The 115,343-nt window shown below is 64.8% G+C and carries 99 protein-coding genes and 3 tRNA genes (2 of these 102 running past the window's edge); 57 read left to right on the top strand and 45 right to left on the bottom strand.

Annotated features, from left to right (window positions below):
- The 6 genes from CH274_RS23235 to CH274_RS23260 all read left to right on the top strand — a co-directional run.
- Positions 1-702, top strand: partial view of an acyl-CoA dehydrogenase family protein gene (locus CH274_RS23235; protein WP_094659048.1) — the 3' portion only. Its footprint begins 492 nt before the window's first position; 702 of the gene's 1,194 nt are visible here — the last part of the coding sequence; its start codon lies off the left edge, out of view; the stop codon is at positions 700-702.
- Between the two features lie 37 nt (positions 703-739).
- Positions 740-1,948, top strand: a complete 1,209-nt coding sequence (locus CH274_RS23240) for an acetyl-CoA C-acetyltransferase (protein WP_094659049.1) — start codon at positions 740-742, stop codon at positions 1,946-1,948.
- Between the two features lie 35 nt (positions 1,949-1,983).
- Entirely contained in the window at positions 1,984-4,158 is a 2,175-nt protein-coding gene (locus CH274_RS23245; RefSeq protein ID WP_094659166.1) for a 3-hydroxyacyl-CoA dehydrogenase NAD-binding domain-containing protein, read from the top strand.
- Between the two features lie 28 nt (positions 4,159-4,186).
- Positions 4,187-4,816 carry a TetR/AcrR family transcriptional regulator gene (locus CH274_RS23250; RefSeq protein WP_306436613.1) on the top strand — a complete coding sequence of 210 codons (630 nt, stop codon included), beginning with the start codon at positions 4,187-4,189 and terminating at the stop codon, positions 4,814-4,816.
- A 132-nt stretch (positions 4,817-4,948) separates the two neighbouring features.
- The gene (locus CH274_RS23255; protein WP_094659050.1) at positions 4,949-6,496 is read left to right on the top strand and encodes an acyl-CoA synthetase; all 1,548 of its coding nucleotides are present in this window, start codon (positions 4,949-4,951) and stop codon (positions 6,494-6,496) included.
- Positions 6,493-7,983 carry an aldehyde dehydrogenase family protein gene (locus tag CH274_RS23260; protein WP_094659051.1) on the top strand — a complete coding sequence of 497 codons (1,491 nt, stop codon included), beginning with the start codon at positions 6,493-6,495 and terminating at the stop codon, positions 7,981-7,983. The genes CH274_RS23255 and CH274_RS23260 overlap by 4 nt, the downstream gene beginning before the upstream one ends.
- 4 nt (positions 7,984-7,987) lie before the next feature.
- Here CH274_RS23260 and CH274_RS23265 read toward each other — a convergent pair whose 3' ends face one another.
- Genes CH274_RS23265 through CH274_RS23280 form a run of 4 tightly spaced genes read right to left on the bottom strand, consistent with a single transcriptional unit; the run spans position 7,988 to position 11,470 of the window.
- Positions 7,988-8,650 carry a class II aldolase/adducin family protein gene (locus tag CH274_RS23265; protein ID WP_094659052.1) on the bottom strand — a complete coding sequence of 221 codons (663 nt, stop codon included), beginning with the start codon at positions 8,648-8,650 and terminating at the stop codon, positions 7,988-7,990.
- The gene (locus CH274_RS23270) at positions 8,650-9,585 is read right to left on the bottom strand and encodes a carbohydrate kinase family protein (protein WP_094659053.1); all 936 of its coding nucleotides are present in this window, start codon (positions 9,583-9,585) and stop codon (positions 8,650-8,652) included. Before CH274_RS23270 ends, CH274_RS23265 begins: the two co-directional genes overlap by 1 nt.
- Positions 9,582-10,061, bottom strand: coding sequence for an SRPBCC family protein (locus tag CH274_RS23275; protein WP_094659054.1), 480 nt, complete (start codon positions 10,059-10,061; stop codon positions 9,582-9,584). Before CH274_RS23275 ends, CH274_RS23270 begins: the two co-directional genes overlap by 4 nt.
- A complete protein-coding gene (locus tag CH274_RS23280; RefSeq protein ID WP_094659055.1) occupies positions 10,043-11,470 on the bottom strand; it encodes a flavin monoamine oxidase family protein in 1,428 nt (475 codons plus the stop codon). Before CH274_RS23280 ends, CH274_RS23275 begins: the two co-directional genes overlap by 19 nt.
- A 138-nt stretch (positions 11,471-11,608) precedes the next feature.
- On the opposite strand from CH274_RS23280, the gene CH274_RS23285 reads away from it, so the two are divergent.
- Complete coding sequence (locus CH274_RS23285) at positions 11,609-12,220, top strand: TetR/AcrR family transcriptional regulator (RefSeq protein ID WP_094631932.1); 612 nt, start codon at positions 11,609-11,611, stop codon at positions 12,218-12,220.
- 12 nt (positions 12,221-12,232) lie between these two features.
- On the opposite strand, the gene CH274_RS23290 is transcribed toward CH274_RS23285, so the two are convergent.
- Complete coding sequence (locus CH274_RS23290) at positions 12,233-12,805, bottom strand: TetR/AcrR family transcriptional regulator (protein ID WP_094659056.1); 573 nt, start codon at positions 12,803-12,805, stop codon at positions 12,233-12,235.
- A 113-nt stretch (positions 12,806-12,918) separates the two neighbouring features.
- On the opposite strand from CH274_RS23290, the gene CH274_RS23295 reads away from it, so the two are divergent.
- The 4 genes from CH274_RS23295 to CH274_RS23310 are packed head-to-tail and all read left to right on the top strand — an operon-like array spanning position 12,919 to position 17,322.
- A complete protein-coding gene (locus tag CH274_RS23295; RefSeq protein WP_032395475.1) occupies positions 12,919-13,833 on the top strand; it encodes a metal-dependent hydrolase in 915 nt (304 codons plus the stop codon).
- A 17-nt stretch (positions 13,834-13,850) separates the two neighbouring features.
- Positions 13,851-14,939, top strand: coding sequence for a PDR/VanB family oxidoreductase (locus CH274_RS23300; RefSeq protein WP_256988169.1), 1,089 nt, complete (start codon positions 13,851-13,853; stop codon positions 14,937-14,939).
- 17 nt (positions 14,940-14,956) lie between these two features.
- The gene (locus tag CH274_RS23305; RefSeq protein WP_094659057.1) at positions 14,957-16,492 is read left to right on the top strand and encodes a flavin-containing monooxygenase; all 1,536 of its coding nucleotides are present in this window, start codon (positions 14,957-14,959) and stop codon (positions 16,490-16,492) included.
- A complete protein-coding gene (locus CH274_RS23310; RefSeq protein WP_094659058.1) occupies positions 16,489-17,322 on the top strand; it encodes an SDR family NAD(P)-dependent oxidoreductase in 834 nt (277 codons plus the stop codon). The genes CH274_RS23305 and CH274_RS23310 overlap by 4 nt, the downstream gene beginning before the upstream one ends.
- A gap of 19 nt (positions 17,323-17,341) precedes the next feature.
- On the opposite strand, the gene CH274_RS23315 is transcribed toward CH274_RS23310, so the two are convergent.
- Positions 17,342-17,995, bottom strand: coding sequence for a TetR/AcrR family transcriptional regulator (locus CH274_RS23315; RefSeq protein WP_032395478.1), 654 nt, complete (start codon positions 17,993-17,995; stop codon positions 17,342-17,344).
- Positions 17,996-18,119: 124 nt separating this feature from the next.
- Between CH274_RS23315 and CH274_RS23320 the strand changes: the two genes are divergently transcribed.
- From CH274_RS23320 to CH274_RS23335, 4 genes are read left to right on the top strand one after another with little or no spacing between them, the layout of a single operon-like run.
- Positions 18,120-19,253: a VOC family protein gene (locus CH274_RS23320; RefSeq protein WP_032395479.1), complete on the top strand. Its 1,134-nt coding sequence runs from the start codon at positions 18,120-18,122 to the stop codon at positions 19,251-19,253.
- Entirely contained in the window at positions 19,250-20,185 is a 936-nt protein-coding gene (locus tag CH274_RS23325; protein WP_032395480.1) for a fumarylacetoacetate hydrolase family protein, read from the top strand. Before CH274_RS23320 ends, CH274_RS23325 begins: the two co-directional genes overlap by 4 nt.
- Positions 20,182-21,783, top strand: coding sequence for a bifunctional 3-(3-hydroxy-phenyl)propionate/3-hydroxycinnamic acid hydroxylase MhpA (gene mhpA, locus CH274_RS23330; RefSeq protein WP_094659059.1), 1,602 nt, complete (start codon positions 20,182-20,184; stop codon positions 21,781-21,783). Before CH274_RS23325 ends, mhpA begins: the two co-directional genes overlap by 4 nt.
- On the top strand, positions 21,780-22,595 hold the full coding sequence (locus tag CH274_RS23335) for an SDR family oxidoreductase (RefSeq protein WP_094631926.1): 816 nt from the start codon (positions 21,780-21,782) through the stop codon (positions 22,593-22,595). Before mhpA ends, CH274_RS23335 begins: the two co-directional genes overlap by 4 nt.
- On the opposite strand, the gene CH274_RS23340 is transcribed toward CH274_RS23335, so the two are convergent.
- The 3 genes from CH274_RS23340 to CH274_RS23350 are packed head-to-tail and all read right to left on the bottom strand — an operon-like array spanning position 22,592 to position 26,259.
- Positions 22,592-23,692, bottom strand: coding sequence for an alpha/beta hydrolase family protein (locus CH274_RS23340; RefSeq protein WP_094659168.1), 1,101 nt, complete (start codon positions 23,690-23,692; stop codon positions 22,592-22,594). The genes CH274_RS23335 and CH274_RS23340 overlap by 4 nt on opposite strands.
- A gap of 53 nt (positions 23,693-23,745) precedes the next feature.
- Positions 23,746-24,870 carry a HoxN/HupN/NixA family nickel/cobalt transporter gene (locus tag CH274_RS23345; protein WP_082073880.1) on the bottom strand — a complete coding sequence of 375 codons (1,125 nt, stop codon included), beginning with the start codon at positions 24,868-24,870 and terminating at the stop codon, positions 23,746-23,748.
- A gap of 27 nt (positions 24,871-24,897) precedes the next feature.
- Entirely contained in the window at positions 24,898-26,259 is a 1,362-nt protein-coding gene (locus tag CH274_RS23350) for an MFS transporter (RefSeq protein ID WP_094659060.1), read from the bottom strand.
- A gap of 186 nt (positions 26,260-26,445) precedes the next feature.
- On the opposite strand from CH274_RS23350, the gene CH274_RS23355 reads away from it, so the two are divergent.
- Positions 26,446-27,498, top strand: coding sequence for a DUF3068 domain-containing protein (locus CH274_RS23355; protein WP_179275830.1), 1,053 nt, complete (start codon positions 26,446-26,448; stop codon positions 27,496-27,498).
- Positions 27,499-27,578: 80 nt separating this feature from the next.
- Here the strand turns inward: CH274_RS23355 and CH274_RS23360 are convergent, their stop codons facing one another.
- Complete coding sequence (locus CH274_RS23360; protein WP_094646502.1) at positions 27,579-28,181, bottom strand: SACE_7040 family transcriptional regulator; 603 nt, start codon at positions 28,179-28,181, stop codon at positions 27,579-27,581.
- Between the two features lie 114 nt (positions 28,182-28,295).
- Here CH274_RS23360 and CH274_RS23365 point away from each other — a divergent pair, with 114 nt between their 5' ends.
- The 6 genes from CH274_RS23365 to CH274_RS23390 all read left to right on the top strand — a co-directional run bounded on the left by CH274_RS23365 (position 28,296) and on the right by CH274_RS23390 (position 34,859).
- A complete protein-coding gene (locus CH274_RS23365) occupies positions 28,296-29,873 on the top strand; it encodes a carboxyl transferase domain-containing protein (RefSeq protein WP_094659062.1) in 1,578 nt (525 codons plus the stop codon).
- 5 nt (positions 29,874-29,878) lie between these two features.
- Positions 29,879-31,873 carry an acetyl/propionyl/methylcrotonyl-CoA carboxylase subunit alpha gene (locus tag CH274_RS23370; RefSeq protein WP_094659169.1) on the top strand — a complete coding sequence of 665 codons (1,995 nt, stop codon included), beginning with the start codon at positions 29,879-29,881 and terminating at the stop codon, positions 31,871-31,873.
- Positions 31,870-33,036, top strand: a complete 1,167-nt coding sequence (locus tag CH274_RS23375) for an acyl-CoA dehydrogenase family protein (protein WP_094631921.1) — start codon at positions 31,870-31,872, stop codon at positions 33,034-33,036. Before CH274_RS23370 ends, CH274_RS23375 begins: the two co-directional genes overlap by 4 nt.
- A complete protein-coding gene (locus CH274_RS23380) occupies positions 33,033-33,518 on the top strand; it encodes a MaoC family dehydratase (protein WP_373453942.1) in 486 nt (161 codons plus the stop codon). Before CH274_RS23375 ends, CH274_RS23380 begins: the two co-directional genes overlap by 4 nt.
- Complete coding sequence (locus CH274_RS23385; RefSeq protein ID WP_094659063.1) at positions 33,515-34,327, top strand: HpcH/HpaI aldolase/citrate lyase family protein; 813 nt, start codon at positions 33,515-33,517, stop codon at positions 34,325-34,327. The genes CH274_RS23380 and CH274_RS23385 overlap by 4 nt, the downstream gene beginning before the upstream one ends.
- Positions 34,328-34,406: 79 nt before the next feature.
- The gene (locus CH274_RS23390) at positions 34,407-34,859 is read left to right on the top strand and encodes a MarR family winged helix-turn-helix transcriptional regulator (protein ID WP_045198085.1); all 453 of its coding nucleotides are present in this window, start codon (positions 34,407-34,409) and stop codon (positions 34,857-34,859) included.
- Position 34,860: 1 nt separating this feature from the next.
- On the opposite strand, the gene bla is transcribed toward CH274_RS23390, so the two are convergent.
- Complete coding sequence (gene bla / locus CH274_RS23395; RefSeq protein ID WP_094659064.1) at positions 34,861-35,790, bottom strand: class A beta-lactamase; 930 nt, start codon at positions 35,788-35,790, stop codon at positions 34,861-34,863.
- A 103-nt stretch (positions 35,791-35,893) separates the two neighbouring features.
- On the opposite strand from bla, the gene CH274_RS23405 reads away from it, so the two are divergent.
- Both CH274_RS23405 and CH274_RS23410 read left to right on the top strand, forming a co-directional pair.
- Positions 35,894-36,748: a LysR family transcriptional regulator gene (locus CH274_RS23405; protein WP_179275831.1), complete on the top strand. Its 855-nt coding sequence runs from the start codon at positions 35,894-35,896 to the stop codon at positions 36,746-36,748.
- The gene (locus CH274_RS23410; RefSeq protein ID WP_179275816.1) at positions 36,745-37,638 is read left to right on the top strand and encodes a serine hydrolase; all 894 of its coding nucleotides are present in this window, start codon (positions 36,745-36,747) and stop codon (positions 37,636-37,638) included. Before CH274_RS23405 ends, CH274_RS23410 begins: the two co-directional genes overlap by 4 nt.
- A 31-nt stretch (positions 37,639-37,669) precedes the next feature.
- Here CH274_RS23410 and CH274_RS23415 read toward each other — a convergent pair whose 3' ends face one another.
- Positions 37,670-38,479 (bottom strand): enoyl-CoA hydratase-related protein, encoded by an 810-nt coding sequence (locus tag CH274_RS23415; RefSeq protein ID WP_256993677.1) that lies wholly within the window; start codon positions 38,477-38,479, stop codon positions 37,670-37,672.
- On the bottom strand, positions 38,463-39,998 hold the full coding sequence (locus CH274_RS23420; RefSeq protein ID WP_256993678.1) for an acetyl-CoA acetyltransferase: 1,536 nt from the start codon (positions 39,996-39,998) through the stop codon (positions 38,463-38,465). The genes CH274_RS23415 and CH274_RS23420 overlap by 17 nt, the downstream gene beginning before the upstream one ends.
- Positions 39,999-40,059: 61 nt before the next feature.
- Here CH274_RS23420 and CH274_RS23425 point away from each other — a divergent pair, with 61 nt between their 5' ends.
- Positions 40,060-40,665, top strand: coding sequence for a TetR/AcrR family transcriptional regulator (locus CH274_RS23425; RefSeq protein ID WP_032395631.1), 606 nt, complete (start codon positions 40,060-40,062; stop codon positions 40,663-40,665).
- A 53-nt stretch (positions 40,666-40,718) separates the two neighbouring features.
- Here the strand turns inward: CH274_RS23425 and CH274_RS23430 are convergent, their stop codons facing one another.
- From CH274_RS23430 to CH274_RS23445, 4 genes are read right to left on the bottom strand one after another with little or no spacing between them, the layout of a single operon-like run.
- Positions 40,719-41,825 carry an ABC transporter substrate-binding protein gene (locus CH274_RS23430; RefSeq protein ID WP_094646494.1) on the bottom strand — a complete coding sequence of 369 codons (1,107 nt, stop codon included), beginning with the start codon at positions 41,823-41,825 and terminating at the stop codon, positions 40,719-40,721.
- Complete coding sequence (locus tag CH274_RS23435; RefSeq protein ID WP_094659069.1) at positions 41,825-43,585, bottom strand: ABC transporter permease; 1,761 nt, start codon at positions 43,583-43,585, stop codon at positions 41,825-41,827. The genes CH274_RS23430 and CH274_RS23435 overlap by 1 nt, the downstream gene beginning before the upstream one ends.
- Positions 43,582-44,697 carry an ABC transporter ATP-binding protein gene (locus tag CH274_RS23440; protein WP_094659070.1) on the bottom strand — a complete coding sequence of 372 codons (1,116 nt, stop codon included), beginning with the start codon at positions 44,695-44,697 and terminating at the stop codon, positions 43,582-43,584. Before CH274_RS23440 ends, CH274_RS23435 begins: the two co-directional genes overlap by 4 nt.
- A gap of 45 nt (positions 44,698-44,742) precedes the next feature.
- Positions 44,743-45,873 (bottom strand): PrpF domain-containing protein, encoded by a 1,131-nt coding sequence (locus tag CH274_RS23445; RefSeq protein ID WP_094659071.1) that lies wholly within the window; start codon positions 45,871-45,873, stop codon positions 44,743-44,745.
- A 182-nt stretch (positions 45,874-46,055) separates the two neighbouring features.
- Between CH274_RS23445 and CH274_RS23450 the strand changes: the two genes are divergently transcribed.
- Positions 46,056-46,952, top strand: coding sequence for a LysR family transcriptional regulator (locus CH274_RS23450; RefSeq protein WP_032395496.1), 897 nt, complete (start codon positions 46,056-46,058; stop codon positions 46,950-46,952).
- 19 nt (positions 46,953-46,971) lie between these two features.
- Here CH274_RS23450 and CH274_RS23455 read toward each other — a convergent pair whose 3' ends face one another.
- On the bottom strand, positions 46,972-48,102 hold the full coding sequence (locus tag CH274_RS23455; protein ID WP_094659072.1) for a PrpF domain-containing protein: 1,131 nt from the start codon (positions 48,100-48,102) through the stop codon (positions 46,972-46,974).
- Positions 48,103-48,217: 115 nt separating this feature from the next.
- Positions 48,218-49,618, bottom strand: a complete 1,401-nt coding sequence (locus tag CH274_RS23460; protein WP_094646492.1) for an SLC13 family permease — start codon at positions 49,616-49,618, stop codon at positions 48,218-48,220.
- Between the two features lie 138 nt (positions 49,619-49,756).
- Here CH274_RS23460 and CH274_RS23465 point away from each other — a divergent pair, with 138 nt between their 5' ends.
- Complete coding sequence (locus CH274_RS23465) at positions 49,757-50,749, top strand: LysR family transcriptional regulator (protein WP_094646584.1); 993 nt, start codon at positions 49,757-49,759, stop codon at positions 50,747-50,749.
- Here CH274_RS23465 and CH274_RS23470 read toward each other — a convergent pair.
- Positions 50,719-51,516 carry an endonuclease/exonuclease/phosphatase family protein gene (locus CH274_RS23470; RefSeq protein ID WP_094659073.1) on the bottom strand — a complete coding sequence of 266 codons (798 nt, stop codon included), beginning with the start codon at positions 51,514-51,516 and terminating at the stop codon, positions 50,719-50,721. The two genes, CH274_RS23465 and CH274_RS23470, sit on opposite strands and share 31 nt — an antisense overlap.
- Before the next feature lie 148 nt (positions 51,517-51,664).
- Between CH274_RS23470 and CH274_RS23475 the strand changes: the two genes are divergently transcribed.
- A complete protein-coding gene (locus tag CH274_RS23475) occupies positions 51,665-52,084 on the top strand; it encodes a nuclear transport factor 2 family protein (protein ID WP_094659074.1) in 420 nt (139 codons plus the stop codon).
- Between the two features lie 19 nt (positions 52,085-52,103).
- On the opposite strand, the gene CH274_RS23480 is transcribed toward CH274_RS23475, so the two are convergent.
- The gene (locus tag CH274_RS23480) at positions 52,104-52,766 is read right to left on the bottom strand and encodes an IclR family transcriptional regulator (RefSeq protein WP_179273031.1); all 663 of its coding nucleotides are present in this window, start codon (positions 52,764-52,766) and stop codon (positions 52,104-52,106) included.
- A gap of 175 nt (positions 52,767-52,941) precedes the next feature.
- Here CH274_RS23480 and CH274_RS23485 point away from each other — a divergent pair, with 175 nt between their 5' ends.
- From CH274_RS23485 to CH274_RS23500, 4 genes are read left to right on the top strand one after another with little or no spacing between them, the layout of a single operon-like run.
- Positions 52,942-53,766: an SDR family NAD(P)-dependent oxidoreductase gene (locus tag CH274_RS23485; protein WP_254924417.1), complete on the top strand. Its 825-nt coding sequence runs from the start codon at positions 52,942-52,944 to the stop codon at positions 53,764-53,766.
- On the top strand, positions 53,759-55,198 hold the full coding sequence (locus tag CH274_RS23490) for an FAD-dependent oxidoreductase (protein WP_094659075.1): 1,440 nt from the start codon (positions 53,759-53,761) through the stop codon (positions 55,196-55,198). Before CH274_RS23485 ends, CH274_RS23490 begins: the two co-directional genes overlap by 8 nt.
- Before the next feature lie 23 nt (positions 55,199-55,221).
- Positions 55,222-56,553: an MFS transporter gene (locus tag CH274_RS23495; RefSeq protein ID WP_094659076.1), complete on the top strand. Its 1,332-nt coding sequence runs from the start codon at positions 55,222-55,224 to the stop codon at positions 56,551-56,553.
- A gap of 12 nt (positions 56,554-56,565) precedes the next feature.
- Positions 56,566-57,348: an SDR family NAD(P)-dependent oxidoreductase gene (locus CH274_RS23500; protein ID WP_094659077.1), complete on the top strand. Its 783-nt coding sequence runs from the start codon at positions 56,566-56,568 to the stop codon at positions 57,346-57,348.
- Positions 57,349-57,368: 20 nt separating this feature from the next.
- Here CH274_RS23500 and CH274_RS23505 read toward each other — a convergent pair whose 3' ends face one another.
- Positions 57,369-57,959: a GNAT family N-acetyltransferase gene (locus CH274_RS23505; RefSeq protein ID WP_094659078.1), complete on the bottom strand. Its 591-nt coding sequence runs from the start codon at positions 57,957-57,959 to the stop codon at positions 57,369-57,371.
- A 152-nt stretch (positions 57,960-58,111) separates the two neighbouring features.
- Here CH274_RS23505 and CH274_RS29810 point away from each other — a divergent pair, with 152 nt between their 5' ends.
- Positions 58,112-58,240, top strand: a complete 129-nt coding sequence (locus CH274_RS29810; protein WP_254924416.1) for a hypothetical protein — start codon at positions 58,112-58,114, stop codon at positions 58,238-58,240.
- A 133-nt stretch (positions 58,241-58,373) separates the two neighbouring features.
- Here the strand turns inward: CH274_RS29810 and CH274_RS23510 are convergent, their stop codons facing one another.
- The 5 genes from CH274_RS23510 to CH274_RS23530 form a co-directional block, all read right to left on the bottom strand.
- Positions 58,374-59,054: a hypothetical protein gene (locus tag CH274_RS23510; RefSeq protein WP_094659079.1), complete on the bottom strand. Its 681-nt coding sequence runs from the start codon at positions 59,052-59,054 to the stop codon at positions 58,374-58,376.
- A gap of 171 nt (positions 59,055-59,225) precedes the next feature.
- Positions 59,226-60,845, bottom strand: coding sequence for a BCCT family transporter (locus CH274_RS23515; protein WP_094659080.1), 1,620 nt, complete (start codon positions 60,843-60,845; stop codon positions 59,226-59,228).
- 130 nt (positions 60,846-60,975) lie between these two features.
- A tRNA-Arg gene (locus CH274_RS23520) sits at positions 60,976-61,048 on the bottom strand.
- Positions 61,049-61,098: 50 nt separating this feature from the next.
- Positions 61,099-61,188, bottom strand: a tRNA-Ser gene (locus CH274_RS23525).
- A gap of 123 nt (positions 61,189-61,311) precedes the next feature.
- On the bottom strand, positions 61,312-62,076 hold the full coding sequence (locus CH274_RS23530; protein WP_032395509.1) for a dienelactone hydrolase family protein: 765 nt from the start codon (positions 62,074-62,076) through the stop codon (positions 61,312-61,314).
- 93 nt (positions 62,077-62,169) lie between these two features.
- Here CH274_RS23530 and hisC point away from each other — a divergent pair, with 93 nt between their 5' ends.
- Positions 62,170-63,222 (top strand): histidinol-phosphate transaminase, encoded by a 1,053-nt coding sequence (hisC, locus tag CH274_RS23535; protein ID WP_094659172.1) that lies wholly within the window; start codon positions 62,170-62,172, stop codon positions 63,220-63,222.
- Here hisC and CH274_RS23540 read toward each other — a convergent pair.
- Positions 63,211-64,257 carry an alpha/beta hydrolase gene (locus CH274_RS23540; RefSeq protein WP_094659173.1) on the bottom strand — a complete coding sequence of 349 codons (1,047 nt, stop codon included), beginning with the start codon at positions 64,255-64,257 and terminating at the stop codon, positions 63,211-63,213. The genes hisC and CH274_RS23540 overlap by 12 nt on opposite strands.
- A gap of 320 nt (positions 64,258-64,577) precedes the next feature.
- Positions 64,578-64,781, bottom strand: a complete 204-nt coding sequence (locus CH274_RS23545; protein ID WP_032395510.1) for a DUF3072 domain-containing protein — start codon at positions 64,779-64,781, stop codon at positions 64,578-64,580.
- 142 nt (positions 64,782-64,923) lie between these two features.
- Here CH274_RS23545 and CH274_RS23550 point away from each other — a divergent pair, with 142 nt between their 5' ends.
- Positions 64,924-65,274 (top strand): excalibur calcium-binding domain-containing protein, encoded by a 351-nt coding sequence (locus CH274_RS23550; protein ID WP_094631903.1) that lies wholly within the window; start codon positions 64,924-64,926, stop codon positions 65,272-65,274.
- Between the two features lie 78 nt (positions 65,275-65,352).
- Complete coding sequence (locus CH274_RS23555; protein ID WP_179275833.1) at positions 65,353-66,273, top strand: pseudouridine synthase; 921 nt, start codon at positions 65,353-65,355, stop codon at positions 66,271-66,273.
- A gap of 3 nt (positions 66,274-66,276) precedes the next feature.
- On the opposite strand, the gene CH274_RS23560 is transcribed toward CH274_RS23555, so the two are convergent.
- The 3 genes from CH274_RS23560 to CH274_RS23570 all read right to left on the bottom strand — a co-directional run bounded on the left by CH274_RS23560 (position 66,277) and on the right by CH274_RS23570 (position 68,053).
- Entirely contained in the window at positions 66,277-67,272 is a 996-nt protein-coding gene (locus CH274_RS23560; protein WP_094659082.1) for a GGDEF domain-containing protein, read from the bottom strand.
- A 119-nt stretch (positions 67,273-67,391) separates the two neighbouring features.
- Positions 67,392-67,481 (bottom strand) — tRNA-Ser (locus tag CH274_RS23565).
- A gap of 59 nt (positions 67,482-67,540) precedes the next feature.
- A complete protein-coding gene (locus CH274_RS23570; RefSeq protein WP_045198045.1) occupies positions 67,541-68,053 on the bottom strand; it encodes a MarR family winged helix-turn-helix transcriptional regulator in 513 nt (170 codons plus the stop codon).
- A gap of 77 nt (positions 68,054-68,130) precedes the next feature.
- Between CH274_RS23570 and mgrA the strand changes: the two genes are divergently transcribed.
- Both mgrA and CH274_RS23580 read left to right on the top strand, forming a co-directional pair.
- Complete coding sequence (mgrA, locus tag CH274_RS23575) at positions 68,131-69,165, top strand: L-glyceraldehyde 3-phosphate reductase (protein WP_094659083.1); 1,035 nt, start codon at positions 68,131-68,133, stop codon at positions 69,163-69,165.
- Between the two features lie 113 nt (positions 69,166-69,278).
- A complete protein-coding gene (locus CH274_RS23580) occupies positions 69,279-70,268 on the top strand; it encodes an NAD(P)H-quinone oxidoreductase (RefSeq protein WP_094659084.1) in 990 nt (329 codons plus the stop codon).
- Between the two features lie 75 nt (positions 70,269-70,343).
- Here the strand turns inward: CH274_RS23580 and CH274_RS23585 are convergent, their stop codons facing one another.
- Positions 70,344-71,549 carry a cysteine desulfurase-like protein gene (locus tag CH274_RS23585; RefSeq protein WP_032395644.1) on the bottom strand — a complete coding sequence of 402 codons (1,206 nt, stop codon included), beginning with the start codon at positions 71,547-71,549 and terminating at the stop codon, positions 70,344-70,346.
- Between the two features lie 176 nt (positions 71,550-71,725).
- Between CH274_RS23585 and CH274_RS23590 the strand changes: the two genes are divergently transcribed.
- The 5 genes from CH274_RS23590 to CH274_RS23610 are packed head-to-tail and all read left to right on the top strand — an operon-like array spanning position 71,726 to position 75,890.
- Positions 71,726-72,310, top strand: a complete 585-nt coding sequence (locus tag CH274_RS23590; RefSeq protein WP_032395518.1) for a bacterial proteasome activator family protein — start codon at positions 71,726-71,728, stop codon at positions 72,308-72,310.
- Between the two features lie 36 nt (positions 72,311-72,346).
- Positions 72,347-73,228, top strand: coding sequence for a galactan export ABC transporter permease subunit Wzm/RfbD (gene wzm / locus CH274_RS23595; RefSeq protein WP_032395645.1), 882 nt, complete (start codon positions 72,347-72,349; stop codon positions 73,226-73,228).
- Positions 73,229-73,239: 11 nt separating this feature from the next.
- On the top strand, positions 73,240-74,079 hold the full coding sequence (wzt, locus tag CH274_RS23600; RefSeq protein WP_045198036.1) for a galactan export ABC transporter ATP-binding subunit Wzt/RfbE: 840 nt from the start codon (positions 73,240-73,242) through the stop codon (positions 74,077-74,079).
- On the top strand, positions 74,072-74,974 hold the full coding sequence (gene glfT1 / locus CH274_RS23605) for a galactofuranosyltransferase GlfT1 (RefSeq protein WP_094659085.1): 903 nt from the start codon (positions 74,072-74,074) through the stop codon (positions 74,972-74,974). The genes wzt and glfT1 overlap by 8 nt, the downstream gene beginning before the upstream one ends.
- Positions 74,975-75,026: 52 nt before the next feature.
- Complete coding sequence (locus CH274_RS23610; protein ID WP_094631896.1) at positions 75,027-75,890, top strand: TylF/MycF/NovP-related O-methyltransferase; 864 nt, start codon at positions 75,027-75,029, stop codon at positions 75,888-75,890.
- On the opposite strand, the gene CH274_RS23615 is transcribed toward CH274_RS23610, so the two are convergent.
- From CH274_RS23615 to CH274_RS23630, 4 genes are all read right to left on the bottom strand, one after another.
- Positions 75,891-77,783: a glycosyltransferase gene (locus CH274_RS23615; protein ID WP_094659086.1), complete on the bottom strand. Its 1,893-nt coding sequence runs from the start codon at positions 77,781-77,783 to the stop codon at positions 75,891-75,893.
- A gap of 111 nt (positions 77,784-77,894) precedes the next feature.
- The gene (locus CH274_RS23620; RefSeq protein ID WP_094659087.1) at positions 77,895-78,728 is read right to left on the bottom strand and encodes an alpha/beta fold hydrolase; all 834 of its coding nucleotides are present in this window, start codon (positions 78,726-78,728) and stop codon (positions 77,895-77,897) included.
- Positions 78,725-79,330: a TetR/AcrR family transcriptional regulator gene (locus CH274_RS23625; RefSeq protein ID WP_094659088.1), complete on the bottom strand. Its 606-nt coding sequence runs from the start codon at positions 79,328-79,330 to the stop codon at positions 78,725-78,727. The genes CH274_RS23620 and CH274_RS23625 overlap by 4 nt, the downstream gene beginning before the upstream one ends.
- Complete coding sequence (locus CH274_RS23630; RefSeq protein WP_094646477.1) at positions 79,327-81,129, bottom strand: N-acyl-D-amino-acid deacylase family protein; 1,803 nt, start codon at positions 81,127-81,129, stop codon at positions 79,327-79,329. The genes CH274_RS23625 and CH274_RS23630 overlap by 4 nt, the downstream gene beginning before the upstream one ends.
- Positions 81,130-81,278: 149 nt before the next feature.
- On the opposite strand from CH274_RS23630, the gene CH274_RS23635 reads away from it, so the two are divergent.
- From CH274_RS23635 to CH274_RS23655, 5 genes are read left to right on the top strand one after another with little or no spacing between them, the layout of a single operon-like run.
- Positions 81,279-83,531 carry a hypothetical protein gene (locus CH274_RS23635; RefSeq protein ID WP_094631891.1) on the top strand — a complete coding sequence of 751 codons (2,253 nt, stop codon included), beginning with the start codon at positions 81,279-81,281 and terminating at the stop codon, positions 83,529-83,531.
- Between the two features lie 14 nt (positions 83,532-83,545).
- Positions 83,546-84,598 (top strand): glycosyltransferase, encoded by a 1,053-nt coding sequence (locus CH274_RS23640; RefSeq protein ID WP_179275834.1) that lies wholly within the window; start codon positions 83,546-83,548, stop codon positions 84,596-84,598.
- Positions 84,595-85,536: an NAD-dependent epimerase/dehydratase family protein gene (locus CH274_RS23645; protein ID WP_094659089.1), complete on the top strand. Its 942-nt coding sequence runs from the start codon at positions 84,595-84,597 to the stop codon at positions 85,534-85,536. Before CH274_RS23640 ends, CH274_RS23645 begins: the two co-directional genes overlap by 4 nt.
- Complete coding sequence (locus CH274_RS23650; RefSeq protein ID WP_032395526.1) at positions 85,533-86,000, top strand: GtrA family protein; 468 nt, start codon at positions 85,533-85,535, stop codon at positions 85,998-86,000. The genes CH274_RS23645 and CH274_RS23650 overlap by 4 nt, the downstream gene beginning before the upstream one ends.
- Positions 85,997-86,833: a glycosyltransferase family 2 protein gene (locus CH274_RS23655; RefSeq protein WP_094659090.1), complete on the top strand. Its 837-nt coding sequence runs from the start codon at positions 85,997-85,999 to the stop codon at positions 86,831-86,833. Before CH274_RS23650 ends, CH274_RS23655 begins: the two co-directional genes overlap by 4 nt.
- An 8-nt stretch (positions 86,834-86,841) precedes the next feature.
- On the opposite strand, the gene rfbB is transcribed toward CH274_RS23655, so the two are convergent.
- On the bottom strand, positions 86,842-87,846 hold the full coding sequence (gene rfbB, locus CH274_RS23660; RefSeq protein ID WP_094659175.1) for a dTDP-glucose 4,6-dehydratase: 1,005 nt from the start codon (positions 87,844-87,846) through the stop codon (positions 86,842-86,844).
- A 255-nt stretch (positions 87,847-88,101) separates the two neighbouring features.
- Complete coding sequence (locus CH274_RS23665) at positions 88,102-88,620, bottom strand: maleylpyruvate isomerase family mycothiol-dependent enzyme (protein ID WP_179275835.1); 519 nt, start codon at positions 88,618-88,620, stop codon at positions 88,102-88,104.
- 150 nt (positions 88,621-88,770) lie between these two features.
- Between CH274_RS23665 and rfbA the strand changes: the two genes are divergently transcribed.
- The gene (rfbA, locus tag CH274_RS23670; RefSeq protein ID WP_045198019.1) at positions 88,771-89,646 is read left to right on the top strand and encodes a glucose-1-phosphate thymidylyltransferase RfbA; all 876 of its coding nucleotides are present in this window, start codon (positions 88,771-88,773) and stop codon (positions 89,644-89,646) included.
- Positions 89,643-90,227 carry a dTDP-4-dehydrorhamnose 3,5-epimerase family protein gene (locus CH274_RS23675; protein ID WP_094659091.1) on the top strand — a complete coding sequence of 195 codons (585 nt, stop codon included), beginning with the start codon at positions 89,643-89,645 and terminating at the stop codon, positions 90,225-90,227. The genes rfbA and CH274_RS23675 overlap by 4 nt, the downstream gene beginning before the upstream one ends.
- 243 nt (positions 90,228-90,470) lie before the next feature.
- Here the strand turns inward: CH274_RS23675 and CH274_RS23680 are convergent, their stop codons facing one another.
- A complete protein-coding gene (locus CH274_RS23680; RefSeq protein WP_082074050.1) occupies positions 90,471-90,989 on the bottom strand; it encodes a GtrA family protein in 519 nt (172 codons plus the stop codon).
- A 47-nt stretch (positions 90,990-91,036) separates the two neighbouring features.
- Between CH274_RS23680 and CH274_RS23685 the strand changes: the two genes are divergently transcribed.
- The 7 genes from CH274_RS23685 to CH274_RS23715 all read left to right on the top strand — a co-directional run bounded on the left by CH274_RS23685 (position 91,037) and on the right by CH274_RS23715 (position 104,848).
- A complete protein-coding gene (locus CH274_RS23685) occupies positions 91,037-92,488 on the top strand; it encodes an FAD-binding oxidoreductase (RefSeq protein WP_094659092.1) in 1,452 nt (483 codons plus the stop codon).
- Positions 92,485-93,249 (top strand): decaprenylphospho-beta-D-erythro-pentofuranosid-2-ulose 2-reductase, encoded by a 765-nt coding sequence (locus CH274_RS23690; RefSeq protein ID WP_032381093.1) that lies wholly within the window; start codon positions 92,485-92,487, stop codon positions 93,247-93,249. Before CH274_RS23685 ends, CH274_RS23690 begins: the two co-directional genes overlap by 4 nt.
- 5 nt (positions 93,250-93,254) lie before the next feature.
- Positions 93,255-95,144 carry a galactan 5-O-arabinofuranosyltransferase gene (locus tag CH274_RS23695; protein WP_094659093.1) on the top strand — a complete coding sequence of 630 codons (1,890 nt, stop codon included), beginning with the start codon at positions 93,255-93,257 and terminating at the stop codon, positions 95,142-95,144.
- Between the two features lie 60 nt (positions 95,145-95,204).
- Complete coding sequence (locus tag CH274_RS23700; protein ID WP_094659094.1) at positions 95,205-96,974, top strand: glycosyl transferase; 1,770 nt, start codon at positions 95,205-95,207, stop codon at positions 96,972-96,974.
- Positions 96,952-100,155, top strand: a complete 3,204-nt coding sequence (locus CH274_RS23705) for an arabinosyltransferase domain-containing protein (RefSeq protein ID WP_094659095.1) — start codon at positions 96,952-96,954, stop codon at positions 100,153-100,155. Before CH274_RS23700 ends, CH274_RS23705 begins: the two co-directional genes overlap by 23 nt.
- Positions 100,156-100,230: 75 nt before the next feature.
- The gene (locus tag CH274_RS23710; protein ID WP_094659096.1) at positions 100,231-103,548 is read left to right on the top strand and encodes an arabinosyltransferase domain-containing protein; all 3,318 of its coding nucleotides are present in this window, start codon (positions 100,231-100,233) and stop codon (positions 103,546-103,548) included.
- Between the two features lie 337 nt (positions 103,549-103,885).
- On the top strand, positions 103,886-104,848 hold the full coding sequence (locus CH274_RS23715) for a hypothetical protein (protein WP_094659097.1): 963 nt from the start codon (positions 103,886-103,888) through the stop codon (positions 104,846-104,848).
- Between the two features lie 161 nt (positions 104,849-105,009).
- On the opposite strand, the gene CH274_RS23720 is transcribed toward CH274_RS23715, so the two are convergent.
- The 5 genes from CH274_RS23720 to CH274_RS23740 all read right to left on the bottom strand — a co-directional run.
- Positions 105,010-106,554, bottom strand: coding sequence for an acyl-CoA carboxylase subunit beta (locus CH274_RS23720; protein WP_032396431.1), 1,545 nt, complete (start codon positions 106,552-106,554; stop codon positions 105,010-105,012).
- A gap of 3 nt (positions 106,555-106,557) precedes the next feature.
- Positions 106,558-111,648, bottom strand: coding sequence for a polyketide synthase Pks13 (gene pks13, locus CH274_RS23725; RefSeq protein ID WP_094659098.1), 5,091 nt, complete (start codon positions 111,646-111,648; stop codon positions 106,558-106,560).
- Between the two features lie 43 nt (positions 111,649-111,691).
- Entirely contained in the window at positions 111,692-113,590 is a 1,899-nt protein-coding gene (gene fadD32, locus CH274_RS23730; RefSeq protein WP_094659099.1) for a long-chain-fatty-acid--AMP ligase FadD32, read from the bottom strand.
- A gap of 181 nt (positions 113,591-113,771) precedes the next feature.
- Entirely contained in the window at positions 113,772-114,770 is a 999-nt protein-coding gene (locus CH274_RS23735; protein ID WP_032396434.1) for an LLM class F420-dependent oxidoreductase, read from the bottom strand.
- Between the two features lie 206 nt (positions 114,771-114,976).
- Positions 114,977-115,343 carry the end of a cutinase family protein gene (locus CH274_RS23740; protein WP_032396435.1) on the bottom strand. Its footprint extends 587 nt past the window's final position, so 367 of the gene's 954 nt are visible here — the last part of the coding sequence; its start codon lies beyond the right edge, outside the window; the stop codon is at positions 114,977-114,979.

Genomic DNA, 115,343 nt, shown 5'->3' on the forward strand with positions numbered 1-115,343 from the left:
AACGGAGCTCACTGCGATCTGCTCATCATCGCCGCCAAGACCGATCCGTCCGCGGGAGCCCGGGGACTGTCATTGCTCGTCGCCGAGGTCTCCGATGACACCGAAGGTTTTCACCGCGGACGCGTGCTGCACAAGATCGGCCAGAAGGGCCAGGACACAGCCGAACTCACCTTCGACGGTCTTCGCATTCCCGCCTCGAATCTGCTCGCGGGCGGGAGTGGAGCCGGCAGGAACGACCAGGAAAGTCATGAGGGTCGCGGCTTCGCACAGTTGATGCAGCAACTCCCCCAGGAGCGTTTGATCTGCGGCATCGCCGCCGCTGCGATGATCGACGCCGCCGTCGCGCAGACCGTCGAGTACACCAAGTCGCGCACCGCGTTCGGCAAGACACTGTTCGATCTGCAGAACACCAAGTTCGAGCTCGCCGAATGCGCCACCATCGGCCGCGTCGTGCGCACCTTCGTCGACGACGCCATGGCACAGCATATTTCGGGCACACTCGACGTCACCACGGCCGCAATGGTCAAATACTGGACCACCGACCGACAGTTCGAGGTGGTCGACCGGTGCCTGCAGCTCTTCGGTGGGTACGGCTACATGGAGGAATACCCCATCGCCCGCATGTTCGTCGACGGACGCATCGCCCGCATCTACGCCGGTGCCAACGAAGTCATGAAAGACCTCATTTCCCGTTCCTTGTAGAACTCGGTAATTCTGTAGCCCCCAGAAAGGCACCATCATGGAGGCATTCCTCTACGACGCAGTGCGCAGTCCACGTGGTCGCGGCAAGAACTCCGGCTCACTGCACACCGTCAAGCCGGTCGATCTGGCCGCGAACACGTTGTCCACGTTGCTCTCTCGACACTCCCAGCTCGATCCGGCCCTGATCGACGACGTCGTGCTCGGTGTCGTCACCCCAGTCGCCGATCAAGGCTGCGACATCGCCCGAACCGTCGCGATGGCGGCCGGCCTACCGGACAGCGTGGCCGGCGTTCAGCTCAACCGCTTCTGCGGATCGGGGCTCGAGGCCGTCAACACTGCGGCGCAACGTGTTCGGTCCGGATGGGATCGGCTCATCGTCGCCGGTGGCGTCGAATCGATGTCTCGTGTGCCGCTCGGGGCGGATGGCGGCGCGTGGCCGTGCGACCCGCTGACCAACTACGGCAACTACTTCGTCCCACAGGGAGTCAGCGCAGATCTCATCGCGACGATCGAGGGGTTCGATCGGGACGAGGTCGACGCCTACGCGGTACGTAGCCAGCAACGAGCGGCGCATGCCTGGTCGATGGGTCACTTCGAGAAGTCGATCATCCCCGTCTTCGACGCCAACGGCCGGCTGATGCTCGATCACGACGAGATCATGCGACCCGAGACCACCACTGCCGATCTCGCCGCCCTGACGGCATCGTTCGCACAGATGGGTTCGCTCGCCGGGTTCGACGCCGTCGCGATGCAGAAGTACACCGAGGTCGAGCGCATCGATCACGTACACCACGCCGGTAACTCCTCCGGAATCGTCGACGGCACCGCGATGGTTCTCATCGGCTCCGAAGAGGCCGGTCGCGCAGGCGGATTGACCCCACGCGGACGCGTCGTGGCCGGGGTCGTCGCCGGATCGGACCCGACGCTGATGCTCACCGGCCCGATTCCGGCCACCCACAAGGTGTTGGCCGCGGCGGGACTCGGTCTCGACGACATCGCGGTGTTCGAGGTCAACGAGGCATTCGCTTCGGTGGTGCTCAACTACGCGAAGAAGCTGGACATCGACCACGAGCGCATCAACGTCAACGGCGGCGCGATCGCGATGGGCCACCCACTGGGCGCAACGGGAGCGATGCTCACCGGAATGGCTCTCGACGAGCTCGAGCGCCGGGGCGAGCGCTATGCGCTGATCACGCTCTGCATCGGTGCCGGAATGGGCGTCGCCACCATCATCGAGCGCCTATGACCACCCCCGCGCTCGAACAACGACCCGAGGACACGATGAATACCTCTACTGCACTGACGACGTCCACGATCACCGGCGAGATCGGGACCGACCGCGTACTCGTGGTGACGATCGACGACCCGACGCAGTCGACCAACACCATGAACACCGCGTTCGGTGAATCGCTCGGCCGGACCGTCGACTGGCTCGAAGCCAACGTCGATGACTACGACGGCATCATCGTCGCCTCGGGAAAGGATTCGTTCTTCTCCGGTGGTGACCTCGAGTTGTTGCGCGACGCGGGCCCCGCAGACCATGCACGCATCGCCGATGCCCTCGACTTCACCAAGGACAAGTTCCGTCGGCTCGAGAAGCTGGGCAAGCCCGTCGTCGCTGCACTCGGCGGCACCGCGCTCGGTGGCGGCTTCGAGATCGCGCTGGCTTGTCATCACCGAATTGCAGTGAACAGAAGCAACTCTCGCTTCGGCCTTCCCGAGGTGACCCTCGGTCTGCTCCCTGGCACGGGCGGAGTCACCCGAACGGTGCGGATGTTCGGAATCGTCGGCGCATTGACCCAGGTGGTGGGCCAGGGACAGCGCTACCGGCCGGCCAAGGCACTCGAGATCGGACTGATCGACGAGGTCGTCGACACCCACGAGGAGATGATGGCGAACGCACGTGCCTGGATCGTCGCCAATCCCGTTGCAGTACAGCCCTGGGACAGGAAGGGGTTCGAGATTCCCGGCGGCACTGCGGCCTCACCCGCGTTGGCTGCGCAGCTGCCTGCCTTCGCGGCCACGGTACGCAAGCAGGTCAAGGGTGCACCCATGCCCGCTCCCATCGCGGTGGTTGCTGCCGCGGTGGAAGGGTCGGTGCTCGACTTCGAGTCGGCGTCGATCGTGGAAACCCGACACTGCACGGCACTCGCCTGCGGTCCGGTCTCGGGCAATCTGATCCAATCGATGTTCTTCGATCTCGGATCCATCAACAAGGGCGGCTCTCGTCCGAGCGCCGAACCGCACCGGGTACCCGAGAAGGTGCTGGTGATCGGTGCCGGGATGATGGGTGCCGCCATCGCCTACGTCGTCGCGTCGGCCACGGTCCCCGTCGTACTGCGTGATGTCTCGATCGAATCCGCCGAGCGTGGAAAGGATTACGCGCGTTCGATTCTCGGCAAGGCCGTCGCGACGGGGCGCACGACCCAGGCCGACGCCGATGCGGTGCTCGCGCTGATCACACCCAGTTCCGACGCGGCCGATGCCGAGGGATGCGATCTGGTCGTCGAGGCCGTGTTCGAGGATCCCGCCGTCAAGCAGGGCGCGTTCGAGGCCGTCGAGAAGTATCTGACCGCCGACGCACTGCTGTGCTCGAACACCTCGACCCTGCCCATCACCGAGCTGTCGACGGGAGTCTCGCGCACCTCGGACTTCATCGGCACGCACTTCTTCTCTCCGGTGGACAAGATGCCGTTGGTGGAAATCGTTGTGGGAGAACACACCAGTGATTCCACTCTGGCCCGCGCATTCGACTTCGTCCGTCTGATCGGCAAGACGCCGATCGTCGTCGGAGACAGTCACGGCTTCTTCACCACTCGCGTCATCGGCCGGTTCATGGACGAGGCGATCTCGCTGGTCGCGGAGGGCGTGCACCCCGCCACCGTCGAGCAGGCCGCTCTCCAGGCGGGCTACCCGTCCGGTGCGTTGGCTCTCATGGACGAGATCTCGTTGACCCTGTCCAGGCACATCCGCGAGGGCATGGCGCAGGCCGCCCGCGCCGAGGGTCGACCGTGGATCGTGTCGAATTCGTATGCTCTGGTCGATCGATTGGTCGACGAGTTCGATCGGCCCGGCCGCAAGGGCGGTCGCGGCTTCTACGAGTACGCCGAGGACGGCACCAAGGCGGGGCTGTGGCCGGGCCTGGCGGAGCACTACCACCGCCCCGATCACGGAATTCCGTTCGAGGACATGATGGATCGCATGTTGATCGCACAGTCCCTGGACTCGGTCGCATGCCTGGACGAGGGAGTTCTACGCACGGTCGCCGATGCGAACATCGGCTCCATCCTCGGCATCGGCTATCCCGCCTGGACCGGCGGGGTGCTGCAGTTCGTCGATCAGTTCGACGGCGGGCCGCAGGGGTTCGTACATCGAGCCGACGAGCTGCGGGCACGGTATGGCGATCGGTTCGTCGTACCGAGGTCACTGCGCTCGCGCACCGAGCGGTACCTCTGACGCCTCACGGAGTCGGCTCGGTGCGATCATGAGAACCATGCCGGCTGCAAGTACACCCAAGTGGAATCGACTCGAACCGGACGAGCGTCGGACACAGATCCTGGCCAGCGCCGTTCGGTTGTTCGGCGACAAGCCGTACGCCGAGGTGTCGATGTCGGACGTCGCCGCCTCGGCCGGCGTCGCCCGCGGGCTCATTCACCACTACATCGGCAGCAAACGCGATCTGTACCTCGAGAGCGTTCGCTTCCTGGTCACCGTGCCGCCGATCGAGGACGTACATCTGCCCACGGGCTCACTCGAGGAGCGGGCCCGTGGCAGTGTGCACTGGCTGGTGGGGGTGATCGAGACACACGGCACGGCGTGGGTGTCGATGGCGAGCGGTTCGGGTGTGGACGAACAGGTGGCGCAGATTCTCGACGAGGCCGACGATCTGGCTGCCGAACGCGTGCTCGACGCAACGGCATTCGAGGGCAGAGGCGGTGACCGTCGCATCGCGACGTCTGCGGTGCGCGCGTTCGGCGGCATGGTCAAGGCAGCGGGCCGCGAGTGGTTGGTGCGCGGCACACTGACGCGCGAGCAGGTCGAGACTCTGCTGACGGATGTGCTCGTCACCGTTCTCGCAACCGCACGTTCCTTCGACGACGCTCGGGAACGTTAGCAAGACAACCGTTTTCGCGGAATCGCCAGCCGGGTCGCCCTACACCTCCACTATTGACACAGTGCCAACAAGGTGGAACTGTGACGGTATTCACCCGGGCGCCCTCGCCCCCTCTCGCACAAGGGACTCGACATGTATCTCACCCAAGGCCTGCATCGCTCCGCCGCAACGACTCCGAACCGCGCAGCGACGGTGTTCGGCGATCGCGTTCGTACCTTCGCCGAACAGATCGACAGAGTGGCACGACTGGCGGCAGGCCTGCACTCCATCGGCGTCGAGTCCGGCGATCGAGTTGCGATGCTGGCGTTCAACAGCGACCGCTACTCGGAGTACCTGCTCGCGGTGCCGTGGGCCGACGCCGTGCTCAACCCCGTGAACATCCGATGGTCGCCCGTGGAGGTCGCGTACGCACTCAACGACTCCGACACCAAGGTCCTGCTGGTCGACGACACCTTCGGTGCGATGGTCCCGGCACTGCGCCCGGCATGTGCCGGCCTGCAGACCATCGTCTACTGCGGAGACGGCACCACCCCCGAGGGCATGGTCTCGTACGAGGACCTGGTCTCGTCCCACGATCCCGTCCCCGACGCCCGCCGTAGCGGCGACGCACTCGCAGGACTCTTCTACACCGGCGGCACCACCGGCTTCCCCAAGGGCGTCATGCTCTCGCACACGAACCTCGTCACCTCCGGCCTGGGAACGGTGGCGACCGGACAGCTGCTCGACGACGCATCGATCCTGCTCCATGCCGCTCCGATGTTCCACCTCGCCGATCTGGCCGCATGGGTGGGGCAGGTCATGCTCGGCGGTACCCACGTCATGGTTCCGTTCTTCGAGCCGACCGCCGTCCTCGGCGCGATCGCCGAGCATTCGATTACCGACGTGTTGTTGGTGCCGACGATGATTCAGCTTCTGGTCGACCACCCCGCATTGAGCGAGTTCGACACCTCCTCGCTCAGTCGTGTGCTGTACGGAGGATCCTCGATCTCCGCAGGCGTCCTCGAGCGCACCCTGGCACGCCTCCCGCAGGCCCGTCTCACTCAGGCCTACGGCATGACCGAGCTCGCACCGGTCGCATCGCTGCTCTGGCCGGAACACCATGTGGGAGAACGCATCGGCTCGGCCGGTCGCGCGGCCCCGCACTCGGAGATCCAGATTCTCGGCCCCGACGACGAGCAGTTGGCCACCGGATCCGTCGGCGAGATCTGTGTTCGCGGTGGACACGTGATGCTGGGCTACTGGAACAAGCCGGACGAGACCGCCGCGGCCGTTCGCGACGGTTGGATGCACACCGGCGATGTGGGCTACCTCGACGCCGACGGATTCCTGTTCGTCGTCGATCGACTCAAGGACATGATCATCACCGGCGGCGAGAACGTCTACAGCGCAGAGGTCGAGAGCGCACTGAGCCGCCATCCCGCCGTCCTGGCCTGCGCCGTGATCGGTGTGCCCGACGGCGAATGGGGCGAGCGCGTCCACGCCTGTGTCGTGTTGGCCGATGGCACCTCGCCGACTGTCGAAGAACTTCGCGATCACACCCGCAGCTACGTTGCCGGATACAAGACCCCGCGCACCATCGAGTTCGTCACCGCACTGCCCATGAGCGGCGCGGGAAAGATCCTCAAGCGCGAACTGCGGGACGCCCACGTGGCGAAGGACGCGCTCGGAGCGTCCCTGTGACCAGCCAGGTCCAGGCGCGAACCACGTTCGATTCCTTCTCCCCCATCGACGACGGTCCGGTCGCCTCGTTCCCCGTCGATGGGGCGGAGTCCGTCGCGCGGACGGTCGGACTCGCGCGAAAGACACAGCGCACATGGGCCTCGCTGCCGCCACGTTCTCGCGCCCGACACCTGCGGGCCTGGCGACACGAAATCTGGAGTCATCGAACCGAATTCGTCGATCTCATTCACCGCGAGAACGGCAAACCCGCCGACGATGCACTGCTCGAGATCGTACTGACCCTCGAGCACATCGCGTGGGCGGAGAAGCAGGCACCGAAGCTCATGCGGTCGCGCCAAGTCGGCCCCGGGTTGCTGCTCGCGAACTACTCCGCTCACGTGGAGACGGTGGCACTCGGTGTCGTGGGCGTCATCGGTCCGTGGAACTACCCCCTGTATGCACCCAACAGTGCGATCGGTTCGGCGCTGGCAGCAGGTAACTGCGTGGTGTTCAAGCCGAGCGAATACACCCCCGCGGTAGCGGCCCGATACGTCCGCGCGTTCCACGAAGCCAATCCGTCTCTGCCACTGGGCATTCTGTCGCTCGTCACCGGATACGGCGAGACGGGTGCCGCACTGTGCCGATCGGGTGTGGACAAGATCGCGTTCACGGGCTCGACGAGAACCGGCTCGAAGATCATGGCCACGTGCGCCGAGACGCTCACCCCGGTGGTCGTGGAATGCGGCGGCAAGGATCCGGTGATCATCGCTGCGGACGCGGACATCGCGGCAGCAGCCGAGGCGGTGGCCTGGGGAGCATTCGGCAACAGCGGGCAGACGTGCGTCGGAGTCGAGCGGGTGTACGTGGAGCGGAGTGTCGCAGCACAATTCACCGGCGCTCTCGTGCAGCATGCGCGCTCCATCCGGCCCGGTGGTGATGCCTCGGCCACCTACGGGCCGATGACGATGCCCGGCCAGATCGACATCGTTCGACGCCATCTCGCCGACGCCGAGGCGGCGGGTGGTCGAGCACTGATCGGCGGACTGTCCTCGATCGGCGAGCGATTCGTCGGGCCCACCGTGTTGGTGGACACCCCCGAGAGCTGCTCGGCCGTTCGCGAGGAGACCTTCGGCCCCACGGTCACCGTCCGTGAGGTCGACAGCATCGACGAGGCGATCGAGCTGAGCAACGATCATCGGTACGCTCTCGGCGCTTCGGTGTTCTCCCGCAGGCAGGGCAAAAAGATTGCGGCGCAGCTGGTGTGCGGTCAGGTTACCGTCAATTCGGTGATCGCGTTCGCCGGAATGGGATCTGTTCCGATGGGCGGTGTCGGTGCCAGCGGCTTCGGGCGGGTACACGGCGACGAGGGGTTCGCCGAGTTCTGCCGCACTCACAGCCGCGTCACGAAGCTGTTCGACATCCCCGGATTCGAGCTGGTGACGCTCCACCGCAAGCGCTGGGTCATGCGGCTGATCGACCGCCTGCTCGGGCTCCGTCACCGTCGGTGATCGGTCAGTCCGCTGCGCGCCGCGCGGTGGTGCCGTACGACCGTCGCACCACCTCGTCGAGGGTCGCCGCCAACTGCGCGTCGGTCATGGCGCGTGGCGTCGACACTGCGGCAGCGGACAGATACACCCCGCACAGCCATTCGAGCAGTTCGATGTTCGACAGTGCGGCCGCGAGATCGTGACCGGTGGCCACCGATCCGTGATGGGCCATGATCACCGCCGACCTCGAGCGCATCGCAGTCACCACCAGGTCGGCGAGCTCCGCCGTACCGAACGGCGCGAACGGCACCACCGGAACCCTGCCGCCGAGGGCCAGCTGCGCGTAGTGAACGGGCGGCAGTTCGTCCGCGACGAGCGACAGTGCAACGGCCGCCGAGGAATGCGCATGCACGACGGCACGAACCTCGGACGACGCGTAGATGCCGAGGTGCAGACCCAGTTCCGAGGTCGGTTCACCTGGTCCTGCGCGGACGATTCCGTCCGTACCGACGAGTGTGACGTCCTCGATCGTCGCGTCCGCCAACACCAGCCCGGTCGCCGTCACCGCCACCACATCACCCGCGCGTGCGCTGACGTTGCCTGCGGTGCCGAGAACCAGGCCCTTGCGGCCCAGTTGCCGGGCGGTCTCGGCGACGGACTGCCGTAGCTCCTCCACCTCGACCGACATCAGACGGTCCGGCAGGTGCGTGCGAACGTCCGAACGTACTCGAGGTCGTAGGTGCCGAAATCAGTACCGAGTCCCTGCGCAACCTGAGCCGCGGTCGCATTGCCGAGTTCGGCTGCCTCGACGACGTTCATGCTCAGGGACAGGCCGCGAACGAACCCGGCCGAGAACGCATCTCCGCATCCACTGGTGTCCACCACGTCCACGGAGAACGCGGGGACCTCGACGACACTGTCGGTCGTGACGACGAGGGTGGGCGACGCGCCCGCGGTGGCCACCACGCAGGACGCTCCGAGCTCGAGCAGTCGACGACACCCGTCCTCGACAGTGGCGCAGCCGGTCCAGCCGAGGACCTGCTCGTCGTTGGGCAACAGGTAGTCCACATGGGGCAGCGCGGCCGCGAACGCACCGAGCCCTTCCGGAACGGACGGGGCCAGGCTGTCCACGGTGACGACGACACCGTCCTCGTGGGCGCGGCGTGCGATGTCGCGCGCGGTGTCCGGTCCGTAGAACTCGGGCCCCCCGAGATGCAGGAAGTCGACGTTGTGAAACATGTTCCACGGAACATGCTGAGCCAGATAGCCGTTGGCTCCGATCACGTGCAGAGCCGGCCGGGATCCGTCCGGCCTGATCGGCAGTACCGATGCCGAGGTCTGGACCCCGTCCATGCGGTGAACGAGGGAGACGTCCACTCCGTCGTCGATGAGGAGCTGCAGTAGGAACGTGCCTGCCGAATCACCACCGACCACTCCCGCGGTGTGTACCGCGGCACCCAGTCGGGACAGCACCAGTGCCGTTCCCGCGGCCGTACCCGCGGCCGACATCGCGATCTGCTCCGCCAGGACCGCCGCCTGACCGTCGGGAATCTCGGACACCGGACGCACCAGGGTGTCGAGTATGTGCACCCCCAGGGTGAGGACCTCCGCCGGTGCTCTCATCGGATCGTCGCGGTTCGCTCGGAGAGGATCAGCGCCTCGAGGTTGCACATCGAGACATCGAATCGTGCGGACATCCCGGCGGTCGCGATGGACCGCACCACACGCCCCATCCAGCTCGCTGCAACATCGAACCAGAATTCGAAGGTCATCGCGGTGGAGGTCCCGCCGGCGAGCGGCGCGAAGCGAAAGACGTTCGCCACGTTGACGAGTGGCGCGAAACCCTGACCCGAATCGATTCGCAGTCGGTTCGGTTCCAGCTCCCGGACGGTCCATGTGGCGTGAGTGGTGAAGCGGCCGAGCGTCGCCACCTCCTCCGTGTACACACCACCTGTGCGTGCGGTGCCATGATGAGCGATGACCGACCGGACGTCGGTGACCCACTCCGCGTACCGACCGGTGTCGGCGGTCAATGCCCACACTTCCTCGGGGCTCACCGAGAGGGTGCGATGGGCCGAGACTACGAAGCGTTGTTCCACGAGAGTTCTCCTTCGGTCGAAAGTATTGCTGCTGCTGCGTTTTCACCCGATCGCACGGCCCCGTCCATGTACCCGTTCCAGTAGTCGGAGTGTTCGGCTCCTGCCCACTGCACTCGGCCGAACGCAGTGTCTCGCCACCGGCCGAGTTCGGTCAGCACTCCGGGGGCAAGCACGGCGGTGGGCCCGCCGCGGGTCCAGTGCTCGCGCGTCCAGTCGAGCTCGATCCATTCCGTCGGTTCGAGTGCGCGCGGCCCGACGGCGGAAGCGAAGGCGCGCAGCACCTCGCCGCGTCGTTCGGCGTCGGTGCCGTCCGACCAGTTCCGGCCGCCGCGGTGGCGTGCACCCCAGGTGCCGACGAATCCCATCAGCACTCCCTGGCTTCCGTCGGGTGGTGAGTTGTCGAACATCGAGGACACCGGTACGTCGCTGTCGCGAAAGAGCGCCTGGCCGGAGAGCCCGCTCGCGCGCCAGAACGGTTCGGGGTACACGGCCTCGCACTTGGCCAGGCCGCCGAAGTTCATTCGCTGGAACAACGCCTCCTGCGGTGCGGGAAGCGCGGGGCTCCAGTCGATTCGGGTGACCAGAACGGGCGGAATCGCGACGACCGCCGATCGAGCGATCCATGAGTCGGTGTCGCTGCACACCACCACGCGATCCGGATACTGCTCCACACGTCGAACCGGGGTGTCGAGCCGGACGGCGTCACCGAGCTGCTTCGCAATTTCGATGCAGATCGCCTGTGAGCCACCGAGGAATCTCCACTGTTGTGCTCCACCGGCGACACTCATCAACCGATCGACGGTGCCGGGGGTGTACTCGTTTCCCGCCCCGGCTACGTACGCCAGGCCGAAGAGCGCCGATGCGTCGGCGGACGTGCCACCGAACACCGAACCGAGCAGGATGTCGAGCAGTTCCACCCCACCGGCGGTGGCCGAGTGCCTCCGGGCCCAGGTGGCGAGAGTCTGGGTGTCCCACTCGCGTGCTCGGGGTGCCGACCACGGTCGGTCGACGGGAATCTGCTTGGCAGCCCGATCGATTCGCGCCACGAGCACACCGACATCGGGTAGTGCCGCCAGATCCGGCGGCACCCCGCCATCGAAGCGTCGAGCGTTTCCGTTCTTGACGTACATGCTCGATCCGGTGTCGTACGCGGGGAACGTCCCGACGCCCACCGATGCGGCCAGGCGGAGGATATGGTCCTGCGTCGGACCCACGAACTGCCCGCCGGTCTCGACGACCGAGTTCTCACCGAGTGCGTGGTTGACCGTGCGCCCACCCACCCGGTTCCTGGCCTCGAGGACCCGCACGGTCAATCCTGCGGCCGTCAGTTCCCTGGCGGCGGTCAGACCCGCGAGTCCTGCGCCGACGACCACTACGTCCACGTGCGGGGCCTGCGACATCTCGGTCATGGGTGCTCCTTTCCGGGCTGTTCGGGGTAGCGGCGACAGTAACTCAATATTGGCCATCCGGCCAGGATTGACGAAAAGTGCCTGCTGGAGAGCACAGCGGTGGGGGTGGAAGACAGCACTCCGACTAACGTTGCAGCCATGACCGAAGAGCGCCGGAAGACTCGATACGCGCGCGGCCGGGAGCGCCGCGACGCGCTGGTCGACGCGGCCATCGGCGTGATCGGAACACGCGGACTCGAACGCGTCTCGTTTCGGTCCGTGGCCGAAACCGCCGGCTTCCCGCCGTCGACCACCAGCTATTTCTTCGGCTCGGTCGGCGAACTCATCGATGCCGCAATCACTCGTATCGCCGAGAACGTGACGGCGAAGGTCACGGCTCTACTCGACGTCGCGAACGCAGGCGGTCTCACTCGCGACGATCTCGCCGACGCGATCATGGACCTCGTCTCGCTGCTCTCCTCCCCCGAGGACGACGACTCCCTCGTCCAGTTCGAGGCATACCTCGCCGTGCGCAGACGGCCCGAGTTGGCGGACTCGGTGCATCGAATCATGCGGATGATCGAGGAGGCGGCCGAAGCGGCGTTGGGGGCATTCGGGATCGCCGAACCACACCTACCGGCTCGACATTTCCTGGCCCTGATCGACGGCTACACCCTGCACGAGATCGCCAGGCCGACGCCGGGTGGCAATCGGACCGAACTGAAGGACGCCCTGCTGCGCGTGCTCGACTCGTACGCGCCGCGAGGTTGAGCCCGGATACCGCTAGTCGAGACCTACGAGAAGCGGCACGATGCTGCGGTGCGCGAACGCGAGCAGCTCGTCGTAGGTATCGAGCGGGGCGGCGGCCGAGGGTGTCAGTAGGATCGAATGGACCACGCGCACAACAATTTCCGGTGCGTCCGGCACGGCGAAGGTGTCCGATTCCAGTTCACCCCTGGTGATGTGCGTGGCAGCGTTGATCGCGGTCACGAGCAGTGCCGATGCGTTGGTGGTCAATTGCTCGAGCACCAGCGAGCTCTCGGAGTCGAACATCTTCAAGAACACAGGGTTCGTTCGCACCGAGTCGATGGTCGTGGCGAATCCGTGTGCCGCCCGATCCGCACGTGACCTCTGTTCGGCAGCCGCAGCTGCCACCGCCGCGAACAGCCGCGACGACTCCCGCGCCATGACGGCCCGAACGAGTTCGTCCTTCGATCCGATGCGGCGATAGACGGTCACGCGATTGATCTTGGCGCGCTTCGCGACGTCGCCGATGGTGGTTCGAGGAATTCCGACCTCACCGAACAGTTCCAAGGCGGCATCGAGAATCGGCCCGTCGTCCCCATCTGGATGCATCGCTCGATCCTATCGGCCGTCCACCGTCTATTCGGTGCAACATTGCAACATAATATGTTGCTATGTAGCATCGCTGGCAGCAGCAGCACGATCTCGAAGAAACGGAGTTTCGAATGTCTCGGAACAAGGCGGGCGACTCGGACGAGCAGTACACGGACGAGTCCTACGCGATAGTGGCGCGCGCGGTGACATTCGACTGGTCCGGAGTTCCACTCCAGTACATCCCCCACGAGTGGTACGCCACCCACTTCTGGAACGTGATGCACCTGGTTCTGCCCGAGGGAGAACGAGCGATGGCGGACGTGTTCGCCCGCGCGCTGCCGTACATCGACGACCGCAGACTGCACGAGGAAGTCGTGGGATTCGTCGGCCAGGAAGCCACGCACGCGTCCTCCCACGAAAGCTTCCGCACCTACCTCGTCGCGCACGGAGTGGACATCGAACCGATTCTGCAGCGCATCCGCTTCGCCGTGGGTGTGGTGTTCGGCGATCACGGCCTCACCGGCCGCGCAGGCAAGGCATGGCTGAACGAGCGCCTCGGAATCTATGCAGCAGCAGAGCATTTCACCGCAGTGGTAGGCGAGTGGCTGCTCGACAATGCCGAATTCGACCGCATCGGCGTCGACCCGACGATGCTGGATCTGCTGCGTTGGCACGGAGCGGAAGAACTCGAACACCGCAATGTCGCATTCGATGCGTTCCAGTACGTCGACGGTGGCGCATTCCGCCGCGCCCGAACCGCGGTGATCGCCAGCGCTGGGTTGGCCGTGCTGTGGTTCAGTACCGCCGCGTACCTGTACCGGAATTCGGTCGCCACGCCACGAACCGGTACGCGGCGGCTGCGCGCCCCGTGGCCGATCGCGTTCGCACGAGCGTCACGCAAGCACCTGATACCGGGCCTGTCGTTCCTGTTCGTGCAGCTCGCCCTGTACATCCGTCCCGGCTTCCACCCCTCGAAGATGGGCGACATCGACAAGGCCGTGCAGTACCTGGCAGTCTCCCCCGCGGCGCTGGCGGCCCAGCAGTGACGACCACAGTGCCTCCGGTGCACAGCCATCTCGGCGAGATCACCGTGACGGCACCGGGACGGGGACTTCGCGCCATCGGTGCCGCGTCCCGTTTCTACGCCAGGCTCGTCACCGATTCGCCGATCGTGACGGCCCTGTCTCCGGCGCGGCCCCGACGAAGCGTCGGATACGAATTCGAGACCGTCGTCGACGATACGATCGACGAGGCCGAGGACGTTCGCTCGCTGCTGCTCTCGCGCAGGGACGGTGCACCACTACCGACATGGCAACCCGGAGCGCACATCGACGTCACCACTCCGTCCGGTTCGGTGCGGCAGTACTCACTCGCCGGTCGACCCGGGTCAGGTGATCGCTACCGCATCAGCGTCCGCAAGATCCCCGGCGGTAGAGCGTCCACCGAGATCCACGCGCTCTCCCGCGGCGCTGTCCTGCGAGTTCGAGGTCCCCGCAATGCCTTTCCGATGGCGGAGGCCGAGCATTACCTCTTCGTGGCCGCCGGAATCGGCATCACCCCCATCCGGGCGATGATCGAACGCGCCGTCCGGGACGGGGCGCGGTGGACGCTGTACTACCACGGTCGCTCTCGGGCGAGTCTGCCGTTCGTTGCCCTACTGCAGCAGTTGGCACTGACCTCGCGCGGGCATGTGATCGTCAAAACCGATGATGTCGACGGGTTTCCGGTTCCGGAGGACATCGTCGATCTCGGGATGGGCAACTCCGCGATGTACGTCTGCGGGCCCGCGGCGCTGTCGGGCAGACTCCGCGACGAGTCCCTCGCCAGTACGGCCGTTCGTGAATTCCACACCGAGTTGTTCGCGCCTGCAGCGGTGGTCGACGGCATGCCGTTCGTGTTACAGCTCGATCGCTCGGGAGACACCATCGAGGTCGGTGCGCAGGAGACCGCTCTCGACGCACTCCGCCGGTCCAGGCCGGATCAGCCGTTCTCGTGTCGGCAAGGCTTCTGCGGAGCGTGCGTCGTCGGTCTCGTCGCCGGACGCGTCGAGCACCGAGATCGCGTCCTGAGCCCGTCCGAACGCGAGAACTCACTCACCCTGTGTGTCTCGCGCGCTGCCGTCGACGGCGAAGCTCTCGTCCTCGATCTGTAGAAGGAGCCCATACCCTCATGCCTGCAACACCATTCGACAGTGCCACGCCCGTACCGCACACCGACGTCGCGATCATCGGCGCGGGCTTCGGTGGCCTCGGGGCCGCGATCAGGCTCGAGCAGGAAGGCTTCAGCGACTTTCTGATCTTCGAGCGCGATACGGCGGTCGGTGGAACGTGGCACGTGAACACCTATCCCGGTGCTCAGTGCGATATTCCGTCGGCGCTGTATTCGTTCTCGTTCGCACCCAACCCCGACTGGACGCGGCTCTACCCACTTCAGCCCGAGATCGAGGCGTATCTCAACGATTGCACCGATCGTTTCGGTATCCGCGATCGCATCCGTTTCGGGCACGAGGTACTCGACGCGACGTGGAACGACGAACAGGCCCAGTGGGTGGTGCGGACGAGCGAGGGAACATGGTCTGCACGCATCCTCATCGGAGCACTCGGCCCGTTCAGTGAACCGGCAACTCCCGACATCGAAGGACTGGAATCGTTCTCGGGCACCGTGTTCCACTCGGCGAAGTGGGACCATCAGCACTCCGCCCAGGGCCGACGCCTCGCCGTCATCGGCACCGGAGCATCCGCGGTGCAGTTCGTTCCGCGTCTGGCCCCCGAGGCCGCGCACCTGACACTGTTCCAGCGGACACCGACGTGGATCCTTCCGCATCCCGACCGGCCGATCTCCGAATCCGGCAGGTCCCTGCTCAGGAAGTTCCCCCGGGCCCAGCGGGCGATGCGCCGCACGTTCGATCTGTTCCAGGAAGCGTTGGTTCCCGGACTCATCGGCCATCGATCGTTGCTCGCACCGCTCACGGCATTGGGGCGCGCACATCTCCGTCGTCAGGTGAAGGACCCTGCACTTCGCGAGAAGCTCACACCTGGTTACGAATTCGGTTGCAAGCGACCGACGTTCTCGAACAAGTTCTACCCCGCCCTGTGCCGAGAGAACGTCACCGTCGAAACCACGAGCATCGCGCGGATCGTGCCCGAGGGCATCGTCACCACCGACGGGACCGTGCACCAGGTCGATGCCATCGTCCTCGGGACGGGATTCACCGTGTCCGGCCACACCGGCTTCCGGCGGATCGTCGGTCGTGACGGAAAGTCGTTGGCGGACCACTGGCCAGACGGGGAAATGTCGTCGTACCGGGGCACCACGGTGCACGGCTTCCCGAATTTCTTCATGCTGCTCGGCCCCAACTCGGTGGTGTACACCTCCCAGGTGGTCACCATCGAGGCTCAGGTGAACTACATCCTTGCGGCACTGCGCGCGATGGACGACAACGCACTGGTGGCGCTCGAGGTCAGCATGCGGGCACAGATCGAATTCGCGGATCACACCGACGAGCGTCTCGCGGGATCGGTGTGGAACTCGGGAGGATGCAGCAGCTACTACCTGAGCCCGTCCGGACGCAACGTGACGTACTGGCCCGGTTCGGTACGCAACTTCACCCGGCGTATGTCCACCATCGAACTACGCCATTATCACTGCCGCAGTGCGCTTTCCGAGGTAGATCCACTGCTCGCGACCAGCAAGGAGCTCGCATGAGCGGCACCATCGAACCCGCGGGAAAGGTGGCACTGGTCACCGGCGGAGCGCGTGGAATCGGAGCCGCGACGGTCGAGAGATTGCGCGCGGCGGGAGCGTCTGTCGCGGTGGTGGATCGAGATTTTCCCGCGGATCCGACCGGTACGGAAAGGACACTTCTGCTCGTCGGTGACGTCACCGATCCGGCAGCGATGGCGGACTGCGTCGCGGCAACGATCGACAGGTTCGGCCGCCTCGACATCGTGATCGCCAACGCCGGGATCACCCCGCCGCCGGCCACCATCAGGTCGATCGACCGCGCCGTCTTCGACTCGGTGATGGCGGTGAACTTCGGCGGCGTCCTCAACATCGTGCGGGCTGCCGCCGACGAGATCGTCGCGAGCGGCGGGCACATACTGCTCGTATCGTCCTGCGCTGCATTCACTCCCGGGATGGGTGGGTCCGCGTACATGGTGAGCAAGGCGGCCGTGGAACAGCTGGGCCGCGCTCTGCGCATCGAACTTGCTGCCGTCGGCGCATCGGCCGGTCTCGCGTACTTCGGAGTGGTAGACACCGATCTGGCACGGCACACCCTCGACGACGACCCGATCGGTCGGCGAATCGGAGGATTTCTTCCGTGGCCGCTGAGCCGACGCCTGCCGTCTCAGCGAGCCGCCGAGTTGCTCGTACACGCGGTCCAGACCCGTCGGGCACGATTGATCGCCCCTGCCGTGTGGACTCCGTACTTCTGGTTCCGGGGAATGCTCAACCCGATTCTGGAACGCAGGCTCGTCCGGGACCGTCCGGTTGCGCAGATCATCCGGGATCTGGAGGAGACACACTCACGCTGACGTTCCGCAGGCGCGTGGGCTATGCGCTCTCACCGTCCACGCTGGGAACGTCACTCATCGGCGGGAGCGGCCGGGCGCACAGGTCACGCGCATCGGCGTCGGACATTCCCAGCGCGAGCAGCACGCTGTACGCCATTCGATCCACGGCCTCGTTGTCGTCACGATCAGGTTGCTCGAGCAGTAGCTGGCCCAGACCGAGCAATGCGCCTGCCACCAGAGCCAAGGACAGCTGTATGTCCTCGACCCGGAAGTACCCCGCATCGACTCCGGCGACGATGTCCCTCGCCGCACGTGGACCGAGACCGTGCTGCGAGGTGATCAACTCGGGACCGGAGTGGATGAGCACGCGGCTGAGTTCTGGTTGCAGGCGAAAGAGTCGGCCGGAGATTCGAAACGATCGAGTGAACGCCTCGGCGGGGTCGGCGTCGACATCGGTCAGCGAATCGAGATAGCCGCCCAGCAACTCCAGGGCACCGTCGACCGCCGACTGGAACAGCTGCTCTCGACTGACGAAGTGGTTGTAGAACGACCCCATACCCACGTCGGCGGCCTGGGTGATCTCTGCGATCGGCGCGTTCAGTTCGCCGCGGGCGATGAAGCCCTGCGCCGCTTCGATCAACGCTCCGCGTGTGCGGGCCTTACGGCGCTCGAGTCGATTCGGGGTTTCGGTCATGGTCCCTACTTCTGTCTGCGCTGGTCGACGGCCTGACTCTTCCTCATGGCTGACGATTCTGTCAATACTATTGACTGACGGCACTGTCATAGGTGACGATATTGTCACCAACGAGGGAGGCTCAATGGCACAGGACGTCGACGGCCACAAGGACATGCACGTGGACCAAGGCGCGCTCACCGGCGAGCACCCCGGTCGCGCGAAGGATCCCATCATCAAGGTTCGGGACATCGCGTGGTTGGAGTTTCGCAAGCCGGATCTGACCAAGGCCGAGGCGTTCGCCGTGGCCTTCGGTTTCACCGTCTCGCTTCGCACTCCGGAGGAGATCCATCTGCGAGGTACGCACGTCGGCGCACCGTGCGTGATCATCCGTCGCGGCAAGCGAACACGCTTCGTGGGCGCAGCCTTCGCCGCCGCGGACGATGCCGACCTGATGAGGCTGGCCGAGGCCACCGGGCAGCGCGTCCAACGACTACCCGACACACTCGGCGGTGTCGCCGTGAATCTCACCGACCCGGGTGGACAACCCGTCCAGGTGGTGTCCGGGTACACCGAGCATCCCGAGCTGCCCGGCCAGCCAGCGCACACCTACAACTTCGGCGACCCGCGCTACCGACTCAATGCGACGCAGCGGCCTCCGCGTCAGCCCGCCCGAGTCCAACGTCTGGGACACGTGGTGCTCCAGCGCACCGGCTACCTCGAGAACCTGAACTGGTACCTACATCATCTCGGACTGATCGTCAGCGACTTCCTCTACTACGACGGCCAGCGTGATCGCGGTCCGGTGATGAGCTTCATCCGCTGCGATCGTGGCAACACTCCGGCCGATCATCACACTCTCGCAATGACTCTCGGTCCGTCCAACCGGTACGTACACTCGGCCTACCAGGTGTCGGATCTCGATGCCATCGCCGCGGGCGGGGAGTACCTGACCCAGCGCGGGTACCGGCATTCGTGGGGTATCGGCAGGCACATCCAGGGCAGCCAGATCTTCGACTACTGGCGGGATCCCGACGGTTTCCTGGTGGAACATTTCAGCGACGGCGATATGTTCGACAGCTCCCTCGAGCCCGGCTGGGCACCGATGACCGCATCCGGCCTGGCTCAGTGGGGGCCGCCTGCGTCCAAGGACTTCCTCGGGATCGCGCCGAGCAAAGCGTCTCTGCACGAGCTCAAATCGATCATCTCCTCGCTACGCACCGACAACGAATTCGACACCGAACGCCTTCGCGGCCTGATGAAAGTGGCTTCCTCATGAGCATCGCTGTACTGCGCACCGCCGACGCCTGGTGGGTGGAGACCCCGGCCGGGGCGTCCCGAATCGACACCTCGGCCACCACCACCGCCGAGCTACTCGCCGATCGAGCGGCCATCGAGTCGGCGCGCGAGTCCACCGATGTCGTTGCCGTGGAGACATTGTCGCCGATCTCGCCGGTCACCGCGCCCTGCCGAATCATGGCGAACATGACGAACTTCGTCTCGCATGTGAAGGACTCGGGAATGAACCCCGAGACGGTGCCGCTGACGTTCTTCCGCAAGACCTCGGGCTCCATCAGTGGACCCACCGACGACGTGATCAAGCCCGCGCACGTCAAACTGCTGGACTACGAGATCGAGATCGGCTTGGTCTTCGGCAAGACCCTCACCGTCGGCACCAAGATCGACGCGTCCAACGTGGCCGAGTACGTGGCCGGGCTCGTGATCACCAACGACGTCTCGGCGCGCGATGTCCAGTTGCCCAAAACTCAGTTCTACGAGGGCAAGTCGTACCCCACCTTCACGCCGGTCGGGCCGCGCCTCGTACTGCTCGAGGCCGGCGAGTTCGACCGGTTCGGAGACCTCGCATTGACCTTGCGCGTCAACGGCTCGGTCCGACAGGACAGTACGGTCGCCGACATGATCTACCGTCCGGTCGAATCACTGAAGGCGCTGAGCAAGTTTCAGCGGATCGATCCGGGCGATCTACTGCTCACCGGTACGCCGGGGGGCACCGCACTGAAGGCCCCCGCCAAGCCGATCGAAATGATCGGATCGCTGGTTCCGCCGTCGGTCAAGTGGAAGGTCTTCTTCAAGAAGCAGGCCAAGAATCCGGCGTTTCTGAAGGACGGTGACGTGCTCGAACTGACGTGCTCCACTCCCGACGGAGCCCTCGATCTGGGAGTCCAGCGCACCCGGGTCTCCTACCGATGACCGAAAACACGTCCGACGGTCGCCACTTTCCCGTGGTGATCGTCGGCGCCGGTCCGACGGGCATGACCGCTGCGTTGCTGCTGGGTCGGTACGGCGTGCCCTGCCTCGTGTTGGACAGGTGGGAGGACGTCTACCCACAGCCTCGCGCGGTCCATCTCGACGACGAGGTGTTCCGCATTCTCGGCGATATCGGCCTGGCCGATGACTTCGCGGGAATCTCGCGCCCCGGTCGCGGACTGCGATTGTGCGACAAGCAGATCCGCACGCTTGCCGAGTTCGAGCGGGATCCCGACGATCGACCGCACGGGTATCCGCAGGCCAACATGTTCGATCAGCCCGATCTCGAACAGCTGATGCGCAAACACATCTCACAATTCGAGTGCGTGGAGATGCGCGGCAATTGCGAGATCACCGACGTCCAGAATCTGAAGAATTCGGTGCGGGTCCGGTACGACTCGACCGTGGACGGGACCCCACACTGGGTGACCGCCGACTACGTACTCGGCTGCGACGGGGCCAACAGCATCGTTCGAGCCTCCATCGGTTCGAAGATGCACGATCTCGGCTTCGCACAGCGATGGTTGGTGGTCGACATCGCCACCGATGCGGACCTCGATCAGTGGGACGGCGTGCACCAGGTATGCGATTCCGAGCGATCGGCGACCTACATGCGCATCGGCCCGACCCGCTATCGCTGGGAATTCCGTCTGCACGACGACGAGACCATGGACGCCTTCACCGACCTGGCGTCGATCGGTCCACTGATCGCGCCGTGGCTGGAGTCTGTGGACGAGCCCGAGATGGAGCTGATTCGCTGCGCCGAGTACACCTTTCGGGCACAGGTGGCCGACCGGTGGCGTGATCGCCGGGTTTTCCTCCTGGGCGATTCCGCGCATCTGACGCCGCCCTTCATCGGGCAGGGGATGGGCGCTGGGCTCCGAGATGCGCGCAACCTGGTCTGGAAGATCGTCGGCGTGCTCGACGGGCATCTGAAGGAAACCTCGCTCGACAGCTACGAGACGGAACGAAAGACGCACGCCAAGCAGATGATCGAGTTGGCGGTCGCGATCGGATGGGCCATGACCGGCGGCAGCCGACTCACCGGCATCATGCGCACGAACATCGCACCCGCTCTGGGGTATCTGCCGTTCATCGGCGCGAAGGTCACCGCCAGCACCACGCCGTCACTCGGCCGATCGCAGTACGTGTTGCGTTCGCCCGTGCCGGTTCGCACTCTGGCCGGAAAGCTCTGCCCCAACAGCACATTGGACAATGGAATGCGCCTGGACGACCTCGCGCCCAGCCAATTCCTGTTCGTCTCGTCGACGCCCTTGTCCATCGGGCACCGTCGAGAGGTCGAACGTCGCGGAGCCGTCGTCGTCGAGGTGGCGGCGTCGTCGGATCTCGGGGCCTGGCTGCGCAGCGGGCATGCTGTCGCTGCCATAGTCCGACCGGACCGCACCGTCATGGCGTCGGGCACCTCGGTACCTTCCCTGCACACCAAGGTACCGACCACCGCTTTTCGTCGGCAAGACTGCCCGGCACACGTTGCGACGAAGCCGAGACCTACCCGCACAGCAACAAAGAGGCGTAGATGAACACTGCACTTGTCACCGGAGCGACGTCGGGAATCGGCGAGGCCGTCGCCGAAACTCTCATCGCCCGCGGCTATCACGTCATCGGCACCAGCCGTAACAGCTCGAAGGTGGCCGCCCCGATCCCGGGCGTCGACTACCGCGATCTGGACCTGACGGATCCGCAATCGATCCGTGCGTTCGTGGACGAACTCGGCGACTCCCCGATCGATGTGCTGATCAACAACGCAGGCGAAAGCCAGTGCGGCCCACTCGAAGAACTCCCCATCGAGGCGATCACTCGGTTGTTTCAGCTCAACGTGTTCGGCGCGATCGAGTTGACCCAGGCCGTATTGCCGGCCATGCGTGAGCGCGGCCGCGGCAGAATCGTCAACATCGGCTCGATGCTCGCGAGCTTCCCCCTGGCCTACCGTTCCTCGTACGCCGCAACCAAGGCCGCGATCAAGGGCTTCAGCACGGCGGCACGGTTCGAGCTCGAACCGTACGGAATCGACATCACCACAGTCGAACCCGGCTCGATCGCCACCGGCCTGTCCGCCCGTCGCACCAAGTACTGCGGACCGCATTCGCCCTACCTACGCGATTTCACCACGGTGATCGCGAAGCTCGACGCCAAGGAGGCACAGGGCATCACGGCCGAAACGGTCGCGAAGACCGTGCTGAGAGCGGTCGAGGACAAGAAGACCCTCCCGATCTACGCCGTCGGCAGCAATGCGCCCGCAGTGTTTCTCGCCAAGCGGTTGCTACCACGCACCGTGCTCGAGAAGTTCACGGCCCGCGCATACGGATTGCCCGGCAAACGCCCGGTCGGCTAGCGAAGCAGTCCTGCGACGAACGGGATCGTGTCGGCCTGTGACTGGACGAGGGCTCCACTGTGGTCGGTGTTGTAGGCCCGGAACGTCACCGGCTGACCGTTGGCGGTCAGACGCGCGACATAGGCCGCGGTGGTCGGAAACGGAACGTCGATGTCCTGGAGACCGTTTCCCATGAAGAAGGGCTTGTCGAATCCTGTTTCGGGCATCGCCATGTAATCGTCGAGCACGGCCGTGAAATCGGGCAGGCTCGTCAGTGGCGCGGTGAAGAAGTCGCCGATCGTCACACCGTCGAGTTGTTCCTCGAAGTCCGATACGCACTCCGTCTCGGCCAGGTCTGCGTACTTCTGTCCGAGCGGGGTCAGGATGTTGTCCAGTCCGAGCTCGGGATGCGCGTAGCGCAGTGATGCGCCGATGTACGCGACGTAGGCGGTCAGTCCCGACGGTAGCTCCACCGGCGGAACACCCGGTCCACCGATCGAGACCAATTTCTCGATGTACGCGGGAGTTCCGGTGCCGACCGCCCCTCGGTAGTCGAGCTCGGGGCCGCCGAATTCCGTTGCGTACCGCGCGGTGTAGATCGCTGCTCCGCCGCCCTGCGATTGGCCGACGGCCACCCAGGATCGCGACAGGGCCTCGCTGTGGTTGCGGCCCGCCTTGACCATGTCCACGACGTTGTGTGCCGTGGTTCGACCGTCGAGATACGTCGGCAAGCCGGGTGTTCCGAGGCCGGCATAGTCGCTGGCCACGATGGCGTAACCCTGCGCGAGCCAGTTTCCCAGGTACGGCAGATCGCGCTCGGCGTACGCCGGACCGATCATCGACGGCGCACACGAATCCCCAAGACCGGATGTGCCGTGGGCCCACGAAATCACCGGCCAACCACCCGCGGGCGGCGTGCCGGGCGGCAGGAAGACGGTGCCTGTGCTCAGCGCTTTGTCGCCGAACGTGTCGGTGGTGACGTAGGTGAGCACTTCGGCCGAGGCCGCGCCGGGAACCCACAGTTCCCGCGGCAGATCACGAGTGGAGACGACGTCGCCGATCTCCTGAGTGATCGCCGGTGCTGCGGAAGCAGGTGCGGCCAGCAGCACCGTCACCATGCTCGACGCGACAGTCGCGGCAACTGCGAGAGCACCGATCCGACGACGAGAGGTCACTGGGTCTCCATTCCGTTCGAGTGCGCGAAGCCACCGCGTTCGTCGATGCGCGCCACCTTGTAATACACGACCGCACCGATCCACACGACGAAGAACGTGCCGACGACGAGTTGGCCGGCCAGATTGAGATCGATGACGGCCAGCGCGTCCCACAGGCCGCCGGTCAGCTCGAACTGCTCGGCGAGCAGCGACAACAACTGCACCGTGCCGATCACCAATGCCACGAAGACGGACAGTCCCGTCATCGTCATGTTGTAGTAGATCTTGCGCACCGGCGTCACGAACGCCCATCCGTACGCCTTGGACATGAAGATGCCGTCGATGGTGTCCATCGTGGTCATGCCCGCGGCGAACAGAACCGGCAGCGCGATGATCGCCATCGGCGGAAGTCCGCCTGCCATGGCCGTCGTGCCTGCGATCGCAAGCAGACCGACCTGAGTGGCGGTGTCGAATCCCAGCCCGAACAGCAGACCCAGCGGGTACATCTGCCACGAGTGGTTGATCAGCTTGTCGTAGCGGCCGCGGAACAGTCGATTCATCAGCCCACGCTTGGCCAGCAACTCGTCGAGGCCGGCTTCGGTGAACTCACCTCGTTTCGCGCGTCGCCAGACTCCGACGATTCCCGCGAGCACGGCGATGTTCAACGCCGCGATGAGATACAGGAACGTTCCGGACACGAGCGTGCCGATGATGCCGCCGACTCCGGCGAATGCGTCCTGGAACGCCGTGGCCTGGGAAGCGACGAAGGCGATAGCGGCGACGAAGACGAACACGACCGTCGAATGACCGAGTGAGAAGAAGAGCCCGACGGCCAACGGCCGCTTGCCCTTCTGCAGCAGAAAGCGGGTGGTGTCGTCGATGGCCGCGATGTGATCGGCGTCGAAGGCGTGCCTGAGCCCGAGTGTGTACGCCAACACGCCTGCTCCGGCGTACACGAGGGTGCCGTCGGCCCCGGTGAGTCCGTGGATGCTCGGAATGGAGTCGTAGTGCGTGAACAACCCCCATCCGATCACGTGCAGAGCGGCTACGAAGCCGGCCATCGCCAACAGGCGGGGAATCTCGTCGAGAGTGAATCGACTCTGCCGTCGGCCGACCTCGGCGCGCGAAAGCTCAATCGTCATGGAGACATTGTGGCCGACGACAACGAATTACTCTTCCTGCGCGGCCGCGGCCAGGACGCGTCGCGCATCGGGTTCGACGGACCAGTAGGCAAGGAGGGCCAAGATCCCGCCGACGGCCAACAGCGGTAGCAGCGGAACCAGGCCGACGGTGAGTGAATCGGCCGCGTCGGACACCACGCCGACCAGAAGCGGCCCGACGGCACCGCCCGCGGTCGCGGCGATCTGAAGCATGCCGAATCCCAGACCCCGATCCCGGGCCGGGACCACGTCGGCGACACATGCGGTGAGCGTGGGGAGGGCAAAAGCCGAGAAGAAGGCGAAGACGGTGAGAAGTACGACGAACACCACCGTGGCGTTCATGCCGAGCGCAATCGACATGAACACACTGCCGAGGAGAATTCCGCCACCACCCAGCACTACTCGCCACTGGGCGAGGCTGGTCCCGATCACGGCCCTTCGGGTTGCCATCGCCGCGACGAGCGTGCCGAGAACGATTCCTACAAGCGTCATTCCACCGCCCGCCGTCGCGGCTGCCGATTCGGACAGGCCGTACCGGCGGTGCAGCAGACTCGGAAGCCAGAAGGTCAGGCCACCGATCGACAAGCTCATGACCGTCAGAGCCGCACCGGTGAACCACAGCGTTCGGATGGGCAGCAGTCGGCGGAGCTGGGCGGCAAGCGGGCCGGACGGCGTGGGAGCCTCCACGCTCGGGTCCGCGCGGGCCGCCAACCTGTCGGCGTATCCGCGTTCCGGTTCCTTCAGACGTGAGACGAGCACTGCGACAAGCAGTCCCGGGATCGTCATGACCATGAACGCCCCGCGCCAGCCCAGCCAGTCCGCCAGCACACCACCCAGAACGATGCCGGCACCGCCCAGATACGCCGAGGTTCGCCACCAACCGAACGCGGTGGATCGTGTTGCGGACGGGTAGAAGTCGGCAAGCAGGCTCGCGCTCGCCGGGTTGTCCACCGCCTCCGCGGCGGCAAGACCGACCCGCACGAGGTAGAAGATCAGGAACGTGGGCGCAAGCGCGGAACCCAGCGTCGCCAGAGACCACAGAACGACCACCCATGTCACGATCCTGCCGCGATCGTGACGATCGGCGACATACGCAGCCGGTATCGCCAGAACGCCCGCGGCGATCGCGGATGCACTGGGCAGCGATCCCGCCACCGCGTCGCCGAAACCCCATTCGGCCTGAAGCTGAGGGAGAACGGCGGCAACGAGGCTGAATTCGATCCGGTCCACGAAGGCCACGAGGACCAACACGATTGCCGGTCCCCAGCCGAAGGGAAGAAGAGCAGACCCGGGCCCGGACCGCAGCGTCCCGATGGTTCGCCAACGGCTGCCGCGATCGACCACTGGGCCTGGATCGATACCGGTCGCCATGCGTCGTCCCTCGATTCAGCGTCGTTCGAAACCAGTGTGCACCGCCGGGCACAATCTCAACACCGGTTGATGTCTCTGTCATTTCCCTCGAACGTGCTGACAGGTCACAACGCGGAAGCGGACATTCGACGCTTTCGTCACGGCAGGATGAGGTGGCCGAAGTCGAAAACAGTGGGGACGAAGTTCATGTCACGGGTGAGAATCGCGATGTGCCTGCTCGCAGGTCTGGGATCCTTCGCGATCGTCGTTGCGCTTCTTCTGCCCACCCTCGTGTACGACCGTCTGGCGGTCACTCCCCTCGACATCGCCGCCACCACAGTGGCCACCACGGCAGATGGAGCGGGCGGCGAGGTCCTCGACTCGAAGACGATCGCCGGCCCGGGGCCCTTGTCGATCGCAACCGATGTTCCCCTCGTTCTCCAGCGGTACATCACCGTGGAGGATCCCTCCGACGCAGACCGCGTCACCTTCCAGGTCGGAGCCACGGTGCGACGCGCCGACCGCGACGGCGATGAAGGCCTGCTGACCGCCTCGGTGGATCGAGTGACCAGCGACCGACGCACCGGCCTACCCGTCGAGCCGGCGGGATCATTGCAGACCACCGTCGACTCACCTGCTATTCCGCTGCCGCGCACTGGATTACAGCATCGATTCCCTTTCGATACCCAGCCGATCACGTACACGGTCTACGACTCGACGGCGTGGACGAGCTTCGAGGCGAACTTCGTCGAGGAGATCACCATGGAAGGTCTGCCGATCTATCACTTCCGATCGATCGTGACCGAAGCCGACCTGTCGACCACGACGCAGTCACCGATCAACTCGGTGACCCTCCCGGCATCGAAGTGGGGACTGGGCGACGGGGACGAACCGATCACGATGAAGCGGTGGTACTCCAACGTTCGCGACATCTACGTCGAACCCAGAAGCGGAAGCCTGGTGTGGGGCAGAGAAACCCCGTACCAGTACTTCGCGAGAGATCCGCAGGTCCCCGAGGTCACCATCTTCAAGGCGTCACTCGCTCTGGACGAGACGGGTCGCCTGGAGCAGGTGAACTCCGCACGCGACGCTGCGAACAGCCTGGCCTGGTTGACGTCTCGCGGACCACTCCTGGGATACGCGGTCGGTGGAGCCTGTCTCGTCGGTGCCGTCGCCGCCGGAGTGATCGGATCCCGTCGCGCGCGTTCGCCCGAGCCCACCCCACAGCAGGCGGACGAATCCGAGCGCGCGTCGGTGTAGGTGCGCTCGGCGTCCACAATTCGGATCCGAAAGCGGGATCGCGATCGTGTGGGCACATTGTGGACACTCAGGTCGGTGCGTCAGGCAGGAAGCCCCAACGCCCTCAGCGCCATTGCTCGCAAGACGGGCCTGGCAGTACGTGACGGACTGCGTCCCGCGCTGTAAGGCGTCGAATTGATCAGACCGAACACGCCGTGTGCCGCTGTGCGAGCGTCGGCTTCGTTCGACGTCGGGTCGACGGCGCACAGGACCTCGACCCACAGTTCGACGTACTCGCGCTGCATCCGGCGTACCTTGCGTCGAGCACCCTCGGGCAGACTCTGCAGGTCGCGATCCTGGATTCTGATGAAGGCCGGTGTGTCGAAGGCGAAGTCGAGGTGGAACTCGACCAACGCGGACAACGCGTCCACGGCAGCCCCACCACGATCGACCACCGCACGGCCACCGTCGAGCAGATACCCCGAGATCCCGACCATCAGCTCGACGAGCACGGCCTCCTTGTTCGGGAAGTGACGGTAGACGGCGGGTCCGCTGACACCGACTGCCGCGCCCAGATCCTCGAGGCGCACCGAGGTGAATCCGCGTTCGGCGAACAGTGACGCCGCGGCGTCGAGCAACTGCTGCCGACGCTCGGCCTTGCGCTGCTCACGCACCGTGGTGGGCTTCGCCTCCAACTCCTGCACTGACTCCCCCTCGACCCTGGACTCTCGGTTAATCGTAGTTTACTATGATGTCAGTTATCAACCATTAACTGAACTCCTGTGACACCGGCGTCCAACCCCTAAGGCGTGCACCTCATGGCAATCGATATTGCTGCCAACCGGGCAGATCACGAGCTGCTCACCAGTGAGCTGGCCGAGCGGCTCGCCGCGGCGGCGCTCGGCGGTAGCGAAAAATCCCGGGAACGACACATCGAGCGCGGCAAACTGCTCCCCCGCGACCGCGTCGACGAGTTGCTCGATCCAGGCAGCCCGTTCTTGGAGATCGCACCACTGGCTGCCAACGGTCTCTACGACGACGAGTGCCCCGGCGCAGGAGTGATCGCCGGCATCGGACGCGTTTCCGGTCGCGAATGCGTGATCGTCGCCAACGACGCCACCGTCAAGGGCGGCACGTACTACCCGATGACGGTCAAGAAGCATCTGCGCGCACAGGAGATCGCACTGCAGAACACCCTGCCGTGCATCTACCTCGTCGACTCGGGCGGCGCATTTCTCCCGCGACAGGACGAAGTCTTTCCCGACCGCGACCACTTCGGCCGCATCTTCTTCAATCAGGCGACCATGAGCGCCAAGGGAATTGCGCAGATCGCCGCGGTCATGGGTTCGTGCACTGCAGGCGGCGCCTACGTGCCTGCGATGAGCGACGAAGCCATCATCGTCAAGAACCAGGGCACCATCTTCCTCGGCGGCCCGCCACTGGTGAAGGCCGCGACCGGCGAGGTCGTCACCGCAGAAGAACTCGGCGGTGGTGATCTGCATTCGAAGATCTCCGGCGTCACCGACCATCTCGCCGAGGACGATCGAGACGCACTACACCGGGTCCGCCGAATCGTGTCGACGCTGGGGCCCCGCACTCCACGGCCGTGGGACGTCGTCACGACGCGTGACCCGGTAGCCGACCAGACCGAGCTCTACGACGTCGTACCCACCGATCCTCGCACGCCGTACGACGTGCGTGAGGTGATCACCAGGGTGGTCGACGGCGGCGAATTCGACGAGTTCAAGGCCGAATACGGCAAGACACTCGTCACCGGGTTCGCCCACCTTCACGGTCATCCCGTCGGCATCATCGCCAACAACGGTGTGCTGTTCGCCGAATCTGCCATGAAGGGCGCACATTTCATCGAACTGTGCGACAAGCGCAGTATCCCGCTCGTCTTCCTGCAGAACATCTCGGGCTTCATGGTCGGCCGCGACTACGAGGCAGGCGGCATCGCAAAACACGGCGCAAAGATGGTCACCGCGGTGGCGTGTGCCCGCGTCCCCAAGATCACCGTCGTCATCGGCGGTTCCTACGGTGCAGGGAACTACTCGATGTGCGGCAGAGCGTATTCACCGCGCTTCCTGTTCATGTGGCCCAACGCGCGAATCTCGGTGATGGGCGGCGAGCAGGCGGCGTCGGTGCTCGCGACGGTGCGCAGCGAACAACTCGATGCGGCGGGAAAACCGTGGAGCGACGAGGACCAGGAATCGTTCAAGGCTCCGATACGCGAGCAGTACGAGAGCCAGGGCAACCCCTACTATTCGACGGCCCGCCTGTGGGACGACGGCATCATCGACCCGGCCGATACCAGGCAGGTACTCGGACTGGCTCTCGCAGCGTGCGCCAATGCACCGCTCGAGCCGGTCTCCTACGGCGTTTTCAGGATGTGACGGACATGACCACGATAGACACCGTTCTGATCGCCAATCGCGGCGAGATCGCCGTGCGGGTGGCGCGAACGCTGCGCCGCATGGGGATTCGCACCGTTGCCGTCTACAGCGACGCCGACGTCGACGCCCGCCACGTCCACGAGGCCGATACCGCGGTACGCCTCGGTCCCGCCAACGCTCGCGAGAGCTACCTCGACATCGCCAAGGTGATCGCGGCCGCGAAAGCCACAGGAGCGCAGGGCATTCATCCGGGATACGGATTTCTCTCCGAGAACTCCGAGTTCGCATCCGCCTGTGCCGAAGCCGGAATCGCCTTTCTGGGGCCGCCGGCGAAAGCCATCGAAGTGATGGGCGACAAGATCGCCGCCAAGGCCGCGGTCAGCGCCTTCGGGGTCCCCGTCGTCCCCGGTATCTCCCGTCCCGGCCTCACCGACGCCGACCTCATCGCCGGCGCTCCCGACGTCGGATTCCCGGTGCTGGTCAAACCCTCCGCAGGAGGCGGCGGAAAGGGTATGCGTCTGGTCGAGCGTGCCGAGGACCTACCCGCCGCATTGACCAGCGCCCGCCGGGAAGCGGCGTCGTCGTTCGGCGACGACACCCTCTTCCTCGAGCGATTCGTGTTGCGGCCCCGGCACATCGAGGTGCAGATTCTCGCCGACGAACACGGCAACGTCATCCACCTCGGCGAACGCGAATGCAGCCTGCAGCGCAGGCACCAGAAGGTCATCGAGGAGGCACCGTCCCCCTTGCTCGACGAAGCAGCCCGTGCACGCATCGGTGAGGCGGCCTGCAACACCGCCCGCAGTGTCGACTACTCCGGTGCCGGCACAGTCGAATTCATCGTCTCGGCCGACCGCCCCGACGAGTTCTTCTTCATGGAGATGAACACTCGCCTGCAGGTCGAGCACCCGGTCACCGAGATGGTCACCGGCCTCGACCTGGTCGAATGGCAGGTGCGGGTGGCATCGGGCGAGCCCCTGACTCTCGCGCAGGACGACATCACGCTCACCGGACATGCGATCGAGGCCCGCGTCTACGCCGAGGATCCCGGCCGCGGATTCCTCCCCACCGGCGGCACCGTTGTCGGACTGCGCGAGCCGTCGGCGCCGGGGATTCGAGTCGACTCCGGTCTTGCCGTCGGCACGGAGGTGGGTAGCAACTACGACCCCATGCTCTCGAAGGTCATCGCTCACGGACCCAATCGAGCAACCGCACTGCGCAGCCTCGATCGTGCACTGGCCGACACCGCGGTACTCGGCGTCGTCACCAATATCGAGTTCGCCCGGTTCCTGCTCGCCGACAACGATGTTCGTGCCGGCAATCTCGATACCGGACTGCTCGACCGTCGCGTCGAGGACTTCGCAGCGGCCGAGGCGACCGACGAGGCGCTGATCGCCGCCACCGCCGTGCAGTGGCTCGACGCGTGGCAGGCTGCGGGACAGGATATCTGGGCAACACCATCGGGTTGGAGAGTCGGCGCGAAGGCTTCGTTCCACCGTCGCGTCGCGTCCGGAGGTCGGACGGCGCACGTGTCCATCGCCGGATCACTCGACGCGGCGACGGTCGTCGTCGACGACGGATTGCCGCGCACCCTCCGGGCAACGGCCACCGAGGATTCCGTGAATCTGGTGATCGACGGTCTACGCGAGTCGATGACCTTCGCCCGAAGCGGCTCGGCCACCTGGATTTCCAGTTCTCGCGGCACCTGGCGCATCGATCGGATTGCCGAGGCGAGCGTCCGCGAGGACGATGCGCACTCCGGTGACGCCGAAATCCTCTCGCCGATGCCGGGTTCGATCATCGCGATCGGAACGACCACCGGCAGTGCGGTCACCGCGGGCACCGCCGTGGTCGTCGTCGAGGCGATGAAGATGGAACACACTCTGACCACCCCGATCGACGGCACGGTCGAACTCACTGTCGCAGTGGGCGATCAGGTCCGCGTCGATCAGATCCTCGCCCGAATCGTTCCCACACCCACCGAAGAGGACCAGCCATGACCGATCACCTGTCATCCGCGAATCTGCCCGACGAGTACCAGCAACTGGTGAAGTCCGTCGCCGACTTCACCCGGACGGTCGTGGCCCCGGTCTCGGCGAAACACGATGCCGAGCACTCGTTCCCGTACGAGGTCGTCACCGGGATGGCCGAGATGGGCCTGTTCGGTCTGCCGTTTCCCGAGGAGTACGGCGGAATGGGCGGCGACTACTTCGCCCTCTGCCTGGCCCTCGAGGAGCTCGGCAAGGTCGACCAGAGCGTCGCGATGACGCTCGAAGCCGGCGTCTCGCTCGGTGCCATGCCGGTGTACCGCTTCGGCAACGACGCGCAGAAGGAGCAGTGGCTGCCCAAGCTCACCGCAGGCAAGGCCTTGGCCGCGTTCGGTCTGACCGAGCCGGGTGCCGGCAGCGACGCGGGCGGCACCAAGACCACCGCCAAGCGTGACGGCGGCGACTGGATCATCAACGGCAGCAAGCAATTCATCACCAACTCCGGCACCGATATCACCGAGCTCGTCACCGTCACCGCGGTGACCGGCGTCGACGAGGCGACCGGACGCAAGCAGATCTCGTCGATCCTCGTTCCCACGAACACCCCCGGGTTCGTCGCCGAAGCGGCATACAACAAGGTCGGCTGGAACGCCTCCGACACGCATCCGCTCAGCTTCACCGATGTGCGCGTACCCCAGGAGAACCTGCTCGGGCAGGAAGGTCGCGGGTACGCGAACTTCCTGCACATCCTCGACGAGGGTCGCATCGCGATCGCCGCGGTATCGGTCGGTGCCGCGCAGGGTTGCGTCGACGAGAGCGTGAAGTACGCCAAGGAACGTGAGGCGTTCGGCGCTCCGATCGCGCGCAATCAGGCGATCTCGTTCAAGATCGCGCGCATGGAGGCACGCGCCCACACCGCGCGCACCGCGTACTACGACGCGGCAGCACTGATGTTGGCGGGCAAGCCGTTCAAGAAGGCCGCATCCATCGCCAAGCTCGTCGCCTCCGAAGCGGCCATGGACAACGCGCGCGACGCCACGCAGATCCACGGCGGCTACGGTTTCATGAACGAATACGTCGTCGCCCGTCACTACCGCGACAGCAAGATCCTCGAAATCGGTGAGGGCACAACCGAGGTGCAGCTGATGCTGATCGCCCGGAGCCTGGGACTTTGAGCGACAAGCGGATTCGCCAGCGCGGCCTGTGGTTCGACGAGATGGAGCTCGGCACCGTCTACGAGCACCGGCCGGGCCGCACCATTACCGAGGCCGACAACACCCTGTTCACGACGCAGACGATGAACACTCAGGCCCTGCACCTCGACGCCGCCTACAGCGAGACGACAGCGTTCGGCCAGCGTCTGGTGAATTCGATGTTCACCGTCTCCACCCTTGTCGGACTGTCGGTGACGCAGTTGACCCAGGGCACCATCGTGGCGAACCTCGGCTTCTCGGAGGTGTCGTTTCCCAAACCACTGTTCCACGGCGACACCCTGTACGCCGAGACCGTGATCTCGGACAAACGCGATTCGAAGTCCCGACCCGGCGAGGGCATCGTGACGTTCACGCACACCGGCCGTAATCAGCACGGGGACATCGTCGCAGTGGCGGTGCGCAAGACGCTCGTCCGCATGCAACCACCGGAGGACGCGTCGTGAGTTGGGTTCCGCCGGGGCCGGCGTGGCTGTTCTGCCCGGCCGACCGTCCCGAGCGCTACGAGAAGGCCGCAGCGCGAGCAGATGTGGTCATTCTCGATCTGGAGGATGCCGTCGGTGCAGCGGACAAAGCGGGTGCTCGTGAGTCCGTGGCCACTACCCCACTGGACCCGTCGCGCACTATCGTTCGAGTCAACGCATACGGCACCGACGAACAGGCTGCGGACCTCGAGGCGCTGACGCGCACCGGATACACGACCGTCATGCTCCCCAAATGTGAATCGGCCGAACAGATCGCGGCCCTGGCTCCGCTGAATGTCGTCGCGCTCATCGAGTCCCCGCTCGGTGCGATGACGGTGTTCGACGCCCTCGCTGCCGATAATGCGATCGGTGCCATGTGGGGTGCCGAGGATCTGGTGGCCGCCATGGGCGGTAACTCGAGCAGGCAGGCCGACGGCTCGTACCGCGATGTGGCACAGCATGTTCGGTCGCAGACGCTACTGGCCGCGAAGGCACGCGGGGTGTTCGCGCTCGATTCGGTGTTCCTCGACATCCCCGACCTCGACGGGGTGCGCGCGGAGGCCGACGACGCCGTGGCCGTCGGCTTCGACGGCAAGGTGGCCATTCACCCGAGCCACATCCCGGTCATTCGCGAGGCCTATGCACCCACTGCCGAGGAACTCGACTGGGCCACCGCCGTGCTCGACGCCGTCTCCCGCAATCGCGGTGTCTTCACCTTCCGCGGCCGGATGGTCGATGCCCCGGTGCTGGCGCATGCTCGACGCATCGTCGCGCGCAGTTCCCTCTCCTAGCCCAGTACTTGCACGCGCCGTTAATTGCCGGCGCGGTATGGTGGGTGGTCACGAGTACAGGTACCGAGAGGCACGACACATGAGCGCACACGACCCCGCCCTGACTGCCCTTGCGCAGAATTGGCTTGCGCTTTCCGTCCTGCACGGACGTATCGAGAGCCGCATCGAGCGTGCGCTACAGACCAACCACAATCTCAGCGCGCGTGAGTACTGGCTGCTCGACGTCCTGGGCAGGCAGCACGACGGGGTCGGCGGCCACCTTCAGATGAAGCAGGTGGCCGATGCCGTCGTACTGAGCCAGAGCGCCACGACTCGCCTGGTCACTCGCCTCGAGGACCGAGGGCTGCTCACGCGATACCTGTGCCCCACCGATCGACGCGGCATCTACACCGACGTCAGCGAAGAAGGCCTGGCCCTGCTCGAGGCCGCGCGGCCGACCAACGACGCGGCGTTGCGCGAGGCTCTCGACGACGCATCCGACGAGCCGGATCTCGTTCCGTTGGTCGACGCCGTTCGACGCGCAGCAAGCTGATTCACTCCACCTGTTGCACGGCTGCTCTGGTCGCGTCAGCCACCAAGGGATTCATGGCAGGCGAGTCTTCCACCCCCGACGTCGTCGCACTGAGCACGACCAGCAGGATCCTCTGCCCGTCCGGCCCGAGCAGCAGTCCGGCGTCGTTGGATACGCCGTAGCTTCCGGTGCCGGTCTTGTCGGCCGAAGTCCATTGTGGCGCAATGCCCGCCCGGAACCGGGCGGCGGACGTCTCGGTGTCGCCCATCCACTCGAGCAGCTGCTTGCGCGAGGCCTCGGTCAGAACGTCGCCGTCGAGCAGGGTTCGGTAGCCGGCGGCCAGCGAGTCGGGTGTTGTGGTGTCCCGTGGATCACCCGGGATCGCCGTGTTCAATTCCGGCTCGATGCGGTCGAGGCGAAACTCGGTGTCACCGAGTGATCGTGCGAAGTCGGTGAGCGCCGCGGTGCCGCCTGCCTCGCGAATCAGCAGATTGCCGGATGTGTTGTCACTCTTGGTCAGTGCGGCCACTGCCAAGTCTGCGATGGTGACGACCGAGCCAGGCTCCCAATCGACCGCGGATTCGGGCACCTTGTCCTCGGCGGTGATCGTTCGGGTATCGGTGAGCTGCAACCTGCCTGCATCGACGGCGGCGAGTACGGCACCGACGGCATACACCTTGAAGGTGGAGCAGAACGCGAAACGTTCGCCCCCGCGGTAACTCTGCGTGGAACCGGTCTCGAGATCGAGCACACTGACGCCGAGCCGCGCGGTATCCCTGGCCTCGAGCTCGAGATACGCCTGCTCGGCACTGGGCTGTTCGCTCGTGGACTGGGCACTGCCCGTGTCGGATCGCGGCGGTTCGGTGGAGGCTGCCGAGGAACAGGAAACTCCGGCAGTCAGCGCCGCCACTGAGATCGCGATGATCAGTCGAGTGGATGTCGAGGTACGCATGGGGTCATGCGATCACACCCTCTTGCCTCCGGGCCAAGTCCCGAGGCATGGCATCGTCATTCCTCTTCGGTATCGCGGCTGGTGGACGTGTTTCAATAGGTCGATGGATCTTGTTCGCCATCTCGAGTATTTTGTCGCCGTCGCCGAGGAACGCCACTTCGGCCGCGCAGCTGCGACTCTGGGGGTGACGCAGCCACCCGTGTCTCGGGCGATCAAGACCTTGGAGAAGCACCTCGGTCTCGTACTCGTGGAGCGAACACCCGACGGTGCAGCCATCACCGAACACGGGGCTGCACTGTTGCCACGGGCTCGCTTGATCGTCGACGATGCACGCCGATTGACCACCACGGCGGAGTCGCTCACCGCGTCCGAGACGGTCCGCATCGGCCTCATTCCCCAACTGGACGATGCACTGGCCGCACGTATCGCCGCGTCCGTCGGAGTCCAAGCGCGGGTGGAGACAGGCGGAGCAGTGTCCTTGCTGGATCGTGTGAGATCACACGAACTCGATGTTGCCGTGATCGATCACCCGGTGGTACTCGATCGACTGGTGGCCGGACCAGTGATTGCGCTACCCCGGCGGGTCAGCGTTCCAGTCGGTCACAGGTCGGCCCGAGCGGCGCGGCCGCGACTGACCATGTTGTCCGACCTCGTCTTCGCCACCACACCGCGGGCTGCGAATCCACCAGCACACGACTTGTTGCTCGATGCGTTTCGGCGCCGGGCTCTCGATCCAGAGGTTTTCGTTGCGAACACCTTTCGCGCCGTCACGATCAGCGTTGCGTCAGGCCGATGTTTCGGGCTCGTACCTGCCACGAGTCCAGTACTGCCTGGCACCGAACATCTCGACCTCTCTTCCGACGACGTTGCCCTGCGAGTGCGTATCGTGCGCCGCAACGACGAGGCCGAGTCTCTGGTGAATCTCATCGACCGAATCCTGTTGCAGGCCGGCAAGTGACTACGACCGACGAACAGCTGCGCGCCGTATTCGCCGACGCAGGCTGTCGTGGTTGGGTGCGCGCCGAGCGGATCGACGGCACGGGCACGGTCGTCGACTACGAGGGAGACGACCCCGTCGTCGCCGCGTCGGTGTGGAAGATCGTGCTGCTCGTTGCCGTGGCGCGCGCATTCGACAAAGGATCCTTGACTGCAACCGATTCGGTGCGACTCGTTCCGGCGCAGTGCAGTCCCGGGCCGACGGGTATCGCAAGTTTCGCGGATCCGGTGACCATGAGTTGGCGTGACATCGCACGCTCGATGATCACCGTCTCCGACAACGCCGCTGCCGACGCACTTCTCGGCGCAGTGGGGCTCGATGCAGTTGCCCGAGTGATCGACGATCTCGGACTCGAACACACGCGCATCGTGGGTGGCACGAAACAACTGGGTGATCAGATCGTCCGTGATACCGGCCGGTTGAACGCGGACGAAGCGGTGGGTCTACTGGCCAGCAACTACACAGTGGTCGACAGCTCGGGCTTCGATCCGGCGTACACCTCCTGCACCACACCCCGTGACAGCAACACCGTTCTGCGCTCGGTCTGGCTGGGCACCGCGGCATCGCCGGCGCAGTGCCGGTACATGAAGGAGGTTCTGTCTCAGCAGGTATGGCCGCACAGGATTCGTAGCGGAATCCCGTACCCGGATGTGCAGGTCGCGGGCAAGACCGGCACCATCGGGCCCATTCGCAACGAGGTCGCCGTGGTGTCGTTTCCAGGCGAGACGCCCGTCGCGGTGTCGGTGTTCACCAGGGCAGCGCGGATGGACCTGAACCTCCCGCTGGTCGATCAGTCCATCGGCCATGCGGCCAGAATCGCAGTGACAGCAGTACGTCAGGCTTCGCGCTGAGTAGACCCCAGTGGTTCGCGGGTCCGAGCGGTCACTGCGCGGTCCATGTCGGATCGCGTTTCTGCAGGAATGCGGTGATTCCTTCGACGACGTCCTTCGTGGTGGCGAGTCGATCCAATTCCTGACGGTTCTGCTGCCACGATTGTTCCTCGTGCGCGATGGTGCCGTCGGAGATACGTCGAGCGAGCCGCTTGGATGCGCGCACCGCGAGCGGCGCACCCTCCGTGCACAGGTGAGCGAGACCGAGTGCCGTATCGAGGACGTCGTCGGGCGCGACCACCCTGTTGACCAACCCCCATCGCGCGGCTTCCTGCGCAGAGATCGGCTGGCCCGTCAGGATCATCTCCAGCGCAATGTGTTCCGGTACCGCAGACATCAGTCGAAAGGCACCACCTGCACCGGCGACGAGTCCGCGGCGAATCTCGGGTAGGCCGAATACGGCCGTGTTCGAGGCGACGACCATATCCGAGACCAGAGCAATCTCGGTTCCACCTCCCATCGCCGACCCGTTCACGGCCGCGATGATCGGAACCGAAATCGGGTGTTGGACAATCCCGGCGAACCCCCAGTGCTCGGTCTCGGGCGGAGTCACCGCGCCGGGGCCTCCGGTGCCGAGGGCTTTCAGATCGGCACCCCCGCAGAAGGTCGCCGATCCCGCACCGGTCAAGACGATGGCACGGATGTCGCGGTCGGCCTCGGCCGACTCCCAGGCCTGCCCGAGCAGCGTGTGCACGCGTGCGTCGATGCTGTTGGCAGCTTTCGGGCGGTTGATCGTGACGACGAGAACATGACCCTCACGCCTCGTCAGTACAACAGGTTCGATGCTATCGGCCTCGGACACGAATGTTCCCCTCGTTCGACTCGACACTGACTGTTGCTCCGATGATTTCGCGTGCAGGTTCGCTTCGATAGAGGGACAACGCATGTGCACTGGCCGTGTCTCCGGGTGCCGTCTGTGCGGCAACGCGTCGTCCGCGCTCGCCCCTCCCGACGAGGAAGGCCTGGTTCGGTTCCTGCTGCCGTGAATGCTCGACGGAGACAGTCTCCACCACGAGATCCCCGTCCTCGACAGGTGCTCGCGGTGGCGGATTCGATTTCAGCACTGCGGGTTCGGGATTTCCGGTGTAGCCGAGCGGATGTTGGTCGCCGGCCAACAGCACGGAGTGGTGGTACGTCAGATAGCCGCCGTTCGCGTGCACCAGCGCACGGCTCTTCCCGCCACGAATCTCCCGAACCGATGCGGTGATCGAATGCAGCGAATGACTACTGAGCGGCCCGCCGAAAGAGGAGTGCCCGCCGGTCACGCTGGGAATCAACGACTTCGGCGTCCCGAGGTGGCGTGTTGCGAGGGTCGGCACGATCGGAAAGCAGCTGTAGACGTCCAATACGTCCAGTTGCTCGACCCCGATCTCCGCGCCGTGCAACGCGCGGTCCATCGCGTCTTCCATCGCGGGGGACCGCCCGAAACTACTGCGGTCGAGGATGTCGACCGTGTCCTCGGCACCGGCACCGCCCCAGACGTAGACGATGTCGCTCTCGGGCACGCCACGTTCGCGGGCTTCGGCCAAGCTCGTCACAACGATGCACGCCGCCTGGTCGACGAACGGCATGGCGTTCATCGACAGCGGATACGGCTCGCACACGATGCGGTTCTTCGGCGACGGCGCTCCGATGTCCACAGCCGTCCTCGCTCTTCCGTTCCACGAGTACGGATTCTTCTCGGAGACAACGGAGAATGTCGCATACAGCTCGCTGCACTCGGCCTGCCGCGTTACCGGATCCACGCCGGACTCGAAGCGAAATCGGCTCTCGAACAACGGATAGATCCGGACCGGTGAGATCAGACCGGCTTCTTGCATTGCAGCGCTGCCGAGTTGATCGAGGTCGAAGGTGGGCGGACCGCCCGGAGCGGTGCTCCACCCGCCGTCGTCGACGGGGTCTCGACCGGCCTTGACCAGTGCGCTCATCGAGGCCTGGGCTTCACCGCCTGCGATCACCGCCACCGTCGACTCTCCGGAAGCGATGCGTGCGGCCGCGCGATCGAGGAGTCGGGCCGGCCATTGTCCACCGATCGGAGCGTCGAACACGTCTGCGGGTGTGGCATCGAAGATGCGTGCCAGCGCCGCGGCGGGACTGGCGTAGGCCCAGCTGGCGATATGGCAGAACGCGATGCTGTCCGCGCGGCGAAGCCACGGCTCCGAGGTCGGCGAGTCCTGGACTGCCGCAGTCGCAGCGAGCGTGATCAGTTCCATGGGTTCGACGCCCACGGGTTCGCCGCGGCCGCTTGTTTCACCGACAGCCACGATCACCGGAGTACGCGTCGGATCCACCGTCGACGCCTCCTGGCGTACAGCACTCATGGACGCAAACCTATTACAGACAGAGATTGTCCGCAATGCCACCAGGTGCGACAATCCGGGGGTGACCGACGAAGCCAAGAGCCGACGAGGACGTCCTCGCGATCCGCATCTGGAAGACCGCGTCTACGACGCGGTGCTCGAGGTGTACTGGGAAAAGGGTTGGTCCGGTTTCACACTCGACGCCGTTGCCCGCCGTGCTTCGGTCGGTCGAGCCGCGCTCTATCGTCGCTGGGAATCCAAGGGGGCCTTGGTCGTCGATGCGCTGGAAGCCAGGAGTCCACTCGCGACGCCGATCGATCTCGGTACGCTGCGGGCGGATCTCGTCGAACTGGCAGTGCAGCTTCTGCACGGTTACAGAGGGACAGCTGGTCTGGTCAGTCTGAGGGTCGCCCTCGATGCGCGGGTGCACCCCGATCTTCTCGGACACATGATCGACACTCTCAATCGGAGCCGACTGGTCGCAGCGCGCCTCATCGTTCATCGAGCTCAGGCTAGAGGTGAACTACCGGAGTCCGCCGATACCACCCGAATCCTCGAACTGGTGACCGGAGCGGTATTCAGCCATGTCATCTTCTCGCATCGCTCCGATGCCGACAGAGCCGAGACCGACCGCGCCTACGCCGAAAACCTGGTCGACGCGGTCCTGGATGGCATCGGCACGACATGACACGTACGGCCGCCGAGTCCGGTGGACTCGGCGGCAGCACATAAGCTGGTCTACTACTCGTTGTAACCGAAGATCGCGTTCCAGGCCTCCTGGTCGTCGGCGGAGTTCTCGATCGACTCGGACTGCGTGATTCGGTTGACCTTGGGGTCGGTGAACTTCGGCAGTTCGATTCCGCGGATCACCGGCGGGTCGATATCGTTGCGCACCGAGTACTCACCGAGATCACTGAAGACCTGCTGTCCCCTCTTGGAGAGGTTCCAGTTCATGAAGACCTGCGCGGCCGCAATGTTTTTCGCTGTGGATGCAACCCCGGTGTAGTAGTCGTAGGCGGTCAGTCCCTCCTCCGGTACCACGAAGTTGACCGGCGCATTCTCGTTGTTGGCGATGTTGACGCTGCTCACCACGACGGTCCCTGCTTCGATCTCACCGCGGGCGAGCGCATCGAGCTGAGCTCCGATGGAGTCGAACACCCTTGCCTCCGAGGAGTACTCGCGGAGGTAGTCGTCGCCGAGTACCTCGCGCTGGAACCGAGTCAGCGCCAGTGCACTACCGCCGGCTCCGGCCTGAGCGATACCCAGATTGCCCTTCCACCGGTCGTCGAGAAGATCTGCCCAGGACGCCGGCCTGTCGTCGCCCTCGATGAGCGCACTGTTGTAGCCCATCGTGTAGATCGGATCGAAGGTGCGGTAGTAGTTGCCACCGTCGAACACCACGTCGTCCTGCAGCTCGCCGGCCGTGGGCGGTGTGTACGGCTGGAACACACCACGCTCGCTGAGTCCGCTGACGAAGCCGGCGTCGGAAATCCTGACGACGTCCGCATCGAGGCGACCGGCACCGTACTCGGCCACCAGGCGCTCGTAGAGCCGGTTCGGGGTGAGGCGCACGAGCTTGACGTCGAGTCCGGTGTCCTTCTCGAAGTTCTTCAGCACCGTGGCCTCGGTGACCGCGGTGTAGCCGCTGTACAGGGTGATGCCACCCTCGGCCTGGGCCCGCGTCCACAGATCCGGATCGGCGATCTGTTCGCCGTCGATCACGAGGCCGTTGTCGGTGACGATCTCCTCCGCCGCTCGAGCCAGAGCGGGGCGTTCGGGTGGCGGTGAGCAGGCCGTGGCCGTTGCCACTGCGATACCCAACGCGATTGCTGAAACCAATTTTCTCATCAGACAGTTTCCTTGGATCCGAAGCGACGCGAGAGGACGGCGAGCACACCGATCACGACGCAGTACAGCAGGCTCAACTCGGCAGCCGACTGGAACGAGCCATTGTCGTAGGCGTCGAAGATCGCGATCGACAGCAGCCTGGTGTCGGAGGTGAACAGGAACAGCGCGGCGGTGAGCTCACGCATGGACAGCATCAGCAGCAGCAGGAAGGTCGAGGACAGACCGACCTTGAGCAACGGAGCGGTGACGAACGAGATCGCCCGGTGCCGCCGTGCACCCAACATGACGGCACTGTCCTCCAAGTCCTTGTCCAACTGAATGATCGACGCGGAGACACCGCGGTACCCCTGCGGGATCGTCACTGCCACGAACGCGATCACCAGCACCGCAAGCGTTCCGTAGATCGGCAGTGGAAGCGCCAGCCACGTCCACAGCAGACCCAGGCCGAGCACGATGGCAGGAACAGCCAGCGGCAACATCGCCAGGTACTCCAACAGCTTTCGGCCCGGAGCGTTCGTGCGGTACCTCGTGTACGCCAAGGCGAAGCAGAACGCGGTACCGATCGCGGCGGTCGCGACACCGACGATCACGCTGTTGGTCATCACGCTGTGAAAGTCGGCACTGCGCAACGTTTCTCCCAGTCCCCAGAACGACAGCGCTCCCGAGTCGAAGAGCTGACCGATGTTCGCGACGTACGGGCTGGTCTGCAGGGCCGCCAACACCAGGGCGACGAGCGGCAGGAGAACGGCGAGGGTGAAGTACACCCACGCGAACACGGCAGCCGGGATACGCCATGCCCGCAGCGGAACCTGACGCGCCCGAACACCTTTGCCGCTGACTGTGGTGTATTCCTTGCTGCTCATCGCGCGCTGCTGGAACGCGACGACGGCGACCAACAGGACTGTGAGAACCACTGCGACAGCGGCGGCGTCGTTACCGCGGGCAGGCGATGCGTTCATCAATCGGTAGATCAGGGTCGGCAGTGTGTCGACTCCGCCGGGCACACCGATCACCTGTGCCACCGGGAAGTTCTCCACGGTGAGCGCGAAAACCAGTATTCCCGAGCCGATCACGGCAGGCATGACGAGCGGGAACGTGATCTTGCTCAGCATCTTCGTCAACTTCGCACCGTGCAGACTGGCGGCGTCTTCGAGGTCCGGGTTCATCAACGAGAGCGCCGAGTGGACCATCAGGAACGGATACGGCGCGTAGTAGATGCCGAGGATGAAGATCATTCCGCCGAAGCTGTAGATGTCGATGAAGCCGGGCAGACCGATGGCAGTCAGAATCAGGTTGATGTAACCGGTGGCCGGGCCGGCCAGCAGTGCCCAGGCAAGTGCCCCGACGAGCGCCGGGAGAAACAACGGCGCAATACCGATGCCGTAGATCATCTTTCGACCCGGAACGTTGGTACGTGCTGCGAGGAAGGCGAGCGTGCACCCGATCGCCAGCGCGACGATGGATGACCCGATACCCACCAGTGCCGAATTCCACAGGGCACTGCGTGCCGTCGAGGATCCGAGCAGTGCGAAGTTGTCGAGGGTGAAGTTACCGAAGTCGAACAGCGATGTGCGCTCGGCGTTGTCGGTGAATGCGCCCATCACGATGAAGAACATCGGGAACAGCACGATCACGGTGAGCAGAGCCAACTGCAGAAGCGTCGGAATCCACTTCTTCGGACCCGGCCTGCGTTGGGGTGTCGGGGTGTCGACCGGCGGCTTCGTCGTGGTGACGGGCCGATTGTCGATGGGGGCGCTCATACCGGCACCGCCTCGGAGGCGACGCGATCGTCGACGAGAACCTGAGCTCCGCCGGCTACTGCTGTGACCCGTGCGCGTTCTCCCATTCCCAGGATTCGGCTGGCGTGTCCGGTGGCGACGGCTTCGATCTCGGGGCCGTCGTCCAGTGTGACGCGGTATCGAATGGACGCACCCTGGTAGCTGGCGACATCGACTGTGCCCATCCAGGACTGGCCCTCGGGCTCGGCATCGTCCAGCGGGGTGACCAACAGATCCTCGGGCCGCAGGCACACCACGACGGGCCCGTCGGACGCCGACGCTGCATCGACCGACACTGCAATCTGCCCGAAGTCCGTCAGCTCCATCGTCGAGCGCGGGCCCGAGGCAGGCGTGGCGCGGAAGATGTTGCCGACACCGAGGAACTCGGCCACCGAGGCGGACATCGGCGAGGTGTAGATGTCCTCGGGGGTACCGATCTGCACGATTCGGCCGTTCTGCATCAACGCGATTCGGTCGGCAAGGGCGAACGCCTCGACCTGATCGTGCGTGACGTAGACGGTGGTCAGTCCGAGTCGGAGCTGAAGCTCTCGCAATTCCATCCGAAGTCGTTCGCGCAGTCGGGCATCGAGGTTCGACAGCGGCTCGTCGAGCAGGAGCACGCTGGGGCGCATCACCAAGGACCGAGCCAGCGCCACCCGCTGCATCTGACCACCACTGAGCAAGCTCGCTCCGCGGTGGGCCATTTCACCCAACCCGACGAGGTCGAGGGCCTCGAGAACGCGCTGGTTCATCTCGGTCTTGTTGACCTTCTGCATCTTCAAGGAGAACGACACGTTGTCGAACACGGTCCGGTGCGGCCACACTGCGTAGGACTGAAAGACCATACCCACGTTGCGTTTGTGCGGCGGGATCGTCTTGTTCTTGTCGGAGTCGTGGACGACGCGGTTACCGATCGTGATGCGCCCGGCGCTTGGGGTTTCGAGCCCTGCCACACAGCGCATCGTGCTGGTCTTACCGCAGCCGGACTGCCCCAGCAGCACCAGGGATTCTCCGTCGGCGATCTCCAGGTCGAGGTCGCGGACAACAGTGTTTCCCGAGTAAGCGAGGCTCAGATTCTCGATGCTAACCTTCATGATCTTCCTTTTCTTCAGTCGTCGAAGCCGTGTTCACAGGTCGAGCTATCCGATCGAAAGTGCCGTTGCCGCAGCGGAAACGAACAGTTCTGCTGTCGCGATACGTCGTGCAGCGCGGTGCAGGGTCACGCTGGTGAGGTTGCCGTCCGCAGCGATATCGACATCGACGGCCAACACACCTGCCGGCGTCCCCAGTCGCAGCGTCGAGGTGACCGCACCGCGGACGACCCGATCCACCACACCGCCGCGTACGGTTGCGGCAGCGGCCACCGCGACCGCCGACGTCAGGCCGATGGACGGGTGCGGTGCCATCATCGAGAGCATGCGCACGCACACGTCGTACTCGCCCGCCGAGACGAGCGTTCCGTCTTCGAGGTGGTAATCCACCGGAGGCGCGATGATGCCGACCTTCGGCACTGCGTGCGTGATCGGATCCTGCGGGCGCGACAGCCCCATGAGCAGTGCTGCACTACGGCGCAATTCGACCAGTAGCGGAACACGTTCGGTCAGTTGGGCGGCGGTCTCGGCTCCGGTCATACCCAGGTCGGATGCATCGAACAACGCAGCGGGGGCGCCGGCGACCACCATGGTGCCGCGGTACTGCGATCCATGTAGCTCCACGGTGTCCTCCACCGCCCCGGTGGGGAGCAGCCGAGTGCGATCGGCACCCAGGTCGATGAACGTCAGCCCGACCGGAACGCCGAGGGCCGATGTTCCGGCAACCTGGGCCGACCCCTCGGTCGGAACCACGCCGCCCGGTGTGTCGATCTCGGTGAGCAGCACCGCACCGGTGTTGCGGTTACGAAGCCGTACGACGGTGGTGATCGGATCGATCGGCACCAGTCCTTGCTGCAGTGCGTACAGGCCGATCGCGGTGGCACAGTTGCCACAGTTGCTTCCCCACTCCACCTTTCGGTCACCGATGGCAACCTGAGCGAAGAGGTAGTCCACGTCGATTCCGTCCTCGGAGGACCTGCTGACGATGGCCGCCTTCGAAGTGGTCGAGCTGCCGCCGCCGACGCCGTCGAGCTGGCGGGGGTCGCCGGATCCGAAGGCGGAGACCAGAATCTCGTCCAGAGATCCTGCTTGTTCGATCAATGGCTCGACGTCGACGGAGCTGAAGAGCCAGCATTTGCTGGTCCCGCCCCTCATCCACGTGCCACGCAGTGAATACATCCTCGGATACCTTCCGATCGTTACTCTCGAAAATGTTCTTGGAGTTGAACATTCGAGGGAGCCTTGCGGTCATGTGACGCAGCTCTCGTGCGGTTGCTGTTCATAGCCTGCATCACACAGCCGTCGAGTACAATTACGAAAAAGTCGAGATCCCTTAACTTTCACTTAAAGGTGGTTCGATCATGTTCGACACCCGACGCCTGCTGCTTCTGGTGGAGGTCGTGCGAACCGGATCCATCACGGCGGCCGCAACTCGCCTGAGCTTCACCACATCTGCGGTCTCGCAGCAGTTGAGCAAGCTCGAGATCGAAGCCGGGCAACCACTGCTCGAGCGCCACGCCAGGGGAGTTCGACTGACCGAGGCGGGTGAGGTTCTGGTGCGTCATGCAGAACGAATCGAGACGCAATTGCTCGCTGCACGAAACGAACTCGAAGACCTCTCCGGCCTGCGCGCCGGGACGCTGCGAATAGGAACCTTCCCCACCGCAGGGGCCAGTCTGCTACCGCCCGTGGTGAAGCTGTTCAAATCTCGTCATCCTGCGGTGGCACTGACGGTGCGCAGCTCGCGATTCGCCGGGCTCCGGGGAATGCTCGACACCCGTGAGGTGGAGCTGTCCCTACTCTGGGACTACGAGTGGGCCAGAATCACCGACTCGGACCTGACGGTGCACCAACTCATGATCGACCCACCCATGCTCGTCGTATCCGTCAATCATCATCTGGCCGAGCGTAGTTCGATCCACATGAACGAGCTGGAACACGAGCAGTGGATCACCAGAGAGGACACTCATCCGGTGGGTGCAGCGCTCGAACGGGCATGCCATGCTGCCGGGTTCTCGCCGTCGGTGTCGTTCGCAGCGAACGACTATCAGGAGGCTCAGGCCATGGTGGCGGTGGACCTCGGCGTGTCGTTCGCACCCCGGATGGCGCTGTCCAATATTCGAGACGATGTACGATTGGTGCCGTTGACGGGCGCACCGTCGCGTCGAATTTTGCTGGCCCACTTGGCGGAACAGAAGCTCTCGCCGAGTGCGACCGTGCTACTGAAGATGTTCGAGGACGTCGCCGCCCGATTCTGAGAAGCGATGTCGCTCAGCCCTAGTGCGCACCGACGAGAGTGGGCATGGGCACGACGAACAGATCGGCGGTGGCGATACGACGCACCGCTCGATGAAGGGTGACCGAGTGCAGAAATCCGTCCCGATCCGTGACGTAGTCGACGTCCAGCACACCTGCCGCTGTGCCGATGCGGAGTGATCCGGGCCAGCCGATGCGGGCGTTGGCAATGACCACACCACCCGTGACCGTGGCAGCCGCTGCGACAGCAACCGCCGACGTCAGTCCTATCGCCGGGTGCGGTGCCATCATGGAGAGCATGCGCACCGAGATGTCGTAGTCCGCAGCGGCGACGCGCTCACCGGTGGTCGTGGTGTAGCCCAGGGGAGGTCCGATGATTCCTACCTTCGGAACGGCATGCGAGACGGGCTCTTCGGGCTTGCTCAGTCCCATTCTCAGCGCTGCCAGCCTACGCAGCGCAATGAGTGTGGGGACGTGCGCGGCGACGACATCGTTGCTTTCCGAACCGTCCAGCCCGAAATCGGCAGCATCGAAGAACGCGGCGGGTGCACCGGCACGAACGAATGTTCCTCGGAACTCACAGTCGCCGAGCGTAACTCGTTCGATCTCCGCGCCGGTGGGAAGCATCGTCGGTCGGTCAGGGGCAGGGTCGGTGAAGGTGAGCCCCACCGGCACACCGAGGGCCGTGGTTCCGGGGACAGCCGCGCCGCCCTCGGCAGGAATGCGTCCGCCCGGGGTCGAGATCTCCGCGGTGAGAATTGCACCGGTGTTCTCGTTGCGCATGCGCACCACGGTGACGCGATCGTCGACGGCGACGAGACCGGTCTGCACGGCGTACAGCCCGATCGCCGTCGCACAGTTTCCGCAGTTGCTGCCCCACTCGACCGTGCGGTTCTCGATGGCGACCTGAGCGAAGAGGTAATCGACGTCGATACCCGGAGCGCTGGAGCGACGAACGATCGCGGCCTTGGAGGTCGTCGAACTGCCCCCACCCACTCCGTCGAGTTGCCGTGGATCGCCGGAACCGAACGCGGCAGTGAGGATGTTGTCGAGCCCGCCGGCCTCGGCGACGTACGGGTCGATATCGACCGCGTTGAACAACCAGCACTTGCTGGTCCCCCCACGCATCCAGGTTCCACGAAGAGTGAACATCTGCTGTGCCTTCCGATCAGGGATCCGATGCTTCCACCCTGGGCCAGAGGATGATCAAGCACAATTACGAAATATGTTCATGCCGTGCAGCAACGCTTAACGCGCTGGTACCGGTTCAGAACAGGGCGGGGACGACAACCAGGATCAGCCAGCACAGAGCCGGCGCGATGGCCACGACGACTCCGGCATTGAGCAGCAACTGGCGATAGAAGCGTGGGCGTTCGATGTTCTGCGCGTTGGCCAGCACGAGCGCACCGTTGGTCGAGAAGGGCGAGACGTCGACGACGGTGGCCGAGATGGCCAGAGCAGCGACGACACCGACGACCGGCAGTGCACCGGTTCCGAGCAAGGGCATGGCCAGCGGAATGACCGCGGCCAGCAGGGCGGTGGAGGACGCGAATGCCGAGGTGATGCCGATGACGTAGCAGAGCACGATGGCCACGATGATCGGAGCGCCGATGGTGATCGCCATTTCGGCGAGATGATCGATGGTGCCGACTTCCTGCAGGATCGAGATGTAGGTGACCATGCCCGCGACCAGCAGAACCGTCGACCAGCTGATGTCTGCGATGGCTTCGTTCTGCTTCTTCAGATCCGTGAACGCCAGGACTGCTCCGGCTCCGATGGCGATGAAGCTGATCGGCAGGTGCAGGACGAGAACGAGCACCAGGAGTGCGCCGATGAGGAACAGCGTGAGCTTCTGCACGAACGTGACCGGGGCCGGCGCGTCGACCAGCGTGGTTGTCGTCGGACGAGTGAGTACCGCAGTGCTGCCGCCTGCCGTGCTGCCACCGCCGGTGCTTCCGGTGCTGCCACCGGTGGGGACGGAAGTCCCGATCGGTGATCCGCCCACCGGGCCACTGCCGGGTGCGGGATCGGTGGATCCTGTTGCGGTGTACTCGAAGCCCTTCATCCGGGCCAGGGCCGCGTAGCCCGTCACTGTGAGAACCGAGAGCAGCAGGTTGATGCCGTAACTGGCGAAGAACAGCGTCCACGGGTTGAGCGCGAGTCCGTTGTTCTCGACGATGTCACGAACCAGAACGCCGGAAACGGAGATCGGGGAGAACGCCCCAGCGTGCGCACCGTTGATCACCATGATGCCCATGACCAGGGGACTCATGCCGGTTCGTGCTGCGAACGCCATGGCAGCGGGCACGATCAATGCGACCGCGGCGGGGCTGAATGTGCCGAGCGCCGTCAAGACCGAGGCGACGAAGAAGAACACCCAGGGCACCACCGTCACCCGACCGTGCACCGCCCTGATGCAACTGTTCACCAGCAGATCGATGGTGCCGTTGCGTTTGGCCATGCCGAAGAAGTAGGTGACGCCGACGATGGTCAACACGATCGAGCTGGGGAACTCGTTCAAGATTTCCTTGTCGTCGAATCCCAGCGCGAAGTATCCGACCACGAAGGCACCGATGAATCCGAGGATGCCGATATTGATCGGAAAGAAGGTTGCGATCACGAACATCGCAACCAACGCGATGAGCGGGAGGATCTCGATGGAAGTCATGGGCGTCTTTCGGGTGGCTGGGTAAGTGCTCGGTTACATCCGCACTCGAACGTTGTCCCTGTCACATTATTGACGCGACACTTTTAGGACAATATCGTTTTGCTACCCGGTCGTTTAGCTGAGCTGAAAGATGTGCGCATGAACCACACGTTCGACGTCGTGACGTTGTTCCTTCTGCTCGACATCGCCGAGGCCGGCTCCCTGACCGCAGGTGCCGAGCGAGCGAACATGACTCCCTCGGCAGCGTCCCAACGCATCAGCAAACTCGAACACGGCATCAAACAGCCGGTCCTCACTCGCCTGCCGCGCGGCGTACAGCTCACCGAGGCCGGCGAGATCCTGACCAGCCGGGCCCGCCTGTTTCGCCGCGAGATGCGTGCCGCGAGCGGCGACCTGGAGGCCATCCGGGGCCTCGAACGTGGATCGGTCCGGCTCGGCTCGTTTCCCACGGTCAGTGCGTCGCTGCTCTCCGACGCGTTGAAGGACTATCACTCGCGATGGCCGGGGGTGGACGTTCGTGTTCGGTCGGCCGTTCGACCGCAATTGCTGGACATGCTCCATTCGAGCGAGATCGACCTGGCACTGCTGTGGAGCTACGCCTGGACGGAAGAGGCAGAACGATCGCTGTCACTCGAGCCACTGATGGAAGACCAGACCGTGCTGCTGCTTCCGATAGACGACGATCGCCGGGGACGGGATGTGTCCTTGCACGACCTCCGAGGCGCGCGGTGGATCATTCGGAGCAACGACCACCCGGCAGCGGAGGTTCTCTATCGCAGTTGCCGCGTAGCAGGATTCGAGCCCGACGTCGTGTACGAAGCCCACGACTACCAGGAAATCGAGGCCATGGTGGCCGCAGGCGTCGGCATCGCCATGGTCCCCCGACTGTCGGTGGTCCACCACCGACCCGACGTCACCACCATCGCTTTCCTCGACACCGATCGTGTTCCGACCCGGGTCATATACATCGCCTCACTCGCGCGGCGCCAGTACACCCCGGCTATGTACGCGATCTCGAACGCTTTACGCGGTGCTGCCGAACGCAGTGCGCAGACGCCCGCGGGGTCGGATCGAACAGCTGTCGGCACAGCAGACAAGGATCAAAGAAGTTCCAGCACCAGAGCTCGGTGATCGGACACTTCCGGCGCGGCGACGATCTCGAAGCTTCGTACGGCGGTCGGTGACGACACCAACACGTAGCTGGCACTGCGAATTGCTTTGGTGTAGATGGATGTTCGAGTGTCGGCGTCTCCCACGAGGTCGGTCATCCCATGTTCGGCCAGCAGTGCGAACGTCTCGCTGGTCGGCAGCAGGTTCAGATCGCCACAGAGCACAACGACTTCGCTCGTCGAGCGCATCCGTTCGACGATCCCCGCCAATCTCCTGGCCTGCTCCAGCCGAATGGGACTGTCGCCCTTACCTGCTGGATCACGCAGACCGTGACATTGGATGACGGAGACGAACCTTTCGGCGATGCGATCGCGGGCGGTGACCGCCAGGGCAGCTCGTGGGCGATCGGTCACGCTCCACTCGGCGTGATCGACGAACCGGGAATGGACGAACCGCGCGTCGAGCCCTACGACGGGAACGTCGTCACGAACCCAGGTCGCGATCCCGAAGTCCTGACGCAATTCGACGCCCTCACCGTCGGTGACAGGTCCGGTGTCGTTGGCGACGAAATACGGCGTGTACCCGGGGAGCGCGGCCGACACGTCGTCGAACAGGTTGAGCCGCTGCGGCAGTGGGCGCTCACCGTCGGCGAACGTTGCCCAGCCCGATCGATTCGGAGTACGAGTGACTTCCTGGAGGCAAATGATCTCGGCATCAACGAATTTCAGCCATCCCACGAGTTCGTCGTACATGGCACCGCCCCATGCATTGATCGAGATGATCTTCACAGCCCGATGATGTCAGACGTGGCGTGACTCGCGCGCTTCATTTTCGGCTGCGCCGAGTGGACCCCTGGCTCGACTGCCGGACGGACCGGACGTAACGTCATCGGCAATACGCACTGTCCGTGCGAATAGCGCACCGAAGGAGACGCCGATGCCCGATCCAGATGCGGGAACCATTGCCGAGGTCCAGCTTTTGTACGGCAGGCAAAGCCACGCAATCGATTCCGGACGCGCAACGGAATGGGCAGGGACCTTCACCGCAGACGGCGTCTTCGATTCACCCAGTTACCCCGAACCCGAGGTCGGTAGCGACCAGCTGACCGCCTTTGCCCAACGCTTCTTCGACAGCGCGGCCGACGCGAACGAGAGGCGTCGGCACGTCATCACGAACATTGCCGTCGATCTCGTGAGCGTCGATGAACTCGCAGTCGACTGTTACCTCCAGATCATGGCGACATCACGCGGCGGCGAAACACGCCTCGTCAGATTCACGTCGGTCCGGGATCGTGTTGTGCGAGTCGATGATCAGTGGCGCATCCAGCACAGGACCGTGACCCGCGACGACGCCTGACACGACCCGTCGTCGCTGACTAGCGCAGCAAACGCCCCAACCGCGCCGCTGCAGCGACGACGGCCGCACCGAGCTGTTCTTCGTCGTCGATCTCGAACACCGACGCACCCAAACTCGCCATCGCGTCTCCGCGGCGACCCGGCACCACGGCGGACACTCCGCCGACCGATGGAATCACTTCGCCGTGGGTGACCGCGTATCCAACGCTTCGCGCCCGCGCCACTTCCACACGTTCGCCATCTTCCGGGGGCAAGGACGCGAGCATTGCCAGGCCTGCAGACCCCCGGTCGATCGGGTCGACCTGCCCTCCACGAAATGCCACGTGAACCTTCGCCCCTCGTGGCTCGACAACCATCAAAGCCCTTACTTCCGTTGCATTCTCGCGAACGACGAGATGGACGGTCGCACCCAGTTGATCCGCCAGTTCTTCGAGTACCGGGCGTGCCACGGTTCGCAGATCCTGCTCGACGGGTTCGGCGAGTGCCACCAGCCCGGCACCGAGGGCAATTCGCTTGAACTCGTCTCGCCGACACAGATGATGAGCCTCGAGCGTGCGAACCAGCCGATGCGCAACGGTGCGGTGCACACCGATCCCGTCGGCGATCTCTGTGATCGACAAGCCGTTCGGATGCTCGGCCAACAGCTCGAGCACGACGAGGCCGTGATGCAGCGTTTTGGACATCCCCGAATCGATGGACACCGTGGTTTTTCCGTCGGTCATGCACTGCCCCCTGTTGACGACTGTGAGGTGGACCACCTACAGTTCGATCTGAATCGCACACTGCGTGCGATTATCGCACATAGTCGAGGTCGGTGCAAACGGACCCGGCCGAGATCTTTTGCACGAGGAGAGCGCCATGAACAACCCCAATCCAGGACGCGTCGTCGATCGCACGATGACTGCGGTGTACCCCGAACTGGCGGGCAAGGTTGCCGTCGTCACCGGGGCCGCCCAGGGCATGGGATCGGTGTTCGCCAAGGGACTTGCGGCGCGCGGCGTACACGTCGTCGGTGCCGACATCAACGACGCCCGGATGAAAGAGACGGCCGAGCAACTGAATACGGAACTGAGCACCGACTCACTGGTCGAGCGACCCGGGACGATCATCGGCGCTCGAGCCGACGTCACCGTCGCCGATGATCACGAGGCTCTCGCCCGGACAGCCCTGGCCGAATTCGGCCGGATCGACTTCTGGATCAACAACGCGGGAATCTTCCCGTTCGCCTACGCCGCGGACATCACCCCCGAGCAGATGGGTGCCACGCTCGGCGTGAACGTCGAAGGCGTTCTGTACGGCTCGCAAGCAGCGGGTCGTCACATGCGCGAAGGCGGCGCGATCGTCAACATGTCCTCGGTATCCGCACTTCGTGTCCGTAAGGGCCGCGGTGCCTACTGCACGTCCAAAGCAGCCGTCGCCCACCTGACGGAATCCCTTGCCGTCGAGTTCGGAGATATCGGTATTCGCGTCAATTCCATTGCACCCGGCTACATCGACACCGAAATGACGCGGTGGGTGCAGGAAGATCCCGAAGCGCTTGCCAAAGCTCTGGATTCGGTTCCTCTGCACAGACTCGGAGCACCGGAAGAAGTCTTCGGGCCTCTTCTGTTCTTGCTGTCGGACAGTGCTCGCTACGTGACCGGGCACAGTATCGCGGTGGACGGCGGGTCGCGTCATGTCTGACACCGATTACGACGTCATCGTCATCGGTGGCGGTGGAGCTGGGCTGGCGGCGGCGGTGACGGCGGCCGAGAACGGTGCGTCCGTGATTCTCTTCGAGGCGCGCAAAGAACTGGGTGGATCGACGGCCCTGTCGGCCGGATTGTTCACCGCCGCAGCGACGAGCGTTCAGCGCGACCTCGGAATCGACGACAGCGCAGAGAAGTACTTCCAGCATTACATGGATCTCAACCAGTGGATGCTCAAGCCCGGCCTGATCAGGACCTTCTGCGAGCAGGCCGGACCGACACTGGAGTGGCTTCTCGGACTCGGATTGGACGTTCCCGCAAAGATTTCCGGTAACGCGCATCAACCGGGACTGAGCCAGGCGGGCGTCGAGGACGTCTGGAGGGGTCACGTCCCGAAGGACCAGGGATACGGACTCGTCCAGGTTCTGGACGCAGCGCGCCGCAGGCACGGAATCGAGGTCGTTCTCGACACTCGCGTGCAAGCGCTCCTCACCGAGGGCGACCGGGTCGTGGGTGTCGTAGCCGACGATGTCGAACTCCGTTCTGCAGCAGTCGTCGTGGCCTCCGGTGGTTTCGCCCGAGATCCCGAGCTGGTCGATCTTCATTTTCCGGCAGCCAATCGAGCCGGCTCCGCTGCCTTCGTCGTTGCTGCCGAGGGTAGTCGCGGCGACCACCTGCACTATGCACCGTCGGTGGACGCGTCCATAACCGGTGACGGGTGGGGACTCATGCTGCCCACCGTCTACTTTCAGCGATACCACCACTGGCAGTCCGGGTTCCCCCCGAAATCACGTATTCACGTCAACGCTGCGGGGCGTCGATTCATGGACGAGGACGCCTCGTACGCCGTCTCGACCGGAATCATCGACGGTCAGGGTGGCTCCGCCTGGATGATCTTCGACGACAACGCTCGACAGAATCTGCCTGCGGGATATGCCGATTGGGCACCCGATCGCATCGAGGACGAGGCAGACGCCGGCCGGACGCTTCGCGCATCATCCCTCGCGGAGCTGGCCGTACTCATGGCGGTGCCCGCCGCGGCCCTCGATTCCACGGTCGAGCGATGGAACGCGCATCTGCCCCACGGCGAGGACCCCGACTTCCTTCGCCACCGAACACTCGCCAACAAGGGCAGTACGTCGAATCCCGAACCTATCGACACCGCCCCCTTCTATGCCGCACGAATCTTCCCCGCCGAATTGGTCTGCACACATGCAGGTTTGGAGATCGATTCCGATTCCGCCGTGCTCTCGACACGAGGCACCCGCGTACCCGGCCTGTTCGCTGCAGGCGAGGCAGGAGCGGGAGTTCTCGGGCAGCGCTACGTCGGTGGCGGCAACGCTGTGGCCAATGCACTCACCATGGGCCGGATCGCCGGTCGAAACGCCGCCCTCCACTCCGTCGATGCACAGCCACTGACGGCCTGACCACCCTGACTTCGAGGACACCGATGACTACGAACGAACCTGCCGTGCAGCCCGACTCGGACGCACACACACCCGGGACGAACCCGAAGCAATCCCCCCTGACAGTAATCCGTGCCGCCGTCGTCGGAACCGTCGTCGAGTACTACGACTTCGGTATCTACGGCTACATGGCCACCACCATCGCCGCACTGTTCTTCGTGTCCGACGATCCGACGGCCGCGCTTCTCGGCACGTTCGCCGCGTTCGCCGTTGCCTTCTTCCTGCGAGTTCCGGGCGGCATCTTCTTCGGACACATCGGCGACAAGTACGGCCGCAAGAACGCGCTGTCCTGGACCATCCTGCTGATGGTGATCGCCACCGCCGGAATCGGATTGCTCCCGACGTACGTCACTCTGGGAGTGTGGGCCACCTCGGTTCTCGTCCTGTGCAGATGCCTGCAGGGCTTCGCTGCAGGTGGCGAACTCGGAGGAGCCAACGCGTTCGTATCCGAGTCCGCGCCGACGCGGTGGCGCGCGACCCAGACGTCGATGGTCAACACCGGCACCTACATCGGATCGTTGCTCGCCTCCCTGTGCGCACTGGCATTGAACTCGGTGTTCACCGACGAACAGATCCTCTCCTGGGCGTGGCGGATCCCGTTCCTGCTGAGCCTGGTGATCGGCGGTGTCGGCATCTGGATCAGGAACCGCCTGGACGACACCCCTGAATTCAAGGAACTCGAGAACAAGGGAGAGACGAAGAAGCTTCCCCTCTCGGAGCTACTGAGCACGTCCGGCGGCAGTGTCGTGAAGATTATCCTGCTCGGCGCTCTCATCACCGGTGGTTACTACATCGCATCGGTCTACGCGGCCACGTACCTCAGGACCGAGGGCGGCCAGACCTCTCAGGCAGCGTTCCTGTCGACCTCGCTTGCCTTGGTTCTCGGAGTGATCACCCTCCCCATCTCGGGCTACATGGCCGACAGGTACGGCCGAAAGCCCGTGCTGTTCGCAGGCAGCTTCGCAGCCATCGTTCTCGGTGTCCCGATGTTCATGATGATGGCCGGCGGCACGCTGTGGCAGGCCGTCGTCGGGCAGTCGGTGTTGTTCATCGCGGTGTCCGTGGTGAACGGTGCCTCGTACGTGACCTACGTGGAAATGCTCAAGACCTCGGTGCGGTACACGGGCCTGGCCCTGGGCAACAACACCACGAACATGTTGCTCGGTGGCACAGCGCCTTTCATCGCCACCTACCTGATCTCGCTCACCGGTAATCCGCTCGCACCGGCCGGCTACTTCGTGTTCTGCGCCGTCGTCACCTTCGCCACGGTCTTTTTCGTGACCGAGACGAAGGGCACCGAACTGAAGACCGAGTGAGAGGCCCCTGACATGAACTTCGAGAACAAGACGATCGTCGTCACCGGCGCAGGAAGTGGCATGGGCCGAGTCGAATCGGAGATGCTGGCAGGCCGGGGAGCGAAGGTCTGGGTCACCGACATCTCGACGGCCACAGGTGAAGCCGTCGTGGCCGACATCCTCGATGCGGGCGGCCGGGCAGAGTTCTTCCAGCTCGATGTCACCGCACCGCAATCGTGGACGGCGCTGGCGAAGGCAATCGAGTCAACGGACGGTGACCTCGACGGACTGGTGAACAACGCCGGGGTCAGCCACCGAGCGGGTATCGAGGACACGACCGTCGAAGACTGGCACCGCGTCATGAACATCAATCTGAGCTCGGTGTTCTACGGAATGAAATCCTGTGCGCCACTTCTGAAACAAGGTGGCGGCGGTTCGATCGTCAACGTGTCCTCCATCGCCGGGATGCTCGGCTACTTCGCGGCAGGATACGGTGCCAGCAAATGGGGAGTGCGTGGTCTGTCCAAGGTGGGCGCGCTCGAATTCGCCGAGTACGGGGTCCGAGTCAATTCGATCCACCCCGGTCTGGTCGATACTCCCCTACTGCATTCCGGCTCATCGGCTTTCGTGGAGACCAGTCTGCGATCGGTCCCCGCAGGACGCGTCGCGGACGCCGACGAAATCGCAGAATCGGTCGCGTTCCTGCTGTCGGATTCATCGCGCTACATCACCGGCACCGAAATCGTCATCGACGGTGGACTGACGTCGGGCGGCATCTATCACCGCATCACCGACGAGTTGAAGGCGACCATTTGACACCTGCCACGCCGCGGCCGCTATGCGCGCAGCATCGCCCACACTTCGGGTCCTCCGTCGGGGAGTTGCACAGACCCGGTCACCCGGAATCCCAACCCTTCGTACAAGGCGAGGTTCGCTGTCGACGACGTCTCCAGGTAGGCCGGACAACCGTGCTCGCGGGCCTGCTGAAGACCGGGTTCGAGGACGGCGCGCCCCAAGCCCTGCCCTTGCACGGATGGATCGACGCCTACCGTCGCCAACAGCCACACCGACTCCGACGGCTTCAACGATTCGGTGGCTTCGTCTGCTCTTCGCGCGATATCGATGCGGTTACCATGCAATTGCTCGATGCGTTCGGCGACGGACTCGAATGCGTCTACTACGCCAACCGAAGACGGGGTGAGCCATACCGCCACCGCCGCAACATCATCGGAGACCCACACTCGGCCGCATCGCAAGCCGATCGTATCGAGATAGATGCGTTGCAGCGATGTCACCCGCTCGTGGTGATCATCGGCCGCGACGGTGTGCCGAGTGAACGGATAGTCCGAGAAAGCAAGGCCCAGTGACTCGGCAGCACGGTCCACGTCTGCCGGAACTGCAGGACGAATTGTCGGTTTCGCATTCACATGCGACAACTCTAGCTACAACCCGATGGGTTGCATCGATGCGCCGTCCCACGCGCCGTTGAAGAGCCGAAGTATGTCTCGGGCCCTGTGCTGTGTCTCCACCGGAACGCCAGGTTGCCTCCCCTTCACCTCGCATGTATCAAGGTGTGGCGATGGAACCCATGCCACCGGTCGACTACGTGGAGCAGTCGACTTCGGGAGCCGAAAAGCGCAAGCAGCGTTGGTGGCGCGTGTTTTTCGGATGCATGGTGATCTATCAGTTCATTGCCTTCGTCGTGTAAACGTCGGGTTCTGGTGGGTGGCTCTGACGAGTGTTGCCCTGTGCGGATTGTACGAACTCCTGTGGGCCGTGCTCAACCGCTCCAACTCCCGCAGGAGGTAGCCGTTGAGTACGGCCGATCGAATTGCAGGAAGTCAGCGCTTGGATCGCTCGCCGATCACGGACGCGGCTGCCCCGACGACGAAGACGAGCGCCGTCAGCAGGATGTTCGACCACAAGCTGAAGCGGCTGTCGAATGTAAGCGTTTGTGGCACAAGATTCTCCACATTGTAGAGATTCGACACCAGACTCGCCGCGACGGCCGCGACTCCTACTGCGACCACTCCTCGCGACCGCAGAGCAACGCCCCAGACCAACACCGCTACCGACATGATCAACAGCGGAAGAAGTCCATGAATCGTCAAGTTGCCCATGTAGAACAGCAGTCCGCCCTGCACGACAACGACCGTGGCAACACACAATCCAACACTGACCGCGAGCCAGACACGAACGCGCAGTTCGGTGCCCGATCTACGTTCACTCCACGTGCAGTAGAGAGCGACTGCCCCGATGCACACGGGCAGTGCAATCAGCCAATAGAGACCCGCTGCCGGTGATGCGAGATACGCAGATCCACCGAACCACATCGGACTCGATACCGACTCCCCGGAACCGAACGGCTGCCGAACGTAGAACGGCAGCGCGCCGATGAACGTCACCGCGATGATCAACAGCGGGACGGACAACCGCGCGGGCACGGCATGCGGTCGAGGATCGGCCCCGACCCCGCCCAGCCGACCGCGTTCGCTCGAGATTCTGTCCGGTCGATCGCTCACGCGCCCTCCCTCGAAGGTCTCAGCAAACCCTACGCCCGGTTTGTTTCGATTGTCCACGTATCTGCCGAGTCGGCCGCACACGCCGCGCACAACGACAGAGCCCCGAACCGCATCGCTGCAGTTCGGGCCTCGTCGTCCCTACGCCGAAGGGATTGAGATCTCGAGCGGCCCCTAAGCCACCCTGTCTTTCTTGCGGTGAGGTGGCGGGTTCAGAATCATCGGATCGTTACTGAGGTCCCGGTACAACGAGACACACAACCCGATCATGACGACCACGAAGGGTGCCGCTGCAATGATGGTCATCGTTTGGAGGCCGTTGAGCGCGTCGGAGCCTCCGGTCCACAGGATGATCGCCGCTGTTGCGCCGGTCAACGTGCCCCAGAACACCACAACCCACTTGCTCGGCTCGAGCGTTCCGCGCTGCGACAGCGATCCCATCACCATCGACGCCGCGTCGGCACCGGACACGAAAAAGATACCGACGAGCACCATGACGAGAACGGTCGAAATGCCGAACAGGGGCAGGTTTTCGAGCATTCCGAACAGCTGCGACTCGGTGCTGTCGCGGGTCGCGAGGTCGATGCCGTCCTGCTGTTCACCGATACCGGCACCGCCGAAGATCGCGAACCACACCAGTGACACAGCACTCGGGATCAGGATGACACCGACGATGAATTCACGAATGGTGCGGCCACGGCTGATGCGCGCCAGGAACATTCCGACGAACGGGGTCCACGAGATCCACCACGCCCAGTAGAAGATGGTCCACGACGAGAGCCACGAAGCCGTCTCGGGATCCGAGTTCGCCGCCGACCGGGCGGACATGTCGAACAGTTGAGACGCGTAGTCGCCGATACTCGTCGGAATGATGTTGAGGATGAACACAGTCGGGCCGACGACGAACACGAAGATGGCAAGGACCAACGCAAGCACCATGTTGGTGTTGGAGAGCCACTGAATGCCCTTGGAGACGCCGGACACCGCCGATGCCACGAACGCCAGAGTCAACAACGCGACGATGGCGACGAGCAACAGTGTGCCGCTCTCACCGATCCAGCCGACCACCTCGAATCCGGAACCGATTTGCAGCGCACCGAGTCCCAGCGATGCTGCAGTACCGAACAGCGTCGCGAAGATGGCCAGGATGTCGATGATCTTGCCGATCGGGCCTTCGGCGCGGCCACCTATCAAAGGAATGAACGCAGAGCTGATGAGTTGCTTGCGACCGCGGCGATACGTGCCGTACGCGATGGCCAGGCCCATCACCGCGTAAATGGACCACGGGTGCAAACTCCAATGGAACATGGTGGTGGCCATGGCAGTTCCGACGCCACCGCCCGTTCCCGGAGGCGGTGTGACGAAGTGAGTCAGTGGCTCGGAGACACCGTAGAACATCAGGCCGATGCCCATGCCTGCACTGAACATCATCGCGATCCAGCTGACGGTCTTGAATTCGGGCTTCTCGCCGTCTGCACCCAGCGGGATACGTCCGAACTTGGACACCGCCAGATAAAGCGAGAAGATCACGAACCCGGTGGCGGCGAGGATGAAGAGCCAGCCGAGGTTGGTCACGAGCCAATTCAGTGTCGAGGACGAGACGGACTCGAGATTGTCCGGCACCACCAGGCCCCACACGATGATGGCAACCACAACGACGGCTGCGACGCCGAAGACCACTCTGTCGAGTCGAGGCGGGCGGATGGCGGAGGTCGACGTCCCGTTCTGCCCGGCGTCGACCTCGTGACGGTCAGGGTCGGAAGAGCCGACCGGGATGTGAGTTCGGGAAGTCATAGATGCCCAGGTAACGCCGTATTTCGTCTGTTGGCAACTCGGAACACCGAGTCGTACCTGGGACGTGCCGCGACCACGCCGACGAAAAAGCCCCGAACCGCATCGCTGCAGTTCGGGACTTTTTCTTCTGTGCGCCCGAAGGGATTCGAACCCCTAACCTCTTGATCCGTAGTCAAGTGCTCTATCCGTTGAGCTACGGGCGCATGTTCAGTTATCCAACTGGTCTAGCAGAACGGTAACGATCTACCGTTCGTGGCGGAGGCGAGAGGATTTGAACCTCCGGTCCCGGTGAAAGGACAAGTCATTAGCAGTGACTCCCATTCGGCCGCTCTGGCACGCCTCCTAGGCTGCCGGCCCTCTCGGACCGCCGAGGAAAGAGATTACACACGGCAAAGGCCAGAAGGCAAAACGGCTGGTCGACGCCTCCGGTTCGCGCGGCGTTCGCGTAGAAGTTGCTTGTTGCTCTTCAGCGCATGAAGCTGTCGAACCAATCGAAGATTCGGGTCTGCGCGTCGACGAGCGCGGCCGCTGCGGGGTCGCTGTGATCGGAACTGCCGGGTTGTTCGCGGGGATGATCGGCTCGGTGCTTCAAGCCCGAATAGCTGACGACGTTCGTGGCCACTGAGGCACGCGTGGCGGCGTCGCGAAGGGCTTCGATGTGATCCGGTGGGGTGTGGGGGTCGTCCTCGCCGTAGAGACCGAGCCAGGGGGCCTGCAGCTTGGGTGCGGCCTCGACCAACGCGACCGCGTCGGAGTTGAGCGGCTCGACGATGCCCGCTGCCGCAACACTGACCGCCGCCCCGACCGGACGACTGGTGGCCACGATCAACGCTGCCGTACCTGCATCGTCGAACCCGATCACCCCGACACAATCGGGGTAGACACCGCGCTGGACGAGCCAGTCGGAGGTGGCGTCGAAGTCCGCGAAGAGGTCGTCTCCGAAAACTTCCTTCTCGTCGCCGTGGCCTCGATGGAACAGGTTCGGCGCGACGGCGAGCCAACCTTCCAACGCCAGTGCACGGAGGAGGTCGAGCAGAGACTCGGGCACCTCACGCGCCTCGTGCAGTACGACTATTCCGCCGCGAGGTGGTCCATCGGGTTCGACGGCGGTCAGCGGTACTTTTTCCTGCGGGGGAGATTCGTGCGCGGACGTATCCACCTCGTCGTCCGCGCCGATGGTCGGCGCGGTGGCGGAACGAAGGACTGCGGCGTCGCTGAAGATTCCCGACATACTTACCGAAGATAGGACGATCTGCCCCGCCGCGCACAGCAATATCACGGACGCGCAGAAGTCAACCCCGAACCTGGGCGCATAATGGCAGCCGTGACCGCGCGCATCCGCCCCGACCTCGACGCCATCCCCGCCTACGTTCCCGGCCGCACCTTTCCTGGTGCGATCAAACTGGCGAGCAACGAAACGACGCAGGGACCGCTGCCGAGCGTGCGCGACGCGATCGCGGAGGCCGTCGGCGGCGTCAACCGCTACCCCGACAATCGAGCGACCGCCCTCGTCGAGTCACTGGCGAAGAAACTCGGCGTTGCGACGGAGAACGTCGCTGTCGGAAGTGGTTCCGTCTCGCTGTGCCAGGAGGTCGTTCAGATCACCTGCGGCCCCGGCGACGAAGTGCTGTTCGCCTGGCGCTCGTTCGAGGCGTACCCCATCGTCACCAGCGTCGCAGGCGCGACACCCGTCTTGGTTCCGTTGACCGCCGACCATGTGCACGATCTCGACGCGATGCTCGCCGCCGTCACCGACCGCACCCGGCTGATCTTCGTCTGCAACCCGAACAACCCGACCGGAACCGTGGTCCAGCGCGAGAAGCTCGAAGCGTTTCTCGACGCGGTGCCGTCGAACATTCTCGTGGTCCTCGACGAGGCCTACTTCGAGTACACCCGACCCGACGCAGGCAATCACACCGACGGAGTGGAGTTGGCACGCGGACGACGCAACGTGATCGTGCTGCGGACGTTCTCGAAGGCCTACGGACTTGCCGGCTTGCGAGTGGGTTATGCGGTGGCCGATCCCGAGGTGATCACGGCGTTGTCGAAGGTGCGGATCGCATTCGCCGTCAGCACCGTGGCACAGCAGGCGGCGGTGGCGTCGCTGGAGGCGTCGGCGGAGCTGCTGGCCCGGACCGATGCCCTCATCGTGGAACGGGACCGGGTACGAGACGCTCTCGTTGCGGGCGGCTACGACGTCGGCGCATCACAGTCCAATTTCGTCTGGCTGCCGCTGGCCGAACGCTCGGGTGAATTCGCCGCTGCTGCAGCCGAACAGGGCGTACTGCTGCGCGCCTACGGAAACGACGGAGTGCGGGTCACCATCGGCGACCCGCACGAGAACGACGCGTTTCTGAAGTTCGCTCTACAGCCCTAGCGCGCGCTTGAGCGTAGGCCAGGATTCGCGCAGGTCGTCCTGCCAGTACGGCCACTGATGGATGCCGTAGGGGCGGTAGACAACCGTCGCGGGGATGTCCAGCGACCGGAGTCGAGTATCGAACACGGTCGTGCAGTACAGCGCGGCGGCTTCGAGTGGTCCGCCCATCAGCGCACCCTCGACTCCGCTACCACCGGGGCCGAGCTCGTACGGACCGGGCAGGCCGGTGCCGACGGACAGATAGACGTCCTTGCCGCGGAGTGCTTCGGCGTTACGTGACGGATCGTGCTCGACCCACTGGGGATCGGTGTTCTCGCCCCACATGTTGGTGGCATTGCCGCCGTTGGTGGCGACGGTGGCGCGCACCGCATCCTTGAAGTTGGTCTGCGAATTGTCGTAGCAACCGCTCAGTCCGGCGACGCCGGTGTACAGGCTGGGGTGACGGGTGATCAGGTCCATCGCGGCCTGGGCACCCATCGAGACACCCGAGATCGCGTTGGTGCCGTTGCCGTTGAAGCGCGCATCGATCAGCGGCGGCAGCTCCGACGTCAGGAACGTCTCCCACTTGTTCACACCGAGCACCGGATCCGGAACATTCCAGTCGGTGTAGTAACTGCTCGATCCACCGACCGGGAGCACGACGTTGACCTGCTTGTCCGCGAAGAAGTCGACGATGTCGGTCTTCTGCGTCCAGGTGCTTTCCTTGTAATCGGATTCCTTGCCGGCACTCACACCGTCGAGCATGTAGAGCGTCGGACGTGACACCGCCTGCGCGGCCGGAAGAAGAACCTGAACCTGGATGGCGCGGCCCATGGCAGGCGACTCCACCCACACCGCTGCGCGGCGGTCGGTCAACATGTCCACACGATCGATCCGTGCCGATGCCAGAGGCAGGGACTGAGCTGTGATTCCGGGAGCCACACCGCCGCCATCGGAACTGCCGGTACCGGGGAGCGGCTGCGCCCCGGCGAGACCCGACCCCAGCAGCGACACTGCCAGAGCAGTTCCCGCTACTGCCAACACTCGGCGGTGCATCAGATTGCCCATCCTCCCCCGGCGCACCCTCACGGGGCGCAACACGAACAACATCCGTCACTCAACGTACCCACCGATATGCGCGCACGCTAAAGCTGTGGGTTCGCTCACAATAGCCGCGCACATGCAGGTCCAAAAGTCCGCGTGATCCTTTGTTACATGTACTCGAGACAGAACGGTCTACCTGGTCGGATGCCCTCGTGGACACACTTTCCACGAGGGCACTCGATGTGACATTCGGTGGACTTTCGGGGGGTCGATGTCACATCGAGTGGACCTCTGGGGGTCGATTCACATCGAGTGGACCTCTGGGGGTCGATTCAGCCGCGGCCGGTTTCGCCCTGCAACTTGTCGATCATCTCCGAAGCCTGCGCCTTGTTGAGACCCTCGGGAACTTCTTCGCCGGCTTCCTGCGCAAGGGTGCTCAGGTAGCTCTTCTGTGGGCCGGTCATCGGCTCGTCACCGGTGACCCAATCGTCGGGATCCTTCTCGGGGTTCTGGTTGACCTGCTCGTTTTCGCTCATACGTTCGTAGATACGCCGAATCGGCAGGTTCCAAACACGCTCGGGTTTTGCTGGTCGCGACGTCGATCACCCGAATGACTTGATTGACAGTTCAATAAATGGTCGAGGATGCTCCAGATCACACCCCCTCGATTGGAGCCTCATGAAGACGAAGAATCTGCTGGTCAAGCTCGGCATCAGCGGCGCTATCGCTGCAGCCGTCCTGGTGTCCGCACCGGCCGTCGCCTCGGCCGATCCGATCACCGATTTCCTCTGCAACAGCGGTTCGGCTCAGTTCTGCCCGGTGCTCCCACCGCCTCCGGCCCCGCTGGCGGCACCCACTCCTGCACCACAGCCTCAAGGTGCTCCTGCCCCGGCACCCCAACAGGGCGGCGCCTTCCAGTACGAGAACTGCGATGCGGCCCGCGACGCCGGTGCCGCTCCGGTCTATCGGGACGAGTACGGCTACGGGCCTCATCTCGATCGCGACGACGACGGCATCGGCTGCGAATAGCGAATTCGCACTCGTGCAGGCAGAAGACACCGTTTCGTCTGCTCGAGTGCGATCTCGGCGGGCGGATACGCTCACTCGGTGAGACGACGCCAGCAACCACCCCTGGCGAAGCGGCACGGTCTCGATCCCGCCCGACTCCGGATGCCGGAGGACGGAACCTGGCGCACCGTCCGCGACTTTCTCACCGCCACCGAGTCACGGATTCCTCCAGAACGGATCGACGCCATGTTCGCGGCCGGTGACATCGTCGACATGACAGGCCCCATCGCACCGGATGCACCGTACGTTCCCGGTGAGGCGGTCTGGTTCCACCGCGATCTGCCGTCGGAAACCGTTGTGCCCTTCGATATCTCGATCGTGTACCGCGACGACGCGCTGCTGGTGATCGACAAGCCCCACTTTCTTCCGACCATCCCCCGCGGCGGCCACATTCTGCAGACCGCGCTCGTGCGATTGCGTCTCGAACTCGACCTGCCACAACTGGTGCCCGCTCACCGACTCGATCGCGTCACCGCGGGCCTGGTCCTGTTCGTCGTCGATCCGACCCTGCGCGGCGCATATCAAACGCTCTTCCAGGATCGAAAGGTCCACAAGGAGTACGAGGCGATCGCTTCGTACGACCCCACACTGACCCTGCCCACCGCCGTTCGCAGCCGAATCGTCTCCGAGAGAGGACAATTCACGGCCCACGAGGTGCCCGGAGAACCCAACGCGCACACCACCGTCGAACTACTGGAGCATCGAGACGGACTCGGTCGCTATCGATTGACACCGTCGACCGGTCGCACCCATCAACTGCGATTGCACATGAATTCACTCGGTGTGCCCATCATCGGTGACGATCTCTACCCGACGGCCACCGGCCGAGCCGTCGACGATTTCACCGATCCACTCCAATTGCTCGCCAGTGCAATCGAATTCACGGACCCGATCTCGAAGGCAATCCGACGCTTCGGGACCGGACTGGGCCTCGAGCGTTGGGAGACCGGGATACGTTGACGTTCAGAGTCGATCCGATCTGTCGGGTTCGGTCGAGTGAACGCCCCGTTTGGCCTCGAGCAGTCGAGCATCCGCCCGGGCCAGAAGCGAGTCCATGGTGTCGCCGCGCGAACTCACTGCCGAACCCGAGGACCAGGCACTTGAGGTGAGCGCCTGCAGACGACCCACCAGCCCGTGCGTGCTCTCCTCGTCGACTCCGGGCAGGATGATCGCAAACTCGTCTCCGCCGATGCGCGCGACGACGTCGGACGCACGAAGGCCGCGCCGAACCTCGGTGACGAAACGGGCCAGCACCCGGTCGCCGGCATGGTGCCCGTACTTGTCGTTCACCAGCTTGAAGCGGTCCAGATCGATCATCACCAACGCCAGAGGTGCCCCGGACTTCGCCGCCCACCGCAGGTAGTGACTTCCGTTGCGCTCGAACCCGATCCGGTTCACCGCCCCGGTCAGCGAGTCCGTCTCCACCTGCCTCTGCAAGCGGCGGTAGAGATAGCTCGCAGCTTCCAGACAGAACAGCGACGCGAGCATCAGATTGAGCCAGGTGACCGTCAGCGATCCACTGGGGCTGAGCGCCACGCCTATGCCGGACGCCGCAATTGCCACTCCTGCAACCGACCTGGCGATCAGACGACGAAAGAACCACCCGAGATAGCACGCGAGCAGCGGATAGAACACGAGGTTGTTGACCGCGACGATTCCTTGGGTCGATGTGGCCATCTGGACCGATGTGACGCAGATGAACAGAACGCAACCCAGCAGAGCAATGCTTCGCGGAAACCTCTCACCCATCGCCGCCGGGATGAGAACCACGACAACGGCGACAGCTGTCCACAGCCACGTCCACCACTGACCGAGAACACCAGGAATGGACGTGACGGCGTCGAGCACGCCACTGGCAGCCACGACCGCTGAGGCGAGCGAGGTGACGTTCGCGAACGGTGGATTGGTCCACAAACGCGTCTTCAAGTGCAGCAACGGTCGACTGCGGCGCGTCCTCATGGCGACAATTGTGAGCGCATAGGAAGGAACCCGCCGACCGGGGCGGCCTCGACGCCTCGTCCCGAGCAAACAGAACCGGCCCACCCTCGCGGGTGGACCGGGATCGAACGACGAACTTGTGGCGGAAGCGGAGGGATTTGAACCCCCGGACGCCTTTACACGTCTCTCGCTTTCAAGGCGAGTGCATTGGGCCGCTCTGCCACGCTTCCGTGTGCGATCTTAAACGGCCCGGCGGGCCGAGGCCCAATCGCCCCTCGTCGTCCGCCTCTCATCGTCGCGGTGTGGAACCGGACGCGTCCATCGCGGCGTCGACCTTCTCGAAGATGTCTCCGAGCACCTCGAGTTCGTGGGGCGAGAGAATGTCGATGAGGTGCCGACGGACGCTGCGGACGTGGGTCGGTGCCGCCTCCGCCAATCGCCGACGGCCTTCCTCGGTGATCACCGCGAGCACGCCTCTGCCGTCGTTGACGCAGGTACTGCGAGTCACCATGTCCTGGAGTTCCATTCGCCTGATCTGATGCGTCAGGCGACTTCTCGAGGACAGGACGCCGTCGGCCAGCTCACTCATTCTGATGGAGCCGTCGATCGATTCCGACAACATCACCAGGATTCGGTATTCCGCCATCGACAGGTCGTGGCGATCCTGCAGATCCTTGTTCAATACCCCCATCAATCGTTGCCCGCCGTCCATATAGGCGCGCCATGCTTTCATTTCCGCAGTGTCGAGCCACTGCGGGTCCCCCCCGGGACCAATGGCTAATTCGGCCGTCACGCGTGTCATCTTAGGCAAGAAATCTACCGGCGAGTAGGTTGACGCGGTTCGAGGCCCAGTTCGGTGCAGCGCCCTATGGTCGAGGTATGACCGATCCCAACATCGACCCGCCGTACGTCGCCGCCGCCGATCGCTACGAGTCCATGCTCTTCCGGCAAGTGGGGTCCCGCGGGCCGAAGCTACCGGCGATCTCACTGGGGCTGTGGCACAACTTCGGTGACGACGTACCGCTGATGAACCAGCGCGCGATCCTGCGTCGCGCATTCGATCTCGGTATCACGCACTTCGATCTGGCCAACAATTACGGCCCGCCGTACGGCAGCGCGGAGAAGAACTTCGGCCGCATCTTCTCCGAGGATTTCGCCGGGTATCGCGACGAGCTGATCATTTCCAGCAAGGCCGGCTGGGACATGTGGCCCGGCCCCTACGGCTTCGGTGGCTCTCGGAAATACCTACTGTCCTCGCTCGAGCAGTCGTTGACGCGGATGCGACTCGAGCACGTCGACATCTTCTACAGCCACCGGCCCGACCACGACACCCCGATCGAAGAGACTGCAGGCGCACTGATCAGCGCTGTCCAGCAGGGCAAAGCGCTGTACGCGGGCATCAGCTCGTACAAGCCCGAGGGCACGCAGAAGATGGCGGACCTCCTCGCCGACGCGGGCGTTCCCCTGCTGATCCATCAGCCGAGCTATTCGATGGTCAATCGGTGGATCGAACCCGAACTGCTCGACACCCTCGATGCCGTCGGCGCAGGCGTCATCGCCTTCTCGCCTCTGGCCCAGGGCATGCTCACCGACAAGTACCTCGACGGCGTTCCGTCCAATTCGAGAGCAGCGCAGGGCAAATCGCTGAATCCGGACTGGCTCACCGACGACCACATCGGGCACCTCCGGGCGTTGAACGACATCGCCTCGACTCGCGGCCAGTCCCTCGCACAACTCGCCCTGAGCTGGGCACTGCGCGACCCGCGCGTGACCTCGGTACTGATCGGCGCATCGAGCGTCGAACAGCTCGAGAACAACGTGGCGGCGCTGCAGAACCTGGACTTCACCGATGCCGAACTCGCCGAGATCGACACGCATGCCGAGGACTTCGGAATCAATCTCTGGGACCTGTAGGTGCCTGCGGCAGTGGTGCGGGCGAGTGCCCTCTGGGGCACCTAACCGCACCACTGCTCATCTTGGTCGTGCCGCAGGCTCCACTCCTGCCGCCGGAGGCGCACTATGGAGACATGCGTGCCATCACACTCAGAGAATTCGGCGACCCCGACGTCATGGAATGGACCGAGGTTCCCGACCCACGTCCGAGCCGCGGGCAGGTGATCGTCGACGTCTCGGCCACCGCCGTCAACCGTGCCGATCTCATGCAGCGTCAAGGCAATTATCCGCCGCCCCCGGGTGCCAGCGACATTCTCGGACTCGAATGCTCGGGCATCATCTCCGAGCTCGGCGAGGGCGTCAGCGATTGGAACATCGGCGACAGGGTGTGCGCCCTGTTGGCCGGCGGTGGGTACGCCGAGCAGGTCGCCGTACCCGCCACCCAGCTTTTTCCCATCCCCCAGGGCCTCGATCTGCATGTGGCAGCAGCACTTCCCGAAGTCGCATCCACAGTGTGGTCCAACCTGGTGATGGATGCACACATGCGCTCGGGCCAGGTACTGCTCGTCCACGGTGGTGGTAGCGGAATCGGAACTCACGCAATCCAATTGGCCAAGCAGATGGGCGTCACCGTCGCCGTCACCGCCGGCTCGAAGTACAAGCTGGACATGTGCGCAGACCTCGGAGCCGACATCCTGATCGACTACAAGAACCAGGACTTCGTCACCGAGATACGTTCACAGACACAGGATCACGGTGCCGACCTGATCCTGGACAACATGGGAGCGAAGTACCTCGACCGCAACATCGACGCCTTGGCCATGGACGGCACCGTCGTCACCATCGGCATGCAGGGCGGCGTGAAGGGCGAGCTGAACTTCGGAAAACTCCTCGCCAAGCGTGGCTCGGTGCACGCAGCCGGGTTGCGTGGCCGCCCCGAAACCGGGCCGTCGAGCAAAGCGAACATCGTCGCAGACATGACCGCACACCTGTGGCCGATGATCTCCGAGGGACGCGTCACCGCCGTCGTGCACGCCGAGATCCCGATAACCGAAGCAGCGCAAGGACATCGAATGCTCGACGAGGCCGAGACCATCGGGAAGGTGATCCTGCGCGTGCAGTGATGTGCGCCTCAGGTCGTGCATAGAAGTTCGTAGCCCACTACGAACTTCTATGCACGTGCGGCGGAGCCGCTCCCGCTAGAGCGCGAGAGCGGACAGCGCAGCCTGGAGCTGATCGATCTCGTAGCGGGTGGTGTACGGAGCCAGACCGATGGTGACGGCACCACCCTCGTCGTTGACGCCCAGTGCGTCGAGCAACCGACTGCCACCGTGGACTCCGCTGACACTGCCGATTCTGGCCTGCGCGAGTTGCTCGGACACCTTCACCGCGGGAACACCATCGACGGTGAAGCTCAAGGTGGGAATACGCGTCGGCGCATTGCCGAGCACCATGACGTGGTCCAGGGATTCGAGCGCCTTCATCAGGTAATCGAACAGGCCGTCGTGGTAGTGCTGCAGGGATCCGATCGACAGCTCGAGGCGCTCGCGACGCGTCCCGGTCGCTGCGTCGTCGAGATTGGCCAGATAGTCGATGGACGAGACCACACCCGCCAACAACGCGTACTGATGCGCGCTGACCTCGAGCCGCTGAGGCCCCTTCGCCGACGGGTTCAGCGACATCGAAGGCAACTGTTCCAGGAGCGTCGGATCGCGGAAGATCAGCGCACCGACCGACGGCCCGCCCCATGCGGCGGTGTCGATCGCGACGACGTCGGCTCCGAGTTCCTTGATGTCGACGTGGGCGTAAGGGGCCGCTCCGGCAGCGTCGACCACGATCAGCCCACCGACCTCGTGCACCAGATCCGCTGCGACCCGAACATCAGGTGCACTGCCGACGATCGGCGACGCCGCAGTGACCGCGACGAGCCGAGTGGTCGAGGTGATGAGGTCATCGAACTGCCACGTGGGCAACTCGCACGTATCGATTTCGACCTCGGCCCATCGCACGTGCGCGCCGGATCTGCTGGCGACCCGCAGCCACGGCGCGACGTTCGCTTCCTCGTCCAGTCGCGAGAGCACCAAGCCGGTTCCGAGCCCCAGCCGCGAGCTCATCGAATCCGCGAGCCAGGACAGCAGCGTCGCGCGGTCGGGACCGATGACCACACCGGACGGATAGGCACCGACGAGATCGGCGATGGCGACGCGAGCGGATTCCAGTAGAGCTGCGCTGCGCTTGGCCGCGGTGTTGCCGGCCGAATGATTGGAGGCACTGTGCCGGAAAGCGGTGGACACGGCGGTCGACACGCGGTCCGGGATCAGCATGCCCAGCTGAGGGTCGAGATGAATCCACCCGTCGCCGAGCGAGGGGATGGACCCTCTCACTCGCGCGACGTCGTAACCCATGCCGGACACTCTAAGCGCCGACCGGTGCAGCATGTGTTCCACGTCCTGTTTCGCCAGGGAACGGTTGCCCACCTCGCACGCTCGATCCTCCCGGCCTCCACTTGTTCCCGACGACCGAACCAGGATAATCGCCCCAGACGATCGCGCAACGGCGAGCGAGGCGTAAAGATGGATATATGACTCAATCCGAGCCGAACAGTGCGCCCGACGACCACGTTGTTGTGATCGGCCCCAACGGAGAACCGCTCGCCCTGAGCCGCGAGGAAGCGACGGCCGCTGCGGCCCGCGCCGCCGGATCCTCCACGAACGATGGATCGGACGATGGATCCGGCCTGTCGGAGATGGTGGAGCAGCCGGCGAAGGTGATGCGTATCGGCACGATGATCAAGCAGCTTCTCGAGGAAGTGCGCGCCGCACCGCTCGACGACGCGAGCCGGACGCGGCTGAAGGAAATCCACAAGTCCTCCATCCACGAACTCGAACAGGGCCTGGCACCGGAGCTCCGCGACGAGCTCGAGCGCCTGGTACTGCCCTTCGGCGACGACGTTGTCCCCACCGACGCGGAACTGCGCATCGCGCAGGCTCAACTCGTCGGCTGGCTCGAAGGCCTGTTCCACGGCATCCAGACGGCCCTGTTCGCTCAGCAGATGGCCGCGCGAGCTCAACTCGAACAGATGCGGCAGGGCGCGTTGCCTCCCGGCGTGATGGGCGCTCCTGGTGGCGCAGGTCACGGTGGTAGTGGCACCGGCCAGTACTTGTAAAGAGTCGACACCTGTGAAGAGGTAGTGTCGACCGTCGTGTCGGCACCAGCGAAGGATCCCGAGAGCGAGGCAGGAGAACAGATGCCTGCTCCGGTTTCGGACTCACAGACTTATCGGCGCGCGTTCGGCGACCTCAGAACCGGTTTCGCTCAGCGCGAGCTGTGGCTGCATCTCGGCTGGCAGGACATCAAGCAGCGGTATCGCCGATCGGTGATCGGTCCGTTCTGGATCACCATCGCCACCGGTGTGCAGGCGATCGCCATGGGCCTTCTGTATTCGGTACTCCTGGACATCGACCTGCGGTCGTTCCTGCCGCACGTCACCGTCGGTCTGATCATCTGGAACCTCATCAGTGCCGCGATCCTCGAAGGCGGAGACGTCTTCGTCGCCAACGAGGGTCTGATCAAACAGCTACCCAGTGCGCTGAGCGTGCACGTCTATCGCCTGGTGTGGCGTCAGCTGCTGCTGCTCGGCCACAACATGCTGATCTACGTGATCATCATCGCGATCTTCTGGCCCGAGGGCGGGCTGCACTGGACCGTGGTCTTCGCGATCCCGGCGCTGGTGCTGATTCTGCTGAACGCGATATGGGTGTCGATCCTGTTCGGCATCGTCGCCACCCGCTACCGCGACATCGCCCCGATCCTCGGCAGCTTCGTCACGCTGATGTTCTTCATGACACCGATCGTCTGGACCACCTCGGGACTCGAGTCGATGGGCGGTGAGGCTGCGAACCGCGCCAAGCTCGTCGAGATCAACCCGCTCTTCCACTACCTCGACATCATCCGAGCCCCCCTGATCGGCGAGGATCAGCAGGCGTACCACTGGTACATCGTGCTCGGCTTCACCGTCGTCGGATGGGCGCTGGCCATCGTCGCACTCAAGAAGTACCGGGCCCGCGTGCCCTACTGGGTTTAGGGGTATTCGAGTTGTCCATCAGCATCAGCACCCATGACGCGTGCGTCGACTTCCCCATCTTCGACGCCAAGACGCGGTCTCTGAAGAAGGCGTTCCTCGGCAAGGCCGGTGGCGCGATCGACCGCAACTCCTCCGACGTCGTCGTCGTGGAAGCACTCAAGAACATCACGATGAACCTGAAGGACGGCGATCGCGTCGGACTGGTCGGTCACAACGGTGCGGGCAAGTCGACGCTGCTGCGTCTGCTCTCGGGCATCTACGAGCCGACGCGGGGCAGCGCCACCATCCGCGGCCGCGTCGCGCCGGTGTTCGATCTGGGCGTCGGTATGGACCCGGAGATCTCCGGCTACGAGAACATCATCATCCGCGGCCTGTTCCTGGGTCAGACCCGCAAGCAGATGCTCGCGAAGATGGACGAGATCGCCGACTTCACCGAACTCGGTGACTATCTCGACATGCCGCTACGCACGTATTCGACGGGCATGCGCGTGCGCGTCGCGATGGGCGTGGTCACCAGCATCGACCCGGAGATCCTGCTGCTCGACGAGGGCATCGGAGCCGTCGACGCCGAGTTCATGAAGAAGGCGCGTCATCGGCTGCAGGAGTTGGTGAAGCGCTCGGGAATCCTGGTGTTCGCCAGCCACTCCAACGAATTCCTGGCTCAGCTGTGCGACACCGCGATGTGGATCGATCACGGCCAGATTCGCCAACAGGGCGGGATCGAGGACGTGGTGCGGGCGTACGACGGTGATGACGCGGGAGACCACGTCGCCCAGATCTTGAAAGAGATCGAGCGGGAGGACGCAGGAGTGAAGCCTGCGGAACGACCAGAGGATACGGCCGGTGGCTGACAAGATCGTCGGCGTCATCGTCACGCACAAGCGGCGTGAGTTGCTGGCACTGTCGCTGGACGTGATCGGCGCGCAGACGCGTCCGCTCGACCATCTGGTCGTCGTCGACAATGCCGATGAGCCCGCTGTACGCGAACTGGTGGAGTCGATCGACCTGCCGACGACGTATCTCGGCTCGCAGCACAATCTCGGCGGTGCAGGCGGGTTCGCGCTCGGGATTCTGTATGCGCTCTCCCTCGGCGCCGATTGGGTGTTTCTCGCCGACGACGACGGCCGCCCCGAGGGCCCGCAGGTACTCGAGACTCTCTACGACTGCGCCATCACACACGGACTCGACGAGGTCTCCCCCGTCGTCTGCGACATCGACGATCCGGACCGATTGGCCTTCCCGTTGCGCCGTGGCGTCGAATGGCGTCGGCTCCGGTCCGAATTGATCGACCCGGCGAACCCGGACGACGATCTTCTCGGAGGCATCGCATCGTTGTTCAACGGCGCTCTGTTCAAGGCGTCGACGATCGATGCGGTGGGCGTGCCGGATCTGCGCCTGTTCGTCCGCGGTGACGAGGTGGAGGTGCATCGGCGACTGCAGCGCTCGGGCCTGAAGTTCGGGACCTGCCTCACCGCCGCCTACGTCCACCCGAACGGGGCCGAGGAGTTCAAGCCGATCCTCGGCGGCCGGATGCACACGCAGTACCCGGAGGACGCGACCAAGCGCTACTTCACGTACCGCAACCGCGGCTACCTGATGTCGCAGCCAGGTATGCGAAAGCTGCTGCCGCAGGAGTGGATTCGCTTCACCTGGTTCTTCCTGATCACCACCCGCAACCCGAAGGGTCTGGCCGAGTGGTTCCGGCTGCGCGGGCTGGGGCGTCGGGAACACTTTCGTCGACCGTAGAGCCGTCCACCATGGGGTGCGCGCACCCGCGTGATACCGCTACCGTGTGCCCATGACGGAACCTCGGAAGCTCGCTGATCGCATCAAGTCGTCGGCACGGGAGAAGCTTCAACGAGCGATCGGCGAGGTTCTGGCTCAGCAGACCGCCCAGCTGGCCGAGCAGACCAGCGATCAGCAGGCGAAACTGCTCGACGTCCTCGAACGCCAACGACGCGAGATCGACGATCTGCACGCGTTCATCCGCGGTCTCGAGATGCGGATGCGTCGGGACATCCCGTACGCCTCCGACGTCGAAGCCGCCGCCCAGAGCGCAGAATTCGCCGAAGAGATGATGCCGCAGGCCCCGACGTTCCTACGGCCGCACGCGACGCTGCGCTTCGCCCTCGGCGAGGTCTCCATTCGCGGTATGGCACTCGAGTTCGGCGTCGCCAGCGGGACGACGCTCGAGATCATCGCCGAGGAGTTGAGCGCGCGGAAGGACATCACCGTCGTCGCCGGATTCGACGTCTTCTCCGGCCTACCCGAGACGTGGCGCACGGGCTTTCCGAAGGGCCTGTTCGAGCAGGACACCATCCCCGAAGTGCCGGGCGCGCAGATCGTCCCCGGCCTGTTCGAGGACTCGCTGCCGGGCTTTCTGAAGGGTCACCACGAGAAGTTGGCGTTCCTGCACCTCGACGCGGACCTGTACTCGTCGACGGTCACCGTGCTGGATCTGGTGGCCGATCGACTGGCTGTTGGCACCGTCATTGTGTTCGACGAATACTTCAACTTCCCCGGCTGGCGCAACCACGAATACCGGGCGTGGACGGAATTCGTCGCACGCACCGGCACCGAGTTCGACTACCTGGGCTACACCGCCGACAACGAACAGGTCGTCGTCCGTATTCGCACGGCCCCGAAGGTCCGCGCGAACTAGCTACTGCCCGTACAGGCGAGCCCAGTTCTCTCGGCTCGTGAGCTGCGGCACGGCGGCGCGGTAGGACGCGGCGACCGTCGGCGTCTCGGTGCGCAGACGCTTGAGTGCGGTGACGCCGCGCTTGAGCAGTTCGGTCGCATGCGCCTTGTTGCGCTTGCGAACTCGGACGCCCTCCTGCGAGCGATCGGTGACGATGGCGTGGGAGAACAGCGACACGTGCCACCAGTGGGCATCGTCGGCCGAGATGGCGACCGGGCCCGGATTCACGGTGCCACGCCACTGATTGAGCACGCGCTTGGCCAGGACCGCGAACTCCATGCTCTTCTTCGGATGCGGACCGGCGGGAGTGATGAACATATCCGCCGGACGCACACCCGGAACGTCATTGGCGTTGTGCCGCTTGGTTTCTCCGTAGGCAGCCCGCTCGCGCCGGATGGAACCGGCAGCGTCCATTCCGCCGTCGAGCAGATAATCCGGACCGGCCAGGAAGTCCTCGACGGCCTTGATCAGCGTGTACGCCATGCCGTACTGCATCGACACCAGGTAACGCAGCAGATCGGTGAACAGTTGCTTGGCGAGCGCATTACCGTCGAGTTCGATGTGCAGGGCGGCGGTGATCATGCCGTTGCGCAGGTTGAAGTAGCGGTGCCACTCGTCCCAGTCCTTCCACGCGAAGTCGGCATGCCACACAGCTGCGCCCGGGAGCGTCACGGTGGCGAATCCGTTTGCACGCGAGCGGTATCCGTACTCGATGTCGTCCCACTGGAAGAACAGCGGCAGCGGGTAGCCGACCTGCCCGACGATCTCGGACGGGATGAGGCACGACCACCAACCGTTGTAGCCTGCGTCGACCCGGACGTCCTGCTGACGCTTGCGCTTGAACGCACTCTTGTCCGAGATCGCGTTCTTGACGTGCACTCCGGCTTCGAGCTTCTGCAGGTTCGCCACCTCGGCACCGACGTGCACGCGATCGGGGTGCAACAGGTACAGCATCTGGGCGCCGATGATCGCCGGCTCGACGGTCATGTTGGCGAACGAGTTCATGCGCACGATCGCCTCGGGTTCGCACAGCACGTCGTCGTCCATGAAGATCACATTGGCCGGGTCGCCGCCCTTACCCTGCACCTCGTAGAGCCCGCGGGTGAATCCACCTGCGCCGCCGAGGTTGGGCTGAGTGATGTAGACGAGCTTGCTGCCGAGCTCCGCCGCGACGCGCTGGAACTTCTCGCGCGTCTGCACCTGATCGGTGCCCTGATCGACGACGTAGACGTTGTCGACCCCGAGCAGGGCGATGGGATCGTCGGCCATGGCAGCGACGGTGTTGGCACAGTCGTCGGCGCGGTTGAACGTGCAGATCACCACCGAGGTGGGACGCAGCTTCTCCGGCGCGGCAACGGTCCATTCCGCATCCTGCACCGACAATTCGGTCGAGGTCGTGGTGAAGCGGACGTACAGCGCACCGCCGTCGAGGAACTGCGTGGTGGCGACGGGGACGGCCACCTGAGTCGACGCGTTCGCGGAATCGACCGTTGTACTGGCCATCGTGCGCTCGTGGCCCTTGTAATCGGTGGCCACCAGATCGATCCGACCGGCACCGGCGACGCTCGCCCGGAACACCACCTCGGTGACGGTGGTCCACCGCTGCCAGTAGCTGGCCGGGAACCGTCCGAAGTAGCTGTTGGTGTGCACCACGCTGCGCTTGGCGATCCGAACGCCCGTACGGGTGCGCTCGGCGTTGCCCTTGCCGACCGAGCTGTACATATCGGCACTGACCAGGGGCGACGGACCGTCGAACAGCAGTCTCTGGACTGTCAGTTCGGGCTCGCCGTCACCGCCGGCAACAGCCGACGAATTCGACGCGGAGCCGAGACGATCGAGAGCAGTGCCGTCCATACCGAGAAGTACCCCATCCAGTTCGAGTAGTGGCTCTGTGCGGCCGTGGAGAGAAGAAGACCACTGACCATGGTTGCACAGCCCCCGACCGATCCGTCCGACGCTCGCCGTCTACTCCGCTTCCCGCACCCTCGCCATCAGCACGCGAGCGGCGTCGACGGGGTGCGTGTACGGCCACCAGTGGCCCGCCTCGACCTGGTCGACGCGCAGGTCGGGGATCCATCGATCCAGACCGTCGGTGAGATTGGGCGAGAGCATGCGGTCGTGTGTCGGGACGACCACCGTGGTCGGGACGGCGCACTGCGGGACGGGTCCGCCGAGCAGACGCCTGAGCACGTTGGCGCGGTACAGGGCGATGCCGCGCTGCTGGTCGGCCACCGTCGGGGTCGGCTCACCCTGGGCGTTCAGGCGCGCCAACAGTCCCGGAACCCGCCTGCCCAGCACGGGCACGTGAAACCCGAAGACGTACCAGGACCGCGCCAACTGCTCGACCAGTGGCAGCCAGCGACGCGGTCGCACCAGCCGCGCCCGCGCCACCTGCCGCAGGTGATCCAGGCTCGGGCCCGATACCGACGTGTACGACGCGAAAGCGGTGGATGCGCGAGGCGAGGCCATTGCCTCCCACATCTGGACCGACCCCCAGTCGTGGGCGAAGACGTGGACCTTCCCGGTGAGCCCCGGTATCGACTCGACCACCGCGAAGGCGTCGCGCGCCAGTTGCTCGATGGACACGTCCGCTGCGGGCTCGAGCGCGGACGCTCCGCTGCCTCGCGTGTCGTAGGCGATCACCCGGACCCGATCGCCGAGCTCGGCGATCAACGGATCGAACACATGGCGGTTGTCGGGATAGCCGTGCACCAGCAGCACCGTCGAGCGCGCCTCCGGGTTCCCGTGCTCGACGACGGGAAGTTCTGCGCCGGGCGTGCGCACCGTCCAGCGGGTCATCCCGCGTCGCTCAGGGCCTGCAGAGTGCCACCGCGCAACAGGTGCGCAATCATCCTCAGCCGCATGGCCTCCTGTTCGGGCTGCGGGTGCACCACGGCCGCCAACGCCTCGCCGTCGAGCAGATGCACCACGCTGAAGATCACCGTCTCGAGATGCCGTGGGTCGAGCACGCCTGCGACCGGTAGTGTGCGAGCGAGTTCGGCGATCTGCTCGTGATAGCGAACGGTGAAGGGCTGCAGCCTCTCTCGCAGCTCTTCGTCACTGCGGGCTGCGGTCAGGAGCTCGTACCAGGCACCGTTGATCGGGGCTCGGCACGCAGCCCTGAGCAGTTCGAGGCAGTGTTCGATCGACGCGCTACCGAAACCGGACAGGCCATGACGGAACTCGCCGAACTGGCGGCGACGAACCTCGTCGGCCGCAGCGACGATCAGGTCGAGCCTGGTGTCGAAATGTCGGAACATGGCACCGGAGGACACCCCGGCGCGGCCGACGATCTCACTGACACTGGTTGCGGCATAGCCCTTCTCGCACAACGACGCGATCGTCGCGTCGAGCAACTTTCCGATCGTCTCGGTCCGGCGCTGCTGTTGACTCGGGCTCACACACGCTCCCGGCGACGAGGAGCCGTCGGGGTACCCGCCCGCAGGAAACTGCCGGCCCGCTCCGACACACCGAACCACGGAGCGAAGGTGCCGCCGGAGAACACCACTCGGCCCGCGACCAGAGTGGCGGCGACAGCGCGATCGTTGCGGTTGACCATGCGGCTCAGGCCCCCGAACTCCGGCATGGTCTCCTCCCGATAGGCCAGGACCTCCTCGTCCAGCCCATTCGGATCGATCACCACGATGTCGGCTCGATCACCCACCCGCACGTGTCCGGCGTCGACACCGTAGAAGTCGGCCAACTCGCCGCTGAGCTTGTGCACGGCCTTCTCCACGGTCATGAACGGCCTGCGATCGCCCTGCGCATCGTGCACGCGGTGCAGCAACCGGATACCGAAGTTGTAGAACGCCATGTTGCGCAGATGAGCGCCTGCGTCTGAGAACCCCACGGTCACCCCGGGCTGGTTGATCAGCTTGTCCATCTGACGCTTGCGATGATTCGCCACCGTGGTGTGCCAGCGCAGTTTTCTGCCGTGTTCGACCACCAGATCGAGGAACGCGTCCACCACGTGCACACCGCGCTCGGCCGCGACCTCGGCAACGTTCTTGCCGACGACCGACGCGTCGGGACACTCGGTGATCTCGGCGTCGGCGAAGTCTCGATGCCAGACGCGTGAGCTGAACTTCTTCTCGAAGTCGGCGCGGAACCAGCGGCGGTACGCCTCGTCCGAGAGCAACTCGTTGCGTCCCAACTCTTCTCGTAGATGCAGAGCTGCTCGGCCCGATCCGAACTCCTCGAACACCACCAGGTCGATGCCGTCGGAGTACACGTCGAACGTGGTGGGCAGATGCTGCCAGCGGAACTGGCCCTTGCCCGGTCCGTTGACCATGCGCGCGAGCGGGCCGAAGACGCGATGAATCCACGGCGACGCCTTGGCATCGGCCGCCGCCAGCAGCGAGATCTTGAGCGGAGTGCGGCCGATCCCGGTGGCCGAGGCGAGGAAGAACAGCATGTCGTACTTGGTGTTCAGGTTCGGAATGCTCTGCAACAACCGACCGCGTCGACGCAGGATCTTGTGCAGCGCACGGAACTCGCTCCACCGCGCGTACGAGGACGGCAACGACCGAGACCGGTACCGATCGCCGTCCAACTTGTCCCACGGGTTCGTCATCGTCGACATCCCGAGCAGTCCGGCATCGAGTGCCTGCTCGAGCGCGTCCGACATGGCGCGCCACTCCTCTCGGGTGGGCCGCTGACTGCGATCGGTCGAGCGATCCAAGCCCATCACGTGCGCCCGTAGATCCGAATGTCCTACCAGAGCAGCGATATTGGGACCGAGAGGCAGTCGTTCGAGCGCTGCGATGTACTCGTCGGGGCTGGTCCACGTCTTGTGCGTATCGACGGCTTTGAGCACATGATCTCGCGGCAGCGCCTCGACCCGACTGAACAGATCCGCGATGTCGACCGGAGTGGAATAGAGCGTCGACAACGAACAGTTCCCCAGCAGAACCGTCGTGACCCCGTGCCGGACGGACTCTTCGAGACCCGGGCCGACGAGCACCTCCGCGTCGTAGTGGGTGTGCACGTCCACGAAGCCCGGGGTGACCCACTTGCCGGTGGCGTCGACCACCTCGGTCGCCGGACCCACCTCGAGCGGCGTGGCCGACACGGCCCGCACGACACCGTCGACGATGCCCACATCGGCTCGCACTCCGGGACCGCCGGACCCGTCGTAGACGGTGCCGCCGGTGATGACGACGTCGAAAGCAGTGTTCGAGTTCAATGTGACCTCCGTCATAGTGTCACGTCAATCTAACTTAGAGAGTGATCGCTCGCAATAGTCGGTTGTCCGCCAACACCTGCGGGTCACACGCGTCGACGTTTCGGTTCCCGGACACCTCGGGAGCTACAGTCGGGTGTCTTTGCCCGCACTCACGGAGTTGACCCTTGACCCCCACGGATACCCAGATCGCGCGCGCCGCCCTGCCCGACAGCAGGAGAGAGCGCCTCGCGTGGGGAGCAGCGGTCGCTGCAGTCGTCGTTCTCGGCTACCTCCTTGTGCTCAGCGTCGATCCCCGCTTCTTCTACATCGACGACACCGAATCGGGTGCCGTACCCAACTGGCTCCAGCTCGGACGCATCATGCGCGACGGGCACTTCCCCTCGCTGGTGCTCGATCAGTGGATGGCAGGCAACTACCCGGTCGAGGGCCAGGGCGGCCTGTGGAATCCCGTGCAGATGGCGATCAACTACATCTCGCCGTCGATCGACAACTTGGTGCTGCTGGCCACGGTCGTCAAACTCGGATTCTCGATTCTGTTGGCCTGGGGCGTCTTTCGCGTCGCTCTGGCCTACGGAGCGCGGGCGAACTGGGCCGCGGTAGCGGGCGCGAGCGCACCGTTCGTCGGCTTCACGCTGTTCTTCGAGAACACCTCGTGGGTGACCGCACTGATGGGTACCGCGTGGATCATGAACGCGTGGGCGAGCTCGGTGTCCTACGCCCGCGGCCGCACCGGCCCCATCGTGCCGTTCGTCTTCCTCTACCTCGCCATCAGCGTGGGATACGTCCACGCCGCGGTGATGGCCGGAGTCATGATCGGATCCGTCGCGATCGGCGAACGCCTGTTCCAGCGGCTGTGGCGTCCGGCAGTGAAGGTGTGCGCCGTAGGCATCGCCGCCGCGGCCTGCGGGGCCGTCACGTTCCTGCCCGGCGTGCTCACCTCGGCGGTCACCTGGCGTAGCGGCGACGAAGGCACGTTCAACGACAACTTCCTGACGGCACCGTGGTCGGAATCGCTGACCGCGAGCATCCCGACCGCTGTGACCAGCATCGAATCCTGGGCCGGCGAGACCACCGAATCGCCGGTCACCTACATCGCCTGGTTCGTGGTGCCCGCGCTGGCGTTCATCGCATGGCGTCGAGTACCCGCGGCTCTGCGCGAGCTGGCAGCCCCGCTGATCATGCTGGCGTTCGCCCTGATCTTCACCGCGGGCCCCAGCGACATCGGGCCGATCCGCTGGCCCGCCCGCATCCTGCCGTTCGTCGCCCTCGTCGCGCTGATTCTCGTGGTCACCCTGATCAGCCGGTACGGCACTCTCGACAAGCTACGGCCCCGGCTGCTCGCGGCCGGCCTGTTGACGCTGGTGCTGCTGCTGCGGGCCGGTTCTTCGGGCCCGGAGTTCTTCGGCCGCCATGTCCTCGCTGCGCTGGTGATCCTGCTCGTCGGAGCACTCGCCCTGCTGTTGGCCCACCGGTTCTCCACGCGCGCGACCGCGGCACTGCTGCTGGTGACCATCGCGCCGGTCGCGATGTACCAGGTGGCCACCTACGAACCCCCCTTCGACAAGTGGTGGCTGCCCGCGTCCCAATCCGAGGCCAAGGCCGAGTTCCCGCAGTGGCAGGGCGCGACTCTGCAACTCGGCAGCCGTGCGCTCACCGAGACCGAGGCCGACGGACCCGACGACCCCAAGCTGCCCTGGCACTCCCAGGTGTACGGCAACTCCGCCAAAATCATGGGCCTGGACTACGTCAACGCGTACACCCCCGTCGGATATCTCGACTTCGCCAACCTGCTGTGCTTCGAGCACGAGGGATCGACCTGCGAGGACGCCTTCCGGCGCGTGTTCGAGATCGAGCCGTACACGGGCAAGACCTACGCCGATCTGATGCAACTCGATCGAATCGTGCTGCAGAAGAACCAGTATCCGCTCGCGAATGCACGGCCCGCACCCGCAGGCTGGGAGTGGGTGACCGCTCCCACGCCCGAGTCCGCCCGCCAGATCTACGTCCTCGAACGCGTCGACGGACTGATTCCCGCCACGTCGGGACGCGTCGTCGCGACCGTGAACGCCACGGCCGAACCTCGATCGTCCGACGCCGACTCCGAGCACGTCGACGTCAGCGCTCCGAACGGCGGCAGCGTCGTGTTCTCCCGTCTGGCCTGGCCCGGCTACACCGCGACCCTGAACGGTGAAGAGCTGCAGACCAAGGGCTTGGCCGACATCTTCCTCTACGTCGACCTGCCGCCCGGTACCGAGAACGCAGATCTGCACATCACCTTCCGGCCGCCCGGCGAACGTCTCGGACTCGCCGCGATGGCGGGCGGGGTGCTGCTGCTGGTCGGTCTGGTGGTACTCGATGTGCGACGACGTAGAAGCCCTGCCGCGCCGGAGTTCGATGGCGACAGCGGGAACGGATAGGGTAGGCCCTCGTGATGTCCGACGATTCTGTTGCTGATCCGCACCGCATTTCCATCGTGGTGCCGGTCTACCAGGGTGAACGGACTCTCAGTGCGTTGATGGACGAGATCCTTCCGTTGACGCAGGTGACTCACACCCCCGTCGGGCGGCCGATGATCGTCGAGGAAGTTCTGCTCGTCTTCGATCACGGACCCGACGATTCCGCTGCGGTGATCAGGCGGCTGACCGCTGCGCACCCGTTCGTTCGTGGAGTGTGGCTGAGTCGCAATTTCGGTCAGCACCCCGCCACCCTCGCCGGCATGGCGTCCAGCGGCGGCGAATGGATCGTCACGATGGACGAGGACGGGCAGCACGACCCGGCAGCCATCGGCGGCATGCTCGACACCGCCCTCGACCGGCAGTCCACCGTCGTCTACGCCAAGCCCACCAACGTCGCACCGCACGGACTGTGGCGCAACACCGCCTCCCGCAGCGCGAAATGGTTGATCGCCAAGGCCCTGGCCGGGGACAACACCGTCGACTATCAGAGCTATCGCCTGGTGCTCGGTGAGGTCGGCCGCTCCGTCGCGGCCTACGCCGGTTCGGAGGCGTACCTGGACATCGCACTCGGGTGGATCGCGGGCGACGTCACGACCAGCCCGGTGGCGCTGCGCGAAGAGGTGGACCGTCGATCGGGCTACCGCCTGCGCACCTTGCTCTCGCATTTCTGGCGGATGGTGCTCTCGAGCGGCACCAAGGGCCTGAGGCTGGTCAGCTTCATCGGCATCGCCTTCGCGGTACTCGGCCTGATTCTGGTGGCCTACGTACTGGTGTCGTACTTCGTCTTCGACTCCGGTGCCGAGGTGCGAGGCTGGGCATCGACGATGGTGATTCTGCTGTTCGGGTTCGGGGCGACTCTGTTCTCCCTCGGTGTGGTGGCCGAGTACGTGGGCGTCAACGTCAAGACGGCCATGGGCAAGCCGCCGTACCTGATCGTCACCGATCCGGGAAACGGCCCACTCGGACGCACCGCGCCTGCAGGATCAGGCGAAACTCCACAGTCGACCGACAACACACCGTCGGCGTGACCGCAACGCACACGTGGATCGTCGGCAGCGGCGGACTCCTGGGCGCTGCGGTGACCCGCGAGGCCGGTCGTCGCGGGCACCGAGTGCACACCAGCACCATTCCGTGGTCGGACAGGGAATCTGCCGAACAAGCTCTGCTGCAGCGCTGTTCGGAGTTCTTCGACTCTTTCTCCGACGGTACGTGGAACGTGATCTGGGCCGCCGGTGCGGGTGTGAACGGAACCAGCGCAGCGCAATTCGCCGAAGAGAACGGTCTGATCCGAGCCGTGTCGGCGCGCATCGAAAGTGCCGCCGGCGACCGCGCGGGCACCGGAACCGTGTTCCTCGCTTCGTCCGCCGGAGGCGTCTACGCCGGCGCGACCGGAGCCCCGCATCACGAAGGGACACTGCCGGTTCCGTTGGGCGACTACGGCTTCGCGAAACTGCAATCCGAGGCCATCGCAACCGAGTTCGGTGAACGCACCGGGATCAACGTGGCCATCGGGCGGTTCGCGAACCTCTACGGGCCCGGCCAGAACCTCGCGAAACCGCAGGGCCTGATCTCACACCTGTGCCGGGGCTACCTCATGGCCTCACCCGTCTCCATCTACGTACCGATGGACACGTTGCGTGACTATCTCTACGTGTCCGACGCGGCAGAGATGGTCGCCGACACCCTCGGTATGTCTGCCACGCAACGACACTCGCCGACGATCAAGATCTTCGCCTCCGGTGAGGCCGTCACCATCGGCTCGATCCTCGGAGCCTGCCGGACGGTGTTCCGCCGTCGACCGAACGTGGTGCTGGCGGCGTCGCCGCTCGCGGTGTTCCAAGGTCGCGATCTCCGACTGCGCTCGACGGTCTGGCCGCAGATCGATCGTCGAACGCACCGCACGTTGCCCGCAGGAATCGCCTCCACACTGTTCGCGACCCGTGAGGCATTGGGGGTCGGTCGATGACCGAACCACAGACCCCCGCTCCCCCGGCCGGGATGAACGGCGCACCGGGGCCGCTGATGCGCATCGTCAAGAATCAGAAGATCGCGTTCCTGCTCGTCGGTGGCGTCAACACTGCACTGGGTACCGCGTGGTTCATCTTGTGGCAGTTGCTGATCGGTGAGCGATACGGATATCACGCCGCGATCGTGCTCGGCTACCTCTGCAACGTGCTGTGCGCGTTCGCGATGTACCGATACCTGGTGTTCCGCGTGCGTGGGCACTTCCTACGCGATCTGCTGCGCTTCTTCGTCGTGAACTTCGGCGCGTTCGTCGCCAACATCTCTCTGATGACGATCGCCGTATCCGTCTTCCACTTCCCGCCCATCCCTTCACAATTGGTCGTCACAGCAGTGATGGCAGTCGTCAGCTTCTTCGGCTACCGCGACTTCTCGTTCCGCAGAAAGAGCCAGGCCCCCACACCATGACACCCCGTGTATCCGTCGTCGTCCCGGCGTACAACAACGCCGAGTACCTGGCCGAGACCATCGATTCGATTCTCGCCCAGACCTTCACGGACTTCGAGCTGGTCATCGCCGATCATTCGTCGTCCGACGACACCCTCGCCGTCGCGCAGAAATTCGACGACCCGCGCATTCGTGTGCTGACGACCCCGGCCGGTGGCGGCGCGCAGGCCAACTGGAATCGGGTCACCGAAGAGGCCACCGGCGAATTGATCAAACTCGTCTGCGGCGACGACACCATCGCGCCCACCGCGTTGGCGACTCAGGTCCAGGCATTCGACGACAACCCGACCGCCGTTCTGGTCGCCTCTCAGCGGACGTTGATCGACGCCTACGGCAAGACGGTCATCGCCGCCCGCGGGCTCGGCGGCCTCCACGGAACGGTCTCGGGTCGAGTTGCCGCGCGAACCGCAGTCCGAGCCGGTGCCAACATCTTCGGCGAACCGGGCGGCGTCATGATGAAGCTCGCGGAGCTCCGCGAAATCGGGCTGTGGGACAACAGTCATCCCTACCTGATCGATCAGGCCACGTTCATCGCTGTCGCGCTCCGCGGCGACATCGTGGCAATTCCCCGACCACTGGCATCGTTCCGCATCAACTCGGGGCAGTGGAGTGTGGAGCTTGCGACGCAGCAGGCACGTCAGGCCGCCGACTTCCACCGCTCACTACAGGCCAGCGACCCGAGCCTGTTGTCCGACAACGACGTTCGCATCGGAAACGCCAAGGCACTGATGACGTCGTTCATGCGTCGCGCGGTGTACCTGCTGCTGCGCCACCGGATGTCGCGCAGCAGCTAGGCCCTGCTTCAGGGCAGGACCGACTCCTTCGCCGCGTAGACGGCCTCGGTGGCGTCCTTCTGCGGTCGCCACCACTGCTCGTTCTCGCGGTACCAGTCGATGGTCGCCTTCAGCCCGGCACGGAAGTCGACATACGTTGGCGTCCAACCCAATTCGGTGCGGAGCTTGGTCGATTCGATGGCGTAACGCAGGTCGTGGCCGGGGCGGTCGGTGACGAAGTCGAAGGCGTCGGGTGCGTTGCCGGTCTCTTCGAGAATCGCTTCGAGGACGGTGCGGTTGTTCGCTTCGCCATCGGCTCCGATGAGGTAGGTCTCGCCGATGCGGCCGCCGTCGATGATGGCCCAGACGGCGCTGTTGTGATCGTCGACGTGGATCCAGTCACGCACGTTCTGCCCTGCCCCGTAGAGCTTGGGCCGGGAGCCGCTGAGAATGTTGGTGATCTGACGCGGAATGAACTTCTCCACGTGCTGGTACGGACCGTAGTTGTTGGAGCAGTTGGAGATGGTGGAGCGGACCCCGAACGACCGAGTCCAGGCGCGCACCAGCAGATCACTCGACGCCTTGGTGGACGAGTACGGGCTCGACGGGTTGTACGGAGTGGACTCGGTGAACCGCGCCGGGTCGTCGAGTTCGAGGTCGCCGTAGACCTCGTCGGTTGAGATGTGGTGGTAGCGGACGTCGTGTTCGCGGACCGCATTGAGCAAGGTGGTGGTACCGATGACGTTGGTGTGCACGAACGGCCACGGATCGGTCAACGAGTTGTCGTTGTGGGATTCGGCGGCGAAGTGCACGACCAGGTCCGTCTCGCGCACGAGGCGGTCGACGAGATCGGCGTCGGCGATGTCGCCGTGCACGAACTCGATTCGATCGGCCACTGGATCGAGGGAAGCCTTGTTGCCGGCGTAAGTGAGCTTGTCGAGCACGGTGACCTGGGAGTCGGGACGCTGCGCGAGGGTCTGATGTACGAAGTTCGCGCCGATGAACCCGGCCCCACCCGTGACGAGAATTCTCATGAACAGGCACTTTACCGGGGGATGCTCGTGCGGGCCGATCTTGTCTGCCACGCGTGCTAGCTTCTGCTCGACTTCGGGGGAGTAGTAATCGGATGGGTCTGGGGAAGATTCCTGTTCGTCTCGCGACATCGATAGCGCTGTTGTTCGGCCTCATGTGGGCAATCCCGCAGCTGGCACCGGAAGTGCCCGAACCGTACGAGGGAGTGCCGTGTCGGCCCTACCGAATCCCGTGGGAGTGATCGGCCGTCGGAACTGTCAGGAGCCTCGGACAGTGCGGCCGGCGAAAGCCGCCAAACGCTCGTACGCGTTCGCGTCGTCGGGTGCCGGTTGCTCTGGATCGAAGGCACCACCGCGCCGTTCGTCGGTCATGTTCGCCGACATGAACACCATCCCCTCCTCGGGCACGGTCTGGTCGAGATCATCGGTGCCGCGACCGAGTGCGGTCGCGAGATCCCACGCGTGCACCGAGAGTTCCGCGGCAACCATGCCGAGCGGCAGCGGCGAACCTGCGTCGATCTCGGCCAGCAGTTCGCGAGTCCGCTCGGTCCACAGCGGAATCGGATCCGAGGACGACTCGGGCGTTGCCGACCAGTCGATCTCTCCACCCCGAGCCATGGTCACCAGGTTGGCAGCGGTGTTCACCAGGTGATCGGTCAGGTCGGCGACGGTCCACTCGGTGCAGGGCGTCGCCGATGCGCGTTCGGCGTCGGTCACTGTGGAGAGCAGAGCGGTGACCTGATCGATACCGGTGGCGATCTGGTTCGTCGTCGTCACGTGGCTTGTCCTCGGTTCTCGGTGGTCAGTCGGTCCCGTTCCCCACAGCTGCGAGGCAGGACGAAGTTTAGAGGCGGATTCCACATCGCGCGCGGAAACGGAGCGGCACAAGCGAGCGGGTGATCGGAGGGTCTGGAAGACTTCGCCGTCATGCGGGGAATCATTCTGGCGGGCGGCACGGGCTCGCGTCTTCATCCGATCACGATGGGCGTCAGCAAGCAGCTGGTCCCGGTCTACGACAAACCGATGATCTACTACCCGCTCTCGACTCTGATCCTGGCCGGGATCCGCGAGATCCTCGTCATCACCACACCCCAGGACGCCGACCAGTTCACGCGTCTGCTCGGTGACGGCTCCCAATTCGGCATCGACTTGACCTACAAGGTCCAACACGAGCCCAACGGACTCGCCCAGGCCTTCGTGTTGGGTGCCGACCACATCGGCACCGACTCCGCGGCATTGGTGTTGGGCGACAACATCTTCTACGGCCCCGGCCTGGGCACCCAACTGTCCCGCTTCGACACCATCGACGGCGGAGCCGTCTTCGCCTACGAGGTCTCCGACCCCACCGCCTACGGCGTCATCGAATTCGATGCGAACCGAAAAGCCATCTCCCTCGAAGAAAAACCCGCCGCCCCGAAATCGAACTACGCCGTCCCGGGGCTGTACTTCTACGACAACGACGTCATCGCCATCGCCCGCGACCTGCAACCGTCCGCGCGTGGGGAATACGAGATCACCGACGTCAACCGCCACTACCTCGAGGCCGGCCGCCTCCAGGTCGAAGTCCTCCCCCGCGGTACCGCCTGGCTCGACACCGGCACCTTCGACTCGCTGCTCGACGCCTCGAACTACGTGCGCACCATCGAACAACGTCAGGGCCTGAAAATCGGATCCCCCGAAGAAGTGGCGTGGCGACGCGGATTCATCACCGACGACGAACTGCGCGCCCGCGCGGAGACACTCGTCAAATCCGGGTACGGCCGCTACCTGCTGGATCTGATCGACCGAGGACACCGAGCATGAGCTTTCGCGAGTTGAGCATCGCCGGTGCCTACGAGTACACCCCACGCCAGTTCGGCGACGATCGCGGTGTGTTCTTCGAATGGTTCAAAGCCTCGGCGTTCGCCGAGACCACCGGGCGGTCGTTGGAGCTGCTGCAGGCGAACTGCTCGGTCTCCGCCGCCGGGGTCCTGCGTGGGATCCACTTCACCACCAACCCACCCGGACAAGCGAAATACGTCACCTGCGCCCGCGGAGCATTCCTCGACGTCATCGTCGACCTCCGCGTCGGATCCCCGACGTTCGGGCAGTGGGACAGCGTGCTGATCGACGACATCGACCGCAAAGCAGTGTTCCTGTCCGAAGGACTCGGCCACGCCATCTTGTCCCTGGAAGACAATTCGACCGTCATGTACCTGTGCTCGTTGGAATACACCCCGACCCTGGACCGCGACATCAACCCACTCGACCCCGCCCTGGGCATCGACTGGCCCACCACCGGACGCGACGGATCGCCTCTGACCTACGAACTCTCCGACAAGGACACAGCCGCCCCCACCCTCGCCGAAGCCCTCGCACGCGGAGCCCTGCCGAACTTCTCGTGAGCGGCGGGGCGAGGCGGCGACGCCAGATCGGGCAAACGCGCGCGCGTTCGTCAGACGCGTGCAGAATCGCCCGCGACCGTTGACGAGAATGCGCGCGTTCAGCAAGTGCGCGCGCGTGTGCGAACCTCACGGGGGCGAACGCGCGTCCGGCAAGTGCGCGCGCGTTTGTGAACCTCACGGGGGCGAACGCGCGTCCGGCAAGTGCGCGCGCGTTTGTGAACCCCCGGCGGCGAGCCCGGAGGCTCAGCGAATTTTGAAGATCACGAATCGCTGAACGAGGAAGTTGATGACCGTCGCCGTGCCCTGCGCGATGACGAAGGCCACGTTGGCGTACCAGAAGCCGTCGGGAAGGGCCTGGTAGAGCCAGGTGTAGATGCCCACCTGGACGGCGAAGGTGACTCCGTACAGCGCGACGACGGCGAAGAACCGAGCCCGCGACGGGGCCGCGTTGAACGTCCAGCGGCGATTGATCAGGTAGGCCGTCGTCGTTCCGAGTACGAAGCCGATGGCCTTGGCCAGCGTCACACCGACGCCGAACACGAAATGCAGGAGCAGGTTGACGCCCTGGTCGACGATCGCCGACAACACACCCGTCGCCAGGAAACGCAGCACCTGCGTCTTGAGGTCGAGGGCCGCGTCGGCGATGTTCTCGGTCAACGGCAGCTCGACGGGTAGCGGGACGTGATGCTGCAACTCTTCGTCCTCGGGCGACCAGTCGTCGCCCGTCGAGCCTTCTTCTGCGGAGCGGTCGGGGGTGGACACGAGGACTGACACTAGCCGCTGCTGCGGTGCGGGTACCCTCTTGAGCGATGTCCACGACAGCCGACGACGCACTCTTCCCCCTGGAACCACAGGCCGGGAACACTGCGCCGCTACCCACGCAGACCCGCACACTCACCGGTTGGGGCCGCACTGCTCCCTCCACTGGAGAGGTGCTCTCGACCTCCGACCCCGAACTCATCGCGAACGCGGTCAAGCAGGTCGCCGAGCAGAACGACTCCAAGCCGGCCTACCTCCGACGCGGCGTCATCGCCCGCGGCCTCGGCCGCTCCTACGGTGACAACGCGCAGAACTCCGGCGGCCTCGTCATCGACATGAATGCGCTGAACGGCATTCACAGCATCGACGCGTCCACGCGCATCGTCGACGTCGACGGTGGCGTCAACCTCGACCAGCTGATGCGTGCCGCGCTGCCGTTCGGTTTGTGGGTACCGGTGCTGCCGGGGACGCGACAGGTCACCATCGGTGGGGCCATCGGAACGGACATCCATGGTAAGAACCATCACAGCGCGGGTAGCTTCGGCAACCACGTCCGCTCGATGGAACTGCTCACGGCGGACGGTCAGATCCGCCACCTGACGCCGTCGGGCAAGAACGCCAAACTGTTCTGGGCAACGGTCGGCGGCAACGGTCTGACCGGCATCATCCTGCGCGCGACCATCGAGATGACGCCCACGGAAACGGCGTACTTCATCGCCGACGGCGACGTCACCAGCACCCTCGACGAAACCATCGCACTGCACAGCGACGGCAGCGAGAACAACTACGACTACTCGAGCGCATGGTTCGACGCGGTTGCTCCGCCGCCCAAGCTCGGCCGCGCAGCCCTCTCCCGTGGATCGTTGGCTCGGCTCGACCAGCTGCCGGAGAAGTTGCAGAAAGATCCGCTGCGATTCAACGCCAAGCCGCTCGTGACGTTCCCGGACATCTTCCCGAACGGTCTTGCGAACAAGTACACGTTCTCCGCCGTCGGCGAGGTCTGGTACCGCAAGGCCGGCAACTACCGGAACAAGGTGCAGAACCTCACGGCGTTCTACCACCCACTCGACATGTTCAGTGAGTGGAACCGCGCCTACGGCTCCAAGGGATTCCTCCAGTACCAGTTCGTGGTGCCGCCGGAGGCCGTCGACGAGTTCAAGAAGATCATCGTCGATATCCAGAAGTCCGGGCACTACTCGTTCCTCAACGTGTTCAAGCTGTTCGGGCCCGGAAACAAAGCGCCACTGAGCTTTCCGATTCCGGGTTGGAACATCTGCGTCGACTTCCCGATCAAGCCGGGCTTGAACGAGTTCGTCCGCGAACTCGACAAGCGCGTGCTCGAATTCGGTGGCCGTCTGTACACCGCGAAAGATTCGCGCACCGACGCCGAGACGTTCCATTCGATGTACCCGCGGATCGACGAATGGATCAAGGTCCGTCGATCTGTAGACCCCACAGGCGTTTTCGCCTCCGATATGGCTAGAAGGCTGGAACTGCTGTGACGATAGACGCCGTAGGTAACCCCCAGACGATTCTCGTTCTGGGTGGCACCAGCGAGATCGGTCTCGCGATTACCGAGGAGTACCTGTCGAAGTCGCCGGCACGTGTCATCCTCGCTGCGCTGCCGAACGACCCGCTGCGCGAGAGCGCCGTTGCACAACTGACCGCCAAGGGCGCGAAGTCCGTCGACGTCATCGACTTCGATGCACTCGACACCGCATCGCACCCGAAGGTCATCGACGCCGCCTGGGCCAAGGGTGACGTCGATGTCGCCATCGTCGCCTTCGCCGTCGACTTCGATGCCGAGCAGCTCTGGCAGGACCAGCGCAAGGCCGTCCTCGCCGCGAACATCAACTACACCGCTTCGGTGTCGGTCGGTGTGCTGCTGGGCGAGAAGATGAAGGCCCAGGCGTACGGCCGCATCATCGTCATGTCCTCGGTGGCAGGCGAGCGGGTACGACGCTCCAACTTCGTCTACGGCTCCACCAAGGCCGGACTCGACGGCTTCTACCTCGGACTCGGAGAAGCGTTGCGAGAGTTCGGACCTCGGGTCACCGTCGTTCGTCCGGGCATGGTGCGCACCAAGTTCAGCGCGCACGTCAAGGAAGCCCCGATGACCGTCGACAAGGAGGTCATCGCCAAGCTCGCGGTGAACGCGTCACGCAAGGGCACTCCCCTCATCTGGACTCCCGCGCCGTGGCGTCTGGTGATGATGGTGCTGCGGCACGTGCCGCGGCCGATCTTCCGCAAGCTGCCCATCTGATCTCGATGACAATCGGGGTTGCACCGGCTCGCAGAACCGCTTCTGCCGTCGGGGAAATCGCTCTCGGTGCGCTTTTCGCAGTCGTGGTGGCGACGGTCGGGTTGTACGCCTTCTCACTGGTTCAGTGGCCGGCGTTCAACTCGTCCAACGTCACTCGCGCGATCACGACGCTCGGGCAGGTGGTTGCCGCAGCACTGTTCGCCGCGTCGATCTACCTGTACCGAATTCACAAGTGGCCGTGGATCGCTCGACTCGCAGCATGGGCCGGGTTGAGCGGTTTCGTCACCGTCACCCTCGGGATGCCGCTGGCTGCAACCAAGCTCTACCTGTTCGGCATCTCCGTCGACCAGGAGTTTCGCACCGAATACCTGACTCGGCTGACGGATTCGGCGTCGTTGCGGGACATGACGTACGCCGACATCCCGCCGTTCTACCCCGCCGGCTGGTTCTGGCTCGGTGGACGCGTGGGCAACGTCCTGGGCATGGACGGCTGGGAAGTGTTCAAGCCCTACGCAATCGGGCTGCTCGCCGTCACCGCCGTCGTGTCATTCGTCTTGTGGAAGGCGCTCATCCGAGCCGACTGGGCTGTCGCCGTCAGCGCCGTCACCACCGCACTCGTCGTCGCCCACGCCTCCCCCGAGGCATACAGCGCCGTGATCGTGATGCTCTTCGCTCCGGCACTGGTTCTCGCGTGGGGAGCGCTGCACCGAAGCGCATCGGGTGGGTGGGGCGCGGTGGTCGGCACCGGACTCTTCCTCGGTCTGGCCGCAACGTTCTACACGCTGTACCTCGGTTTGGCGGCGTTCACCGTCGTACTCATGGCACTGTTCGCCGCGGTCCTCGCATATCGCGAGCGGAAGTCCTGGAACGTCCTGGTTCCCATCGCGATCAAGGTCGCCGCGATCGCCGCGATCTCGGGACTCATCGCCGCGACCGTGTGGCTGCCGTACCTGATCGAATTCCTGCGCGGTGCGCCGTCCACGTCGGGCACGGCGTTGCACTACCTGCCCGAAGCCGGTGCGACACTTCCCTTCCCGATGTTCGAGTTCTCCCTGATGGGCGGACTGTGCCTCATCGGCACGGTGTGGGTCGCGGTGCGGTTCTCGTCCTCACGCCGGGCACAGGCACTCGGCGTCGGCGTCGTATCGATCTACCTGTGGACTCTGCTGTCCATGGCAGCCACGGCTGCGGGCACCACCCTGCTCTCGTTCCGCCTCGAAGCAGTCCTGATCGTATTGCTCGGCAGCGCAGGCGTTTTCGGCTTCCTCGAAGGCAGCCACGCGATCTACCAGGCCATCAACGAGCCCCCGAAGTTCCGCATCGCCGCCGTCGTCGTAGCGGCCATCGGTGCCATGACCTACGCGCAGAACATCCCCCAGGTACTGCAGACCGAGATCACCGTCGCCTACTCCGACACCGACGGTGACGGCAACCGCGCCGACATGCGCCCACCGAGCGCGGTCTCCTACTACGGCGAGGTCGACGAAACCTTGACCGAGCAGACCCAGCGTCCGCGCGACGACACCGTCGTACTGACCGCGGACACCTCGTTCCTCAGCTACTACCCGTACTTCGGCTTCCAAGGACTGACCTCGCACTACGCCAACCCGTTGGCGCAGTTCGATCAGCGAGCCGACGCCATCGAGCAATGGACCGAACTCGAGACACCCGATCAGTTGATCGACGCGCTGGAAAGCAGCCCGTGGCGGGCACCGGACGCATTCCTCTTCCGGCGCGGTGCCGACGGCTACACCCTGCGCCTGGCCGAGGACGTCTACCCCAACGATCCGAACGTGCGCCGCTACACCGTCACCTTCCCCGAGGCACTGTTCGAGGATCCACGCTTCACCGTGACCGACATCGGACCCTTCGCGCTGGTTGTGCGCACTGCATGATCATGTGACCCAGGTCGTTCGAGTTTTCGCCCACCGTGATGTTTCTGTAACCTCGACGCGATGACCACCCACGACCAGAGAGTTCTCGAGCGGCAGCCGACAACGGCACCGGCTCGACACTCCGGCGTCGGACGTGGTGACGTCGTTGCAGCGGTCGGATTTCTGGTCGCTGCCGTCTACGTCCTGCAGGGCCAGTGGCGCAATCTGGGTGGCGGCTACCTCTACAACAGCGGCCAGGACCAGACCATGTGGGAGTGGTTCTTCTCCGTCGCCGCGCATTCGGTTGCTTCGCTGAGCAACCCGTTTGCGAGTGACCTGCAGAATTACCCGCTCGGGGTGAATCTGATGGCGAACACGGCGATGTTCGGCATCTCCATCCCGCTGGCCCCGATCACGTTGCTCTTCGGACCCACGGTGACCTGGGCAATTGCTCTCACCGTCGGACTGGCAGGAACGTCGTTCGCGTGGTTCTGGCTGTTCTCCCGCCAGCTCAACTCATCCAAGGGTGCCGCGGCCATGGGCGGTGCGCTGTGCGGCTTCGCCCCCGGCGCGATCTCGCACGCCAACGGGCACCCCAACTTCGTGGTGCTGTTCCTGCTTCCGGTCATCGCCATGCTGGTCACCCGCATCGCCCGCGGCGGCGGTACCACCAAGAACACCGTCGGCCTCGGCCTGATCGTCGCGCTGCAGGTCCTGCTCGGCGAAGAACCGCTGCTGATCTTCGCGATGTCGTTCGCCATCTTCGCCGTCGTCTACTACCTGTCACGGCCGCGATCGCTGTGGCCCGCCGTCCGCAATGCCGTGCCCCGACTCGCCGTATCGGCCGGCATCGCGTTGACTCTCGTGGCGTTTCCGCTGTGGTGGCAGTTCTTCGGCCCGCAGTCGTACTCGTTCCTCGAACACGGGCCGATGGGCAACGACGCCAAAGCGCTGTTCCAGTTCCCGACGCAATCCCTCGGCGGCGAGGCGACGCCGGGGCAGAACGTCCGCATCAACGCCACCGAGGAGAACGCGTACTTCGGTTGGCCGCTGCTGGTGCTGTGCCTGGTTGCCGCGGTGTGGATGTGGCGAGTCGCATCGGCCCGTGCCGCCGCCGCGACCGCGATCGTCATGAGCGTGCTCTCGCTCGGCGCGACGCTGGTGATCGGCAAGAACGACACCGGCATCACGCTGCCGTGGACGAAGCTCGCCGAGTACCCCCTCGTCGAATCCGTGCTCGAAACCCGCTTCGCGTTGGGCGCGGTGCCTGCCCTGGCCCTGCTGCTCGTCCTGGCCACCGATCGAACGTTCCGCAACGGACTGCGTCCGCTGCCTGCATTCTGGATCGCCGGACTCGCCCTCGCGCTCGTGCCCCTCATCCCGACGCCGCTGGTCACCGTCGACAAGTCCCCCACCCCGGAGTTCTTCGCCGACGGTGAGTGGGAGAACTACGTCGACGACGGTTCCGTCGTCACCGTTCCCCTCCCACGGCCCGAGGACGCGCGCCCGCTGCGCTGGCAGATGGACGCCGACATGGGCTTCAAGCTGGCCGCCGGATACTTCGTCGGACCGAGCGACCAAGAAGACAAGGTCGCCAAGTACGGAGCCGTCGACCGACCCACCGCACTGCTGCTCGGCTCGGTCTACGACTCGGGCACCGTTCCCGAGATCACCGACGATCAGCGAAGTCAGGCAGCGCAGGACATGGCGTTCTGGGAGGCCGACGTCGTCGTCCTGCCGCCGAGCAAGAACACCATCGCCCTACGCACCACCGTGACCGACCTCGTCGGTGTCCAGCCTCGGTACACAGGTGGCGTATGGGTGTGGGATGTGCGGACGCTCGTCCCATAGCATCGTCGGCGTGCCCGAGACCGCTCCGAACCCGAAAACCGCCCGGCTGGTAGCGATCGTCACCGGCATCATCGGTGCGGTTCTGGCCATCGCGACTCCCTTGCTGCCGGTTCAGCAGGACGTCGCGACGCTGTCGTGGCCGCAGAGTTCGTTCGGCAGCGTCAATGCCCCGCTGGTGAGCTACTCGCCCGTCGACCTCGAAGCAACCGTTCCGTGCAGCGCTGCCAGTGCTCTCACCGACGGCGGCACGCTGATCTCCACTGCACCCATCGCCGCTGCGAAGACCGAGCAGAAGGCACTGATCGTGCGGGTCGACGACGGCCGACTGCAGGTTCTGCTGCGCGATCGGGTTCTTGCCGAGACTCCCGTTTCCGAGCTGAGCGGCAATTGCGCCCTGACCGTGTCGTCCAACGCCACCAACACCATCGTCGACCTCGACGGCGAGGCGATCACGGTCGACGGAGACATCCGGCCGCAGGTCGTCGGCATCTACACCGACCTCACCGCCCCGGTCGACGGCCTGACCGTGCGCGCGGACATCGACTCGCGCTACTCCTCGAGTCCCACCGCGTTCAAGTTGCTGGCCATGATCGTCGGCGCACTCGCTGTGATCGCATCCCTGTTCGCGCTGCATCGCCTCGACAGCATGGACGGTCGACGCCACCGCCGATTCCTCCCCTCACGCTGGAAGTCGATCACCGGCGTCGACGCCGTCGTGGTGGGCGTGCTGGTGCTGTGGCACTTCATCGGCGCGAACACCTCCGACGACGGCTACCTGCTCAACATGGCCCGCGTATCCGAGAACGCCGGCTACATGGCCAACTACTTCCGCTGGTTCGGCGTCCCCGAAGCACCGTTCGGCATGCCGTACTACGACATGCTCGCCGCCCTCGCCAAGGTCAGCACCGCCAGTATCTGGATGCGCCTGCCCGCCACCATCGCGGCCCTGCTGTGCTGGCTGGTGATCAGCCGCGAGGTCATCCCCCGCCTCGGCCGCGCGGTGCTCACCAACCGGGTCGCGCTGTGGACCGCCGGATTCGTGTTCCTCGCCTTCTGGCTGCCCTACGACAACGGACTGCGCCCGGAACCGATCATCGCCCTCGGTGCCCTGCTCACGTGGTGCTCGATCGAACGCGCCATCGCCACCGGACGACTGCTGCCCGCCGCCATCGGCACCCTGATCGCCGCCTTCTCCCTCGCCGCCGGTCCCACCGGGTTGATCGCCGTCGCCGCCCTGCTCGCCGGACTGCGCCCGCTGGTGATGATCGTGGTCAAGCGAGCTCGCCAGGTGGGACTGCTCGCCGTCCTTGCGCCGCTGGTCGCGTCGGGACTGGCGGTGCTGATCGCGATCTTCGCCGACCAGACTCTGAGCACCGTCCTCGAAGCGACCCGGGTGCGTTCGGCCATCGGACCGAACGTGCCGTGGTTCGAAGAACGCGTCCGTTGGGACGCATTGATGACCATCTCGCCCGACGGCTCGCTCGCCCGACGATTCGGCATGTTTGCGATGCTGCTGTGCATCGTCGTGTGCATCGCGGTGATGCTCCGCAAGAACGGACGCATCCCCGGCACCGCCACCGGGCCGTCGCGTCGGATCCTCGGAATCATCCTGGGCGCACTGGCTCTGATGATGTTCACCCCCACCAAGTGGACCCACCACTTCGGTGTGTACGCCGGTCTCGCCGCATCGTTGGCCGCGCTGGCTGCCGTGGCCGTCACCGCGGCAACCGTCCGATCCCCGCGCAACAGAACACTGTTCACCGCCGCCGTACTGTTCCTGACGGCGGTGGCGTTCACCAGCTCGAACGGTTGGTGGTACGTCTCGAGCTACGGCATTCCGTGGTTCGACAAGCCGCCGTCCATTGCCGGAAAGGGCTTTTCGACGATCCTGCTCGGCCTGACGGTTCTGACGCTGCTCTACGCGGCCTACCAGCACGTCCGATTGCCCTATCGCCGAAAGGAACCCAGCACGCGTCGACGCTTCGCGCCGTCCGCGCTGACCATCGTCGCCGGCGGGGTCGTCGCCTTCGAGGTGCTCTCGTTCGTCAAAGGCGCTGTGGCGCAGTACCCGGCGTACTCCATTGCCCGATCGAACTTCTCCGCCCTCGCCGGAAACTCGTGCGGACTCGCCGGCGATGTGCAGGTGGAGACCGACGTCAACGGCTCGGTCCTCCAACCGCTCGATCCCGCAGCCGAAGCATTGGGTGCCGGTGGGAGTACCGGCTTCACCCCCGACGGCGTCGCCCAGGACCTGACCGCAGACTCCGAGGACACCGCGCAGGGCAGCGCCAACTCCATCCGCCCCGAGGACTCCGAACAGAGCGCGGCGGCCACCTCGTCGAACTCCGCCGGCACCTCCGGCGGAACCAACGAGAACATCGGAATCAACGGCAGCACAGTCGCTCTGCCGTTCGGTTTGAATCCTGCAACCACTCCGGTGCTGGGCAGCTTCGGAGCCACCGAGCCCGCGTCCCTGACCTCGGGCTGGTACCAGCTTCCTGGAGACGGCGACCTCATTGCCATCGCCGCCGCAGGCCGCATCCGATCGGTCGACAAGGACGGCGTCGTCACCCCGGGCCAACGCGTCGAACTGGAATACGGACGCCGCGACGGCGGCGACGTTCAGGCATTGGGCCGCGTCACCCCGCTCGATATCGGTCCGTCGCCGTCGTGGCGCAACCTGCGGGTCCCGATGAACGACCTGCCCGCCGACGCGGACGTCGTGCGCATCGTCGCCGAGGACAACGACCTGGCCGGCGATCAATGGCTCGCCGTCACCCCGCCGCGCGTCCCGAGGACCCAGACGCTGAACTCCCTGGTCGGATCGACCGATCCGGTGTTGCTGGACTGGGCCGTCGGACTCGCGTTTCCGTGCCAGCGTCCGTTCGATCATCGCGACGGCGTCGCCGAGGTACCGAAGTACCGCATCCTGCCCGACCGCACCGGTGCCGAATCCACCAACGCCTGGCAGGACTCGATCGGCGGCGGCCCGCTCGGCTGGACCGAACTGCTCCTCGGAGCGCAGACACTGCCGTCGTACCTCGCCGACGACTACTCCCGAGATTGGGGCTCGATCGAGAGATACATGCCACTCGATCCCGACGCGGCGACGGCCGAGATCGACGTCGAGCAGCAGTCACGGTCCGGATTGGCCAGCGACGGGCCGATGAAAACCGACTGATCCCCTGGTTCTGTAACGATTCCGGGGACGGTGCCTGTGTGACCTCTTCGTCACGCTCGCATAACATCGACTCTCGTGCCCGACGTCGTGACAGATTCATCAGCTGGTCCACCCGTTCCCGCTCCACTGCGAGCCTCGGACGAACTTCGTGCTCAGGTACGAGTTCCCCGGCTGATCGCCATGGTGGCCGGCGTTCTCGGTGTGCTGTTCGCGCTGATCACTCCGTTCGCGCCCGTCACTCAGACCACCGCCACCATCGCGTGGCCGCAGAACGGGCTCCTGCAGGACGTGGACGCCCCGCTGGTGTCCCAGGCACCCCTGAGTCTCACCGCGACCCTCCCGTGCTCTGCCGTCGCAGCACTCCCCGCGTCGGGCGGGCTACTGCTGGCAACGGCACCCCCACAGGGTGAAGGCGCGGCACTGAACAGTCTGTTCGTTCGCGTCGGCGAATCGAACGTCGACGTTCTCGACCGCAACGTGGTCGTCGCGACGGCACCTCGCGCCGACGTCGAGAGCACCCGCTGCGCGACCATCGAGATCACCTCGAACGACCAGTACACCTCCGCGGCATTCACCGGACTGACCGACGACGACGGACAACCGATCCAAGGCCGTCTCGACGGCGACCTACGCCCCCAGGTCGTCGGCATCTTCAGCGATCTCAGCGGTGCGGCCCCGGCCGACATGTCCGTCACCGTCGACGTCGACTCGCGGTTCTCGTCGTCGCCGACGCTCCTGAAGTCCCTGATCATGATCCTCGCGATCGCCTGCACCCTGTTGGCCATCGGCGCACTCGGCCGGCTCGACGGCACCGACGGTCGCGCGCACCGCCGCTTCTTCCCGTCGCACTGGTGGAAGTTCACCGGCGTCGACGTCACCGTGCTCGGTGCTCTGGTCGGTTGGCACTTCGTCGGCGCGAACACCTCCGACGACGGCTACCTGCTCACGATGGCCCGCGCCGCCGATCACTCCGGCTACATGGCCAACTACTTCCGCTGGTTCGGCGTCCCCGAGGCCCCGTTCGGCTGGTACTACGACGTACTCGCCGTCTTCGCCAAGATCTCGACCGCCAGCCCGTGGATGCGCCTGCCCGCCCTCATCGCAGGCGTCCTGTGCTGGATGGTGATCAGTCGAGAGGTGGTGCCACGCCTCGGCCGTGCCGTCCGCAAGTCCAACGTCGCCCTGTGGACCGGCGGACTGGTGTTCCTCGCGTTCTGGCTGCCGTACAACAACGGTCTGCGCCCCGAACCGATCGTCGCCCTCGGAGCACTGCTCACCTGGTGCTCGGTGGAACGATCCATCGCCACCGGCCGATTGCTCCCCGCAGCCGCAGCATGTCTCATCGGAGCCTTCACCCTCGCCGCCGCGCCGACCGGATTGATGTGTGTGGCAGCGCTTCTCGCCGGGGCCCGGCCCATCGCGCGCATCGTCGTCCGACGCCACCGCCAGGTGGGCACCCTCGCGATGCTGGCACCACTGGCCGCAGCAGGCGTACTGGTCCTCGTCGTCGTCTTCGCCGACCAGACGTACGCCACGGTCATCGAGTCGACCCGAGTCCGCACCATCATCGGCCCCAACGAGGCGTGGTACCAGGACTTCCTGCGCTACTACTACCTCTTCGTACAGACCGTCGACGGCTCGGTCGCACGCCGCTTCGCGTTCCTGACGATGATCCTGTGCCTGTTCACGACACTGTTCGTGCTGCTGCGTCGCCGACGCATCCCCGGCATCGCGAACGGTCCGGCCTGGCGCCTGCTCGGCGTCGTGCTCGGCACCATCTTCTTCATGATGTTCAACCCCACCAAGTGGACTCACCACTTCGGTTCCTACGCCGGAATCGCCGGTGGCCTGGCCGCGCTGACGGCCGTCGCCGTCTCGGCCAGCGCCCTGCGCTCGCGGCGGAACCGATCGCTGTTCACCGCCGGACTGATGTTCGTTCTCGCACTGTCGTTCTCGGGCATCAACGGCTACTGGTACGTCTCTAGCTACGGGGTGCCGTGGTTCGACAAGACGGTCTCGCTCGGCGGCAACGAATCCGGCACCCTGTTCCTCATCCTCTTCGGACTCGTCCTCGCCGTCGCCGCATTCCAGTACCTACGCGAGGGATACGCTCCCCCACAACCGAAACCGACATCCGCGCGCGGCAAACGCATCCGCAAGTTCGCTGCCGCACCGCTGACCGTCATCGCCGGAATCATGGTGCTTTTCGAGATTCTCTCGCTCGTCAAGGGAGCCGTCTCGCAGTACCCCGCATACTCGCTGGCACGCTCGAATGTGCAATCGGTACTGGGCAATTCGTGCGGACTCGCCAACGACGTCCTCGTCGAATCGAACCCCAACGCAGGCGTGCTGAGCCCGCTGCCCGAGGACTTCGACCCCGTCGCAGGACCACTCGGCGGATCGAGCAGCACACTGCGCAACTTCACCGCCAACGGCGTCCCCAGCGACCTCAGCGCGGACGCCGTGGAAGTCAAACCAGGACAAGGCAATACCGACCAACAGGCCGTCGGACCCGCCTTCGAGGAAGGCCAGAGTTCGGGTACCGCAGGAGGCACCGGCGAAGTGGGCGTCAACGGCTCCTCCGCCGCCCTGCCCTTCGGACTCGACCCGGCCACCACGCCCGTCCTCGGCTCCTACCAAGAAGGCATCCAGGAGCCCGCGTCGGCCACCTCGAGCTGGTACCAACTACCCGCCCGCAGCGACGACGCACCCCTGGTCGTCTTCTCCGCAGCCGGACGCATCTGGTCCTACGACGACACCGGGGCCCTCACCTACGGACAGTCGCTACTGCTCGAATACGGCAAGCGCCAGCCCGACGGTAGCGTCCAGGCCCAGGGCACCTACCTGCCGCGCGACATCGGACCCGCACCCTCGTGGCGCAACCTCCGAATCCCGTTGGCGGACATCGCACCCGACGCCGACGCCGTCCGCATCGTCGCCAACGACCCCAACCTCACCGGCGACCAGTGGCTCGCGTTCACTCCGCCGCGAGTGCCCGTGATGGAAAACCTGAACACCCTCATCGGCAGCGAACAACCCGTGCTGCTCGACTGGGCCGTCGGACTCCAATTCCCGTGCCAACGTCCCTTCGACCACCGGTACGGCGTCGCCGAGGTACCCGGATATCGCATCCTCCCCGACCGCCCACTCGCCGTCAGCTCCACCGACACCTGGCAGTCCGGCGAGAACGGCGGCCCCCTGGGCTGGTCCGAACTACTCGCCAAGCCCGTCACCGTCCCCACCTACCTCGAAAACGACTGGGCCAGAGACTGGGGTTCGTTGGAGCGCTACGAGCAGTACTACCCGAGCGCCGTGCCCGCTGAACTCGAAACAGCAGACGTCACCCGATCGGGCTTCTACAAAGACGGACAACTGCGAGTATTCGAGGACTGACTCCGCCCGCCCCCGCTCCGCGTCAATGGACCCTTGCACACGTCTCGACCGTGCAAGGGTCCATTCACGTTTCGGCCCGTCGTGGGTCAATGGACCGCTGCATACGTCTGAGCGCGTCAATGGTCCATTCACCTTCCGTGGGGCAGGGGCCACGCCCGCAGACGGCCATCGGAGTTGGTAGCGCCATCGGCCGGCCTTAACATCCGAGCCCGACAGCGTCGTGCACCTCGAGAGTGGTAACGGCCAATTCATCCACAGAGTGGTCGTTGATCCACAGAACGCCCGCGGCAGCGCCGAAGGCGACGAACGTGTCGGATCCGAATTCCACTCTTCAGGCATGAAGAGACGATTGTGGAACGCAGATTCATTGTTCGACCTGAGCTCGGCCGGCGTTGTGACGCGCCGGCAGCTTCGCGAGGCGGGCGTGAGTGATGCAGCGATCGACAGCAGATGCGCGCCCGGCGGGCCGTGGCAGCGGTTGCTACCGGGCGTCGTACTGCTGCGCAACGGTCATCCGTCGACGCTCGAGCGCTCAGCCGCGGCGCTCGCGTACGGCGGACCGACGAGCATGATCACCGGCTGCGTCGGACTCGATTCGTTCGGATACGGGACCAACGGGTCCGCCGGGGAGGTTCATCTGCTGCTACCCGCGCAGATGCGTCGGGCATCGGTGTCTTTCGTGCGCGCAGAGCGCACGTGGCGGCTTCCGAAGCCCATAACCAAGGGCAGCATCCGCGTTGCTGCTCTGGTGCGTTCACTGGTCGACGCCACGCGGGCCGCGAAATCCGAGACAGGGTGCGTTGCCCTGCTGACCGAGGTACTCCAACGAGGCGGCGTGTCCATCGACGAGATCGCCACCGAATTGGCCGAAGGTCCGCGCCGCTACAGCGCACTCACCCGGCGTGTACTTCTCGAGCTGCGGGACAACGCGCACTCGGTGGCAGAACTCGAAGACCAACGCCTGTACCGAAGCAGCGGGCTGCCTCCAATGACACACAACTGCGACATCTACGCCCCAAGCGGAGAGTTCATCGCCAAGACCGACGGCTGGATCGACGCCGTGGCACTGGCACGTGAAATCGATTCCGTGACCCATCATCTGTCACCGGCCGACTACCAGCGGACACAAGCTCGACGCAACCGAATGCAGGCCCACGGACTGATCGTCGTATCCCATTCACCACAAGACATCCGCGATCGACCGAACCAGGTGCTCGACGACTTACGAAAGAATTACCAACACGCTCTCGCCAGACCTCGACCGGATGTCGTGATGGTTCCACACCAATCGGCCGGGTGAATGGACCATCGGACACGTCTGAGCAGTGCAGTGGTCCATTGACACAGCCGCGGCCGGTGCGTGAATGAACCATTGCACACGTCTGACCGGGGCAGTGGTCCATTGACGCGAACGGGAGCGGAGCGACCCCGACAAACGACGATCGCCCCACTTCGGTTCGACTAGATCGGAAGCAACGAGTGCTTGCGTGGACTCTTGTGCACTTCCTTGTCCTTCAGGATGTGCAGGGCCTTACGAATTTCGAGGCGTGTTTGCGAGGGCTCGATGACCGCGTCGATGTAGCCACGTTCGGCGGCGATCCAGGGCGTTGCCACGTGTTCGTTGTAGAAGTTGATGAGCTGCTTGCGCAGGGCCGGTGCGTTCTCTCCGGCCTCGGCGAGTTGCTTGCGACTCATGATGTTGATGGCACCTTCGGCACCCATGACGGCGATGCGGGCGGTCGGCCAGGCGAGGTTGATGTCGGATCCGAGCTGCTTCGAACCCATCACCGCGTATCCACCGCCGTACGACTTGCGGATCACCACGGTCAGTTTCGGCACCGTCGCCTCGACGAAGGAGAAGATGAAACGACCGCCGCGATGGATGACGCCAAGAGTCTCCTGGTCGACGCCGGGCAGGAAGCCGGGTGTGTCGACGAGGAAGATGATCGGAATGTTGTAGGCATCGCTGAGGCGGATGAAGCGGGCGCATTTGTCCGCTGCCTTGGCGTCGAGCGCCCCGGACAGGTGCATCGGCTGATTGGCGACGATGCCCACAGGCCGACCGTCGACGCGGGCGAAGCCGGTGATGACGTTCGGTGCCGTCTGGCCCGACAGTTCGTGGAATTCACCGTCGTCGAATATGCGCAGGATGATGTCGTGCATGTCGTAACCGGCGTTGTCGGCGTCGGGCATGAACGAGTCGAGCTTGCGATCGGATTCGGTGATCTCCGGCTCGAGCCCCGGGTTGATCACCGGCGACTCCTCCTGGCAGCTCGACGGCATGTAGCTCAGGTAGTTCCGGATCCACTCGAAAGCGGCCTTCTCGTCGGCAGCGACGTGGTGCACGTTGCCGTTGACAGCCTGGACGCGGGCACCGCCCAGCTCGTCGAGGCTGACGTCCTCACCGGTGACGGACTTGATGACGTCCGGACCGGTGACGAACATGTACGCCTCTTCGGTGGCGACCACGATGTCGGTGTTGATGGGCGCGTACACGGCACCACCGGCACACTTGCCGAGGATCAGGGAGATCTGCGGGCACAGACCGGACAGCGCCTCGTGGCGTCGACCCAGCTCGGCGTACCAGGCCAGGGACGTGACCGCGTCCTGCACACGAGCTCCACCGGAGTCGTTGATGCCGACGACCGGGCAACCCATCTTGATGGCGAAGTCCATGATTCCGGCGACCTTGCGGCCGAACATCTCGCCGACGGTTCCGCCGAACACCGTCTGATCGTGCGAGAACACGGCGATCGGACGACCGTCGACGGTTCCGTGGCCGGTCACGACGCCGTCGCTGTAGAGAGCGGCCGGGTCGTTCGGGGCCTTCACCAGTGCGCCGATCTCGACGAAGCTACCGGGATCGAGCAACGACTTGACGCGATCGCGGGCGCTGGGAATGCCCTTCTTCGCACGCTTGGCTACGCCGATGTCGCCGGCCGGTTCCTCGGCCTGTTCGAGCTTCGTCCGTAGTTCGGCCAGCTTCTCAGCAGTGGTGCCACTCAAGATCTACGCTCCGGTTCTTGCAGACTCGATGTTCTCGAGCGTCTTCGACAAATGGGCCGCAATTTTTCCAATGTACGGCTCGTCGACGACCGCGAGGTGATCGCCTCCGACGTAGACGATCTCCAGGTCCTCGACCACCGGTCCCCAGCCACCGTGCTCTTCGCGGGTGGCGTACGCGGGCTCGAGAGCGATCGCGTCGTCGTGGTACTTGTCGGCCATGTACAGCGTCACGTGCCCGCCGTACTTCTTGAGCTCGGCCGTCTGGATGGCCCGATTGTCGAGCCACGACGTGCGCTGATGCTCGATGATCCCGCCGGGGATCTTGGCACCGCTGAGCTTGACCAGATCGGTGATGATGCGGATCTGTCCCTCGTCGTCGGAGTCGACCAGCTTGTCGTAGGGAATCGGGTAGTCGACGTTGTACGTCTTCTTCGCGAACGCCGCGTAGCGTTCCCAGCGCTTGCGCACCTCGTCCTTGGTGTCCGGGATCTGCGTGCCGGGCATGACGGTGTCGAGCAGCCCCACGTAGGCGACCTCGATGCCCTCTTCCTCCATCTGACGCGCGACCTCGTAGGCGAGGATGCCGCCGAGCGACCAGCCGACGAACACGTACGGTCCTTCGGGCTGGATCGCCTTGATCAGCGGCACGTACTCCGCGGCTCGCACGGCGATGGGGCCTTCGACGCGCTCGAGGCCGTACATCGGCGTGCCGGCAGGCAGCTTCCGCAGCAGCGGCTCGTAGGCGACGGTGGAGCTACCGGCCGAGTGGAACGCGAACACCGGTGTGGCGGTGGAGCCTTCGGGCCGGGCACGCAGATTGCGTACGACGCCGTCGATCTCACCGTCCTCGAGGTGCGGACGAACCTTGTCTGCGAGCTGCTCGATGGTCTCGGAGTCCAGGACGTCGTCGAAGGTGATCTCGCCGCCGGCCCGCTCGGTCAGACGAGCGGCCAGCTTCTCCGCCGTCTCGTCGTCGAGGATCGGCAGGGTGTTGAAGATTCCCTTGGCCGATTCCTTCGTCACCACAGCCCATGTCGCGAACGTCATCCGCTCGGCATTGTCGCGCGGAGGCACGTCGGATCCGGCGGCCTCGGCGAATGCTTCCTTGCCGCCGAGATCGGTCTGCGCCGCGGCAGCAACTGCCGGGGCAGCCTTCTCGACGGGAGTCGTGTCCTCGGCAACGGGAGCAGCGTCCCCGGCAGCGGGGGCAGGCTCGACGGCGGCCGGCGACGCAGCAGCCTGTTCGGCCGCCTTCTCCGCCGCCTGCTTGTCTGCCAGTGCCTGCACCTCGTCGCGGTTCTCGATCGCGTAGCGCAGGTACTTCTCCACCTCACGCAGGTTGGCGTCGCGCACGGCCTGCAATTGCACTGTGGGGATATCGAATTCGTACTCGACGCGGTTCTTGATGCGCACGGCGCTGAGCGAATCCAGACCCAGTTCGATCAGCGGAACCTCGGGCGGCAGATCCTCGGGCGCGTAGCCCATGGACTCCGCGACGATGACGGCCAGTCGGTCCTCGAGCTTCTGGTTGCCGTTCGGATCCCAGCGATCACCGAACGTCTCGACGACCTCCGGCAGTTCCTCCATGGGAGACGAGGAGCGCTCTTCCACAGCGACAACGGGTTCCGGTCGAACGTCACCCGAGGTGACGACGGCCTCGTGCAGCAGGGTGAACGCCGAGCCCTCGTGCGCGTGCACCTGTACCGACGCGCCACCGAGGTGCGAGGTCAACGTGGTGACGACCGTACCCGCCTTCGGCACGCCGGCGTGGGAGACCGAAACGCCCAGTGCCACATCGGAGAACACCTGCGACGCGGCAGCAGTGACCAGTGCATCGAAATCGGCGACGGCGGAGGCCTGGACCTCCCAGACGTGGCGGCCGTCCGGCAATGCGACGCGGGCACCGGGAACTCGCGCGTTACCGCTGGAGCTGACCTGCGAGTTCAGCCAGAACTCCTTGCGCAGGTAGGCAGTTCGAGGGATGTCCGCGTACGGGCCGGACTCGAACAGCGTTGCCAGTTCCAGTGCATGACCGTGAACGTACAGCTGCGCCAGAGCGGCAAGGAAGGTCTCGGACTCGTCCTCCTTGCGCTTGAGCGTCGGAATCAGAGTCGAATCGGCGACGCCTGCAGCCCAAGCCGTGGCGGCAACCGACATCAACGCGACGGGGTTGGGAGCGAGCTCGACGAACGTCGTATGACCGTCTCCCACAGCGACATTGACGGCCTGAGTGAACCAGACCGGATGACGCATTCCCTTGGTCCAGTACTCGACGCCGTGGATTGCCGCATGCCCGACGCGATAGTGGGCCTCGCGATCGACCGACGAGTAGACCCCGGCCGTGAGCTTGCCGGGTTCGATTCCGGCGAGTTCGGCGGCCAGCTCACCGAGCAGCACGTCGACGGCTGCGGTGTGTCCGGCACCCTTGACGTCGAGGAGGCGGGCCATCTTGCCTGCGGCCTCGGCCATCTCGACGAGAGCCTCGACCTCGGCGCGTGGTCCGCCGACGGTGGTGTGGGTCGGTGCTGCGTAGACGCAGGGCTCGACGTTGGGGAACTGATCGGTGAGGGTCTTGACCTCGTCCGGGGTGTACTCGACAAGAGCCATTGCGCCCTGCGATGCGGCTCCGAGTCCGTCCTGGCCCTCGGCCAGCAGTCGCGACCGGGCGTAGATGATGCGCACTGCGTCTTCGAGGTTCAGGCCGCCGGCGACGTATGCGGCCGCGACCTCACCCATCGAGTGTCCGATGACGGCCGACGGCTCGGCACCGTGCGCGCGAAGCGTTGCGGCCAAGGCGATCTGGATGACGAAGATGCCCACCTGGGAGTTCTCGAACTCGTAGGTCTGCGAGTCGTCGAGGATGATCTCGCGGATGGAGTAGCCGGCCTCGTCGACCAGCAGTTCGTCCACCTTGTCGACCTCGGCGGCGAACACCGCGTTGGTGCGGTAGAGGCGCGATGCCATCTTGCGGTGCTGTGAGCCGAAGCCGGAGAACACCCACACTGCACCGTTGGAGGCCGGTGAGTCTGCGGAGAACACTCCGGGTCCGGGCTTTCCTGCGGCGATGGCGCGCAATCCTGCGATGGCCTCGGCGGTGGTGGATGCCAGAACCACCGCGCGCGAACGCCCGTGGTTGCGGCGGGCCAACGTGCGGCCGACGTCGACGAGAGGCGTCGTGCTGCCCTCTTCGGTTTCGAGCCAGTCGGCCAACTCTCCGGCGGCTCGCTTACGACGCGACGGAAGGGCCGCGGACACAGCGAGAATGACTGTCTTCGAACCGGTTTCAGCATCGGACAGAATCGACTCGGCCTCGGCTACCGGATCGGTTGTCTCGACCTCCGAGACGGCAGGTTCAGGCTCGGGGTCGGCGACGATCGGCAGCTCGGCACCGGAGACGTCGGTGAGGCCTTCGACGAGAACGGCTTCCGGGTCCACGGCCGCGGGGTCGAATGCACCGTCGGTCTCACCCGGGACGTACTCGCGCACGACGACGTGTGCGTTGGTACCACCGAAGCCGAAACCGGACACACCCGCGACGGCCTTGCCGGTGTACCGCGGCCAGTCGGTGGCCTCCGGAATCACCTTCAGGTGTGCCTTGTCGAAGTCGATGTACGGGTTGGGGCCCGCGTAGTTCAGCGAGGCAGGGAGCTTGTTCTCCTGCATCGCGAGCACGACCTTGATCAAACCTGCTGCGCCTGCGGCAGATTCGAGGTGTCCGAAGTTGGTCTTCGCCGATCCGAGCAGGGCCGGCTTGTCTGCGTCACGGCCGCGACCGACCACCCGACCGAGAGCGTCCGCCTCGATCGGGTCGCCCAGAATGGTTCCGGTGCCGTGCGCTTCGATGTAGTCGACGCCCGACGGGTTGATGCCGGCGTCGCGGTATGCGAACCGCAGCGCATCGGCCTGTGCGTCCGGGTTCGGCGCAAGCAGACCGTTGGAGCGGCCGTCCTGGTTGATCGCGGATCCGGCGATGACGGCGAGGATGTCGTCCCCGTCGCGTTCGGCGTCCTCGAGTCGCTTGAGCACGACGAGTCCGCCGCCTTCGGAGCGGATCATGCCGTTCGCGTCGGAGGAGAAGGCCTTGATTCGGCCGTCGGGCGCGAGCACACCCGTCTGGCCGAAGCCGACGGTGATGGGCGGCGCGAGAAGCATGTTGACGCCACCGGCAACGGCGAGATCGGATTCGCCGGTACGCAGACTGCGCACCGCCTGGTGCACGGCGACCAGCGAAGACGAGCACGCGGTGTCGACGGCGATCGACGGCCCGCGGAAGTCGTAGAAGTAGGACACTCGGTTGGCGACGATGGCGGTGGACGTACCGGTGAGGGCATACGGGTGCACGGCCGGGTCGCTGACGGCGATGAGCTGGTAGTCGTTGGAGGAGCTGCCGATGAAGACGCCGACCTGGCTGCCCTTGATCGAGCTGGCCGGAATGTGCGCGTGCTCCAACGCTTCCCAGGTCAGCTCGAGTGCGAGCCGCTGCTGTGGGTCGACGTTGACGACCTCGTTGGGCGACATCGCGAAGAATTCGGCGTCGAAGGTCTTGACGTCGTCGAGGTAACCACCCTTGGTCACCGTTGCGGCCACCGCGGCGGCGATGACCGGATCGGAGGTGAATTCCTGCCAGCGGCCGTCGGGCAGATCGGTGATGCCGTCGCGGCCCTCGATCAGCAGCGACCACATCTCCTCCGGAGTCTGTCCGGTGCCGGGGAAACGGGACGACAGGCCGACGATGGCGACGTCGTGGGCGTCGCCGGAGTTCCCGCCGCTGGTGTAGAACGCGTCGTCGACGGTGCCGACAGGCTCGTCCGGCTCGCCCTCGATGATGATCTTGGCCAGCGACGCGATGGTGGGGTGCTGGTAGACGACGGTGGCGGTCAGCGTGACTCCCACCAGCTCCTCGATCTCGCCGCTCAATGCGACGGCATCGCGAGAGGACAGACCGAATTCCTCCATCGGGCGGTCGTCGGAGATGGCCGACGCCGGTTGCCCGGTCGCGTCTGCAACCCAGTTGCGCAGCCAGTCCCGCAGCTGCGCAACCGTGAGGTCTCCGCCGTCCACGCGCTCGATTTTGTCTGTCTCTAGTTCAGCCATTACTCACCAAGTCGTGTCGGAGGAAAAACGGAGGGTGCGTCCGTCAGTCGGGCAGTTCTGCGTCCGGGAAGGCCGTCTGCTGGTAGCCGCCACGCAGCGTGCCCTCGATGTACGCGGCCTTGCATGCGCGTCGAGCGATCTTGCCGCTCGAGGTGCGCGGGATGGAACCGGCCGGGACGAGGAGGACGTCGCGAACGGTGACGCCGTGCCGTGCGGAGACCGCGGTACGCACCTCGTCGGCGATCGGAGCCGGATCTGCCTTGCCGGAGCCGGGTGCGCGCTCGGCGACGATGACGAGCTGCTCGGAGCTGTCGTCGAGGTCCTTGGTCAGGGCTGCGCCACTGAACTCGAAGACGATGTCCGGGAGCTGGTTGAGCGGGACGGCGAAGGCTGCGACGAAGCCGGGACGCAATGCCTTGCTGGCTTCCTGGGCCGAGAACTCGAGGTCCTGCGGGTAGTGATTGCGGCCGTCGACGATGACGAGGTCCTTGACGCGGCCGGTGATGTAGAGCTCGCCGTCGTGGTAGACGCCGAAGTCGCCGGTACGCATCCAGTTGCCACCCTCGGGAGCGCCGTCTGCGTGCGAGCCTTCGGGGTTGCGGTGGACGAGCTTGTTGTGGAAGGTCTCGGAGGTCTCGGTTTCGCGGCCCCAGTAGCCCTTGCCGATGTTCTCGCCGTGCAACCAGATCTCACCGACGTGCTCGTCGGCAACCTCGGTGCCGGTCTCGGAATCGACGATGGCGGCCCACTGGCTGCGAGCGACGGTTCCGGTGGACACCTGCGGGATGGCACCGGGAGCGTCGGGGGCGACGACGACGAAGTTGCCCGCATTGAGCTCGACGCGGTCCACGTAGACAACCTTGGCCTCGTCGGCGTGCTTGCTGGTCGAGACGAACAGGGTCGCCTCCGCCATGCCGTACGACGGCTTGATCGCGGACTTCGGCAGACCGTAGGGACCGAACGCCTCGTTGAACTTCTTCATCGACGACGTGGTGACGGGCTCGCTGCCGTTGATCAGACCGATGACGTTGGACAGGTCGAGACTCTCGCCGTTCTTCGGCAGACCACGCTGGGCGGCGTGCTCGAACGCGAAGTTCGGTGCCGCTGCGAAGGTACCCGCGCCGTCGGACACCGCGGCGAGTTCCTTGATCCAGCGCCAGGGCCGCTGCACGAACGCACGCGGGCTCATGATGGTGATGTACTTACCGCCGAGCGCCGGGAGAATGACGGTGAGCAAACCCATGTCGTGGAACATCGGCAGCCAGGTGACGCCGCGGGAGTCGTGGTTGATCTCCATGCTGTCGACCATCTGCAGCGCGTTGACGCCGACCGCGCGGTGCGTGATCTCGACGCCGGCCGGGGTCCGCGTCGAACCGGACGTGTACTGCAGGTAAGCGATGTCGTCGAGCCCGGCCGTCGGCTCGACCCACGTCTCGCCGACGCTGTCCGGGACCGCGTCCACGGCGATGATCCGGGGGCGCTCCGCGGCGGGGAGCGCGCGGAAGAAGGCGCGTACGCCTGCTGCCGAGTTGCTCGCGGTGAGGATGGCGCTCGGCTTGCAGTCACCGAGGACGGCATGCAGGCGATCGGTGTGCCCTGGCTCGTCGGGATCGAACAGCGGTACCGCGATGGTGCCCGCGTAGATCGCTCCGAAGAAGGCGATGACGTACTCGAGGCCCTGCGGTGCCAGGATGGCCACTCGATCACCGGGCTGGGTGACCTGCTGCAGGCGAGCAGCGACAGCTTTGAGGCGAGTACCGAACTCGGCCCAGGTCAGCTCCTGAGCTTCGCCGTCACGTTCCCGGGAGTAATCGACGAACCGGTACGCGAGCGTGTCGGAATTCTCCTTCACGTTCACCTCGACGTGGCGGACGAGCGTCTGCCCCTCGCCGATGGTGATATGGCCGTTCTCATCGATGAAATCGTCGAACGTGTGGCTCATTACTTCAATCTCCTCCGACACGAATCCGCTGCCACACAGCCTGCGTGACCTGGGCCCGCACGACCGGCTACGTGCATGCGGACACCGAACAGCGTTTTATGTTACTGACTAGTAGCTCTTATGGTGTCGGTTTGGCACCTGGTTTGAAAGGCCAGCTACATGGTACCGACACGCGCCTACGTCACTCGCCTTTCAGCAAGTCGACAACCGGCGCGAATGCTTCCATTTGAGTAGGGAAAACCCCGACATAGGACATCGTCGTCCGCGCGCGAACGTTACGGATCTGATCGGCAATTTCCTCGTATGTCCCGAATGCGAGGTACGGAGACGACAGGATGTCCTCGACGGTGAGCTTGACATCGACGTCCACGTTCGGCGGGTAGCCGTTGTCGAGTGCCGCCAGCGCCATCTCGGCCATCTGCTCACGGTCGTCGGTGACGACGATCGTGGTGATGGCCCAGTTCAGTTCGATGTCGTCGAACCGATCGCCTGCTGCTGCACGAATGAGCTCGACACGCTCGAGGGTCTTCTCGATGGTCATGCCCGAGAGCAACAGCTTGCCCTCCTTCGAAGTGCTCGGCACCACGGAGATGATGTCGGCGTGCTTGGCCGCCAGGGCGAGCATCCTCGGACCGCCACCGCCGATACAAATGGGAGGACGCGGTCCCTGCCGGGGCCGAGGACTGCCCTTGAGTCCTGCGATCGTGTAGTGCTTGCCCTCGAAGTTGCATTCCTGACCGCGCAACAGGACGTCGAGAATTTCGAGGGTCTCCTCCAGCTTCTCGATCCGCACGCCAGGGCGGTCGTACGTGATCCCCGCCTTGTCGTATTCCTCACGCATCCAACCCGCACCCAGACCGAGCTCGAGCCGCCCACCCGAGAGCACATCGATGGTGGCCGCATCCTTGGCCAGCACCGCGGGATGCCGGAAGCCGTTCGCCAACACAGCAGTGCCGAGCCGAATCTTGTCGGTGGCCACGGCGAGCGCGCCGAGCGCTGCGATCGGACCGACCTGGTTGCCCAGGTGGTCGGGAATCATGAAGCTGTCGTAACCCAGTTCCTCGGCCTGTTGCGCCAGCTTGATGAACTTCCGAGCCCCGCCCTCCTCGGCGTTTCCCTCTCCGCCTGCAGCGAATCGGAATTTGCGCGGCCCTGCGGTCGCGGCCTCGGCGGAACTCATCTATTGCTCTCCTCGGAGTGTGCAGCGGTCTTGTTTCTGATGGCGAGAGCAGCCCGGCCGAGGCCGATCTGCGCAGGTCCAAGGCGCCACTCTAGCCGCTGACCCGAGTCGATCACACCGGCTGGGGGCTTCGCGGCCAAGGTTTGTGCGCGGCACCAGACCACTGCACGTCGCGTTGTGACGTTTCCGTTATAAAGCGTCGACCCTCACGAATGCGCGGGCGTCGGGGCATTCTCGATCAGTCCGGCGGCCCACCCAGCGGTCCACTGAGTGGCCGTCGTACCGGATCCGTCGACGACGAAACTGTTGTACGACGCATGAACCGGGTTGCCTGCAGCCCCGATCAGAATCTGGATGCTCTGCGGAATGTTGCGGAGCGACAATCCATCCGACGGCGACGAGCAGATCAAGTCTCCTGGTGCACAGATCTGGTTGGTCCGGTCGTCGAGGGCACCGAAGCCCCCTTCTCGACGCCCCGTCATCGTGATGCCGGGCAGGTCGAGTCCGCCGAGAGCGACCTCGGCACCGACGCCGTCGAGCGGAGCCGGAACATCGGTACCGGAGACGCCGTCG

The organism is Rhodococcus sp. 06-418-5, from assembly GCF_002258285.1.
In the GTDB taxonomy this organism is placed as follows: Bacteria; Actinomycetota; Actinomycetes; order Mycobacteriales; family Mycobacteriaceae; genus Rhodococcoides.

What these genes read in the sequence shown, in the direction of transcription:
- CH274_RS23390 (WP_045198085.1), top strand. Translation starts at nt 34,407, where the DNA reads ATGAGCGCACACGACCCCGCCCTGACTGCCCTTGCGCAGAATTGGCTT.
- CH274_RS23530 (WP_032395509.1), bottom strand. Translation starts at nt 62,076, where the DNA reads ATGTCGGGAATCTTCAGCGACGCCGCAGTCCTTCGTTCCGCCACCGCG.
- CH274_RS23420 (WP_256993678.1), bottom strand. Translation starts at nt 39,998, where the DNA reads ATGAGTGCTGTACGCCAGGAGGCGTCGACGGTGGATCCGACGCGTACT.
- CH274_RS23495 (WP_094659076.1), top strand. Translation starts at nt 55,222, where the DNA reads ATGACTACGAACGAACCTGCCGTGCAGCCCGACTCGGACGCACACACA.
- bla (WP_094659064.1), bottom strand. Translation starts at nt 35,790, where the DNA reads ATGCGTACCTCGACATCCACTCGACTGATCATCGCGATCTCAGTGGCG.
- CH274_RS23700 (WP_094659094.1), top strand. Translation starts at nt 95,205, where the DNA reads ATGACCACCCACGACCAGAGAGTTCTCGAGCGGCAGCCGACAACGGCA.
- CH274_RS23310 (WP_094659058.1), top strand. Translation starts at nt 16,489, where the DNA reads ATGAGCGGCACCATCGAACCCGCGGGAAAGGTGGCACTGGTCACCGGC.
- CH274_RS23615 (WP_094659086.1), bottom strand. Translation starts at nt 77,783, where the DNA reads ATGGACGGCACTGCTCTCGATCGTCTCGGCTCCGCGTCGAATTCGTCG.
- CH274_RS23345 (WP_082073880.1), bottom strand. Translation starts at nt 24,870, where the DNA reads ATGACGATTGAGCTTTCGCGCGCCGAGGTCGGCCGACGGCAGAGTCGA.
- CH274_RS23405 (WP_179275831.1), top strand. Translation starts at nt 35,894, where the DNA reads ATGGATCTTGTTCGCCATCTCGAGTATTTTGTCGCCGTCGCCGAGGAA.
- CH274_RS23320 (WP_032395479.1), top strand. Translation starts at nt 18,120, where the DNA reads ATGGCACAGGACGTCGACGGCCACAAGGACATGCACGTGGACCAAGGC.
- CH274_RS23540 (WP_094659173.1), bottom strand. Translation starts at nt 64,257, where the DNA reads ATGCACCGCCGAGTGTTGGCAGTAGCGGGAACTGCTCTGGCAGTGTCG.
- CH274_RS23455 (WP_094659072.1), bottom strand. Translation starts at nt 48,102, where the DNA reads ATGTTCACTCTTCGTGGAACCTGGATGCGTGGGGGGACCAGCAAGTGC.
- CH274_RS23480 (WP_179273031.1), bottom strand. Translation starts at nt 52,766, where the DNA reads ATGTCCAAAACGCTGCATCACGGCCTCGTCGTGCTCGAGCTGTTGGCC.
- CH274_RS23295 (WP_032395475.1), top strand. Translation starts at nt 12,919, where the DNA reads ATGTCTCGGAACAAGGCGGGCGACTCGGACGAGCAGTACACGGACGAG.
- CH274_RS23270 (WP_094659053.1), bottom strand. Translation starts at nt 9,585, where the DNA reads ATGAGAGCACCGGCGGAGGTCCTCACCCTGGGGGTGCACATACTCGAC.
- CH274_RS23290 (WP_094659056.1), bottom strand. Translation starts at nt 12,805, where the DNA reads ATGCATCCAGATGGGGACGACGGGCCGATTCTCGATGCCGCCTTGGAA.
- CH274_RS23365 (WP_094659062.1), top strand. Translation starts at nt 28,296, where the DNA reads ATGGCAATCGATATTGCTGCCAACCGGGCAGATCACGAGCTGCTCACC.
- CH274_RS23255 (WP_094659050.1), top strand. Translation starts at nt 4,949, where the DNA reads ATGTATCTCACCCAAGGCCTGCATCGCTCCGCCGCAACGACTCCGAAC.
- CH274_RS23580 (WP_094659084.1), top strand. Translation starts at nt 69,279, where the DNA reads ATGCGTGCCATCACACTCAGAGAATTCGGCGACCCCGACGTCATGGAA.
- CH274_RS23370 (WP_094659169.1), top strand. Translation starts at nt 29,879, where the DNA reads ATGACCACGATAGACACCGTTCTGATCGCCAATCGCGGCGAGATCGCC.
- mhpA (WP_094659059.1), top strand. Translation starts at nt 20,182, where the DNA reads ATGACCGAAAACACGTCCGACGGTCGCCACTTTCCCGTGGTGATCGTC.
- mgrA (WP_094659083.1), top strand. Translation starts at nt 68,131, where the DNA reads ATGACCGATCCCAACATCGACCCGCCGTACGTCGCCGCCGCCGATCGC.
- CH274_RS23440 (WP_094659070.1), bottom strand. Translation starts at nt 44,697, where the DNA reads ATGAAGGTTAGCATCGAGAATCTGAGCCTCGCTTACTCGGGAAACACT.
- CH274_RS23375 (WP_094631921.1), top strand. Translation starts at nt 31,870, where the DNA reads ATGACCGATCACCTGTCATCCGCGAATCTGCCCGACGAGTACCAGCAA.
- CH274_RS23465 (WP_094646584.1), top strand. Translation starts at nt 49,757, where the DNA reads ATGAACCACACGTTCGACGTCGTGACGTTGTTCCTTCTGCTCGACATC.
- CH274_RS23695 (WP_094659093.1), top strand. Translation starts at nt 93,255, where the DNA reads ATGACAATCGGGGTTGCACCGGCTCGCAGAACCGCTTCTGCCGTCGGG.
- rfbB (WP_094659175.1), bottom strand. Translation starts at nt 87,846, where the DNA reads ATGAGAATTCTCGTCACGGGTGGGGCCGGGTTCATCGGCGCGAACTTC.
- CH274_RS23325 (WP_032395480.1), top strand. Translation starts at nt 19,250, where the DNA reads ATGAGCATCGCTGTACTGCGCACCGCCGACGCCTGGTGGGTGGAGACC.
- CH274_RS23620 (WP_094659087.1), bottom strand. Translation starts at nt 78,728, where the DNA reads ATGACCCGCTGGACGGTGCGCACGCCCGGCGCAGAACTTCCCGTCGTC.
- CH274_RS23245 (WP_094659166.1), top strand. Translation starts at nt 1,984, where the DNA reads ATGAATACCTCTACTGCACTGACGACGTCCACGATCACCGGCGAGATC.
- CH274_RS23585 (WP_032395644.1), bottom strand. Translation starts at nt 71,549, where the DNA reads ATGGGTTACGACGTCGCGCGAGTGAGAGGGTCCATCCCCTCGCTCGGC.
- CH274_RS23685 (WP_094659092.1), top strand. Translation starts at nt 91,037, where the DNA reads ATGTCCACGACAGCCGACGACGCACTCTTCCCCCTGGAACCACAGGCC.
- CH274_RS23550 (WP_094631903.1), top strand. Translation starts at nt 64,924, where the DNA reads ATGAAGACGAAGAATCTGCTGGTCAAGCTCGGCATCAGCGGCGCTATC.
- CH274_RS23545 (WP_032395510.1), bottom strand. Translation starts at nt 64,781, where the DNA reads ATGAGCGAAAACGAGCAGGTCAACCAGAACCCCGAGAAGGATCCCGAC.
- CH274_RS23435 (WP_094659069.1), bottom strand. Translation starts at nt 43,585, where the DNA reads ATGAGCGCCCCCATCGACAATCGGCCCGTCACCACGACGAAGCCGCCG.
- CH274_RS23705 (WP_094659095.1), top strand. Translation starts at nt 96,952, where the DNA reads ATGTGCGGACGCTCGTCCCATAGCATCGTCGGCGTGCCCGAGACCGCT.
- fadD32 (WP_094659099.1), bottom strand. Translation starts at nt 113,590, where the DNA reads ATGAGCCACACGTTCGACGATTTCATCGATGAGAACGGCCATATCACC.
- CH274_RS23735 (WP_032396434.1), bottom strand. Translation starts at nt 114,770, where the DNA reads ATGAGTTCCGCCGAGGCCGCGACCGCAGGGCCGCGCAAATTCCGATTC.
- CH274_RS23430 (WP_094646494.1), bottom strand. Translation starts at nt 41,825, where the DNA reads ATGAGAAAATTGGTTTCAGCAATCGCGTTGGGTATCGCAGTGGCAACG.
- CH274_RS23655 (WP_094659090.1), top strand. Translation starts at nt 85,997, where the DNA reads ATGACACCCCGTGTATCCGTCGTCGTCCCGGCGTACAACAACGCCGAG.
- CH274_RS23515 (WP_094659080.1), bottom strand. Translation starts at nt 60,845, where the DNA reads ATGACTTCCCGAACTCACATCCCGGTCGGCTCTTCCGACCCTGACCGT.
- CH274_RS23590 (WP_032395518.1), top strand. Translation starts at nt 71,726, where the DNA reads ATGACTCAATCCGAGCCGAACAGTGCGCCCGACGACCACGTTGTTGTG.
- CH274_RS23350 (WP_094659060.1), bottom strand. Translation starts at nt 26,259, where the DNA reads ATGGCGACCGGTATCGATCCAGGCCCAGTGGTCGATCGCGGCAGCCGT.
- CH274_RS23240 (WP_094659049.1), top strand. Translation starts at nt 740, where the DNA reads ATGGAGGCATTCCTCTACGACGCAGTGCGCAGTCCACGTGGTCGCGGC.
- pks13 (WP_094659098.1), bottom strand. Translation starts at nt 111,648, where the DNA reads ATGGCTGAACTAGAGACAGACAAAATCGAGCGCGTGGACGGCGGAGAC.
- CH274_RS23355 (WP_179275830.1), top strand. Translation starts at nt 26,446, where the DNA reads ATGTCACGGGTGAGAATCGCGATGTGCCTGCTCGCAGGTCTGGGATCC.
- CH274_RS23485 (WP_254924417.1), top strand. Translation starts at nt 52,942, where the DNA reads ATGAACAACCCCAATCCAGGACGCGTCGTCGATCGCACGATGACTGCG.
- rfbA (WP_045198019.1), top strand. Translation starts at nt 88,771, where the DNA reads ATGCGGGGAATCATTCTGGCGGGCGGCACGGGCTCGCGTCTTCATCCG.
- CH274_RS23715 (WP_094659097.1), top strand. Translation starts at nt 103,886, where the DNA reads ATGAAGAGACGATTGTGGAACGCAGATTCATTGTTCGACCTGAGCTCG.
- CH274_RS23445 (WP_094659071.1), bottom strand. Translation starts at nt 45,873, where the DNA reads ATGTATTCACTGCGTGGCACGTGGATGAGGGGCGGGACCAGCAAATGC.
- CH274_RS23560 (WP_094659082.1), bottom strand. Translation starts at nt 67,272, where the DNA reads ATGAGGACGCGCCGCAGTCGACCGTTGCTGCACTTGAAGACGCGTTTG.
- CH274_RS23570 (WP_045198045.1), bottom strand. Translation starts at nt 68,053, where the DNA reads ATGACACGCGTGACGGCCGAATTAGCCATTGGTCCCGGGGGGGACCCG.
- CH274_RS23335 (WP_094631926.1), top strand. Translation starts at nt 21,780, where the DNA reads ATGAACACTGCACTTGTCACCGGAGCGACGTCGGGAATCGGCGAGGCC.
- CH274_RS23640 (WP_179275834.1), top strand. Translation starts at nt 83,546, where the DNA reads ATGTCCGACGATTCTGTTGCTGATCCGCACCGCATTTCCATCGTGGTG.
- CH274_RS23460 (WP_094646492.1), bottom strand. Translation starts at nt 49,618, where the DNA reads ATGACTTCCATCGAGATCCTCCCGCTCATCGCGTTGGTTGCGATGTTC.
- CH274_RS23315 (WP_032395478.1), bottom strand. Translation starts at nt 17,995, where the DNA reads ATGACCGAAACCCCGAATCGACTCGAGCGCCGTAAGGCCCGCACACGC.
- CH274_RS23675 (WP_094659091.1), top strand. Translation starts at nt 89,643, where the DNA reads ATGAGCTTTCGCGAGTTGAGCATCGCCGGTGCCTACGAGTACACCCCA.
- CH274_RS23265 (WP_094659052.1), bottom strand. Translation starts at nt 8,650, where the DNA reads ATGTCGGTCGAGGTGGAGGAGCTACGGCAGTCCGTCGCCGAGACCGCC.
- CH274_RS23250 (WP_306436613.1), top strand. Translation starts at nt 4,187, where the DNA reads ATGAGAACCATGCCGGCTGCAAGTACACCCAAGTGGAATCGACTCGAA.
- CH274_RS23500 (WP_094659077.1), top strand. Translation starts at nt 56,566, where the DNA reads ATGAACTTCGAGAACAAGACGATCGTCGTCACCGGCGCAGGAAGTGGC.
- CH274_RS23450 (WP_032395496.1), top strand. Translation starts at nt 46,056, where the DNA reads ATGTTCGACACCCGACGCCTGCTGCTTCTGGTGGAGGTCGTGCGAACC.
- CH274_RS23475 (WP_094659074.1), top strand. Translation starts at nt 51,665, where the DNA reads ATGCCCGATCCAGATGCGGGAACCATTGCCGAGGTCCAGCTTTTGTAC.
- CH274_RS23285 (WP_094631932.1), top strand. Translation starts at nt 11,609, where the DNA reads ATGACCGAAGAGCGCCGGAAGACTCGATACGCGCGCGGCCGGGAGCGC.
- CH274_RS23280 (WP_094659055.1), bottom strand. Translation starts at nt 11,470, where the DNA reads ATGACCGAGATGTCGCAGGCCCCGCACGTGGACGTAGTGGTCGTCGGC.
- CH274_RS23340 (WP_094659168.1), bottom strand. Translation starts at nt 23,692, where the DNA reads ATGGTGACGGTGCTGCTGGCCGCACCTGCTTCCGCAGCACCGGCGATC.
- CH274_RS23610 (WP_094631896.1), top strand. Translation starts at nt 75,027, where the DNA reads ATGACGGAACCTCGGAAGCTCGCTGATCGCATCAAGTCGTCGGCACGG.
- CH274_RS23650 (WP_032395526.1), top strand. Translation starts at nt 85,533, where the DNA reads ATGACCGAACCACAGACCCCCGCTCCCCCGGCCGGGATGAACGGCGCA.
- CH274_RS23490 (WP_094659075.1), top strand. Translation starts at nt 53,759, where the DNA reads ATGTCTGACACCGATTACGACGTCATCGTCATCGGTGGCGGTGGAGCT.
- CH274_RS29810 (WP_254924416.1), top strand. Translation starts at nt 58,112, where the DNA reads ATGGAACCCATGCCACCGGTCGACTACGTGGAGCAGTCGACTTCGGGA.
- CH274_RS23305 (WP_094659057.1), top strand. Translation starts at nt 14,957, where the DNA reads ATGCCTGCAACACCATTCGACAGTGCCACGCCCGTACCGCACACCGAC.
- CH274_RS23630 (WP_094646477.1), bottom strand. Translation starts at nt 81,129, where the DNA reads ATGACGGAGGTCACATTGAACTCGAACACTGCTTTCGACGTCGTCATC.